Origin of the sequence: Posidoniimonas corsicana (assembly GCF_007859765.1) — a bacterium.
Taxonomy (GTDB): Bacteria; Planctomycetota; Planctomycetia; order Pirellulales; family Lacipirellulaceae; genus Posidoniimonas; species Posidoniimonas corsicana.
This window is the reverse complement of record NZ_SIHJ01000004.1, coordinates 220,490-331,722: the sequence shown is the minus strand read 5'-3', so window position 1 is coordinate 331,722 and position 111,233 is coordinate 220,490. Positions and strand designations below refer to the sequence as shown.

Sequence of the window (111,233 nt, the reverse complement as noted above, 5' to 3'; positions counted from 1 at the left end):
GACTCGTTTTTCTTATCCCGGTCGATAGCCGCGATGCGTTCCCGCGCTTTGGCGAGCACCACCCGGAGGTCGCCGACGTGATGACTGAGCTCGTTGGCGAGCGGCAGCTCGGTAGACCGGGCGCTGAGCGTCTTGACCAGGCCGCGGTACGCGTACAGGCCGTAGATCGCGGCGATAAACAGCGTGAGCGTGCTGACCGCCAACAGGCCGAGGCCGACGCGGAGCTTATCCCGGATAGGCAGGTGTGTGAGCACGCTGGCGACCTCCTTGTCGCGGCTTCGTCGCTTGGTAGAGAAGCGTTGCGGCGGGCTTCTTCCATGAAGCCTCCCCGCGCTGGCGGGCAGTGTAGCAAGTGCCCTGAAAAAGTTACAAGCACAGAATCGCCGAAGATCTCGCCTTGCGCTCAGATTGCGTCGAATCGCTGCGCTGGGGTGCTAGCTCGCGGGCCGGCACACAGCCCACGCTAGTTCTTGGCCAACCTGGGGACCCAGCTGATCAGCGCCGACCCCATTGCCGAGATCATCCGGTCGCGGTCGTAGATGACCGACCGCATCAGCAACGCGCCGCACGCCAGCAGCACCAGGTTGCCGGCCCACACGGCCTGTGGCGGGAACTTGCCCCCCTTGGCCTGGTCGACGCTGACCATCAGCAGCGGGTAGTAGACAATCAGGATCGGGGCGAAGCAGACGAAGAAGCTCGCCAAGAAGTCGCTTTTCCGCATGATCATCGCGACCGGCACGCCCACCATCGCGAACGCCAGGCACGAGAACCCGCCCGCCCAACGCCGGTAAGGTTCGACATGCAGGCGGTTGAGGTCAAACCTCGCGGCTGCCAGGTCCTGGTTCCGCGCGTCCCACGACGCCTTAGAGACCTGCTCGAACTCGCCGGTCAGCATCGCGTAGGCCGCCCGGGCGGACATGTCGTTGTTGATTTGCTCGATATCGGCCTCGGTCTTGTAGATGGCCGGACCGATCTCCGCCAGCGCGTAAGTCGAGATGCGGCGATTCGACTTGTCCGCCCCGAACAACGCGCCCAGGTCTACCGCCAGCTCGAAGGTCTCGGGGTACGCCACACGGGTCGGGCCGTCCACCATCGCGTTGAAGAACCGGATCACCATCTGCCGGCTGCCGGGCTGCGAGCCGATCTCGGCCCAGTCGGCGGTGACGTTCCAAGCCTGGCCATCGCCCGAGTCCTGCAGCGAGACGTCCGGCCGGATCAGCTTCTTCCCCTCCACCCGCTGCACGGTGATGCTGAGTTTGCGGTCGGTATACGCGCGGTCGACGCGGAGCTTGCCGTAGATGACTTCCTCCAGCGAGTCGAGGAACACCCGCTCCACACCCAGCCGGCCCCAGGAAACGGCGATGTCGTTCAGCGCGACGGCCGCCAGGCTCACCGCGCCGGCGAACACGATGGTCGGCCATGCTATCGCCCACGGCGAGATGCCCATCGACTTGACCGCCACCAGCTCGTTGAATGCGGAAAGGCGGCCGAACACGTTGGTGGTGGCCAGCAGCAGGGCGCCGGGGACCGCAAACTGCATCGCCTGCGGCAGGATGTACGGGGCGAGCCTGACGATCGGGCCCAGGCCCATGCCCCGGTCGATCGCCTCCTTGCCGACGAGCGCCACGAACACCAGCGTGGTCATCCCGATCAGCGTGACCAGGAAGACCTGCACCAGATCGAGCAGCACGTAGCGAGTGAGGATACGCACGGGGCGGGCGGTGGGGCAATTAGGTGTCGAGGGCGTGGCCGGAGAGTCTAGCAGCCGCGCCGCGCCGCGTGAACGACAATCGAGCGCCGCTAGCACTGCGGCCAGGCCGCGGCGGCCGGCGGGCAACGCGCATTGACAGCCCAACGATGGGTCTTGTACAAGCCGCGCGGATCTTTCTCCAAGAAATGCTCAAGTCATCACCGCCCGTGGCCGACACCGCCCCCAACCAATCCGACGCCGACGCGCCGCCCGCAGCCGGGCGGATGCAGCGGCTGCGCGACTGGGCCAAGGAGCACCCCAAGCGGACGCTCATCGTGGGCGGGCTGCTGGGCGTCACCGCGGCCGCGACGATGGCCGGCTGGCTGGTGCTGGCCGATATGGCCGCGCCTTACCAGGCCGCCACGGTCGAGCGGGCCCTGAAGGCTCTGGACGACGGAGAGTTGGAGTACGCCGAGGACCTGGTGCTGCAGATCCAGGCCAACGGCAACCTCGACCCCAACGAGGTCGGCGGGCCGTTGTTCGTGCTGGGCGCCGTCAAGGCGGCCCGCTCGGCGACCGAGTTCTCGCCCGAGCACCGCCGCCGCGGCTACCTGCTGGCTGCCGGCTACCTGACCAAGGCCCGCGAAGCAGGCTTCCCGCCCGGCCGCGAGCACGAGGGCCAGTACCTGCTGGGCAAATCGCTGATCCGCAGCAACCAGCTGAAGAAGGGCGTGGCCGTGCTCGAGGAGGCGTTGGCCGCCAATCCTGAACGCGTGGAGGACATGCACCGCCTGGTCGCCGAGGCGCACTTCTACTCGGAGCAGCCGATCTACGACCTGGTGCTGCGGCACCTGGACCGGGCGCTGGCCACCACCGAACTGAAAGAGCCGGAGCGGTCGCAGGCGATCGTCCTCAAGGCGCTCTCCCTATCGGCGGCCGGCCGGTTTGAAGAAGCCGTCCAAGCCCTCGAACAGTCCGACCCCGCCGAAGGCCCGGCCCGCAGGCTGCTGGTCGAGGCGCAGATCGTGGTGAAGCAACTCGAGCAAGCGGCCGGAACCGGTCAACAGCCGCAGGGGGTCGATGAACTGGTAGACAACGCCGAGCGGCTCCTGGACCAGGCCTGGCAGGCGGACAAGCTCGCCACCCGCCGCGGCGCCAACCAGCTGCTCCGCGCCCAGCTACGCAGGCTGCAGGGCAAGACGAACGAGGCGCTGGCGCTGCTCGACGAGGTCCAGCAGACCCACGGCCAGGAGCCGGAGGGCGTCGCCGCCGCGGTCGCCGAGGGCGAGATGTACCAGGCCCTCAACGAAGACGAGCTGGCCGTGCAGAAGTACCGAGTGGCCATGGACTCCATCAACGACCCCATCAGCTACCGCAGCGAGCTGCTCCCGCTGTCCCAGCTGCGCGCACTGCTGCTCGCTGCGCATTCGGGCTTCGTTGCGCAGGACAAGCACCACGCGGCGGCCGAGATCGTCGAGCGGATGTACCCTGTCTTCAGCCGCAACCAGCAGCTTGAACTCAAGGCCCACACATACGCCGCATGGGGCGAGCGGCTGCTGGCCAGGGCCGACCAGGAGCCCTGGGCCGCCGAAGAGCTCCGCGACGAGGGACGCGCCAAGTTCCGCGAAGCGGGCGTGAACTACGAGCTGCTGGCCGACAGCCGCTTCGCCGACAAGCGGTACACCCAGCACATGTGGGAGGCCAGCGAGGCGTACTTCAACGGGCAGAGCTACACCAGCGCCCTCCGCGTGATCCGGCACTACCTCAAGAACGAACCCCAGCAGCGGAACGCGCTCGCGCTGCTGCGGCTTGGGCAGACGCTGCTCGCGTTGGACAAACCGGCCGGCGCGATCGACGCCTTCAACGAGTGCATCGAGTTCCACTCCCAGGACGCGGCCGTGTACGCCGCCCGGCTCGAGTGCGCCCGCGCCTACCGGGACGTGAACGAAGCCGACCGCGCCCGCGTGCTGCTCAATCAGAACCTGATCGGCAGCACGCTCGCGCCGCAGAGCCCCGAGTGGCGTGACTCCAAGTTCGAGCTAGGCCGGCTGCTCCACTCGCAGCAGCAGTACGCCGAGGCGATCGAGCACCTAGAAGAAGCAATCCTTCGGTACCCCGACAACCCGCAGACGCGGCTCGCCCAGTACCTCGTGGCCGAGGCCTACCGCTACGCGGCCGACGCCCCACTCAAGCGCTACGCCGAGGCCAAGACCGTCAACGAACGCGAACGCAACTACAACGACATCAACGACGACCTGGGCGCCGCGTTGGAGTACTACGAGCGGGTGCGACGCGAGATCGCCCTGCAGTCCAACTGGAGCACCGTCGAACGGGCGATGATCCGCAACTGCTACATGTTTAAGGGCACAGTGCTGTTCCAGCTCGGTGTTCTGGAGCAGGACGAGGCCGCCCGCACCGCCAACGACGGCAAGGCCGAGATCACCGCCGCACACCAGGCCAAGGCCAAGGAACACCTGACCGCCGCCGTGCAGGCGTACTCGGACCTGTCCGCACAGTTCCAGGACGAGCCAATCATCCTCGAGGTGCTGGTTCAGATCTCCCAGTGCTGGCGCCGACTGGACGACCCGATCAAGGCCCGTGGCCAGATCGTGCGGGCGATCGGCCTGCTTGACCAGATGCCCCGCGACACCGACTTCGCCACCACGACCAACCTGTCCCGCAACGAGTGGGACGCAATGCTCAACGAGATGCAGACCTGGTGACACCCGCCAGGCCCCGTTCATGACAACCGCCGCCACCACCGAACAACTCGCCGAGCTCCTCCGCCAGAAGCGGCAGGTGCTGACGCAGCTGCACCAGATCGGCGTCCGCCAGGGCGAACTGGTGGGTGGGGGCGACGCCACGCTGCTGCTCAAGCTGCTGGGCGCCAAGCAGACCCTGCTGACCGCCCTGCAGCAGACCGAGCGTGCGCTGGCGCCCTTCCGCGAGCAGGACCCGGACGCCCGGCCGTGGCCGACCGCCGAGCACCGCGCGGCGGCGGCGGCGGACGCCGCCGAGTGCGCCCGGCTCCTCGACGCGGTGGTGCAGATGGAGCGGACCCACGAACAAGCGATCGCCGCCCAGCGAGACCAGGTCGCGCGGCAGCTGAGAACCGCGCACTCGGCGCACCAGGCGGCCGGCGCGTACGGACGGCAGGCACGCCGCGGCGCGGCGCCGGTCCCGCTCGACCAGGGCCCGCCCGCCGAGAGCATCGACCTATCAACAGGAAGCTAGCCCCATGCAGCCGGCCCAGCAAAACCAGACCTACGAACCGCCGCGGCCCCGGCTGCGTGTGGTGGGCGCCGAGCCCCCCGAGGAAGCCCCCGGCGCCGATGACATCGCCGGCCTGCTGGCCGCCTGGAACGACGCCACCCTGCGTCTGGAGCAGACGCACGCGGTGCTGCAGACCGAGGTGGCACGGCTCAGCAACGAGCTGGAGATCAAGAACCAAGAACTCGCGAGGAAAAACCGCCTGGCCGACCTCGGTCAGATGGCGTCGCACGTCGCGCACGAGGTCCGCAACAACCTGGTGCCGGTCAATCTCTACCTGAGTTTGTTGCGGAGGCGGCTCTCGGATCAGCCGGAGAGCCTGGACATCCTTTCTCACGTTGAGGCAGGGTTCACCGCCCTGGATGCTACCGTGAACGATTTACTCAGCTTCACCGCCCACCGTCAGCCGCAATGGCACAGCTTCCTGGTCTGCTCGCTCGTCGAAGAGGTCTGCGAATCGATGGCGCCGCAGCTCGAGGCGCAGGGCATCGACGTCGACATCGACGTGCCGCCCAACACGGTGCTGACGGCCGACCGCGAGATGATCCGCCGCGCTGTGCTCAACCTGGTGCTCAACGCGATGGACGTCATGCCCGACGGCGGCGAGCTGGTCGTCACCGGCTACGACGGCGTCGCCCAGTTCGAGCTGGAAGTCGCCGACAGCGGACCGGGCCTGACCGCCGAGCAGAAACGCCGACTTTTCGAGCCGTTCTACACCACCAAGGACAAGGGCACCGGCCTGGGCCTGTCCGTGGTGTTCCACGTGGCGGAGTCGCACGGCGGCAAGGTCACCGCGATCAACTGCCCAGAAGGCGGCGCCGCCTTCACGCTGAAGATCCCCCGCCGCGCCATGGAGGCCGCCGCGTGAGCGACCCGACGCCAACTACCCCAACCGCGAAGGTCCTGGTCGTGGACGACCACGCCGCGGCCCGACGCTCGGTGGCGGACGTGCTGTCCTGCGCCGGCTACGCGGTCGAGCAGTGCGCCAGCGCCGTCGAGGCGCTCGCCCACATGCGTGACCGCGAGCCGGACGTTGTGGTGACCGACCTGCAGATGCCCGGCATGAACGGCCTGGAGTTCATCGAGGAGATCGGCCGCCGCGGGCACGCGTGCCAGGTGCTGATGATCACCGCCCACGCCAGCGTGCAGACGGCGGTCGACGCGATGCGGGTTGGGGCGTTCGACTACCTGGAGAAGCCGTTCGACGTGGACCGGCTGGAGGCCAGCGTCGCACGGGCCGCCAAGCGGCGCGCCATCGCCGACGTGGGCGACGCTGCTCCGCGGATCCTGGGCGAGAGCCCCGCCATGCGCCGGCTGCTCGACCAGATCGCGCTGATCGCCCCCACCGACGAGACCGTCTTAGTCTGTGGAGAGAGCGGCGTCGGCAAGGAACTGATCGCCCAGACCATGCACTCGCTCAGCCGGCGGGCGGACGGGCCGATGGTGGGCGTCAATTGCCCGGTGCTGTCGGAACAGCTCGCGGAGAGCGAGCTGTTTGGGCACCGCAAGGGCGCGTTCACCGGTGCGGACGCAGACCGGGTGGGCCGCTTCGAGGCGGCCCGCGGAGGCACCATCCTGCTGGACGAGGTCACCGAGATCCGCCCCCACCTGCAGGCCAAGCTGCTGCGGGTGCTGCAGGAACGGATGTTCGAGAAGGTCGGCTCCAGCGAGGCCACGCCGCTCGACGCTCGGGTGATCGCCGCCACCAACAGGCGACTAGAGGAAGAGGTCCGGGCGCGCCGCTTCCGTGAGGACCTGTACTACCGACTGGCGGTGGTTCCAATCACCGCGCCCCCGCTCCGCGACCGCGGCGAGGACGTGCTGCTGCTCGCCGAGCACTTCGCCGCACAGGCGGCGGCCCGGCTCGGACGCGACCGGCGACTCTCCGACCCCACGCGTGACCTGCTGATGACGTACCACTGGCCAGGCAACGTGCGTGAGCTGCAGAACATCATCACCCGAGCGTGCGTGCTCTCCGAGTCGGACGACATCTGCGCGGACCTTATCCGCCCGTGGCTGGGTCCGGTGGCCGAGCAGGCCCCATCGCCCCCATCGCCCACAACGCCCACCGCAGACAAAACGCTTGCCTCAGATAGAACGCTCGCCGAGGTCGAACGCGAGGTGATCCTGGCGACACTGGGACGCAACGACGGGCACCGCGCGCGGACAGCGGCGGCCCTCGGCATCGGTGTGCGCACGCTCAGCGGGAAGCTGCGTGACTACGGCGTTCCGCCCGGTGAGAAACAACTCGCCCGGTCGGCGTAGCGCGACCAGCGGCAGATCCTGCCGGCACCGTCGGCAGGTTCTGCCGACAGCACCCGGCCCGGGAAGAGACGGACAATACGCGCGGCGTGGCGATCTGGTGAAACCGCCACGACTTGCGAAACGAAAGGCGGCCCGCGCCCGTGCGATGGCGCGCCGCTTGCTTTGATCGCCGGGGGGCGAGGTCGCTGCCCGAACCACGTCCCCACCCCCTACCCGAAGCGTCACACCGCTATGGCCGCCAACATCTTCAACTCGTCCACGCTGCCGGTGCTCGAGCAGGTGGTGAACTTCGCGCAAGCACGCCACGGCGTGTTGGCGGGCAATATTGCGAACCTTGACACGCCCGGCTATAAGACCCGCGACTTGTCTCCGGAGTTGTTCCAAGAAAACCTCAAGCAGGCGATCGAGGAGAGCCGACGGCCGGCCAGCCCCGGGCAGTCCGCGGCGTCCGGCGCGACCGGGGCCGCGTCTACCACCAACTACGACGCCTTCGCCAAGGTGGAGGACTCGCTCAAAGGCATCCTCCGTCACGACGGCGTCGACGTCAGCCTCGAACACCAGATCGCCGAGATCAGCAAGAACCACGCGCAGCACAACCTAGCGGTCAACCTGATGAACAGCCAGTTCCGGCAGCTCCGGGCGGCCATCAGCGAGCGGCAGGTGTAGCGTAGCCCGGCCGCCGAGTCACCACCCCCAACCCCAACGCACGTCCCATGTTCAACGCCTTCGACGTCAGCACGAGCGGCCTGGTCGCCCAGCGGACGCGGCTCAACGCCATCTCGTCGAACCTGGCCAACATGTCGACCACGCGGAACGAGTTCGGCGAGGCCGAGGCCTACCGCCCGCGGTACGTGACATTCCAGACCGACACGTCGCTCACCACGTCGGGCGGCGGCGCCGGCGTGCGGGTGGCGAGCGTCGACCTGTCGGACGAGCCGCCCAACATGAAGTACCAGCCCGGCCACCCCGACGCGGGCCCCAACGGCTACGTCGCGTACCCCAACGTGGACATGACCACCGAGTTCGTCGACGCCCTCGAGGCCACCCGTGCATACGAGGCCAACATCGGCGTGATCGAAATCACCAAGGACCTGGGCGCCCAGACGCTCCGGATCATCGCCTAGGTTCCCCAGGCTCCCCCCAGGGCTAGCAAGCCATGAACGCCATCACCGCCGGCGGATTCCAGCCGACCAACCTCACGCACCCCGCGTTGCAGTCGCCCAAGGGGGCCGACGGCGGCGCGTTCAAGGGGATGCTGGTCGACTCGATCCAGCAGGTCAACTCGATGCAGACGCAGGCCGACCAGGCGGTCGAGACCCTGTTCACCGGCGGGGACATCAACCCGGCCGAGGTGCTGACGGCCGTCCAGAAGGCCGACCTGGCGTTCCGCCTCACGATGCAGATGCGGAACAAGGCGATGGAGGTCTACCAAGAGATCAAAGACATCCGGATCTAGCCGACCACGCCGCCCCCCTCGCTGTCGACCGAACCTACCCTAGCAGCCGCCCATGGACTTCCTGAACAAGTACATCGACCAGCTCCGCGACCTGTTCGCGAGCATGACCCCCGGCGCCCGGCTCACCACCGGCGCGCTGCTGGCGGTAGTGGTGGTCAGCATCGGGTTCTTGTTCAAGCAGTCGACCTCAGGCCCGGACGAGTACCTGTACGGCGGCGAGCCGCTCACCCGGCAGGAACTGATCGACATCGCCACCGCGTTGTCCGACGCGGGCCTCTCCGACTACGACATCGTCGGGAACATGGTCAAGGTGCCGAGGTCGAAGAAGCACGAGTATCTGGCCGCGATCGGCGCCGCGGACGCCCAGCCGAAGGACGTCAGCAGCGTGCTCGAGAAGGCGGTGGAGAACCTCAGCCCCTTCAGCTCCAGCGTTCAACAGCAGCACCAGGTCAAGGCGGCCCACGCCCGCACCCTCTCCATGACGATCAGCAAGATTGCATGGATCGAAGACGCCACCGTGATGTACGACGAGAAGGACATCCGCGGCCTGCGGCACAAGACAATCGCCACCGCCACGGTCAACGTGCAGCCGAAGGCCGGCGAGTACATCGACAGCCGCCGTGCGCGGAGCCTTCAAAACATGGTGGCCGGCGCGTTCGCCAGCATGAAGCCCGAGGACGTTGTGGTCAACAACCTCAATGGCGACGACGTCGCAAGCAACACCGATATCTCGCCCGACGACTTCAGCACCCCGTACCTCCGCGAGCAGGCGCGGCTGGAGCTGGCCAAGAAGCGTCAGGTCGAGCGGCTGCTGGGCTACATCCCCGGCGCCCGGGTGCAGATTAAGGTGGAACTGGACGAGAAGCTGTCCGAGGAGTCCCTCGCCACCAGCCCCGAAGGACCGCCCGCGACGATCCACGAGTCGGAGGTGTCCGAGACGAGCAAGCAGGCCAACACCGATGGCGGCGCCCCCCCGGGCGGGTTCGCTCAAGGCCCCAGCCGCGGCACCCGAGAGCAGGCGCCGGCTCGCAACAACTCCTCCGAGACAAGCGTCACCAAGACCGAGACTACCTCCCACACGTACGACCGCCGCGTCGCGACCGTCAGCGCCGGTCTGGTCCCCAAGTCGATGTGGGCGAGCATCGAGATCCCCCGCGAGTTCATCATCGGGATCTGGAAGAAGAACAAGCTGGCCGAGGAGGGCAAGGAGCCCGAGCTGGTCGACCGCGAGCAGGTGAACCTGCTCCAGAAACAGATTATCGACGATATCAAGACCTCGGTCGAGCCGCTCATGACCGAGCTGGCCGCCGGCAAGGACGAGTTCTCGCAGGTAAAGGTAGTGGTCTACGACACCCTGCCGCAGCGCGAGATCGAGAAGCCATCAATGGCCAGCCAGGGCCTGTTCTGGCTCGGCGAGTATGGCAACTCGCTCGCCATGCTGGGGCTGGCCGCGTTCAGTCTGGTGATGCTGCGGTCGATGGTCCGGGGCGGGTCGAAGGCCGGACCCGCCGGCGCCGCCGCTCTGCAGCTCAAGCCGGATTCGGAGAAAGCAGGCGGAGGAATGGAGCCAGCCGCGGACGACGACTCGCGTCCCAAGCTCCGCCTAAAGAAGCCGGACCCCGTCAAGGATGACCTGGCAGAAATGGTCCGCGAGGACCCAGACGCCGCAGCCGCCATCCTCAGCAACTGGATCAGCAACGCGAGCTAGCCCACGCCCGTGAGCCACCGCAGAGAACCGCACAAGCACGCGAACAACCATGGCGACCGCGACCCTTCAATCCGAATCCACGATCCGCAAAGCCGCGGTCCTGGTCCGCAGCCTCGACGCGGAATCTGTCGCGGCGTTGCTGGCAAGGCTCTCGCCCGCCGAGGCGAAGGCGGTCCGCCAGGCGGTGCGCGAGCTCGACGCCGTCAGCGATGAGGAGCGGCTGCAGATCGCGGCCGAGCTCCGCGGCCAGCGTTTCTCTGATGCACCCCCACAGACAGCGGAGCCGCCAGATTCCGAAGCCGGCGTCGATGTGCTGTTCAGCGGCGGCTACGAGCCGCCAGCGGCCGCGTCGGCTCCCACCGAAATCATGGCCAGCGTCACGGCGCCCGCGCCGCGACTGGGCGCACTGAGCCAGGCGGACCCTGAAGCGTTGCTCGCCTACCTGAAGCTCGAGCAGCCCTCCACCATCGCCGTGGTGCTCTCTTGCCTGCCGCCCGGCCGCGCGGCGGACGTGCTCAGCCGCCTGCCGGAGGATCTGCAGGACCGCGCGGTCAACCGGCTTTCGGAGATGGGCGACATCGACCCCGACAGCCTCGATGTGATCGCCGCCGAGCTGGAGTCCTGGATCGCGCAGCACACGCAGGACCGCCGACGGAGAGACGACCGCCGGGCCACGCTGCAGGCGATCCTCGATGCGTCGCCGGCGGCGGCACGCGGCCGGCTCGCCGATCAGCTCGCCGCCCGCTGGCCCGAACTAAAGCCCGCCGAGCCCCCGGCGCCAAAGCCCGCCGAGCGGCCAACGCCTGCAACCATCGAGCTGCCGCGACGGCCCACGCCGCCACCCAAGCCGGCGCCCCGCCCCGCCCTGCCCTTTACTGAGGTAGAGAAGCTCAGCGGCGCCGAGCTGGCGGCGGTGTTCGCCCGCGTCGACCGCGGCACGCTGCTGGTGGCGTTGTTCGGCGCCAGCGATCAGCTCTTGGCGCGGCTACGCGAGATCACGACGACGAAGCAGATGCGGGCGTTGGAGCAGAGCATCAATCGGCTTGGGCCGGTGCGGCTGAGCGATGTCGCCCACGCGCAGCGTGCGGTCGGCGAGGCCGCCGCGGAACGGGTCGCCCAGCCGAGGAGGGCCGCCTGATGGCAAGCATTATCCGCGGCGGCGTAGACGCACCGCCATCGAACGCGCCATCCGTCCGAGGCGTGGCGTTCGACTTCCAAGACATGTCGCACCGCGCGGACGAGTACGTCCAGCAGGTCCGCGACGAGGCCGCCAAGATTGTGCAGCAGGCGCACGCCGACGCTCAACAGGTGCGTCGGAACGCGGAGAAGGCCGGCCGCGAAGCCGCCGAGCAGGCTATCGAACAGGTGCTGGCGGAGATGGTCGGCAAGCAGATCGACACCCTCCGCCCCGCGCTGGCCGGGATCGTCGAGCAGCTCGACGCTTCGCGGAGCCAGTGGCTGGACCACTGGCAGCAGGCGTCGTTGGCGCTAGCGGTGAAGATCGCCGAGCGGCTCATCCGCCGCGAGCTTACGGAGCGGCCTGAGATCTCGGCCGAGTGGGTCCGCGAGGCGTTGACAATGGCCGCGTCGGGCGGCGAGATCACGGTGCGGCTGAACCCCGCCGACCACGCCCACCTGGCCCCCAAGGCGGAAGACGTCGCCCGCGACCTGGGCCGTCTGGCACAGACCCGGATCCTCGGCGACGACGCGGTGCGGCCCGGTGGGTGCCTGGTCGAGACCCGCTACGGGTCGATCGATATGCAGCTCGAATCCCAGCTCGAACGCATCGCAGAAGAACTCAGCTAAACACAGGCGAACAACCGGCAGGACGATGGACCGTCCCCATGGACTTTGACTACCTACTACAGAACGCCACCCCCGCTGCGCTGAACGGCAGCGTCGTGGAGGTGGTGGGCCTCACCGCGACGGCGGCCGACTTCCCCGCGCCCATCGGAGCGCTGGCGGAGATCTACGCGCCGTCGGGCGAAGCGATCGAGGCCGAGGTCGTCGGGTTCTCCGACGCGGGCGCCGTGCTGTACCCGCTGCGCAGCATCGCCGGCGTGCGCCGCGGATGCCGCGTCAGGCTCAAGCAGGCCGCCCGCCGCATCCGCGTTGGCACCGGTCTCCTCGGCCGCGTTGTGAACGCCCACGCGCGGTGCATCGACGGCAAGCCTCACCCGTACCTCACCGACCGGGCCCCGCTGGAGCGCGACGCGCCGGGACCAGTCGACCGGCCCCGGATCCAGCAGCCGCTTTCCACGGGCGTCCGTTCGATCGACGGTATGCTGACCTGCGGCCGCGGCCAGCGGCTGGGCATCTTCGCCGGGTCCGGCGTTGGCAAGAGCGTGCTCCTGGGCATGATGGCGCGCAACACGTCGGCCGACGTCAACGTGATCTGCCTGGTCGGCGAGCGTGGCCGCGAGGTCAACGACTTCATTGAACGGGACCTCGGGCCCGAGGGGCTCAAGCGGAGCGTGGTGGTGGTCGCCACCAGCAACGAGCCGGCGCTGATGCGGCTGCAGGCCGCGTCGGCGGCGACCTCGATCGCCGAGTGGTTCCGCGACCGCGGCCAGGACGTGCTGCTGCTGGTCGACTCGGTCACGCGCACCGCGATGGCCAACCGCGAGATCGGCCTTGCGGCCGGCGAGCCACCCACCAGCCGCGGCTACCCCCCCTCCACCTTCAGCCTGCTGCCGCGGCTGGTCGAGCGTGCCGGCCGATCCAGCGCGGGCAGCATCACCGCGTTCTACTCGGTGCTGGTCGAGGGCGATGACGAGAACGAGCCGATCGCCGACACCATGCGGGGACTGCTGGACGGCCACGTCTGGCTGTCGCGCAAACTGGCCGGCGAGGGACACTACCCGGCCATCGACCTGCTGCAGAGCATCAGCCGGTTGATGAGCGAGGTCGCCGGCGCCCGCGAACAGGAGTCCGCCCTGCTGGTCCGACGCCTGCTTGCCGCCTACCGCGAGAACGAGGACCTGATCACCATCGGCGCCTACCGCAAGGGGAGCAACCGGACCGTCGACGCCGCGCTCGCGCTCCGCGAGGAGATCAACGGCTTCCTGCGACAGACCCGCAGCGAGGAGTGCACGCTCGAAACCACGATCCAGGCGCTCAACACTCTGGGCGCCAAGGCGGCCAACGCGCTCGGACCGCCCGCGGCGCCGATCGCGCCCATCGTGTCGCCCGCTGCCAGCGCAATGACGCCTCCCCAACCCACCTGACCTAGCCGCCAACCATGGCCAATTATCGCTTCCGACTCGAACCGGTGCGGCGCCTCCGCGAGGCGCGGCGTGACGAGCTGCGCGGTCAGCTCGCCGACGCGTACCGCGCGGCGGAGGTCATCACCGAGCAGCGGCGAAAGGTGCTGGCCGAGCTCGCGGGGGTGCGGTCGCGGCAGCAGCAGCTGGCGCGGGAGCAGAATTTGAGCGTCAACCGCATCGTCGAGCACCAGCGGTACGAGCTGATCCTGGAGTCGCAGTCGAAGGACCTGGCCGAGAAGCTGAAGCTCGTCGAGAAGGAGGTCGACCGCCGCCGCAACCTGGTGGCCGACGCCGACCGCGAGGTGCGCACGCTCGACAAACTCGAGGAGCGGCAACGCACCGCCCACCGGCTCGGTGAGCAGCGTGCCGACGCGAAGCTGATGGACGAGGTCGCGCTGCAGACACTCGCCGGCCGCAGTGCGGGCGGCGCGGGAGGTGATGCAAGATGAGAATGTTGATGACGCTAGTCGGCTACGTCTGCACCGCCACGGTGGTCTCGGCCACGCTGGGGCTGGCGTACCTCTACAGCTCGAACCGCGTAGACGACGAGAAGCTGTTCCGCGTGGTCGCCCTGCTGCACGACGTCGACATCGACCGGATCGCCGAGGAGACCGAGGTGGCCACCGAGGAGATCCCCTCGGAGGAGCCCTCTCCCGAAGAGGTCGAGTGGCGCCGTCAGATCCTAGCACGCAACCACGAGGTCAAGCTCGAGGCGCTCAAACGCAACAAGCTGAACTTCGACGCCTCGCTCAACGCGCTCATCACAGAGAAAGCCCGCTTCGACGAGATCGCCTCGAAACTCGAGCAGCAGCTGGAGGAAGAGGGCGAGCTGTCCAACAAGCAGAGTGTGCTGAAGGTGGTGCAGAACCTGGAGCTGATGAAGCCCGACCAGGCGAAGGAGGAGCTCAAACGCATCCTCGCCGAGGAGGACGGGGTCAACAACGTCATCAAGCTGACTGGATCGATGAACACCGGCAAGCTGAAGAAGATCCTGCAGCGGTTCACTGAAGAGGGTGAGCAGGAAGAGCTGCACGCCATCATCCAGTCGATGCTCAACGGCGGCCCCCAACAGGAGGTCTTCCAGGACGCGTTGGAAGAACTCAACAAGCTCAAGTCCAAGTAGCCCTCGGCGCCAAGCCATGACACAGATCTCGATCGATCCCGGTCAGCCTCTGATCCCCCCGCCCGCGCCGTCGGGCGCGCGGAAGGACCGCGACGCGTTTGCCGAGCGGCTGTCGGAGGCCGGCCAGCGCCGCCCGGACGCGGCGGCGCCCAAATCGGACGAACGGCCCGAGGCGGCCTCGGCCGAACCAGCCGGGCAGCCGGAAGCTGCCGCCGACGTCGAGGGCCGCGACGCCGACGCCAACCAGGACGACGCGTCTAGCGACGAGCCACAAACGGAGGCTAGCGCCGACGCCGCCCCTCAGCCGCCTGCAGTGTCGGACCAGGTAGTCGTGGAGATTCCAACCGAGACAGAAAGCGATACCGAGACGGCGGATGCTGGCGATTCCGACAGCCCGCCGCAGGGCGAGACCGACGAGCAACTGCCGACCGCCGAGCCGGAGGCGAATGCCGCCACGCAGCCAGTCGAGACCGACCCGCAAGCGCCAACTCCCAAGAACGAGGGCGTTGCTGCCGCCCAAGCCCAAACCGCTCAGCCATCAGCAGTAGGGTCTGAAGATCGGGAGACCGACGATGGCCAGGAAGCGGCCGAAGGTGAATCCTCGCCTGAGCCGGCGACTCAGATTGCAGACGAAGGCGGTGAGGACTCCCTGACCGACGACGACAGCGCCACGCAGCCGGCGCTGACCGCCACATCGAACCAACAGCAGACCAACGAACCGGTCGCCGAAAGCAATTCCAGCGAGACGACGACCGACCCGCCCGCTAGCGCGCCTCCCGAGGACGACAACTCGCCGCGCGACGGAGATCAGCGTCGAGGGCCCGCCGCGTCGAACGCCGACCGCGTGACCAACGCCGCCCAGGAGAACGCCGAGACGCCGGACGCCCCCACCGAGGCCGAGGCGCCAGAACCCGAGATCGCCCCCGACGCAGCTCCGACCGCCGAAGCGAAGCCCGAGAGCAGCAGCGCCACGTCGACGAGCCCCAGTTCACTGGAGCGGCTCTCATCGGCGCGGCTCGGGATCGCCAAGCCGAGCGAGCCCTCCCCCGGCGAGACGCAGCCCCAGGTCGACCCGGCCCGATTCGTCGGACGGGTTAGCCGGGCGTTCGAAGCGGCCAATCAACGCGGCGGCGAGGTCCGGGTGCGGCTCAGCCCGCCCGAGCTTGGCGCGGTGCAGATCAAGCTGTCGGTGAGCGCGGAGGGCGCGATGCACGCCTCGGTCGAGACCGAGACCGCGTCGGCCCGCAGCGTGCTGCTGGACAACCTGCCGGCGTTGCGGGAACGGCTGGCGGAGATGGACATCCGGATCGAGAAGTTCGACGTTGACGTCCAGCGGGACGGCGCCGGCCAGCAGGACTGGACCGAGAACGAGAAACGCCGCGACGAGCAGCGGGCGCAGCGCGCCAACGCGCTGCCCGGCGCCGAATCGGCGCCGGCGGCCGAAACCCCCGGCGACTCCGCGCCGTCCGGCGGCGCGCCAGCGGGCCCCGACCAGATCAACCTCGTTGCCTAAGGAGGCGACCCCATGTCACAAATCAGCAGCGCGCTCGGGGCGGGGTCGGCGACCTCGTCGACCGGCAAGGACGCGTTCAACGACATCGACCTGAACGTCTTCCTGCAGCTTATGATCACCGAGCTGCAGAACCAGGACCCGCTGAACCCGCTGGAGAACGACGAGCTGCTCGCCCAGATCAGCCAGATCCGCGAGGTGGGCGCCACCGACAAGCTCACCCAGACGCTCGACGCCGTGCTGCTGGGGCAGAACGTGTCGAGCGCTACGAACCTGATCGGGGCCGATGTCGTGGCCCTGACCGACGACGGGCAGCGGGTCACGGGCAACGTCCGTCGCGTGACCATCGCCGACGGGCAGCCGACGCTCGACCTGGCTGTCGACACCGAGACCAAGGCCTCCGCGACCGAGGGCGACATGGCCTCTGGCTCGTACGTCTACGACGTCGTGTGGGACGGCCCCAACGGCGCAACGTACGGCGTGCAGGTGACGGCCAACACTGCCAACTTCTCCGATTTCAAGGGGTCGATCCAGATCAACAACCTGCCGGAGACCACCGGCGACAAACGGATCTACCGGACCGACAAGTCCGGCTCGGGCGAGTCCCGGCTGATCGGCTCGCTGCGCGGCACGGCCGCCAACATGCTGGACACCGTCAGCGACGCCAACCGCAGCGGCTCTGCGCTGACCGAGTCGCCCATTCTCGTAAACTTCGCCCGCAAGGCGAGCGTCTCGCTCAAGAACATCTCGGAGATCAACCCGCCGGACTAGCGACCGGCCTACCTACCGCCGTGGGAGGGGACCCCGCGGCGCCGCCAAACAGTACCACCAAGCAAGGGAGTGAGTCATGGGTCTTCAATCCGCACTAACCACCGCTCTGACCGGCCTGCAGGCCGCCGAGACCACGATCGACGTCGTGGGCAACAACGTGGCGAACAGCAACACGGTTGGCTTCAAGGAGTCCAACGTCGTGTTCGCCACCCAGTTCCTGCAGACGCAGTCGATCGGCTCGGCGCCGACCGAGTCGCGCGGCGGCACCAACCCACGCCAGATCGGCCTGGGCGTGAAGGTCGCCGAGATCTCGCCGGACTTTACGCAGGGCACCATCGAGATCAGCTCCAACCCGCTCGACGTGGCGATCCAGGGCGACGGGTTCCTGATCGTGCAGGACGCCACCGGCCGGGAGCTCTACACCCGCAACGGCCAGCTCAAGCTGAACGCCAACAACGAGGTGGTCACCTCGACCGGCAACAAGGTGCTGGGCTACCTGGCGAACGACGAGTACGAGATCCAGTTCGACCGCCGCGTGCCGCTGACCATCCCGCTCGGCGCCCAGCGCGTTGCGCAGGAGACCAACAACGCCGTCTTCGCCGGCGTGCTCAACCCGGCCTCTGAAGTCGGCTCGGTGCCGGCGATCGTCGAGTCCGAGGTGATCGGACGCGCGGACGTGGACTACCCGCAGGAGGCGGTCGCCACGGTCTCCGAGGACGCGCCCGAGATCTCCGGCGTGACGACCGGGTTCACCGGCGTGGCGGCCTCCGCCGGCCTGCCCGACGGGACTTACAACTACCGGGCGGTGTACGTCGACGCGGACGGCAACCGCAGCGCCCCGTCGAACACGTTCACCCTTACCGCGACAAACGTAGCGGACACCGGCGACGCTGACAGCAACCAGCTGGACCTGTCCGACGCCCCCACTCCCGCCAGCGGGGTCTGGACGCAGGTCGAGTACTACCGTGAGGCAAGCGACGGCAACTACTACGCGATCGGCGCACCGGTCGCGGCCGGCGCCGCCTCGCCGGTGACCGACACGGTGGACGACGCCACCCTGCAGACCAACAGCGCGCTAGACAACGGCGCCATCGACGACGGCACGTACACGTACTACGTCACCTACTTCAACAGCGTGACCGGCGCCGAGAGCCGTCCGTCCACCAGCATCGGCCCGATCAACGTCACCGACGACGACAACACCATCCGGCTCGACCTGAGCGCCATCAGCGACCCCGACGCGACGTCCGACGGCGTCGACTTCGACCAGGTGCGGATCTACCGCAACCTGAGCGGGCAGTCGTCCAACTTCCGGTTGGTCGGGTCGCTCACCGAGCCCTGGAACTCCGGGCCCACGACCTTCGCCGACAACACGCCCAGCAGCACGCTCGCGGCGGCGGCGGCGCTCGACTTCAACGGCGCCGGCTCGGCGTTGGCCAACTCCGGCACGCTGCTCTCCAACCTGCAGATCCGCGAGGGCACGAACTATACGTCGAGCATCTTTGAACCGGGTACGCTGGAATTCACCGGCGAGATCGGCGGCGCGGACCTCGCCACCAAGAGCCTGCAGATCACGGCCGACACCACCGTGCAGGACTGGCTCGACTTTGTGTACGACTCGCTCGGCCTGCAGGCGGAGAGCGACATCCCCACCAACGACCTGCCCGACGGCGCCCCGTCCATCACGATCTCCAACGGGTCGATCCAGATCATCAGCAACATGGGCGAGGAGAACGCGGTGGAGATCCCGCTGACCGCCTTCCGCCTCACGCCCGATGGGAGCAACGAGACTCGAAACGTGGACGTGTCGTTCGCGCAGTCGCAGCAGGCCAACGGCCCCGGCACGACGACCGAGTTTATCGTCTACGACAGCCTCGGCGCCCCGCTGCCGGTCAAACTCACCACCGTGCTGGAGGAGACCACCGGCAACACCACCACGTACCGCTGGTTCGCCACCAGCGGCGCCGCCGAGGCCTCGTCCGACCCCAACGGGCGGCAGCCGATCGAGGTCGGCAACGGCATCCTGGTGTTCGACAGCAACGGCGAGCTGCTGCCCGGCAACACGCCGCGGATCAGCATCCCGCGTGAGATTACCGCCTCGCTTTCGCCGGTGGACATCGAACTGGACTTCAGCGGCGTGAACTCGCTGGTTGAGGTCAACGCCCAGAACGAGCTGGTCAGCTCGCTCAACATGACCAACCAGGACGGCTTCGCACCTGGCGTGCTCACCGACTTTATCGTGACCGAGAGCGGACGCATCCAGGGGCAGTTCTCCAACGGCGTGCAGCGCGACCTCGGCCAGATGGAGATGGCACGTTTCGTGAACCCCTCCGGCCTGCAGCAGGTGGGCGACAGCCTGTACAACGTCGGCGTCAACTCTGGTTCGCCCGAGTACGGCGGGCCGGGCGAAAACGGCATCGGGTACCTGACCTCCGGCGCCGTGGAGCTGTCCAACACCGACATCGGTCAGAACCTGATCGAGCTGATCCTGGCCTCCACGCAGTACCGCGGTGGGTCGCGGGTTATCTCGGCCGCCCAGGAGCTGCTGGACGAACTGATGGCCCTGCGGAGGTAGCGTTAGACGCGGCTTTGGGGCGGCTGGGCGGCGGCAAGAATCGCGGTAATTGGCCCAGGGCCCCGGCGCCGTGAGCTACGGTTGCCTGGACCCCGCCGGGCCCGGGCCGTGCGTTACGGCTGCGCCCGTCGCGCGGGGTCCGGATGAAAGGGATGTAACGATGATCAAGCTGACGCGGCTGAACGGCGAGCCGTTCATCCTGAACGCGGAGCTGATCAAGTACGTCGAGAAGTGCCCCGACACCATCCTGACCCTCACGACCGGCGACCACATTGTGGTTGGCGAGTCGCCCGACGAGGTGCTGCGGGCGGCCGTCGAGTACCAGCAGAGCAAACTACTGATCCCGCCCGGCCGCGCCGCCCAGCCGTGACCGCAAGAGCGAAACCGTTAACCGACTAGCCCTGTTTCCGCTTACATGGACATCGCAACAGCCGCCGGCGTCGTGATCGCGATCGCGCTGATCCTGGTCTCCATCGTGCTTGGTGGCGGCAGCTTCGGCGCGTTTATCGACCCCGCCTCGATCATGGTGGTGATCGGGGGTGCGATCGCTGCCACGCTGATCTCGTACCCGCTGAAGAACTTTCTGTCGGTCTTCGGCGTGACCTCCAAGGTGCTGCTGTACAAGCTGCACTCCACCCCGGAGGTGATCTCTCAGCTGGTCAGCCTGGCCGAGACCGCCCGCCGCGACGGGCTGCTCGCGCTGGAGGGCCGGGTGGAGGAGATCGACCACCCGTTCATCATCCTGGGCATCCAGATGGCCGTCGACGGCGCCCGCCCGGAGGTGATGGAGGACATCATGCGGACGGAGATCGACGCGGTGGCCACCCGCCACCGGGACGGCAAGGGCCTGCTGGACTGCATGGGCCGGTTCGCGCCGGCGTTCGGCATGATCGGCACGCTGATGGGCCTGATCATCATGCTGGGCGACATGAGCGACCCCTCGAAGATCGGCGCCGGCATGGCGGTCGCGCTGCTGACCACGCTGTACGGCGCCATCGCATCCAACGTGGTGTTCCTGCCGTTCGCGGAGAAACTCGGCTTCACCAACAAGCAGGAGCTCCTGACTATGGAAATCATCCTCCGGGGGATCATGGCGATCCAGTCCGGAGAGAACCCCCGCATCATCGAGCAGAAGCTCAACACGTTCGTCCCGCCCAAGTTGCGGGTCGCCGACGACGAAGCCGCCTAGCCCCACCCGCACCATGGCCATCGAAGAAGAACCAGCGCCCGGCATCCCCGAGTGGGTCGTCACGTTCGGCGACATGATGTCGCTGCTCCTGACGTTCTTCATCATGCTGGTGTCGATGAGCGAGATCAAAGAAGAGAAGAAGTTCCAGGCGATGCTGGAGTCGATGCGGCGCCAGTTCGGCCACGAGGCCACGGTGTCCAACGTGCTGCCGGGCGAGAACACGCCGCGCAACTCCACGATGTCGTCGCTGGCGTCGATGGGCCGGGCCAAGCGGCTGGACATCATGCGCGGCGGCAACCCGGTCAAGGCGGTCTCGGGCGAGAGCCCCCAGGTGCAGACCATCCGCCCCGGCCAGAGCGCCACATCCGGCGGCGTTATCTTCTTCGACGAGCTGTCCGACATGCTCTCCGAGGAGGCCAAGATGCAGCTCCGGCAGATCGCCGCCCAGGTGCGGGGCAAGCCGCAGCGGCTGGAGATCCGCGGCCACGCGTCGCGGAAGCCGCCCACCGAGGGCGACCACTGGGGCCTGGCCTACTCCCGCGCCCACCAGACCATGAACTACTTGCTGCAGCAGGGCATCGAGCCGCAGCGCATCCGCGTCAGCTCCGCCGCGGCCACCGAGCCGCTGGACAACGGGCTGGACGAAGAGAGCCGCAAACGCAACGCGAGGGTGGAGGTCCTGATGTGGGACGAGCCCATCGCGGTCAACCCGACGCTTTAGACCCCAACACGAGCGAGGCCCGCCATGGCCAATCCAACCGAAACCGACGCCCCGTCCCGCGGCGGCCTGATGGCCGTTGTCAAGGCGGTCGCCATCCTGTCCGTCCTGGTGATCGTGCAGGTCGTGGCCGCGTCGTTCATCATCCCCTCGCCCGAGGCGACCGAGAAGCTGGCCCACGACCTGGCCCTCGCCAAGACCGGTGAGGAGCTCGACGACCTGGACGAGGCCAGCTACTCCGAGGACAGCGGCGCGCCCGCCGAGCGTGACGTGGTGGAGGTGTCGATCGGCGGGTTCAGCATCACCCGCTACAATATGGAGGCGGACAAGACCGTCAACATCGACCTGGAGGTGGTCGCCACCGTGCTGACCAGCGAGCAGGACGAATTCAACGAGCTCTACCAGAGCAACAAGAACCGCGTGCGTGAGCAGATCAACCTGACCATCCAGGCGGCCGAGCCCTCGGAGCTGTCGGACCGCGGGCTGGGCTTGATCAAACGCCGCATTTTAGAGAGAACCAACCGCGCGCTGGGCAAGCCGATGGTCCGCGAGGTGTTCTTGACCCGGTTCAACTTCGTGCAGCGGTAGGCGGCGCCGAAACGCTAGCACGCCCCCAGGGAAAGGAATCCCGATGGCCGACGACCAGATCAATCAGGACGAGATCGAGGCCCTGCTAGCACAGGCCAAGGCCGGCGGCGCGCCCGCGCCCCCCCCCAAGGACGACAAGCCCAAGGAGGAGGAGGTCCCGCTCGACCAGAGCGAGATCGAGCGGCTGATCTCGCAGGCGCCCTCGTCGGAGCCCTCGCCGCCGCCGCCCTCGCCCGGCCAGCCCGCTGCGGCGTCGTCCGGCGCTTCGTCGATGGCGTCGGACGTGGAGCTGCTGCTCAACAAGGCGGAGGAGGCGATCGCGTCGATCGACAGCCCCTCTACCGAGCTGCCCGCCGGGATGCGCCCCTTCGCCCTCGACGACCTGGGCGGCTCGCACGCCTCGACCGAGGCGGCCACGCTCGAGCTGGTGCGCGACGTGCAGCTCGACCTGAAGATCGAGCTGGGCCGCACCCACATGCACCTGGAGGACGTGCTGCGGCTCAAGAGCGGCGCCGTGGTGCCGCTGGACAAGCTGGCCGGCGACCCCGTCGACGTGCTCGTGAACGGGCGCCTCATCGCCCGCGGCGAGGTGCTGGTGCTCAACGACAACTTCTGCGTGCGCGTCACCGAACTGGTGGTGGGCGACAGCGCCGTCGCCTAGGACCGGTGACGCTAGCGGCCGCCGAGTGCTATGGCGGCCCCCCCCGGCGTCTTCTATAAGCCTGCTCGACCGTCTTCCCGTCCGGAATCGACACCCCGAGCAGGTGCACGCATGGAATCCGCCCGCCCACTGCTGGCCGCCCCTCTGCTGGGCGCGTTGGCGCTGGCTTCCGCCGGCTGGGCGCAAGGACCGGACCTGTCGCCGCCCAGGGCCACGCCGCAGAAGGCCGCCGGCCCAGTAGGCCTGCCGCACCTCCTGGAGCCGACGCCACCGGTGGTCGGGGTGGAAGAGGAACTCCCCGCGGAAACCGCCCCAACGATCCAAGCGACCGAGCCAGCCGAGCCCCCGGCGCCAATGCCCGACTTACCAGCGCCACTCGTCGCGCAGGCGGCTGCACCGGCGTCCGCCATCGTCGATCCGCCCGCCGTCCAATCGCACACCACCAGCGTCCCTCAAGACCCCCGGCGTTTGGCGCCACGTTCACAATCCGCCACTCCGCGGGCACCGGGCGAGCGGCCGCAGCTGCTGAGCTTCAGCTGGGACAGCCTCCCGCTGGACCCGGTCACGTCGGCCGCCGCGTTGGGTCTGGTGGTCGGCCTGTTCCTGCTCACCGCGGCGCTGCTCAAGCGAGCCACGCCAAAGTCGCAGCGGCTGCTGCCGGGAGAGGTGGCGAGCGTCGTCGGCCGCATCGCGCTGGGCGGGAAACAGACCGCGCACCTGCTGAAGGTCGGATCGAAGCTGGTGCTGGTGCATATCACCCCGGACGGGGCCAAGCCGCTCACCGAGGTCACCGACCCGGCTGAGGTCAGCCGGCTGCTGGGCCTGTGCGAACAGGGCGGCGAGCACAGCGCCACCACCGCCTTCCAAGACGTGTTTGAGAAGCTGACCACCGAACCGGCCGAGCCGGGCTTCCTCGGCGGCGAGTCCCCGCTGATCGACCGCCAGCAGCTCGCCGCCGCCTACGCCAAAACGCCCGGAGGCCGCGGTGCAAGGTAACGAGCCATCCACGCCGCGGGCCCGCCGAAGCGGCGCCGCAGCGGCTCTCGCGCTGCTGTTGCTCGTCGGCTTCTCGGGGGCGCCCGCGTACGCGCAGGCCGAGGCCGCCGCGCAGACAACGACCAGCACCGACGCGACCGCCACCTCGATCTCACCGCTGGGGACCTTCGACGCGGCGGCGGAGTCGACGGTTCAAGGCATCGGCGGGCCGGCCGAGTGGACCAGCCGCGAACGGCTGAGCTCTTCGCTGCAGATCATGCTGATGCTCACCGTGGTGAGCCTCGCGCCCGCGGTGCTGCTGATGACCACCAGCTTCGTGCGGATCATCGTCGTGCTGGGGCTGCTGCGACAGGCGCTGGGGACACAGCAGCTCCCGCCCAGTCAGGTGCTGACCTCCATCGCGTTGTTCGTCACCCTCCTGATCATGACGCCGGTCTGGACCGAGAGCTACGAGCGGGGCATCAAGCCCTACAGCGAGGGCACGATCGACCTGCAGGAAGCGTTCACGCGTTCCACCGACCCGTTGCGGGTGTTCATGGCGGACCAGATCTCGCACACCGGCAACCACGACGACGTCTACCTGTTCCTCAGCCACCAGCCGGACGGCGGCATCGACCCGGACACCGGAGAGATGCGGGCCTACGCCTACTACGATGTGAAGGAGGGCGAGACGCTGGTGCCGATCACCGCGCTGCTCCCCGCTTTCATGCTGAGCGAACTCAAGACCGCCTTCCTGATCGGGTTCCAGATCTACCTGCCGTTCGTGATCCTCGACATCATCGTCGCCAGCGTCACGATCTCGATGGGCATGCTGATGCTGCCGCCAGTGCTGATCTCGCTGCCGTTCAAGCTGCTGCTGTTTGTGCTGCTGGACGGCTGGCGGCTGGTGATCGAGATGCTGCTGCAGAGCTTCACACTGTTCTCGATGGTCTGACCCCGTAGCCCGCCATGGACCCCCAACAAGCCATCGACCTTGGCCGCGAGGCGCTGCTGGTCACCACGATCGTCGCGGCGCCGGTGCTGCTGGCCGGCATGGTGGTCGGCCTGCTCATCGGGCTGCTGCAGGCGCTGACGCAGATCCAGGAGCAGACGGTCGCGTTCGTGCCGAAGCTGCTGGCGATGGCCGTGGCGCTGGCGATGACGCTGCCCTGGCTGCTGACCCGTCTGATGGAGTACTCCGGCGGGCTGATCTCCTCCATCCCCGAACGACTGTAACGCGGGCCGGCGCGCCGCCCACCGCCCATGCCCTGGCTCGAACCCTACCTACTGAACCAGACCGCGGCCTTCGCGCTGATCCTGGCCCGGGTGGGGGCGTTGTTGGGCACGGCGCCGCTGTTCGGCGCCCAGGCGGCCCCGATTCGTGTGCGGGCGTTGCTGGCGGTCGCGCTGTCGCTGCTCGTGCTGCCGTCGCACGGCGCGCCGCTGACCAGCAGCAACTCGATCCTGTCGGACGGCATGAACCTGCTGCTGTTCGGCAAAATGATCGCGCTAGAGGTGGTCGTGGGCGCGATGCTCGGGCTCGGCGTGATGGTGATCCTGTCGGGCGTGCAGATGGCCGGGCAGATCGTCGCGCAGATGTCCGGCATGGCGATCGGCGAGTTGTTCGACCCCGGCCTGGACACCAGCGTGTCGGTGTTCGGCCAACTCTTCTACTACGTGACGTTCGCCGTGTTCATCGCGATCGGCGGGCTGCGGATGGCGGTTCAGGCGCTGCTCGACACCTTCACCTGGGCGCCGCCCGGTCGGGCCTCGCTGGGCGAGGACTACGCCGACATGATGATCTCGCTGCTGAGCCAGAGCTTTGAGCTCGCGCTGCGGGCCGCGGCACCGCTGATGATCTCGCTCCTGTTGGCGACCATCGTGCTGGGTTTGATCAGCCGCACGCTGCCGCAGATCAACGTGATCGTGGTCGGCTTCAGCGTCAACTCGCTGCTGACCCTCGGGCTCTGCTTCGCCACCATCGGCGGCGTGGCGTGGACGTTCCAGCAGCCGCTCGAAGACGCCTTGGTGAACCTCAGCTACACCGTGCAACCTATCGATACAGACACAACCCAACCCCCGTCAGCCGCGGGGCGGTAGCCCCCGGTCACAGGCCCGGACGAATCGAGGGCGCACGCCCCGGCGACGATCGGGTCTCGCCCCCTAACCGCCGCCCCCAGGCATGGCCGAACAGTCCGGCGACAAAACGTACGACGCAACCCCGCACCGGCGCCAGCAGGCGCGGGAGAAGGGGCAGGTCGCGTACAGCCAGGACCTTGGCTCGGCGGCTTTGTTGGTCGCCGCCGCGCTGATCCTCACCGGCCTGGGCCCACGGGTGGCCGACACCGCCGCGCGGATGCTCCGCCGCCAGCTCGGGGACGTTGGGCACCTGCGGTCGACGCCCGAGGGCATGATGCACCAGCTTGTGGAGATCGGCGGGGCGGTCGGGTTGGCGCTGCTGCCCATCTTCGGCCTGCTGATGCTGTCGGCGGTGGCGGCCAGCGCATTCCAGACCGGGCTGCTGTTCGTGCCCAACCGGCTGGCGCCGGACCTGTCCCGGCTGAGCCTGCTGCAGGGGCTCAAGCGGATTGTTTCGCTACAGGGATTCATGCGGCTGGGCTTCGGGCTGTTCAAAGTGGCCGTGGTGTCGGCGGTGAGCGCCGTGGTGGTCGTGCTGCGATCGGAAGAGATCCTTAATGCGGGCGCGTTGTCGATCGGCGGTCTGGCGGTGCTGACCGGCGAGGTCGCCGTGCAGGCTCTGCTGTGGGTCGGCGTGGCGTTGCTGGTGCTCGCGCTGGCGGATTTCGCGTTCCAGAAGTGGAAGCACGAGCAGGACCTGAAGATGACCCACCAAGAGGTCAAAGAAGAGATGAAGAACCTGCAGGGCGACCCGCAGGTCATCGCCCGCCGGCGGCAGGTGCAGCGACAGCTGGCGCTCAACCGGATGGGGCAGGAGGTACCGAAGGCGGACGTCGTGGTGACCAACCCGACGGAGTTGGCGGTCGCCCTGCGGTACGACGCGGAGAAGATGGCCGCCCCGATCGTGGTGGCCAAGGGCGCCGGCGTAGTGGCCCAGCGGATCCGTCGGTTGGCGTTGGAGAGCAACGTGCCGATCGTCGAGCGGAAGCCGCTGGCGCAGCTGCTCTACAAGGAGGTCAGCATCAACCACCCCGTGCCCGACAAGAGCTACGCGGCGGTGGCCGAGGTGCTGGCCTACGTCTACCAGCTCAAGGGCAAGAAGCCGCCAAAGCCGCCGCGCGCGGCGTAGGGTCTCGGGCCGCCATGGGTCGGTGACTTGCCGGTCGATCGACTCGGCTTCTCCCCCAGTTTGTTGTCGAAACCGGCCACCCAGTGTGTTCCAATGAAGGGGTTGCTGCGTAAGCGGTGCGCGTTCATGCCGCGTCCGAAAAGCTGGGCGCAAGCGCGGGGGCAGCCGAGACTTTTGTCCCTATCCCGCCCTGCCGAGGGACAAAAGTCGGGCGAGCACGGAACCGACGAGAACTGAATACCCTGCTATACAAGCACGAAACGAATCGGAGCGGCGCCGCGTGGGCCGACTTTTGTCCCTAAGAATCGATGCGCCAGAACGGGACAAAACTCCGGACCGCGGTTACGCGGCCCGCTGCAGGTCGGTAAACAGCCGCTCGAGCCCGCGGCGGCTCTTGCCCCAGTCGAACGCCTGACCCTCGATCTTGGTGGCCGCCAGGACCTGGCTGCCCTCCGCCGCCCGTTCGACAGTCACCAGCAACCTGCCCTCCAGCGCAAGCAGGTCCGACGGGAACGTTGCGACCAGCGTGCAGGCGTCGTCGGCCTGCTGAACCTGCTGCAGCTCCTGCCCCCGTTCGGCCAGCGAGCAAAGTACTCTAACCAGTGTCTCGCCGGGCGGCGCGTGCACCCGCTGGCGCTGCTCCTTGCCGGTCTTGACGCCCCACGAGGCGTACAGCGGCTGAACCACGCCTGCGAGCTTGTCCAACGGCACTCCGATCGACATGACCGAGCCCGCCATCGCCAGGAACTCCTCGCCGCTGAGCCGCTTGCGGCTGCGGGCGGCGCCCGCCTGGATGCGGGCTCGGGCCTCGGGCGCGCGGACGACCTCCTCGAAGCAGATCAGCTGCCGCCAGTCACCGACCGGTGCCGCCGGACTGGCGGCCAGGGGCTGACCACAGCTCGAGCAGAACTTGTTCTCCGCCGACGCGCCGCAGTGCGAGCAGTACCGCGCCGCGGGGGGTTGGTTGGCCGAGTCGAGCGACGAAAGGAAATCGCGTTGCATGCTGACGCTCCTCTGCGGCGGTTCCGGCCGGCGCACACCGCCGTGTCCTCCTTGCATCGGCGTGCGGGGCTGGCCGACTGCAATCGAACGACGGCCACACGCCTGGTCGCGCGACGACCAGCGCCGGCACGCTAGCAACGGCGGCCCATTGATTGCTGGCGCCAGCCGCGTGTATCAATCAGGGGCGCACGCCCGTCTGCTGCCATCCCGAAAGGAGCCTGATGCCTATCGAAACCCCCACGTCGAAATCGCCCGTAGCAACTCAGATGCATGCTGGGCGGGCCATTGCCGCGCTGCTGACTTTGCTGGCCTCCACCTCAACGCCAGCCGTCGCACAGGATCAAACAGAAGCGGAGTCTAACGCGGAGGCTCGGACGGTGGCCGTGGCGGTGCGCGACGCCCCGCCCTTCTCGATGAAGAACGCTCAGGGGGAGTGGACCGGCATCTGCGTCGACCTGCTGCGCGAGGTGCAGGCCGAGATCCGCGCGGCGGGCAGGGAGGTCACGATCGACTACCGCGAGATGGGCCTGGACGAACTGCTCGACGCGGTCGAGCGGGGCAAAGTCGACATGGGGGCCGGCGCGATCACGCTGAACTACGAGCGAGAGCTGCGGATGGACTTCACCCACCCCTTCTACAGCTCGGGTTTGGGCATCGCCGTGGGCGCCAACCAGCGCGACCAGGGCTGGCTGGGCATCGCGTCGGCGGTGATCTCGCCGACGTTCATGAAGGTTGTCGCGGCGTTGCTCGCCGCGCTGCTGATCAGCGCTGTGGCGGTGTACTTCTTTGAACGCCGCGGCAACCCCGAACAGTTCGGCGGCGGCCCCGCACGGGGCATCGGGTCGGGTCTGTGGTGGGCGGCCGTCACGCTGACGACCGTCGGCTACGGCGACAAGGCGCCCAAGACGCTGCCGGGCCGGCTGATCGGGCTGGTGTGGATGTTCGCCGGTTTGTTCATCATCGCCAGCTTCACCGCCTCGGTGACGTCGGTGCTCACCGTGACCCAGCTCAAGACCGGGATCTCCGGACCCGGCGACTTGCCCAGCGTGCGGGTGGCGACCGTCGAGGGGTCGACCGCGGAATCCTACCTCCGCAACCGCGGCATCGTGCCCGAATTGTTTAGCGGCGCCGCCGACGCGCTGGGCGCGTTGCGGCAGGAGCGGGTTGCCGCGGTGGTGTATGATGAACCCATACTCCGCTACCAGATCAACCAGGCGGACGCCCCCGGCCTGCACGTGCTGCCGGTGACCTTCGAGCCCCAGGAGTACGCGTTCCCCATCCCGGACGGCAGCCCGCTGCGGGAACGCATCAACCAGTCGCTGCTCCGCACCACGAGCCAGCCGGGCTGGCGGGAGGTGCTGAACGGCTACCTCGGCGAGCCGCCAACGCCATGACCCGGCCGGACGCCCGCAAGCCACGACCCCTGACCGGCGGCAACGCTCGCCAAGGACCCCGCATGTTTCGTAAGCGTCGCCCCAGGATTGGCGCCCGGCCCGGCACCCTGTCGATCCCCAGGCAGGCGCCCGAGCCGAAGATCCACATGATCACGTACGATCACCAGCAGCTGCACGACACCCCCGTGGAGGACGTGGCCGAGCTGGAGCGGGCGTTCGACACGTCGACCGTCGCGTGGGTGGACGTGCAGGGCTTTGGCGACCGCTCGCTGATGCACCAGCTGGGCGACATGTTCCACCTGCACCCCCTGCTGCTTGAGGACCTGGTGAACGTGCCGCAGCGTCCCAAGGCCGAGGACTACGACGACCAGATGCTGCTGGTCGTGCGGATGGTGAGCCTGGACGACGACGGCGAACCCAACTCGGAGCAGGTGAGCATTGTGCTGACCGAGCACTACGTGCTCACGTTCCAAGAGAAGCACGGCGACATCCTCGACCCGGTCCGGAAGCGGCTGCGGGGCGGCAAAGGACTGATCCGCCACCAGCGCGCCCCGTACCTGGCGTACGCCATCGCCGACACCATCATCGACGGCTACTACCCGGTGCTCGAGGCGATCGGCGAGGAGATCGACGACCTCGACGAGGTCGTGATCACGCAGCCCACGCCGGACCTGCTGCGCCGCCTGAACGACATGAAGAACCGGCTGGTGATGCTCCGCCGCTGGCTGTGGGCCCAGCGCGAGGCGATCAACACGCTGATGCGGGACGACAGCGAGCTGATCACCGACGAGCTGCGGGTCTTCCTCCGCGACACGTACAGCCACTGCGTGCAGACCGCCGAGGTGGCCGAGATGTACCGCGAGATGACCACCGGCCTGATGAACACCTACATGTCGGCGGTCGCCAACCGCACGAACGAGGTGATGAAGGTGCTGACCATCATGGCCAGTATCTTCATACCGCTAACGTTCCTGGCCGGAATCTATGGGATGAACTTCGAGTACATGCCCGAGCTGCACGTCCGCTGGGCGTACCCCGCGGTGTGGTGCGCGATGTTCGCGACCGCGGGCGCCATGCTGGGCTATTTCTGGCGGAAGGGCTGGCTGGGGGGCGACGGCTAACCCGCGGGCTACGGCAGCTCGCCGCCGGCCCGGGTTGCAAGGGAACGCCACACCTCAGGTTCTACCGCGTCCGTGGTGAACCGTGCCGACCCGTCACACAGCAGCGTCATGACCCCGCCGGGGTGCTGGCTGCGGGCGGCCAGGCGGCCCTTCTGCTGGCGGGCGTTCATGCAGTCCCAGTCCGGCGAGTTGGGCGCCAGCGCGTGGTTGTAGAGCGTGTTGCCGTAGTTGCCCAAGACCCACTTGGCGCCGCGTTCGCCGTTCCACTCGCCCCCGCCCGCCGAGCAGGCGTCGGGGGTTGTGTCGGCGCCGCCGGGGAGCTCCAGCATGTACTCGCCGGTTTGAGGTCCCGCAGGCGTCGGCAGATCGGCCGGCGCGGCGCCGGGTCCGAGGGTGCGTTCGGCGAACGCGGCGGTGTGTGACGAGCCGTCGGTCAGGTCCCGCATGCGGGTCTGCGAGCCGAGGTAGAACACGCCGTCGGCGTCGGTGAGGCTGCCGTAGTCAACGCCGCCCGAGCCGGCGTTGCCCGCGTAGCTGGTCGCGGCGAACTCAGTCCCGGGAACGCGAGGCGCCGCGGGGTCGCTCGGGCAGACGTACGCCGCGACCGGCGTGGTCGCCGCCTGGTAGTTGGCGTCGCCGCTGAACACAACGCCGCCGCCGATGCCAAACGTGGTTGGCGCCTGGGTGAGGTCCATCGTGGCGAACAGGGCGCCGTCCTCGAGGTACTCGAGCAGGTGGGCGTGGGCCGAAAAGATCTCCGGCAGCGGCGCGCCCCGGCCGGCCGGGAAATGCCGCCGCGAACCGTGGAACGACTGCATCGCCAAACCGACCTGCTTCAGGTTGTTCGCGCACGACGCCCGCCGCGCAGCGCCGCGGGCCGCCTGCACCGCCGGCAATAGCAGAGCAACCAGCGCCCCAATCACGGCGATCACCACCAGGAGCTCTACCAGCGTGAACCCGCGGGGGACGGCCCCTCGTCTCACGGGCATGCCCTACTCCTCGTACGTGACGCGGTACACCCGGCCGTTAGCGTCGTCGGTGAAAAGTAGCCCGCCGTCGGCGGTCACGACGACGCCCACCGGGCGGGCCCACGCGACCGGCCCCTCGGGGTTGGTCAAGAACCCTCGGACAAAGTCCTCGTAGTAACCCTTGGGGGAGCCGTTCTGATCGAATGGGACAAACACGATCTTGTACCCAACCCCGGTGTCGCGGTTCCAGGAGCCGCGGTGCGCGACGAACGCACCGTTGCGGTACTTCTCGGGAAACTGCTGCTGGTCGTAGAACGCGAGGCCGAGGGCCGCGGAATGCGACTCGAAGAGCAGGTCCGGCGTGCGGGTCTTGGCGGCGAGCTCCGGCCGCTCGCTCTTGCCGTCCTGCACCCGACGCGGGTCCAGGTTCTCCGGCTTCAGGTACGCGTACGGCCAGCCATAGAACTCGCCCTCGACCACCTCGGTCAGGTAGTCCGGCACCAGGTTGTCGCCCAGCCCGTCGCGTTCGTTGATGGTCGAGAACAGCCGGCCGGTCTGCGGGTGGAAGTCGAGCCCCACCGGGTTCCGGAGTCCGGTGGCGTACTGGCTGCGGTCGGAGCCGTCGAGGTTCATGGTCAGCACACTGGCGCGGGGCGGCTCTTCGACGTCGGCGTTGGTGCGCGACCCGACCGAGACGAACAAGCGGTCGCCCTCCGGCGAGACCACCACGTTGCGGGTCCAGTGCTCGTTGTAGCCGCGTCCCGGCAGGTCGGTGATCTTCTGCGGGTCGCTCAGCGGAAGCGAGTCGGCGTTGAACTCGTACCGCAGGACCGCGTCGGTGTTGCCAACAAACAGCGCGCCGTCGGCGAACGCCATCCCGAATGGCATCCTGGCGCCGTGGTCCTTGTCGATCACAGTGATCTGCTCCTCGGCCACGCCATCCGAGTCGGCGTCGCGGAGCAGCACGATCTTGTCGCTCTTCGAGGCGGCGCAAAGCACTTCCCCATCGGGCGTGAGCGCCAGCCAGCGGGCGTCCTTCAGTTTGGCAAACTCGTTGACCTTGAAGCCAGCCGGCGCCTGCAGGCGTGGAGACTCGGGAACCGGTTTGACGTCGGGGCGTTTCTGGGCGCTCTCGGTGGCGAACGGCTTGGGCAACGTGTCCACGGAGACGTGGATCGGCTCGGGCACAAACGCGTCCACCTGGATTGCGTCCGAGGCTTGCGAAGCGGGGCACAACAGCAGGAACGCAACAGCAAGACCGGTCGCACGGAAACGTCGGGACATTTGTAGAGAGCTCCTAGGGGCGTCGTCTGGGCAGGCGCGCTGTATGCGGGGCGCCACCGCAACAACGCGCGGCATGCGGCCCCACTTGAGACACCACCCTACTCTAGTCGAGCGACGCTGCCGAAGACAGAACCCTCTCCCGCAACGGGAGCCAATTCGTCAGGTACTGACGCCGCTCCGCCCAACCCCGCCGCCACGCGGCCCCCGTCGACTAGCGGAACATGTCCACCGAGAAGGTTGCGTTGCTCGCCACGGGCAGCAGCGGTCGAGCGGCCCGACCTGCTGCCGAGCGTCCGCCCGGGAAGTATTCGAATCCAAGAAATGCGTCCACCGTGCCGGTGTCGGCAGGCGTGATAAAGTTGGCCTGCCCGGTCAGGCTGAGAAAGTCCGTCAGCGGAACCCGGAAGTCCGACCCGAACACCACCATCGTGTCACGACGTGGCCAATCGCCCAACGCGGCGTTGACCTCGGCGTGGCCGTCCGCCAACCCCAACCAGCCACGCACCGAACCCCCGGTGGGCCAGGTGTGCCGCCAGTAGAGGCTCGCCTGATTGATTGGCCTGAGGTAGACGCCCGCCGCTCCGAACGAACCGGCGTCGCCATGCCCGTGGAGCATCGCCATGACGCCAGCGCGGTCGCTGCACCCGAGGTCGTAGCCCAGGTCGCCACGCCACTGGCCAAGGAAGAAGTCGTCGTAGGAGTCCTGCCAGAGCAGGTCGTAGACAATGGTCCAGTGCACGCCAGAGTCGGTGTGCTGGAACAGGCCAAGCGTAGTGAACGACTGCAACCGACTGCTCGAGCCCTCGACGCGTTCCACAACCTGCACCGCGTTGTCCGTGGCCACCACCGCCGTGCCGACCTGCAGGCCGAGACCCGAGTTGCTCGAGATCAGCCGACCGTAGTTCACCGCCACGCGGGCGCCAAAATGGGCGTTCACGCCGAAGTCTTGCGGCTGCTTCGAACCTTCCAGCCCGGCGAACAGCGACCAGTCGTCTCGGCAGGAAGGTTCACAGCACTGTTCCGAGAGGAACGCGACCGGAGCAACCAACGGGTCGACTGCTACCTGCGTGTCAGGCAGACGCTGAATGCGGCTCGACAGGTCGTCCGCCGGCACCGCTCTGGCGCCCAGCAGGCTGGCGGCGGCAATAATAGCAATCCACAGGTTCCGCATCCTTGCGACTCCGGGGGCTCTCGAACCACATCGACTTCCGGCCAGTCCTTCGGCCGCCACGCCCAATACATGACAACGTGGTCCGATTATCTCATCGAGAATCGTTCCCGTCAGCGATGACGGGAAACCACCAATTGCCGACGGGGCGCCTCTGGCAAGTTTTGCGGGCGGGCGCCTAAGCCAGCTCGACCATCAACTGCTCGATCGCCTGCATCTGATCTTCAACCCGGCTCTCCAACTGGTTGCTTTCGAGCCAGCTCTTGAGTGAGGCGACCGAGTCGGCGCAGACCTGCGTACCCGCCTCCGCATCGAGGATGCCGAGCACTTTCTCCTGCGGCATGCCGTCGCGGTAGGGCCGTGACGCGGTCATCGCCTCGTACATGTCTGCCACGCACAGCATGCGGGCGCCAATCGGCAGCTCACCGGCGGGGATGCCGCGGTGGTACCCACGGCCGTCCAGCTTCTCGTGGTGGGCGGCGGCAACGTGGGCCAGGTCCTGGAAGCACCCCGCGCGGGCTAGTATGTCGTGCGTGAATCGTGGGTGCTGCTGCAGCTGCCTGAACTCGTCGTCGGTGGGCTTGCCCGGCTTGTCCAGCACAGCGTTCGACACGCCCAGCTTGCCGAGGTCGTGCAGCAGCGCCATTCGACGGAGCGCGCGCAGCTCGACAGCAGTGAAACCTAACTGCTCGCCCATGCCAACAGCGATCTTCGCGACCTCGTCCGAGTGCCGAAACGTCCACGGGCTCTTGGCGTCGACCACCCGTGCAAACCCCTCGGCCACGCGGTCGATGCCCGCCTCGTCGATCATCATCACCCGGTCGGCGGGCTCGTAGACAGCCACGGCCTCGTCCGGAGTGGCTGAGGCGAGTTCGATCCACAGACGGTCGTCCGCGGCAAGCCCGGTGAGCGCGTCGACCAGCGCCGGCTCAAACCAGCCGCCGCGCCGTGCGACCGCCATCGAGTCGGCCGCGTCACGCCCCAGCTGCGACAAGAACACCTCGTAAGTTTGCGCAAGCCCGGCGATCCGCGCCAGCGGCGAGATCTCGAGCCCCTGCCGCCCCTGCGGGTGGCCCTGCCCGTCCCAGTGTTCGTCGAGGTGCAGGATCGCCAGCGCGACCCCCTCGCTGAACCCCATGCTTCGCGCGATGTCGGCGCCGCGTTCGCAACGGGTCTCAACAAGCTGCTGCGCGCCCTTGGGACCCTGCAGCATCACCGCGGCGATCTTCAGCGCCCGCTGCACCGGCGATCCGCCGGGCGCGACCTGCTTGGTCAGGAACTTGAAGCTCTCGGACATCTTCGGCCAGTCGACCGACTTGAGGTCGCGTTTGACGGTCCGGTCGTCGGCGCCGAACAGGTAGCACATCTTCGACGCGTTGCTGCTGCACCCCAGGTCCTTCAGGAGCAGCGCATAGAACAGGTCGGAGCGGTCCGCTTCGGGGAGGCCGATCAGCTCGGCCAGACGCATCCCGATCAGGCAGGTCCGGGCCGCGTGGCCAGGGGGCTGGCCCTCGGTGATGTCGAGCGAGTACGACAGCGCCGCCACGAGTCCAGACATCTTCACCGTGCGTTTCGCGGTCGGCGAGAACCCGACGGCGATCGGCGACACGAAGTCGGTGTTGAGGTCGGTGGTCTGCTGAGACATGGCCCAATGCTGCTGCGTGGCGGAAAACCGCGACATTCGAAATCGAGCGACGCGCGGTATTGAAAAGTAGCTCACCGCACCCTGCCAGCCTGTTACTGGCAATTCAATCGACCCAATTGCTCCTTGCGATTCCGTACCTAGCCCGCAGGTTTCGCAACACCCCTCTCAACCGCTCCCCCACCTCTGGGGGTCCTGCCCGTAGTATGCCCGCATCGACTCATACAGCTCTGGTTCACGCTCGACCAGCCGCTGCGGCATCTGGAAGAACACCTCGCTGGCCACGGCGAAGAACTCGCTGCGGTCGGTGGCGCCGTAGCAGTCCATCACCGGGTGGCTGCGACGCCGGCAGTCGTGCCGGAGCCGGGCCAGGGCCGACTCGAGGTTCGCTACCCACCGCTCCGCTTCCGACGAGTCGTTGAGCGGGGGGACGCCATCGGTGCTGCGGCCGTTGAGCATATCAAGCTGGTGCGCGAACTCGTGGGCCACCAGGCTGCGGCCCATGTTCCGGCCCTCGCCGGCGCGCTGCACGTCACTCCAAGAGAGGACCACCGGGCCGCGGTACCAGGCCTCGCCGAGACGCGCCGACTCGTGCTCCACCACCACCCCGCCCCCCGGTGAGTGGGCCTCCGGCGCGCGGTAGGCGTCCGGGTAGACCAACACCGACAGAACGCGGTCGAAGTACTCCTCCTTGAACCCAAGCGTCACCAGGGCGATCTGAGCGGCGATGGTGAGCCGGATCTCGTCGGTCATCGCCAGGCCGCCGCACCCCTCCCAGTTCTTTTCTCGGAACACCACGGCGGCGGTCTGGCGGAGCCGCTGCTGCTCCTCGTCCTCCAGCGAGTCGTACTGCCACAGCGCCGCCGGCAAGAGCTCCAGCAGCTCGTCGGAGAGCCCCTCTTGGGCGATGCGGCGACGCGAGCGTTTCTTCAGCCAAGAAAAGATCATAGGGCGGGCGGTCCGCAGGTCGAGGCGGGGTAGTGTGCGGTGGCTTACTCGTTGCGGAGGTCGACGAACCGCTTGGCCTTGCCGTCGCTCCGCGGCAGCGACGCCGGCGGCGCTAGACGGACCTCGATCGTAAGGCCCAGCCGCAGGCTGAGCTCGCGGGCGATGCGGCGTGGGTCCTGCAGCCGGTCCTCCACCTCCACGACCAGCTCGTCCATCTCGCCGGCGCGGCGGGCGGTCATGCGGTACTCCACGACCTCCGGGAAGCCGCGCACGATCTGATCGATCGCCGTGGGGAACACGTTGACGCCGCGGATAACCATCATGTCGTCGGCCCGCGACACGACGCCGCCGTCGAGGAACACGAACCGGTTCTCGCCGTCGCCGCTCCAGACCGGCCGCACCAAGTCGCCCGTGCGGTAGCGGATAACCGGCGCGCCGGCGCGCCCCAGCGTGGTCAGGACAAGGTGCGACAGCTCGCCCTCGGCGGCGGGTTCCCCCGTTTCGACAGAAACGAACTCCGCCAGGAACTGGCTCTCGTTGACGTACACGCCCCTGCCCTCCCGCTCGCGGCCGGCCTGCTCGCCGTAGCCCCACGGGCCGACCTCGGTGGCGCCGGTGTGGTCCAGCACCCGCGCGCCCCACGCCTGCTCCATCCGATCGCGGACCGCGGGGAGGCTGCCGCCGGGTTCCCCGGCGACGATGATCGTCTCCACGCCCAGACTGGCAAGCCGCGTCTGCTGCTCGGCCGCAACCTCCGCCAATCGCATCGCGTAGTTTGGCGTGCAGAGCAGCACGTTGGCGCCCGTCCGCTGGATCAGGTCCAGCCGCGCGGGGCTCCCCATGCCGCCCCCGGGGATCGTGAGCACGCCGCGGGCGGCCAGCGCGTCGAACGCGCTCCAGAACCCGACGAACGGCCCGAACGAGAACGCCAAGAGCGCGCGGTCGGCGGCCGTCACGCCGGCCGCGTCCAGCACGTACTGCCAGCCCTCGATCCACCACTGCCAGTCTTCGGCCGTGTCGCGCACGGCCAGCGGACGGCCGCGCGAACCAGACGTCTGGTGGAACCGCACGTAGCGGTCGAGCGGGTACGTGCGGTTGGCGGCCTCGTCGCCGCGAGGGCCGGCCAGCAGCTCGTCTTTGTGCGTATAAGGCAGCCGGCGGAGGTCGTCGAGCGTGGCCACCTCGCCCGGCGCCTCTGCCAGCTTGTCCGCGTAGAACCCGCCGGCGGCGCGGAGCTCGGCCAGCAGCGGGTTGAGTTTCTCAAGCTGCCGCGCCGTCAGCGCGGCGCGGTCCAGGCGTTCCCACCGGCGGCGGTCGTCGTAGCTAGAAAGCGGCATCCGCTTAGCATACCCCGGAACGCTACCGTGACGGTAGGACGGCCGCCGCGGGAGCGCCGATGCACATCAGCGACTTCTGTGTGCGAACATACATCCGGTTGCCGACAACCGCGGGCGTCGCCTCGGTTCCTTCTCCGATGGCGTTCTTGGCCAGCACGCGGCAGCCGCTGCGATCGACCGCCAACGCCACCGCCTCGCCGTCCATCGAAACGTTCCAAACCACTCCGCCAGCGTCCACCGGCGAGCTGAAGAAGTTGCCGCCGATCCGCTCAAGCCAGAGCTGCTCGCCGCTTGCCAGGTCGACCGCGCCTACCGTGCCGCGGTCGTGCCACATGATCAGCATGCCGTCCACCGCCAGCGGCGTGGGCACATACGGCGCCGCCTTGGTGATTTGCAGCGCCACCTCGGGATCGCCGCCGGGCTGCCCGGGCGGGCGGACGCCCACCATCAGCTTGCCGCCGCCACCGCTGCCGCTCGCCTCCAGCACCATCCCGCCGGCGTAGATCGGCGAGCCGACGCACCGCTGCGGGAAGACCCCCGCGGCCGTCCAGACCACCTCGCCCGACTTGAGGTCTAGGGCGTCCATGCTGATCTCGCTGCTCCCCACCACCAACGCTTGGCCGCCCGCGGCGGTTGGGATCACCACCGGCGTGTCGTAAGAGGCCGTTCCGGGTGTGAGCTCGCGGCGCCAGCGTTGCTCGCCGGTGCGGGCGTCGACGGCCAGGACAAACGCGGCGGACTTCTGGTTGCTCGCCAGGTAGACTGTGCCATCCTCAATGATCGGCGATCGGCAGTAGCCGTGCCGGCTGTCGTACGCGCCCAACTCCTTCCGCCACAGCTCCTCGCCATCGACGGTGAACGCGGCCAGGTAGAACGACTTCGCGTCGGCCCAGCTCATGGCCACCACGCCGCCGCCAACCGCAGGCGTGCCGGACGCGTAGCTGTTCATCGCGTGGAGGTGAGTCGGCGCGCCGGGCTGCGCCGACTGCCACAGCCGCCGGCCGGTGAACGCGTCGCGGCACTCCAGGCGGATGCCGGCCGACTCGGGCTCGCCCGCCACCACGTACAGCCGATCGTCCTGCACCACCGGCGACCCGTGGCCCACCCCTCCCAGGTCGACCCGCCAGAGGGTGTTCTCTGGCGCCCAGTTCAGCGGGATGCTGGCGTTGGGCGCCGCGCCCGCGCCGTTGGGCCCCCGGAACCGCGGCCAATCTTCGCCAAATGTGTCCCCAACGCCCCACAGCGTCGAGAACGCCAGCACCATCACCCAGCTAACCTTGCTTGCCACGACGTTCCTCCTTTAATTCTTGTCCCCAGCACCGCCCAACCGTTTTCGACCGGCCCGATCGCCCCGTCAAGCTTTGTGGCGGCGACTTCGGACCGATCCGCAGACACGATCAGCGCCTCTGGCATCCTAATTGGACCGAAATGGGGGCCCGGTTTCTATGGAAATCTGTCCGGTTAGCCCTCCGAACCGGTCTGCACGACGGCCACCGAGTTGCCGTTTTGCTGAGGATTTGCACCGAATGCGCGTCAGATTCTGACCCGATCGGCTCATTACAAGAAGCAGGTGTGACCAACAGGGCTACCCCGAACCGCACAGGGCGTCACGAAGTTGGCGCATACCTGCTTGTTCTACTTCCTTGTGCTCGACTCCGCGATTCCGCGGATTTGGCGACTCCGTACTGCGTGCTACCTCTCTGCGCGCCCGGTCGGGTCGCCATAGCCGTGCAAGCCTTCTTAGTCGCCCCTCGGATCTACATCACCAGAATCCAATCTTTATGGCCCCGCTTGAAAGGTAACTCCCACCGCGACGCAGGCCGCCACGCGGGGCAGCGTGGCGACTTGCGGCCGCGGAACTCAGCAAACCCATCACCCACAAGCCACACACACTCAACTCAACCCCTCACGTCGGACAGCAGCGCCCCGCCGCGTTCTCTGACGACCGCCTCCTCGGAGCACCAACGATGAATCACGCGACCGCTCGTCGGGAACTTACGTTCCTCAGTGTTTGGGTCACCTGCCTCGGCCTCGTGGCCACTGCCCCGGCCGGCGAGACCATCCTGGCCGACTGGAACACCACCACCACCTCTAATCTCGGCATCGACTGGACCACCGACGCGGGAACCACGCTGTCGATTGTCGGCGCCGAAGAGTTTACCCAGCCGGTGCCGTTTGAGGGCGAGGGCCTGCTGAAGGTGGTCAACCCGTCGGGCTGGCAGGCGGAACCCAACTCGCCCTGGATCTTCCTCTCCGGTGGCGGCGGGGCCGGCCTCGCCTCGGCCGTCGGCGCCGGCACGGAGCTGCGCTTCGAGGCCTTCACGCCGCAGGACTTCGCGTGGCGCGAGATCGCCGTTGTGTTCCTCGGCGGCGTCGGCGACGGGCCGCAGATCCTCCCCTGGACCCAGTACCAATACTCGTTCACCGCCGAAGCGGAAGGGCTGAATGAGTTCTCGGTCAACCTGACGCAAGAGATCGAGTCCGAAGGCGAGATGCGGGCCATCAACGACATCGTCACCCAGCTTTCGGAGCCCGGCAACTGGTTCAACCTGTACCTCATCCCGTTCGGCCAAGAGAACCTCGACCTGGGTGACACCACCACCTACCTCGACAACCTGCGGGTGATCACGCCGGATGGCGTAGCTGGCGACTACAACGGCGATGGCGCCATCGACGCCGCCGACTATACCGTGTGGCGTGATACGCTGGACTCCACGTCCGACCTCCGTGCCGACGGCAACGGCAATAGCGTCATCGACGCCGGCGACTACGACGTCTGGCGCACCAACTACGGCGCTGGCGGCGGGCTGTCGGCCGCCGCCGCGGCCCCGGAACCGGCCGGCCTCGCGCTGGCGGCCGGCCTGTTATCCACAGGCCTGGTCGGGCGTCGACTCCGGAAGTAACCCCCGCATGCTCTGCTCCCGCTAGAAGCCCCGAGGGATCGCGAGTGCTGACTCGGACAGCCTTGATAAATCGATCGCAGGCGGCGGCCCTGCTGGCGTTGGGCTGCGTGCTCGGCCCCATGCTGGGCTGCGGCGACGGCCACCCCTACCGGGTGACGCCCGTGCGGGGCAGCATCGCTTACGAGGACGGCTCGCTGATCCCGGCCGAAGGCATCACGCTGCGGTTCGAGTCGCAGGAGCCGCCGGTGAACCCCAAGGAGCACCCGCGGCCCGGGCTGGTGGAGGTGGACGTCAGCAGCGGCGAGTTCGGCGCCCCCACCACCTACGACTACCAGGACGGCGTTGTGCGCGGCCGACATAAGGTGCTGGTCCAGGTCACCGGCGCCCAGCCCGGCGCGCCGGCGTCGGGTCAGGCGCTGATCCCCAAGGGGTACGGCTCGGCCGCGTCGACGCCGCTCGAGGTTTCATCGGGCGACAGCCCGTTCGAGTTCCGCATCCCCAAACCATAACCCCGTCAAGACAGGGCGCACGCACGCGTCGCCCAACCGAGAGAAGGCAGCCCCATCATGCCCGCACAATTGCCCGCCGGACGCCCGCGTTGGCCCTCGGCCTTCACACTAGTTGAACTGCTGGTGGTGATCGCGATCATCGGCGTGCTGGTGGCTTTGCTGCTGCCGGCGGTGCAGTCGGCCCGCGAGGCGGCCCGCCGCGCGGCCTGCGTGACCAACGCCAAGAACATCTCGCTGGCCACGCTCAACTACCACGACACCTACAAGCGGTTCCCGGCCGCGATGGAGCTCAACTTCTTACTGCCCGACGGCAGCAAGAACCAGGCCGTGGTCGGCGGCGGCGCGCCGGGCAAGAACCCCAACCAGACCACCACCGCGCTGGTCGACATCCTCCCGTTCATGGAGGAGCAGCCGCTGCACGACCGCTTCGACTTCACGCAGCCGCTGTCGGCCGACATCAACCGCGATCCCCGCGGCACGCTCATCGAGTCGTACCTCTGCCCGTCCGACAGCGGCTCCGAAACGCCGTTTCGGCTGGAGGGCGGACCGGACAACTGGGCCCGCAGCAACTACGCGGTCAACTCGTCTATCGACCATCTGTTCCCCGGCAACTACATCACCCGCCCATTCAAGAAACAGCCGTTCGAGAACCTCTACCGCTGGGACGACCGGCAGTGGACCCGCGGCGTGATGGGCTGCAACCTGGCGTTGAGCCTCAAGAAGATTACCGACGGCACGTCCAAGACCGTGCTGCTGGGCGAGGTCCGCATCGGCCTGGTCGACCTCGACCCACGGGGCGTGTGGGCGCTCGGCTGGGCCGGTTCCAGCAGCCTGTGGGGCCACTCCACCGACGACGCCGCCGGCGGCCCCAACACCTGCCAGGTGGGCGCCGACAACCTGGTGCAGGGCCAGCAGATGGTCGACGCCTACGGGTCGGAGGGCTACCGCCAGGAGTGCATGCACCCGGGCGCGCTCGGCTCGAGCCTCAGCAGCCAGGCCACGCTCCGCAGCCGCCACCCCGGCGGCGTGCACGTCGCGATGTGCGACGGCAGCGCACGGTTCATGGTCGACAGCATCGAGGCGAAAGTGGTCGACTTCGACGAGGGCCAGATCCAGGAGGACGGCCTCCGCACGTTCGAGCGCCTGATGGCGTCGCAAGACGGGCAGCTCATTCAGGACGACTCGTTCTGAGATCGCGCGGCTTCACTCGGCGAGCCGCGAGCCGCGACGGCGCCAGCGTTCTGCCGGCTCACTCCCCACCGGCCAGCGTCGATAGCGCTCGGTAGGCGGTCGGTTCCATCGCCTCGCTGAGCAGCCGCACGGATCCGTCGAGGAACAAGAAGCAGGCGCCCCCCGGGTGGCTGCTGCGGAAGTTGCTCGTCGCGTGAGGGCCGCCGTTAAGGCTGCTCTGGCAGTTGGTGATCCCCGCGGTGACCAGCAGCGTGTTGGTGACCGGCCGCTTGTTGATCGGCTCCAGCGTGCAGCCGTAGTTCGATGTGCTCAGGAACCCGGGCAGCATGAAGTCCGCCGACAGGTTGCCGATGATCCACGGGTAGGCCGCCGACACGGCCGCGGGGTCGGGCGTTGTGCAGCCGCGTCCGTTGCAGACGCCCCACTGCTCGCCGCCGGCCGCCTCGCCCATGGCGAAGGTCTTGCTCAGCCCGTCGGTCACCTGCCCCAGCCGGTACTGCCGGCCGATGGTGAACGGGCCGACCTCGTCCTCGGGGTACGTGAACGTCACGCACCACGCGTCGGTGGCGCCGTGGTTGTACGCGTAGTCGCAGGTGGCGAAGGTGTCGCCGATCGGCAGGCCCAGCTCGGCGAAGATGCCGCTGACAAACGGCTGGTGCCCGTCCGAGGGGCACGAGAAGATCTCCACCGGCGAGCGGATCAGCTCGTCGGGCTGCTCCCAGTACGGCTTGCTCGGGTCGAACATGCCGGCCAGCGCCAGCTCCTCGAAGTACGGCAGCATCACCGACGTGGCGTTGGCGGTGATATCGGACGGGCCGTACGGCGACTGCGCGACCGTGCCCGCCGGCAGGATCTGGTGGGCAGAATCATAGTTAGCCATCGCTAGGCCAAACTGCCGCAGATGGTTCAGGCAGCTGGAACGGCGGGCGGCCTCGCGGGCGGCCTGCACGGCGGGCAGCAGCAGCGCCACCAGCACCGCGATGACCGCAATCACCACGAGCAGCTCGACCAGCGTGAAGCCAGCGGTCTGGCGTCTAGTCGACCGACCCATTGATGCTCCCGATCCGGGCCGTGCGTTCGGCGTTCGACTCGCAGAACAGGCGGTACGCCCTGAGGGTGTCAAAGGTCTCGACGATGCGGACCACGCGGCCGTGGCGGAACTCGTAGACGTGCTGCCAAGAAAGCCGGTCTTCCCGCCGGTTCGCGCGGCAGCGGAGGTGGTCGAAGCCGCGGAGGATGACAAAATCGCCCCCGGCGCGGACGTCGCTAAACTCGGTCGGCGCCATGAAGTCGAGGGTGGTCATGGCCGTGTCCCGCAGCCGCTCCACGCCCCCGATGCCGCGGTACGCTCCAGTGAACGGGATCATGCCGTCGCCGACAATCTCGATCTGGGCGTCACGGGCGAGCGTCTCGGCGAAACCGCCGAGGTCCATCTCGTAGGCGTACCTCTTGAGCGCCGAAAGGATCCGGTCGATCTGTTGGTTGCCGATGCGGGCGGTGATCAGCTGGTTCCCGTCGGCGACCACATCGCTAAGCACGGCGCCGAGCGCCTCGGCGATCTGCTCCAGCGAGTCGATCCGCACCTGGGCGCCGGTTTCCGCGGAGCGGACGGTCCGCTCGCTGACGCCGGCCGCCACGGCGAGTTCCAGCTGGGTCATCCGCCGGGCGCGCCGCAGGTCGCGGAGGATCTTAGGCGAGGCGGACAGCGAGGGGTGACGGTTCGGGCCGGTAGCGGCCGCCGTGCCATTGGCCATCGTCCCGTTGGTCGTCGCGAGTGTCTCTGCCAAGACGATTCCTCGGTGTCGATTGGAACGACAGTCTAGCCGCGGCTTGCCCACCCGCGCGGCGCGGCAAACCGCTGTCAAACTTGCCGGGTACTTGCCGGTCTCGCGGATCGGGACGCAGGTAGAATACGTCCCAAGGACGAGGCCGGTTCATTGTATTGCCGGCCATGTTCGCCCGCAACAAATTGCGGACGCATTAGGATTGCTGGAACTCTGCTCGCGGGTACCACGTCTCAAAACAACTCGCGTCCGACCGCATACACACGCTCGCTTACGGGACCCTCCGAACGCAACCGCGTACGGCGACACCGAAGCGAGCGTGTTTTTTTGTCTGGTTCTGCCCGCCTGGTCGTGAAGTCGCGGGATGTCGCAGGCGACTCGTCACTGGTTCCCACATCGTGGGCTGACCGTGCCGCCGGCGCACCATCGCTAAGAACGTTGCGTTTGTGAGCACGTTTTCACTCCGGAAGCGAAACCCGGCCCTTCTTATTGCGTCTTCTGGCGCCAACTTTTCCAGGCCAGCGCCGCCGCCCTGGTGAGGGCTTCTAGGAGTGCGGCATCCTCTCTGCGACTACTCTGCAGGAAGTTCTATCTCACGTCCCAACGCGACCACGTCCGGAAAGATCTCTGCTAGCGTATTACGCATGCCGCGATCCGCTCGCCGATAGGTAGCATCAACCTGTCGAGTAAGAACCTCCATCTCGTAGCCCTCTTCCTCCCAGTTCTTGTGCAGCGACTCCAGGTAGTAGCGTCTCGCATACGAGAACGCCCAGATGTCGTCTGTCGCAAGCCACTTGGGGATGAGGAGCTTGCGGACGGCTGAGTACCTCCAAGCTGCCCTTCGCGACGAATCCATCAGCCTGCGGTCGCAGTCGACTTGAACGAACAAGGACTGCCCGGGGTGCTGAAACGCGTCGATCACGTCGCCCGCGGCGCGGTCCCCGTCCAGCCGCCAGAGATGCGAGATTGCCCAGGTGGTGGTCAGCTCGTTGTCATCCTGTAGGGCGGTCCGGCAGATCGGCCGCGGGTCTTGATTGGCGTGATGCCGTCGGTCCACGGTCTGGAGCAGGCGGCCTAGTCCAACTGCATCTTCAAAATCCGCTCGATCGGCCAACGGGATCGGATCGCGAACCGCGTCCTCAAAGATCGGGAGGTACGCGCCCGCGAAGAAGCAAGGCACACAGCGCACCTGGCCAGAACTCTCGGCGACCAAAGCCACTCCCCTCGCGTCTGCGCCCGGCAGACCGGCAACGCGATTGGTGAAGCGTGGATAGTGCTCCGACGCCCGCACCCGCAACTGTCGTCCCAGGAAAGAGGCGTCTCCGCAGTACACCTCGTCTATCGCATAGACTAGTTCGACGGCGTCAGCTGGGCGGCCCGTTGACCGTGACCGCACCGTCGTCCTGTCGTTTTCCGACAGTAGGACTAGACTTGGCCGATTCTTCTCCTGCAGGTAGACCGCGTTGTCTGCCCAGAGGCAAATGCCGGTGGTGAGCTTGAGCTCTTCCCCCCGCGCAGATTCCATAGCCATGCTGGCAAGAAAGAAGGCGACCACCGCAACGCGATTTGTGTTCTGAGTCGGAATAACAATGCCCTCGAGGATTCGACGTTGGGACTATTAGCTTCCGACGGTTACCTGCCAGTCAGGAACCTGGTTGCAACAGGTCTCCGAGGAGGCGGCTACGTTTGCGGGGGCGACGTTTGCTACGGAGTCGCCACCACCAAGGTTCGGCGAAGAGGTTCTCAGGCGTGGTCATCTCTAACGCTCTTTTCGCCCAATAGAATCTCGCCATTTCTCGGTAGAAACCGGCCACCCCGCGCGGTCCAATGGGGGTGTTAGCGGTTTCTGTGCGGACCGTCTGATCGGGGCGCCGGCAACGAATTGATGAAGGAGGTGTCGACGGGTTAGGCGGCCGACTTTTGTCCCTATCGCGCGCAGTGAGGGACAAAAGTCGATCGACAGGCGGAGCCGCGAATAGTGTTCACACTGCTATACAAGCGCAGAACCGACGTTTGGGCTTGAGGTGGGCGCCGACTTTTGTCCCTAAGGATCGATAGCGCCAGAAGGGACAAAAGTACCCCGCTGCGAGTCGGCTGCACCGAGTGACCACATGAACTCCGCAATTAAGGTCCACACGGCCGCGAGGGGGTCCAAGCATACCGACGTTCTGCCGTTCATGCCCCCAGCAGCACAAACGGTCCGCCGAGTAGAAACTTCCAAGCGAGCACGGTCACCCAGTGGATGAAGACCGGCGGCCAGATTGACTTGGACCAGACGTACGACACCCCCGTGGTCAGCCCCAGGAGGAACACGATCGCCAGAAACGCCGGGCGCAGAAAGACCTCCCTGGCGTGCGGCACGAAGAGCCACGCCGCGAAGGGATGGGCGGCCGTGAAGACCACACTCGACGCCAACACACTGGCCGCCGACCTCCGGTTGATGCGTCCCAGCCGGTCAGGCGCGATCAGGGTCCAACGCCACAGCAGTTCTTCTAGCAGCGACGGCAGCACGAAGAACCCGGCGGCGAGTACGATAAAGCCAGCCACCGAATCGATCCGCGGGGCCACCCGCCCGAGGCCCGAAGATAGGTAAATAGTGGTCGCGGCGGCGGCGTAGCAGCCAAACAGCACGAGAAGCCATCCCAGGCAGCGGGGCGCGTCCCCGACGCCGAGCATCGGCAGCCGCCGTTCAAGACTCTGCTTTAGCCGTTGCATGGGCGGCCGCGGAGCGACGCTCACCGCTCGATGTGGTACTGCTCGATCTTGCGGTACAGCGTTGCGCGGCCGATGCCGAGCAGCTTGGCGGCGTCGGGCACGTTGCCGCCGGAGCGTTTGAGGGCCTCGACGATGAGCTTCTTCTCCCACTGGTCGATCTGCAGCGTGTCAAGCTCCTCGCGGCCGGAGTCGCGGAGCGCCAGGTCGTCGGGGAGGATCTCGTCGCCCTCGGCCATGACCACGGCGCTGTCGATCACGTTGCGGAGCTGGCGGACGTTGCCGGGCCAGCGGTAGTCCAGCAGCCGGTGGACCGCCTTGCCGCTGAGCTTGAGGCCGGGGCGGCCGTGCTGCTTGCGGAAGTGGTCCAGGAAGAACTCGACTAGGCGGCCGATGTCGTCGCCGCGGTCGCGGAGCGGCGGCAGGTACAGCTCGAACACGCTCAGCCGGTAATACAGGTCCTCGCGGAACTTCCCCTTGCGGACGTACTCCTGCAGGTCTTGGTTGGTGGCGGCCACCACCCGCACGTCGACCGAGACCGGCTCGGTGGCGCCGACCGGCAGGAACGGGTGGCCCTCCATCACGCGGAGCAGCTTGGCCTGGCCCTCGAGGGTCATCTCGCCGACCTCGTCGAGGAACAGCGTGCCGAGGTCGGCCTGCTGAAAGTAGCCGGTGTGGTCGCGGTCGGCGCCGGTGAACGAGCCGGCCTTGTGGCCGAAGAGCTGGCTCTCCATCAGGTCGGCGGGGATCGCGGCGCAGTTGACCGAAACCATCGGCCGCTCGGCGCGGGGGCTGGCGCGGTGGATCGCGCGGGCGACCAGCTCCTTGCCGGCGCCGCTCTCGCCGCGGACCAGCACGCAGCCGGCCGCGCGGGCCACGCGGCTGATCTTGGACTTGAGGGCGAGCATCGGCTCGCTCTCGCCGATCAGCTCGTCGTAGCCGGGGGAGGTGCTGACCAGCCGCTCGTAGTCGACCCGCATCGAGTTGTACTGCATCGCGCGGGCGAGCGCGGTGACCACGATGTTGGCGACCGAGATGATGAAATCGAAGTCGGACTGGCGGAATCGTCCCGCCTCGAGGTAGACGTGGATTGCGCCAAGCGTGCTGCGTTGGCCCTCGTCGCCGCGTTTGACGAGCGGCGCGCAAATGGCGTCGGCAAAGTGCTCAAGCTGCTCGCGCTCGTCGGGCCCGCCCTGGTTGGCGACCCACACCGCGTGCCCCTGCTTGGAAACCAGCTCCGTGAGTGACGGGCTGAGCGAAACTCGGTTGGCGGCGTCGGTTGGCAGCACGATCTTGGGACGCAGCTCGCCCTGTTCGTTGAGCCACAGGAAGCCGACCACCGACGCGCTGGTGCGGGTCTGCAGCAGGTCGAGCGCGGTGTGCACCACCTGGTCGGTGTCGCCGCTGCCGAGCAGCCGGATGCACAGCTGGTACAGCAGCATCAGCTCCTTAACCTGCTCAGCGTTGGGCAGCCCGGTGAGCGACGCCTCGTTGATGGCGCCCTCGGTGACCTCCATGTCCTGCACGATGGTCTGTGTGAGCAGCGCGGCGTCGTCCTCGGCGGTAAGCGGCTCTTCGCTCTGGTGGAACTCGAGCTCGGTGGCGCCGATCTTGACGGTGTGGCCCTCGTCGAGCGTGGCCTCGGTGACCTTCTGCCCGTTGACGAAGGTGCCGTTGCGGCTCTCGGCGTCGGCGATGGTCCAGGCCTCGTGGTCGAAGCGGACCCGTGCGTGGATGCGCGAGCAGATGCGGTCCTGCAGCGTGATCTGGCAGTCGCCGCCACGGCCGACCAGGTTTTCGACGCCCGCGTCCAGCGGCAGGTTGTCTCCCGCCTGCTCGCCGTTGAGGACCGTAAAGTACGCGTACAACGCTGTTCCCGACCGAAAAGAGGAATCTGGGGCCCGTCTCAATATGATACACGGACCCGCGAGAATCGGGAATTGTTGTTAGGCATTGCGCGACCGCCAGAGGGCCCGGCGTCCGCGCAACCGGCGCGACCGCGCCAGCCGGGTCCCGGGGCTAGATCTGGTAGCCCACCTCCGGCTTAAGGGCGTCGGCGTCCTCGTTGCGGATGCGGAGGCTAGGGGCCTCCATCGTGACGGTGGTGTTGGGGGCGACGCTCTTGGTCAGCCACACGCTGGAGCCGATCACCGAGCCCTCGCCGATCACCGTCCGCCCGCCCAGGATCGTGGCGTTGGCGTACACCACCACGTGGTCCTCGATCGTGGGGTGTCGTTTCTGGTCGCGGACCAGCTGGCCGTTCTCGTCGGTCGGGAAGCTGACCGCGCCGAGTGTGACGCCCTGGTAGATTTTCACGTGGTCGCCGATCCGGCAGGTCTCACCGATCACGACCCCCGTGCCGTGGTCGATGAAGAAGTACTCGCCTATTGTGGCGCCCGGGTGGATGTCGATGCCGGTCCGCGCGTGGGACCACTCAGCCATCATGCGGGGGATGAACGGGATCTCGAGCTTGTAGAGCTCGTGCGCCAGCCGGTGCACGGTGACCGCCTCGAGGCCCGGGTAGCAGAAGATCACCTCCGCCGGGCACTTGCACGCGGGGTCCCCGTCGTAGGCGGCCTGCACGTCGGTGGCCAGTTGGGCGCGGACCTGGGGCAGGCGGTCGAGGAACTCCAGCACCTTGGCCTGGCCGAGGGCCTCAAAGTCGGTGCCGTCTTCGCAGTGCCCGCCCGCCTCGTGCAGGAGCGCGCGGCCCACCTGCTTGGTGAGCGCGTCGTGCAGCCGGTCGACCAGGTCGCCCACGTAGTACTCGATGTTGCCGTGGTGCAGCCCCTCGCGGCGGCGGTAGCCCGGGAACAGGATCTCCTTGAGGTCCTGGATCGAATCGATCACGGCCTCGTACTTGGGCAGCGGGCAGTGGTCCAGGTGGTTGATGATCGCGTGCTGGCTGTAGGTCTCGACCAGCCGGTCGGTCAGCCGCGGGAGACGCTCTTTGAGTCGGAAGTCGGTCGCCATAGATCGAACACTCTGCTGTGGGCCGCCGCTAGCGCACGGCGGGCGGGGATCGGACGGAGCGAGATGCCGCGCCGGAAACGACGCGGCGGACGCAGAAGGCCCAGCTCAAGCCACAGGGCTCAAGCCGGGATCGTACACAGACAGCTGTGGGGCGGGACGACGTTCATCGGGCCAATTCTAGGCGTTAAGATCGGTAGAATCCAACCTCTAGGTAGCCTTTCGGCTGTTGGGACCTATCGAGTTGAGCCAAACCAGGCCCCGCGGGTTCGCTCGCTAGCTGGCGCCGCGTCACTCGCCGGCAGCGGTGGTGCGTTGCATTACACTCAGGTCCTGCCGCGGAGCGAACCCCATCCGCCGCCAAAAGCCCGCCGCGGCGTGGTTGTCCGCGAAGATCCGCACGTTGCACTTCAGCACGCCCTGCCCCGCCAACGCCGCCAGGCACTGCTCGGTCAACTGACGTCCGAGCCCGGCGCCGCGGGCGGCCGGCGCAACGGCCATGTGCGACAGATAACCACGGCGGCCGTCGTGCCCGCAGAGCACCGCGGCGATTATCTTCCCTTCGCTGTCGACTCCGACCAGGCTGAGGCCCGGGTTCCGCTGGAGGTACCGCTCGGTCGGCGCCCGCTCGTCCGAAGGGTCGAGCCCCACGCCGGGCGTCGCCTGCCAGAGCGCGTGCACGGCGTCGTAGTCGGCGGCGGTCATCGGCCGGACGGCGAAGTCGGGAGACGCGTCCGCCATGCGGGCCTAGTTCAAGTTGGGGTCGGCCGGCAGGTGGGCCCGCTGCTTGCCGGGCAGCATGATCTCCAGACCGATCCGGTTCGTGACGCTCCGCCACAGCTCGTCGGAGTCGGCAAAGACGTCTTCCTTGCGGGCGGGCGTGGTGAGCCAGCCGCCCATCTGCAGCTCCCCCTCAAGCTGTCCGCCGCCCCAGCCGGAGTTGCCGCTGTAGAGCCGGAACTCGTGTTCGTCCTGCCGCACCAGTTGGTCGATCGACTCCCGCTGCAGGGACATAAACAGCCCCGGCAGCACCCGCTTCTCGCCCAGGTCGGGCGAGGTGTGCAGCGCGATCAGCGGCCCCTGAACCGGGCCACCGACATTCATCAGCTGGTCGCAATCGCAGGGCTCGGCGTCGATGTGGTCCCACACCTCGGACACCGAACTGTCGCCGGGGCGGTTGAGCACCACGCCCAGGGCGCCCTGCTCGCCGTGCTCGAGCAGCAGCACCACCGTCCGCAGGAAGTTCGGGTCCTGCAGGTCTCGGGCGGCGGTCAGCAGGTGTCCGGAGAGCGACATAAAACGCGGGACAACAGGGAGGGCTCGGTGGCGGGCTGATCCCATTGTCGCGATCGACCGGCCGGCAGGCAAGTAAGGCGCCGTGCCGGACTGGCTCAGTCAACTCGGCTCACACGGGCCGTTGATTCGTCGGACCGGTCGGCGAGGTCAATGCAGACCAGCTCGTTGGGACCACGGAGGTACAACCGCCCGCCGACCAGGGCCGGGCAGCCGTACAGGGTAGTGTTGGCGGCGGCTTCAAAGGGCCGGCTGCGGCCTAAGATGGTGAAGTCATCTGCCTGGGCGTCGACCAGCAGCAGTTCCCCGCCCTTGGCGAAGGTCAGCGCGCGGCGGTCGGTGGCCAGCACCGGCGCGTAGCCGGGAAACTGCCGGCGGCCCCCCTGCCAGATGGGCTCCAGCGTGCGGGCGTCGAGGCAGTAGAGCTGGTCCTTCACGCACAGCACGCGGCCTTCCGCGACGGTCGGCGTGCTCATGTCGGGCTTCAGCTTGCGGTAGATGGCAACCGGCTGCTCGACAATGCGGCCCTGGTCATCGAACCCGTGCAGCCGGGCGCCGTTGTTCTCGCTCACCAGCAACAGCCTGCCGCCCACCACCACCGGCGTAGGGACGTTGAAGTCGCCCGGGGTGGGCGGCGTCAGCGTCCACAGCCGCTGGCCGGTGGCCGGGTCGAAACCGCCGACCGACGTCTTGTCGAACGCCACAACCTGCCGCACGCCGCCTAGCGTGGCCAGCACGGGCGAGGCGTATGCGTGCGGCCCGCCCGGCGCCTGCCAGACCGGCGTTCCCGACTCGGCGTCCAGCGCGACGAGCGACGCGTCCGCCGCACCCGGACTCACAATCAGCAGCCCGTCAACCAGCAGCGGCGTGGAGCACGTCCCCCACACCTGCTCGTCGATGACGCCAAAGTCGAAGCGGATGTTGGTCTCCCACAGCTGCTCGCCGGTGTCGAGGTCGGCGCAGACCAGGTCACCGAAGGCCCCAAACAAAAAAACGCGACGCTCGTGGATGACCGGCGTCGCGCGGGGGAGGTTGTCGTAGTCCAGCGCGCCCAGCGCCGGGTACTCGATGGTCCACAGCGGGGTGCCGTCGCGGGCGGAGTAGCATCGCCAAACGTCCAGGTTGTTCGACGCGTCGCGGTCGCCGATCACGACGTGCTCATCAGTCGCGGCCACGCCCCCCATGCCGGGCCGCAGCAGCGGCTGCCGCCAGAGCACCGTGGGCTGCTCGGCGAGCGACTCCGGCAACCAGGCGACGCGCCCGTCGCGGGTGGGGCCGAGGAAGTCGTTCCACGCCTGCTTGTTCGGCTTGGGTTCGGCCTGCTTCTTAGGTTGCGGCGCGTTGCGGCTGTGCTGCTTCAGGTAGTCTTCGTCGGGTTCGATGAAGCCGAGCATCGACTCCAGCGCGATCAGCAGCTGCGGGTCCTCGGCGACCGTCAGCAGCGCGTGCTGCACCGCCGCGGCCTGTGGCTCGTCGACGCGGTCGGTGACGAACGCGGTGATGAACGGAACCGCTTCGGTCTTGCCGACCACTCGCAGGTCGCCCTTCTTGATGGTGCCGCAACCCTCTAGCAGCGGCGCGGCGTAGCTGGAGATCACCGCGGCCGCCTGCTCGGCGTCGCCCCACTCGATGATCTTGCACGCGCCGTCGCTGCACGCGCTGGTGATCTCGGCCTGCTTGGCGTCGGCGATCTTCACGCCTGCCTTAGTGAGCAGCTCGCGCGGCGCGGCGAACTTCTCGTCGCACTCGGGCGGGCCGAACAGCACGCGGTAACCCTTAAGGTCGCCCACGGTTTGGGCCTGGTCCTGGCTGCGCACCACCACCAGCCCGGTCTGCTCGGAGTCGCCCTGCTTGTCGGTCAGTCGCCCCAGCACGGTCAGCCCGTAGCCCGCCTTGGCCGCGTCCGACCGGACCACCGAATCCTTGCCGATGATCAGGTCCGCGTGGTCGCAGCCCTCCTTCTTCAGGGCGCCGGCCAGCGACTCGGCGAAGGTGACCGTCACCGGCCGGCCGAGCGTCTTCTCCAGGTGCTCGCCCAGCACCTCGTACTTCCGCTGCGCGTAGCCCTCGACGCACGGGCAGGAGAGCGGCGCGGCGAGCGGGTCCATCACCACCAGCGAGAACGGCTGGGCCGCGGACGACGCCGACGCGTCGGCGCCAACGGCGGGCTGCGCCGCCGCGGCGATCAACGCCAAGCAGCCCCAAGCAATCCGGTGCATCGACTACCCCCTTATTGAATGAACACGGGTCGGCGCCCACCCGCGGGAGGGCGCCGACCCGTTGGCTAGTACGTCAGCACGGCGTCGACGCCGACAGCGGCCGCCGCTTCGTCCGCATCCGCCTTCACGGTGCGGTACTCGGTGTACTCCGCTTCGTCGCCCTCGGGCACGCGTTCCATCATCACGATGTGGTGCCGCGTGATGTCCAGCATGTAGACACGGTCGCCCGACTTGTCGACCGCGATCGAGACCTTCTTGCACCCGGGCACGATGTCCACCTTGCCGACCAGCTCCAGCAGCTCGCCCTCGGGCGAGTACCGCTTGATGCGGCCGGTGCCGGACTCGGCCGTGTACACCGTGCGGTCCGGCCCAAACGCGACGTTCATCGGGTTGCAGCAGCTGCCGAAGCCCTCCAGGCCGTCACGGGCGCCGTGGCCCCACTGGCCCAGCTCCTCGCCGGCCGCGTCGAGGTGGTACACGCGGTGCCGCGAGTTCTCCGCCACGTAGATGCCGTTCTCACAGCACTGCACGTCCATCTGGCCGCAGCAGCCGCTCAGGCCTTTGACAATGACCTCGCCGCTGGTGAACTCGTGATCAAGCTTCCACACGCAGAAGCCGTAGCCGGCCGCCTCGCGGGTCGCGATAAAGACATCGCCGCCCGATTCGCTGATCGAGGCCACCGCGGACGCGCTCCGCAGCGAGTCGTTCACCTTCTGCTCGAGCTGCTCCTCCGTCAGGTTACCGCCGCCGAGCTGGTCGACTATGCTCTTCCACTGCTCAACCATCCGCTCCGCGTTGTTGATCTGCAGGTCGAGCGACGCGGGCACTTCTTCGCCGTCGTCCTTAAGCTTGGTCCGCTTGTCCTGCAGCTTGGCGAGGCGATCGTCGTAACGCTCGCTCATCTTGGCGTACGCCTCCACCGACTGCTTCTGCCGCGCGATCAGCTGCTCGCGGATCTCGGCGCGCTTGGCGGCGGTGTCCTCCAGGTGCGGCGACGCGGCCTCGTGCGTCACCAGCCCCTGCGAGTCGAGCCGCAGCAGCTTGCCGCCGCCCGCGACATAAACCTGTCCGTCCGAGCCGACGTTGATCGCGTCGGGCTTGACCGACAGCTTCCAGGTGTCCTCGTAGTCGCCCGCCGGCGAGAACACCCGCACCTCACCGCTGTCGCCGTCGCAGGCGGCCAGGATCTTGCCATCCGGCGCCAGGCAGAAGCTCTTCAGGTCGGCCTTCGCGAGGCCCTCTCCGTTGACGCTGATGATCTTGGTTTGGTGGTGGGTTGGGTGCACGGCTACTTTTCCATCCCCGCCCACGACTCCCGCGGCCGCGTCGGCCAGGGCGGCGTCGGTCTCGCAAGCGCCGTCTTCGCAGGCCTCGCCCTCGCAGGCCTCACCTTCACTGGCCTCGGCGGCCGCCTTCACCACCGGCGCGGCGGTCTGCACCCGCAGCATCGGCATCGATTTGGGCGCGTCGGCCTTCTTGTCGGCAGCCGCTTCGCCGTCGGCGGCCAGGAGGTGCTCCGCGGACAGTATCCCGCAGGCTGCCAGCAACGCCGCGACAAACCGGGTCGAAGGTGGGGCGAGTGATCGCATAGGGGACGCTCCATCAAGGGAAGGGGAAGAAGGGCGAGCCATTCGGTCCGCGGCCCCGTTCGGCTGGGCCACGGCTAGTCGTCCGAGCGGCAGGAATCTTGCTCGGAAACCATGCGCATAGACGCACGTTTTACTCGGTTTGTTTCCTCGAATCCTTCCCAATCTGGGTAGGAAACTTAAAAAGTCGTCCAATCAGCACACGAACGGGTGGTGAATCCGCCGGCAAGTCGACTGCGGTCCGCTAGCCCCGCTCGACTACCAGGAACACGCAGCCCCCGCACTCTGTGGCAACCGCCCCTGGACCGTCGGCTCGAAACCTCGCCGTGGGTCAGCCCGGACGCCAGCTCGGCCGGCAGGGTTTTGTCCGATTCGTTTTGTCCAAAAACACGAGCGAAGGGGACAAAACTCGGGGCACAGCTCCGCCCGGTTCGTTCGTAAGTGCATTGAAATCCAACGGTTGCGTGTACATACCCCCGGAACGGGGACGGGGGTTTTGTCCGATTCCGACCACGCAGATCGGACAACACGACAGCGGCCACTCGAGGGAACCAGAACACCGCCGGGCGCCGGGGGCGCTCCCGCAGGGTAGCCCCCGAGAAAAGCTGGGCGGCCGTTGCCAATGAGGGCGGCAGACATCGGGGCAGACCTGCATTAGACCGCGCAGGGTGGCCGGTTTCAGCAACGAACCTGGGACGAAGACCGATCTCGTGCCCCGCCCCGCTGCGGCGATGTAGAGCGCCGGACGGTCCGCAGCCGCCGGGCTAGCGCGTCGACACCCGTTCGGTGCGGAGCGTCGAACGGCTCTGCAGCGTGCGGCCCCGAGTGAACCGGGGCGTCACCAGGCCGTTGGTGTTTAGCGGCACGGCGACCTCGACGGTCACCTCGGTGGTGCTCCGGTCGATCACCGCCGGCGTGACCGTGACCACCGCGTCACGGGCGCCGACGATCCGCAGGATCCGGTTGGCCTCGTTCTCGGCGTCCGCGGCGGTCGCGCCCGGCACGATCGCCAGCCGCGCCGCCTCGTACGCGGCGTTGTCGGCCGTGTGCCGCAGCACGTTCAGGCGGCTGAACTCGAACATCGCAAAGATCACCATGAAGAACACCGGCGCGATGATCGCGAACTCGACGACCACGGCGCCGCGGCGATTAGCGGCTGGTTGCTTCTTGATCATGGTGTGTGTTCTCGCTGGTTTCGATCACGCCGCGATCCGCGGCTTCGTTGCTCTCCCTCCCCCTTGGGGTGAGAACAAGACTACTCTGTCAGCAGGACCGGCAGCGTGCGGGCGATCTCCCGGAACACGGCGCTCAGGTCGGCGGTGGTGTCGGCGTGGAAGTGCCGCCCGCCAGTGGCGGCGGCCACGGCCCGCATCCGCGCCTGGTCGGCGCCCGGGCTGAACGTGACGGTGTGGACGGTGATGTCGTTGCTGGCCGCGGTGCGGGCGGGGATGATCGGCTCGAAGCCCGAGTTGTGCAGGCCGTCGGTCATCAGCACGATGGTTTTCAACGCGAACGGGCGGGCGTTGGGGCCGTTCATGGCGCGGAGGCCTTCGGCCAGCCCCTCGCCGATGGCGGTGCTGCCGCCGATGCCGTTCTGCATGAACGCGTCCATCTCGCCGGTGACGGCCGCGTAGTTGTCGGTCAGCGCGACCCGCGTGTCCGCGACGTCAAAGTTCAGGTTGCCACCGCGGCAGCTCACGCGGTTGCGGCTGCTGTAGCTGACTAGCGCCACCTGCTCGTTGGGGAACGTGAGGTCGAGCTCGGCCATGAACGCGGCCACCGCCAGGTTGAGCGCCGCGAAGCGGGTGTTCAGCCGCAGCGGGCCGCAGTTCTGCCCGTTGCCGGTGCCGCGGTCGGTCTCGCGGAGGCCCATCGACCCGGAACGGTCGATCACCAGCACGATGTCGCGGTCCAGCATGGTGGAGGTCGCGGTCGAGACGGGCTGGAACGTGTTCACGCCCAGCAGCCCGCCGAAGAACAGGTTCACCGGCCCGGCCGCCGACCCCGCGGTGCGGAGGCCGTCGACGTGCACGGCGTTGATCGGGTCGCCGCCGTTGGCGAACACGAACCGTCCGGCGGCGTTCTCGGTCGACAGGCCGAACTGCACGTCGGCGTCGTTGATCTGCAGCGGCTGCCCCGCCACCGGGTTGCGGAGCGCGGCGTCGCGGGCGGCGGCCCGGGCGACCGCCACGTTCTGGCGCATCGACAGCGTCTTGGCGCCGGCGCGGGCGGCGGCGTCGGTGGCGGTCCGCAGCTCGGTGCGGACCAGCTGCATCCACGCGACGTCGATCGCGAAGGCGGCCATCAGCGCGAAGACCGGCAGCAGCACGGCCACCAGCACCATCACGGCGCCGCGGCGGCTTGGCTTGGGTTGGCTTGGGAGCATCGCTCTCACAGCTCCTTCATCATGGTGGCGGTCGACTGCAGCACGCGGCCGCGGAAGAACCGCGCCGGCAGGATGGCGTTGGCGTCCGTGGGCGCGGTGACCTGGACCTGCACGTAGTCGCCCTCGCTTAGCGACGAGAGCGGGCCGGGCAGGATCTGGGCCGCGCCGCCAACAACGCGGCGGTCGTTCAGGATGCCGGTGCAGGCGGCCTGGACGTCGGCGTCGGTGGCGCCCGGCGCCAGCGCGGTGTGCGCGCCCTCGTAGGCGGCCACCGCCAGCGACTGCTTCAGGAAGATCATGGTGCAGCACTCCAGCATCCCCAGGAGCAGCAGCATGAGCATCGGCAGGCAGACGGCGAACTCGGTCGCCGCGACGCCGCGTCGGCGGCGGGTCGGTGTGGGGGTCGGTTGGGGGGGCATGGGTCGGTCCCGGGTGCGGCGGGGGTCGGGGTGGGGCTCGGTCGGATCAGGCGCCGCCGGCGGGCTGCGCCTCGGAGTCGGCCTGGCGGGCGTCCTCGACTTCGGCCACCCGCTTGATCACCTGGTTCATGTCGTCGGCCAGGCCGCGCCAGAAGTCGCCGCCGCGGAACTCGACCTTCTCCGGCCGCTCGCCGGCGGCCAGCTTGCGGGCGACCTGCCGCAGGCGGTAGACCGGCCCGGTGAACCGGTTGGAGAGCTTGATCGTGTCCATCACGAAGATGGGCAGCATGCAGACCAGCACCAAGAGCAGCGGCGCGTACCGCCACCAGGTCTCGACCAGCACGTCCTGCACCGGGACGAACGGGTCGCCCATCCAGGTCAGGGCGAAGGCCATCAGCGCCGAGACCGCGGTGAACAACACCCACTGCAGGACAATCCGCCGGCTCAGGGCGCCCTGCACCTCGGGGTCGATAAAGTGGGTTTGGCGCTTGTTGAGTTTCTTCGTGCTCATCGGTTCGCTCGGGGCTGATTGGGGGCGCGGGAGGGCCGTTCCAACAAGTGAAAACTAGGTCCGGGGACGGCGCAGCAGCGCAAGAGGCCGCTAGCAGACGCGAATAGCTTGTGGCGCAGGCGGAAACGTCGTTGCAGGCGGTGCAGGCCGTTCACCTTGACCCCCTCCCCCAATCGCAATAAACTTCTGCGCTGCTAGGAGTTGCGCGAATCTGCGCCCCCCGGACGCCCCGGGGCCCGGCAGAGCTGCGCCGACGCCCCCCTTCGGCGTCCCAGCCCAGCTGAACCAACCTACCGCCCAAGGCGCCCCGTCGACCCGCCTGGCCGTGGCGGCAACTGCTTACCCGTAGAGAACATGGACATTCTGGAACGCGTTTGGGAGATCCTCTCGGGGATCGTCAACGCCATCTTGGGTCGCTTCGAGCGGCTGATCACCAGCATCTTCGGCTCCGCCAACGCCCGCTACCTGAAGCGGCTGCAGCCGCGGGTCGACGCCATCAACGCCCTGGAGCCCAAGTACCAGGCGATGACCGACGAGGAGCTGCGCGAGCAGACCACGCTGTTCCGCCAGCGGCTCGACAAGGGCGAGACCCTCAACGACATCCTGGTCGAGGCCTTCGCCGTCTGCCGCGAGGCGGGCAAGCGGTTCCGCGGCATGCGGCACTACGACGTGCAGCTGCTCGGCGGCATGATCCTGCACGACGGGTCGATCGCCGAGATGGTCACCGGCGAGGGCAAGACGCTGGTCGCCACGCTGCCGGCGTACCTCAACGCGCTGGGCGGCAGCGTGCACGTGATCACCGTCAACGACTACCTCGCCCGCCGCGACATGGAGTGGATGGGCCCGCTGTTCACCAACCTGGGGCTGAAGGTCGGCGCGATCTACTCCGGCATGGACGCGGCCGAACGCCAGCAGGCCTACGACTGCGACATCACCTACGGCACGAACAACGAGTTCGGCTTCGACTACCTGCGCGACAACATGCGCATGGCGGCCAAGGGGGACGACCGATTCCCCAAGCACATGCAGCAGAGCCAGGGCCCGCTGACCTACGCCATCATCGACGAGGTCGACAACATCCTCATCGACGAGGCCCGCACGCCGCTGATCATCTCCGGCCCGGCCGAGGACGACATCAGCAAGTACCAGCGCGCCGACAAGGTGGCCCGCGCGCTGAGGAAGGACGTGCACTTCGAGGTCAAGGAGAAGGAGCACACCGTCAGCCTGACCGACGAGGGCGTGCGCGAGGCGGAGAAGCTGGCCGGCGTGGAGAGCTTCTACACGGCGGGCAACATGCAGTGGCCGCACCTGATCGACAACTCGCTCAAGGCGCACTACCTGTACAAGCGCGACGTGAACTACGTCATCAACGACGGCGCCATCGTCATCGTCGACGAGTTCACCGGCCGCCTGATGGAGGGGCGCCAGTGGTCCGACGGGCTGCACCAGGCGGTCGAGGCCAAGGAGGGCGTGCAGATCAAGCAGGAGAACCAGACCCTCGCCACGGTCACGCTGCAGAACTTCTTCAAGCTGTACGACAAGCTCAGCGGCATGACCGGCACCGCGCTCACCGAGGCGGGCGAGTTCTGGAAGATCTACAAGCTGGACGTGATCGGCGTGCCGACCAACCGCCCGATGCAGCGGATCGAGCACCCCGACGTGATCTACCGCAGCGAGCGCGAGAAGTTCGTCGCCATCGCGGACGAGATCGAGCGGCTCAACAAGCACACCACGGTCGAGACCTCCAGCGGCGACTGGGTGACGGGCAAGCTGGTCCGCGAAACCGAGTCAGAGGTCGAGATCGAGGTGGCGGACGCCACCAAGCGCCGCGAGGTGATCCCTGTCAACAAAGTGAAGAGCATCCAGAAGCCGGGCCGACCGATCCTGGTCGGCACGGTGTCCATCGAGAAGAGCGAGGCGCTCGGCGCCCTGCTCAACGGACGCGGCGTCAAGCACGAGGTGCTCAACGCCAAGCAGCACAAGCGCGAAGCGGAGATCGTCGCGCAGGCGGGCCGCCTGGGCGCGGTCACGATCGCCACCAACATGGCCGGCCGCGGCACCGACATCATCATGGGCGGCAACCCCGAGACCATGGCCTGGGCCGAGCTGCAGAACACCTACGCGTCGCGGCTGGACGTGCCCAACGAGGTCTGGGACGAACGCGTCGGGCACTACGAGCAGCAGTACGACATGAAGCCGCAGGGCGAAGAGGTCAAGCAGCTCGGCGGCCTGTGCGTGATCGGCACCGAGCGGCACGAGGCCCGCCGCATCGACCTGCAGCTCCGCGGACGCTGCGGCCGCCAGGGCGACCCCGGCTCCAGCCGCTTCTACCTGTCGCTCGAAGACGACCTGATGCGGATCTTCGCCGGCGAGTGGGTCCGCTCGATCCTCACACGCCTGGGCATGCAGGAGGGCGAGGCCATCGAGAGCAAGATGGTCAGCCGCCGCATCGAGGGCGCCCAGAAGAAGGTGGAGGAGCGGAACTTCGAGATCCGCAAGAACCTGCTCGAGTACGACGAGGTGATGGACGAGCAGCGGAAGCGGGTCTACAGCTACCGCCAGGCGATCCTGGACGGCGTGAACTGCCGCGACCTCATGCTCGAGACCATCCGCGAGCAGATCGACGAGCGGCTCGGCACGATCCTCGCGCCCAACTACGGCGTCGAGACCTTCGCCGCCGCGGCCGGCTCGCTGCTGGGCGCCGAGCTCGACCCCCGCGACTACCGCAACACGCCGTACGACGAGGCCGAGAAGATCGCCCACGACGAGGCCGAGCGGATGGCCGAGTCGAACGTGCAGGACGCGATCGACGAGAACCTGCCCCCCGACGCCGAGGAGGAGTGGAACTGGTCCGCGCTGGCCAAGTGGGCCAACACGCGGTACGCCACCAATTACCGCGACCGCGACCTCAAGAAGATCGGCCGCGACATGCTCGACGAGCGGCTCGTCGACGACGCCCGCAAGTGGGTCGCCGGCGTCGACCTCAGCGAGACCGCCCGCTTCCTCGACCGCGAGTTCGGCGTCAACACGGCCCGCGGCTGGCTGTGGGACAAGTTCGCCATCCAGCTCACCGAGGAAGAGGTCGCCGACAAGGAGCCGCACCAGATCATCGAGCTGGCCCACGCCAAGGCCGCCGAAGCCTACGACGCCCGCGAAGCGGAGTACGCCATCATGGTGGCGTTCAACCGCTTCCGCACCGGCCCGGGCGGCCAGAAGGGCGCCCTCGACCGCGAGGGACTGGTGGAGTGGGCCAACCGCCGCTTCCACGCCGACCTGACCGTCGACGACATCAAGAACAAGCAGGGCGAGGAGATCGCCAAGCTGCTGATCGCCCACAGCGCCAAGTCGAGCGAGAAGGCCAACGAAGTCTTCGAGCAGGCGATGGCCAAGCTCGACAAGCTGTTCGCCGGTTCGCCCAACGCCCACTCGGAAACGCTCCGCAGCGTCAGCGGCATGAACGGCAAGCTGGACGACCTGTCCGGCTGGCTCAAGGAGAACACCGGCGCGGAGGTTTCGACCGAGGAGCTCGGCAAGCTCGACCAAGAGACCGCCCGCCGCCGCGTTTCGCAGGCGGTGGAGGACCGCTTCCGCCCCGAGATGCGCCGCATGGAGCGGGGCCTCTTGCTGCAGCTGCTCGACAGCGCGTGGAAAGAGCACCTGCTGGCCATGGACCACCTGCGGAGCAGCGTCGGCCTCCGCGGCTACGCCCAGGTCGACCCGAAGGTGGAGTACAAGCGCGAGGGCATGCGGATGTTCGAGCAGATGTGGGATTCGCTCGGCGCCTACGCGACGGACCTGGTGTTCAAGATGGAGACCCTCGACGAGGGGTTCATCCAGAGCACCTGGGTCGACAATACCCAGGAACGGCACGACGCCGGCCCCAGCGCTACCGACATCGCCCGCCAGCAGCAGGAGGGCATCGACGCCAGCAACCAGGGCGAGCGCAAGCCGGAGCCAATCCGTAACACGCAGGAAAAGGTCGGCCGCAACGAGCCCTGCCCCTGCGGCAGCGGCAAGAAGTACAAGCAGTGCTGCGGCAAGGCCGGCGGGGCCGCCTAGCCCTCCGAGAGAGTCCACTGCTGCGACGCCACCAACCTAAGTTCACCACGAAACAGGGAAGCGCGTATGAAGACCCTCAACCGCCAGTCACTCTTCGGCGCGGTGCTCGCCTCGGCAGGGCTCCTGATGAGCGGCGCCGCCCAGGCTCAGGCGCCGCGGGCGTTCGACCCCGCCTCGCTCACGGTCCCCACGATCGAGTCCGGCCTGCTGGGGTCGGGGTCCGGCCTCCGGATCGCGCGACCGACGCTCGGCCTGCAGGGCGTCGGGTTCCAGACGCCGTCGCACGAGCTGCGGCTGAGCGACCCAACAACCCGCCTCGGCCTCGGCCAGCCGACGCAGCCAATCCTGCTGCGGGACGAACCCCTGCTCCGCGTTGCTCCCGAGACCGACCCGTTCAAGCTCTTCGACGCCCCGGAGCGGCTACGGATCGAGGGGTCGCGTCTGAACCTCTTTGACGGGAACTAGCGGCCTAGCCCTGCCTCGCCACGGTTTGGACAGTGGTCCCACGCTGCCTGCGTCCCGCCAGCAGAGTCGCTGGTCCAGAGTTGGCGTTGCCGCGGACAATTCGCAAGACTCCGTAGGCCGAAGCGGGGTTTGCCACCGCCGCATGCTCCCGTGGTAGAATGGAGCTAGATGGACTCCTGAGGCACACTAGGAGCTGACTATGTCGACCGTTGAGCATCAGACCGCCAAGGATCAGATGATCGCGATCCTGCAGAACCAGCCGGACGACAGCTCATACGACGAGCTGCTGCGTGAGCTCGCCGCTGCCCGTTCGATCGAACGCGGCCTACAAGACGCCGAGGCGGGCCGCGTGGTCTCAAATGACGATGCCCTGCTCCTGAGTAGATCAGGGCGGAACAGAGACGCCGCAGTAGGGCTTGCGCAGCGGTCCCGAGCCGATCCTGGACGTAGGCATGATAGCGCTTAATCGATGCCTCGCCGCGTGTTCAGTTCTTGTCGTGCTGGTTGTTTGTTCCGTTGGATTGCTGCACAGCACCTCGCTGCAGATCGCATGGAACCACAGGGCGATGGAGCAGGCAAGTGTCGAGATCCTGTGCGGGCGTCGGCCGCTTTCCGGAGACGAGCCGGCGTGGCGAGAGTTCCGCTACCGTCGCGACAAGCTGGTCGAACTCGGGTACTTGTTCCGCGAAGAGTGGGATTTCGGCCCAAGCCACTTTAATGACCTCCGCTGGCAGGGAGACACCGGCGGCGGAAAGTGGCTTCTTCCCGGCCATGGGGGCGCACCCTATCTTGAGAGGATCCCCGGCAAGCCAGGACACTGGGTCGTTTGGGACCTAGTGGGGCAGCGTTCCGAGTGGGAAGAAGTTCTCGCGCGGATACGCGAGTCCGAAGAGAAGACGCGTCTCGAAAACCTCCGAATCCAAGAGGCTTACGCGAAGGCCTTTCGAGAACGTGGGGAGCCTCCCGACGCCGCTGACGTAAGGCGTCACTTAGAATCGGCTGATAACAGCCATTGAGTTGCCCCTAGAAATCTCGCTCTGACGAATCCTCGATTCGTGCTACTCTGAGTGGGAAAGGACTCCCCGATGCTAGCGTGGCTGCTGAACTTTGCGTACCTGACGGTGCTCACGGCGCTCTCGCCCGTGATTGCGTGGACGGCGTGGCGGACCGGCAAGTACCGCGAGGGCTACGCCGAGAAGCTGCTGGGCCGGGTCCCCCACCGCGAGGGCGACCGCCCCTGCATCTGGCTGCACGCGGTGAGCGTGGGCGAGGTGAACCTGCTGGCGATCACGCTGCGCGAGCTGGCCGCCGCGCGGCCCGACTGCGAGCTGGTGATATCCACCACCACCAAGACCGGCTTCGAACTGGCCCGCAAGAAGTACGGCGCCGGCCACACGGTGTTCTACTGCCCGCTCGACTTCGGCTGGGCCGTTGGCGAGGCGGTGCGCCGCGTGCGGCCCAGCCTGCTGGTGCTGGCGGAGCTCGAGCTGTGGCCCAACCTGATCGCTTCGGCCAGGGCGCAGGGCGCGCGGGTGGCGATCATCAACGGCCGGCTGAGCGAGAACAGCTACCGGGGCTACCGCCGGGTGCGGCCGCTGGCGGCCGGCGTGCTGCGGCAGGTCGACGTGATCGCGGCGCAGGATCGCGCGACGGCCCAGCGGTTTGCCGACCTGCTTGGCGTTGCTGCTCCGGGAGCCGCCGGCGTCAGCCGGCGGAGCGGCATCCCCAAGCCCAGCAGCATCCAGATCACCGGCTCGCTCAAGTACGACGGCGCCGAGACCGACCGCCGAAACCCACGCACCACCGAGCTCTGCAAGCTGGCCGGCCTGGCCGAACACGACGCGATCCTCCTAGCCGGCAGCACGCAGGCGCCGGAGGAGCGGATCGTGCTGGAAGTCTACCAGCGGCTCGCAGAGCAGTTCCCTGCCCTGCGGCTGGTGCTCGTCCCCCGCCACCCCGAGCGTTTTGACGAGGTCGCTACGCTCCTCAACGAGAGCGGTCGCGCGTGGATCCGCCGCAGCGAACTCACCGGGACCCAAGAACCCGACCCCGACTCGCGCATCCTGCTCGTCGACGCGGTGGGCGAGCTCGGCGCCTGGTGGGGCGCGGCCGATATCGGGTTCGTTGGCGGCAGCCTCGGCGACCGCGGCGGGCAGAACATGATCGAGCCGGCCGCCTACGGCGTGGCTACCTGCTTCGGCCCCAACACCCGCAACTTCCGCGACATCGTCGCGTCGCTGCTGGCGGCCGGCGGCGCGGTCGTGGTGAACGACGCCGACCAGCTCGAGGCCTTCGCCTGGCACTGCCTGAGCGACCGCGCGTACGCGGCCGGCGTGGGCGAGCGCGCGCGGCGGCTCGTGGCCAGCCAGCTCGGGGCCACCCGACGGACGGTCGCGCTGCTGCAGACGCTGCTGCCCGCCCCGGCGGCCGCGGCCAGCGAGGCCGCCTAGGCGATCTCCGGTATCTCGAACTCCGGGCGGCACTCGCGGCGCAGGTACTGGTTGGCCTGCTCGCTGCCGGCGCCGGTGAACTGCTCGCTGCCCGGGTCGATCGAAAGCAGCTGGCTCATCTGCGACGCGCTGTCCTTGGGGTCGAGGCCGTACGAGTGGACGTGCTCCTGCATCAGCTCGAGCATCGCGTTCCAGCCCGGGTGACCGTCCGCGACGCCGACCACCTGGTCGCCGTCAACCGGCCCGCCGCTGCGGAAGGCGACGTTGGCCAGGTGGCACCAGTTGGTGGAGTAGTGCCCCTGCACGACCGGCGCGTTGAGCAGCGACGCGTCGCCGGCGCGGACCGCCTTGAGGAAGTTGTCCGTGTGGCCGCCGCCGCCGTTGCCGCGGAACTCGCGGAGCAGCTTGCCGTCGGCGTCGTAGGCGCGTCCGCCGCCACGCCAGCCGGTGTAGTAGCCGTCCTCGCACTGCACCACGTACCCCGACTCGACGCCACGGAATCGCAGCGGGCCCTTGGCGCCGGGGCGCTTCGGCAGGTTGCTCAGGCCGAGGAACACCGGCATCTCCGGCGTGTCCAGGTAGGCCATGTGCAGGTTGGGGGTGTTGCCCGCGTCGTCCCAGACCACACGCCCGCCGCACGCGAACACGCGGCTGGGGATCGCCACGGAGTCCTGGAACGCGACGTTCCGCACGTCGTCAAGGATGTGCGGGCCCCAGTTGCCCATCTCGCCGGCGCCGGTGTTGAAGTCCCAGTGCCAGTCGTAGTGGAGCTTGTCGCGGTAGAGGGGCTCCTCGGCCGCCGGGCCGAGCCACAGGTTGTAGTCGACGGTCTTCGGCGGGACGAGCGCCTCTTGGCGTTTGCCGATCGGCTCCCGCACGCCGAACCGGCAGGCCTGCACGTAGAGCGGCTTGCCCAGCTTCTGCTCCCCGTGCAGGTAGTGCTTGGCCTCGGCCTGCAGCGGGTCGGACCGCTGCTGCGTGCCGATCTGGGCGATCACCTGCGGGTTCTGATCGATCGCGTTGACCAGCTGCCGCCCCTCCCACACGGTGTTGCCCAGCGGCTTCTCGACGTACACGTGCTTGCCCGCCTGCACGGCCCAGATGGCGGCCAGGCAGTGCCAGTGGTTGGGCGTGGTGACCACCACCGCGTCGATGTCGGGGTTCTCGATCACGCGCCGCAGGTCCTGCGTCACCACCGCGTCGGGGTGGTCCTTGGCGAACTTCGCCGTGTGGTCGGTGTCCGGGTCGCAGAACGCCGCCGCGCGGACGTTCTTGTCGCCCATGAACTGCTCGTACACCTGACCGCCACGCCAGCCCATGCCGATGAAGCCGACCGAGACCTCGTTCGCGGCGCTGGCGGCGAAGGTCCGCCCCGGGCGGAGCGCCAGGCCGGCGGCGGTGGAGGCGGCGGCGCCAAGAAAGAAACGACGAGTCGGACGAGCCATATCACAACGCCTTGGGTGCGGGGTATCGCGGCCCTGCGGCAGGGACGCGGCCAGGATCTGCAAAGGGTCCCCGCATTGTACGCCGGGCCGCCCGCCGCGTGCAAATCTGCCGCGGCCCGGGCGCCGGTCACCCCCGCTAAGCCACCCCCGCTAAGCCACCCCCGCTAAGCCACCCCCGCCGAGCCTCCCTCACTCAGCCGCGACGTGCTCGTGGTCGTGCAGATGGTCGGGGCAGTAGCAGACGCCGCCCGCGCACTTCGAGCAGTACCGGAACGCCACGCCGGGCTCCTCCTCCGAGTTCCGCCCGCACACCGCGCAGGCGTGCCGCAGCCGGCCCGCGGGTTTGGCCTTGGCCTGGTACGACTTGCGCCTCGCATCCGCCCGCAGGTCGGCGATATGCCCGGCGCCGAAGAACAGCAGGTAGTTCATCAGCGAGGACAGCACCAGCACCCGGGTCGGCCAATCGCCGGTGATGACCAGCACCGCGTACATGACCGCCTGGAACAGCGCCAGCCACTTCACCTTGATCGGGATGATGAAGAACAGCAGGAACTGGTAGTCCGGGTAGAGCCGCGCGAACGCGAAGAACACCGAGAGCTGCAGGAACAGGTTCTCCGGCATCGTCTGCGGGATGGCCACCCCGGCGATGGTCGACCCGAGCCAGCCGACCAGCAGGTACAGGTTGTAGCGGAAAGTGCCCCAGGTGTTCTCCAGCGCGGTGCCCATCATGTAGAACACCCACCAGAAGATGGCCGCCCACAGCAGCGACATCCCCGGCGGGGTGAACACGTAGGTGATCACCCGCCACCACTCGCCCTGCAGCACCAGGTCGCGGTTGAGGTCGACCCGCAGCAGCACGTCCGACTGCTGGGTGTTGGCGGCGAGGAACACCAGCACCTGGCCCAGGATCAGCGCCAGCGTGACGTGCGGCACGGCGAACCATCCGCAGCGTCGTTCCAGTCGGTCGAGTAGTCGTTGCATCCGCTGCGTGGGCGCGATCGGGGGGCGGGAGTGTATCCCGCCTAACCTAACCCAACGCCGCGTGCGGCGGGAGCCCGGGGCGCCGCACCGCTGGCGTCACGGCTGCCTCCCCACGGGGACCAACCGCCCGTATAATGCGGCGGCAATGAGCGTCATCGAAATCCGCGGACTCAAGAAGTCGTACCGTGTCTACCAGAAGCAGGAGGGCCTGCTGGCCTCGGTGCGGGGGCTGATGCGCCGAGAGTACCGCGACGTGCACGCCGTGCGCGGGATCGACCTGGACGTGCAGGCGGGCGAGTTCATTGCGTTCCTGGGGCCCAACGGCGCCGGCAAGACCACGACCCTCAAGCTGCTCTCCGGCGTGATCAACCCCAGCGAGGGCGAGGCCACCGTGATGGGCTTCGTGCCGTGGCAGCGGGCGAACGAGTACCGCCGCCGGTTCGCGCTAGTGATGGGCCAGAAGAACCAGCTGTGGTGGGACCTGCCGGCCGCCGAGTCGTTCCGGCTGCACCAGCAGATCTACCGCATCGCGCCGGCGGACTTTGACAGCACGCTCGACGAGCTGAGCGACCTGCTGGACGTGCGGCGGCTGCTGAACCAGCCCGTGCGCGAGCTGTCGCTGGGCGAGCGGATGAAGATGGAGCTCACCGCCGCCCTGCTCCACCGCCCCGAGGTGCTGTTCCTCGACGAGCCGACCATCGGGCTGGATGTGGTCGCGCAGCACAAGATCCAGGAGTTCCTGAAGCACTACCAACAGACGCGCAACGTCACGATCCTGCTGACCAGCCATTACATGAAGGACGTGGCGGCGTTGTGCCGGCGGGTGGTGATCATCGCGCAGGGCAGGATCATGTACGACGGCTCGCTGAGCGGAATCGTCGACCGGTTCAGCAGCCACAAGGTGCTGTCGCTCCAGTTCGGCGACGACCCCATGCCCAGCGACCTGGCCCGCTTCGGCGAGGTGCTGGAGGTCGCCCCGCCCAAGGCCCGCCTGAGGGTCGAGCGGGAGGTGATCGCCGACGTGCTGTCGCGCGTGCTCGCCCAGTACGCGATCGTCGACGTGAGCGTCGAGGACCCGCCGCTGGAGGAGATCATCTCGCAGATGTTCACCGAGTCCAGCGAGGACGCGGCCGAAGCGATGGCCGGCTAGCGCCTGCCGGCGCGCATCCCGAGCGTGACGCTCCTGTCAGGGGCGGCCCGGGCCTACGCCGACTCGCCGTACTCGCGCTCGTACTTGGCGAATAGGTAGCCCAGCTGTGCGGCGGACTTGGCGCCCAGCTTCCGCATCAGCTTCTGGCGGTGCAGCTCCATGGTGCGGAGCGCGATGCCCTGCTTCTTGGCGGCAGTCCGATTGGACGCCCCCTCAGCCAAGAGCCGCAAGAGCCGCATCTCATCTCTGGTGAGAGTTAGCATGTGTGCCTCCACCCAAAGTATAGAACACTTTCTGCCTGAACCCAGAAACCTGTTCCAACCGGCGCGATCGGACTCCCGTAGAGCGGGGCCCGGGAGGGTCAAAGAGGTGGCCGCGGGGGGACTCGAACCCCCACGGGGGTTACCCCCCGGCAGATTTTAAGTGCGAATTCGTTTTTCCGTTAGCTTTTTGGTAGCTTATTTCCCGAGGTTTTTTGACTTCGTTCAACCTTGCCGATTAGGCATAAACGGAATCTAGGTGACACCTCAGGTGACACCTACCACCTAGCCAGCTAGCGGGCTTGATCACCCGCGTCGGCTGCCCGGCCTGCTCCTCATCCGGCAGGTCGGGCGGCCGGGTTGGCGCTCAATGGATGAGAACATGAGCGTGCGGTACGACACCGATAGCTGTCTGGTGAATCGCCACCTTGCGTCCTGGTGGGAGTCTCACCACGACCAATTCTTTAAGCTCCTGCATGGCGTATCGTCAGCCCTGGACGCAGTTCGGTTCTTCGACGGCGAACCGCCGTACGGCGATTTCGAGCGTCTGGCGATTGCCGTTGACCTATGGCTCGATGAGGCGGAGGAACGGATCAGCGGGACCGCCCGCGTGCTCTATCAGCACGAGTTTGAGAAGCTTGGACTGGGCTTCATGGCGTATGCGGATTCGCTAGGCATCTCCACCACCGCCATCTGGGAGCTGTATGCACTGCTTACGGCCGAGGGTGCCGGCGAAGATGAAGATGGCGACCCAATCGACCTGCCGAACCTATCCCCACCGCGCAGAAAGGCCGACCGGCTTTTCGTGACGGCCCGGGGGGAGCTTACCCGCATCGAGCTTGCCCACGGAATGGAGTGGGAGCTAGAGCATCCCGAGCTAGACCCTCTCTACACGCCGCCTGATCCCATCTCCGATTCAGAAGCGACGACGACGGAGCCAGCTGGGGCGGGCGAGCAAAAACCGTCGCCGAAGTCCCCGCCCGCAAAGCGCCCCATGCAGGCTGCCGGAAAGTCGCGGGGGCGCCCCAAGTCCAAGGCCGTCGCCGCGCGACGGGACGACGTGAAGTATCAGTGGGAGAACGTAACGAAGACGCCCCGAGTAATCGCGGACAAGCTCCGATCCAAGTACCCCACCATCCAGACATATACTGTGCACGGCGACCTTAAGGCGCTGGGGCTGAAAGGCACGACCACTCGCCGCAAGAATAAATCAGCGCAAGAATAATTCGCTCTCGGATTTATTCTTGAGAAACGCCGTTTCGAGCCGCACGTCTAGGACGTAGCGGCTCTTTCTATGCGCCGTGTTTGACGGGCGATTTTTTCTCACGGAGATTTCGGGCATCGGTTAATCGTTCATTCGATTCACGTTTCGGAGTTCATCTTCATGGCTACCCAGACCGCCGAGCGCTCGTTCATCGACCCGGCCCGCCTCTACACGATCAAGGGCTTCGAAGTCGCGTCCGGCGTCAACGCCACTCGCCGCTGGCACGCCAAGCAGCAGGGCATTGAGTTGAAGACCCTGCGTGTCGGCAAGAGGGCGTTTGTCCGCGGGGCCGACGGCATCGAGTACATCGAGCGGCTGGCTGCTGCGACCGACTAGCCCCCCTACCCCGTCCGGCGCCGGCGCACAAAAAAGCCGGCCCCCCACGAAGTTTTGGCGACGGAGTGGGGAACCGGCATGACTCAAGGACGTTAACCATGATTCTACAGGATGTTGATCGGGTCGACCAACCGACCGCCCTCCACACCCCGGGCATCACGCCCCACCTGACCGGCGACAAGCTGGTCGACGCCACGGCCCTGCGGCTCTACCAGGGCACGCCGATTGGCGTCCGCTCGGCGGATCGGCAGGGCGTCTGGCGCCAGTGTGTTGATATTGCCCGCACCCTTTCACGGAAGGGGGCGAAGCAATGAATAACAGCACCGAGGACTACACAGACCCCAAGGTCCTAGACGCAGCGGTCGAAGAGCTGTCGCAGCTTGTCCGTACAGAGCATTGGTTCTGCTCGCTCCCCGAGTACTTCCGGCGGGATGACCCCCGCGGGGCTGGCTCAATTGCATGGGAGCACGCCCACGACAATCGGCCCGCTCCGCCTCTCACCGGCGATGCTCGTTATGAGTACCTTGACGCCGTTTGCCGGCTGCTGGCGACGTTCGATCCGGTAGTGGTGGAAACCTACTACGAACGGAGGGCCGCCGGATGAGCACCATCAAGACGCAGCCCGTCAAGTGGCACGGCGGCAAGAGCTACCTTGCCTCATTCCTTCACAGCCTAGCCCCGCCATCGCACCTCGAATCACCCGAGGGCTACACCCATCGGCACATCGCCTTTGCCGGTGGCTTAGGCGAGTTCTGGAACTGGGCGCCCACCGAGGGCATCGCCGAGAGCGTCAACGATCGCAACGGCGAGCTAATCAACTTCTATCGCGTCCTGCGGGACCCGTTGATGTTCGGTCGGTTCCGCCTGCTGGTCGACCTGACGCCCCTGGCTGAGGATGAGTTCCGGGCGGCCGAGAATGTCAACCATGGTTTACAAAAACCAAATGCCCGGCAGCTGGACGCAGACGACCCGGTCGAGCGTGCGGCCGCATTCTTCGTCCGTTACCGCCAGTCACGCCAGGGGCTCGGCCGGGACTACACAACGCCAACCAAGCGGCTGCGTCGCGGCATGAACGAGCAGGTATCGGCCTGGCTCTCAGCGGTCGATGGTCTCGCCGAATGCCACGAGCGGCTGCGCCCGGTCGAGGTCCGCAGCTGTGACTTCCGGCGGTACCTGACGCAGCTAGACCAACCGCGGGCGCTGTTCTACCTCGACCCGCCCTACCTGGCGTCGACACGGTCTAGCGTCGGCGAGTACGGCGCTAACGAGATGACCGACGACGACCATCGTGAGCTGTTGCAATTGCTCGCCGGGCTGTCCGGCCGGTTCATGCTGAGCGGCTATCACAGCACGCTGTACGACGACTGGGCGGCCGCTCACGGGTTCGCCTGTCACGAGCGGCAAATCGACAACAAGGCGTCTAGCGCCAAGGTGAAGGCCCAGCGGGTCGAGTGCGTGTGGACGAACTACCCGGCCACGGAGGGCAAGCATTGAGCACGCTAGCAGAACTCAACGGCCACGCTCGACCCAGTGACTACGCCTTCGCGTACCTGGCCGCCGGCCTGTCGCCGGTACCGGTCAACGTCGACGGCAGTAAGACACCCCGCGGGACCTGGAAGCGTTTCCAGACCCAGGCGGCAACGGAGGCAGAGCTGGCCACCCAATTCCTGGCGGACAATGTAGGCGTCGGCATCTGCTACGGCGCCGGTAGCGGCAACGCAGAACTAATCGACGTCGACGAGGAGGCGAGCTATCAGCCGTGGGCCGATGAGGTCGAGCGGTCCGCCCCCGGCCTGCTGGCCAAGCTGTGCATCATCAAGACGCCTCGGCCGGGCCGACACGTTGTCTACCGCTGCGAGCACGTCGAGCACAACCAAAAACTAGCAATGCGGCTCGCAACTCCCGAGGAACTGCAGGATAAGCCCGGGGAGCCGACTAAGACCAAGATAGAAACCCGCGGCCAAGGTGGCTTCGCCATCGCCCCCGGCGGTGACCCCGCGGCGCACCCGTCGGGCCGCCCCTACGTGCACGTAGCCGGCCCGCCGCTGACGGAGCTGTCGACGATCACGGTCGAGGAGAGGGGCGTCTTGTTCCGCGCGGCGCGGTTGCTCAATGAGGTTGTTGAGGTCGAGCCGGACGAGATGAAAGTGCCGGATGCGGCATACTACGGCAAGAATGCTGCACAACCCCAAGCGGCAACAACAACTTACGCCGATCCGTCCGCCCGTACCCCCGGTGACGACTTCAACGCCCGCGCCTCGTGGGAGGAGATCCTAGTACCGCACGGCTGGACGAAGTCCCACGCGATGGGCGACGTCCAGCACTGGACCCGCCCCGGCAAGGATCAGGGTACCAGTGCGACCACCGGGCTAAAGAGCAAACACGGTAACGACCTGTTGTGCGTGTTCTCGACGTCGGCCCACCCATTCCCCGGCGCCAACGGCTCGCCCTGCAGCACGCACACCAAGTTCGGCGCGTACTGCCTGCTGAATCATAACGGCGACTTCGCTGCAGCCGCACGCCAGCTGGCCAGCGAGGGCTACGGCGACGCCCCCCAGCGTCCGGGGATGCCCAACTGGATGCCAGATGATGAGCGCGACTTTGGTGACGTCCCCGGGCCGACGCCCAAGACACCCAAGCGATCCGAGCCCATACCGCCGCCCCAGCCCTATCCGGTGGGCTCCCTGCCGGCCGAGCTGTCGGAGTTCGTGGAGAGCGCCGCCAGCGCCCTCGACGTCTGCCCCTCAACGATTGCCCTGCCGGCCCTTGCGACCTGTGCTGCGGCAATCGGGAACGCCCGTCAGGTCAGGGTGACCCCGTCGTGGTCGGAGGTTTGCGCCATCTTCACGGCCAACATCGGGCGGAGCGGCTCGCGTAAGTCACCGGCCCTATCAGCGGCAGCAGGCCCGCTGAACAACCTCGACTTTGATTGCACGGACGCACACCAGGAATCGCTGGAGCAGTATGAGGAAGACAACGCCCGTTTTCAGATTCGGTTGAAAGAATGGCGGAAGAGCCCCGACGAGCCGAAGCCCGAGCCGCCAGCGGTCCCAATTGAGCACCGCCATGTAGCCAGCAACTGCACGACGGAGAAGCTGGCCGTCCTGCTGAAGGACAATCCGCGGGGGCTGCTCTGCCTCCACGATGAGCTAGCGTCGCTGCTCGGGAACATGGACCGCTATGCGGGCGGCGGCGGGAAGGTCTCCGGAGACGTGCCGTTCTACCTTTCGGCCTACAATGCTCAGCCCTACCGACACGACCGCAAGACGTCCGCCTCCGTCTTCCTGCGCCGCCCCCTGCTGTCGATCGCCGGCGGCTGCCAGCCATCCATCTTCAATCAGGCGATGAGCGAGGAGAACCGCGAGAACGGCCTGCTGGCCCGGTTCCTGCTCACCTTCCCCGACGACCGAACGCACAAGTGGGTCGACGGCGACCGAGTCAACAGCTTCACCTACTCGCAACTGGTCACCGACCTGGCCGAACTGCAGCCCGCCGGGTTCGACGGCAAGAAGATTGTGCCCGAGTCGATCGGCCTCGATGACGGCGCCCGGGGCCAGTTCAAAGAGTGGTTCGAGGAGATCCAGGAAGAGCGGCAACTCGCCCAGGACCTGGAGGCGGCCGCCCTGGCCAAGCTAGAGGGCGCTGCGGCCCGGGTGGCCATGGTCTTCCATTGCGTCCGTGCGGCCTCTGAGGAGCCAGTGGACCCGTTCACGATCGACGGCGACACGATGAGGTCGGCGCTAACGGTCATGCGGTGGCAGCGAGGCGAGACCCTGAGGGCCTACAGGGCTCTTGAGGCCAACAGCGAGGTACGCAATCGGCAGCGGCTGGCCCATTGGTTGACCGATCGGTTCGGCGGTGTTGTCACGCCACGCGACCTGCAGCGGAACAAGCCGGCTAAGTACGCGACCGCCGACGACGCGGAGCAAGCCCTCAACGAGTTGCACGCGTCCGGCTTGGGCGAGTGGAAGGCGCCTGCGAACGATGGGAAGCGAGGCCGGCCCAAGCGTGAGTTCGTGGTTAGTTGCCCAGGTTCCCCAGGACATTAATCAGCGAATCCCGAGCGACAGCGATTTTTGTCAATGTGTCTATAGGGTCATTTGTTTACTTACTTACTTGTGAAATCGACTCCTAAGGGAGTCACCCGAAAATGAACCCCTCTACCCTTCGACATTCGACACAAATAGCCGATTCCCGGCATTCAGCGAATTGTGTCAGCCAGAGCCCCCGATTCTCGCCCGCCAACCCGTTTGCGGCGCGTGTCAGAGCCCGGCTCCGCGCCCGCGGCGGCCTGCACACCCCCAGCACAACCGCCAACGACCCCGCTGTCCTGCGGTCCGAGCCTGGCGTCGCACTCGCCCGCGAGGCCCACACCCTGGACCCGAACGCCGAGCCGGCGCCGTTTTGACCAACACCACGCCCAGCGGCACGTTGCCACGGGCAACATCGGAACCCGAAAGGATTCACCAATGCCGACGATGACAACCACCCCAACCACCTTCGAAGAGTGGCGAGCCCGCTTCTCTGAAATCGAGGCCGAGCTGCGGGCAGCAGAGCAGGAAGTCCAGGCCGCCAAGTTCAAGGCCGGACGCATCAAAGACCAGCTTAGCGACTGCCAGCGGGACATGGACGCGTTCCTGACGGACCGCCGCCAAGTCAATTACCTCTAAACCCCCAACCTAAACGGAGACCAAGACCATGACCCAGATGCTTCAAACCCAGAACGTCGGACTGAAAGCCAAAGCCACCCAGAGCAGCGCCGCAGCGGACAAACTCCGGCAGGACTCGCAAGCCGCACGCCGCACCCTCATCGGGCTGTGCGTGAGGCTGGTCGAGGGCGGCCAGGTCACTGACGACGAACTCACCAAGGCCCGCGTTGCTGCGGACGCCACGGCTGCGGACGTCGCCCAAATGATCGACACGCTAGAGCAGCGCAAGGCCGCCTATGACGCCCACCACAACAACGACTTCGCCGCCAAGGAAGAGGAGCAACGCGGCAAGACGAAACCCGCCCACGAGCTGGTGCAAGCCTGCGAGAAAGCTGCCGCTGCGGCGCGTGAGAAACTGCGGGAGGCGACAGAAGCCTACCAGCGGTGTTTGTCGCTGGCCAGCAGCTACAGCCGCCAGCAGGATGTCTCCCGCCGCGAGATGGCCGCGACGCTCGGTAAGACCGGCGACGCCAGCGACTGGAGGGGGATTTACCAATGCCTTCGCCCAACCAATTCGCATCCAAGGTCGACCGCACCATCTATGGCGCCGTGGTTCTGACGATGGGGGCCAAGGCGAGCGACGGCAGGTCGACCGTCGACGCCGAGGCCCTGCAGCAACTGGTCAGGCTCGGCAATGCCGGAGGGGTCAAAGCCTTGTTTGGCCGTCCCCTGCCGTTTGTCGACAAGCTCGGGAGCTACTTAGGCCGGTGGCGAAACTTCCGCCTGGCGCCGGATTACCAGGCCGTGTGGGCTGACCTCAAGCTGTCCGACATCGCATTCGGCGGCAAGAAGGATCTCGGCGGCTACGTCCTGGCGATTGCCCAGGAAGACGCCGACGCCCTCGGGGCAGACCACGACGCTAACCAGGACGGGAGCGAAACGCTTGGCCGCATGCGATACCGCATTAAGAGCCTGCGGTCGATCTTCCTGTGCGATGACCCATTTCTGACCGTCGGCGGCCTGTTCGGCGACGTCTACCAGCCCACTACCAGGCCGATGCTGGCGGCTAACTCTACCCACGCGAAAGGAAACGCAATGTCCCCCCGAAACCTAACTAGCACCCGGCAGCCGGGCAGCGGATTGGCCCTAATGCTCAACCACTACTCCGACTCTCCGGCGGTCCGCATTCCGCTGGACGGGTTGGGCTTGAGCATCGATGAGTTCGGCGCCGTGAACAGCCCGCTGTTCAAGAGGCTAGCGCACGAGTACGCGTCCTCCGCGGAGAAGCTGCGTCAGCCCGGCACGAGCCTGTCGCAGTACATCAAGGGCGGCTGGGCGGATGAGTGCAACGAGCCCTTGCCGCCGGCCGCCAAGTTCGCGGCCGACAAGCTGCAGGGCTTCTTCGGAAGCGTGTCCGACGGCCGCACTGTGCTGGGCTGGCCCGCCTAAAGCCCTCGGGTTGGGCTGCTGCAATGCGTTGTCAGGAGCAACGCGGCCGAGTCGATCGCGATCGCGAATTAAGGAAAGGCAGCGATCGCGTGTGCAACAAAGCCAAAGCAGACGCTCGCCCAACGTTCCCCGTCGTCGTGCTTGAGTTCACGGCGGCGGGGCCTTACCTGCCCTGGGGGTGGGTAGGGTATCGGTCGGGTCCTCGCTAGCCCTGCTGAAAACGTGAGGGTGCCCACCTTCGAATGAAGAACTCATACCAAAATCTGAAAAGTTAGCCTCGGTTAAACTCTCTCTCCCCGCACGGGGCCGGGAGCGCGCCTAGGAAGCCACAGGAGGGCCGCAAATTGGCCACGACGACCAAAGACACCAAACCGAACTCGACGCAGCAGAAGGCCGCTCTGGCGTCCCTGACGCAACAGGCCGCTGCGGCGTTGATTGGCAAGCCGACCATCTACTTCCGCGACCACGCCCACGAGATCCCACGGAACCCGGACGACAGCTACAACGCCGCCGAGGTTGTGCGGTGGGCGTTGGGCCAGGCGGAGCCAGCGGAGCTGCCGGACGAGCAGCTTGAGGCATTGCTGCAGTCGCTCGATATCGTGTCGTGCAGCCAGGACGACGACGCGTTCACGTTTGCGACTCTCGACGCGATTGTCCGCCAGCACGGCGGGGCCGGCTTGGCGGCTATCGGCCAAGTGGTCTTCGACACGGTGAAGCGATGGCACCACAAGTTCCCGTGCGGCGCCCCCGATTCGTACCAGCCCGAAACCAGGGCGGAGGCTGAGGCGCGGCTGCAACCGCGCTATGACCGTCAGCTGGCCAAGGAAGTCCAGACCGAACTCGCCTACCAGGAGCGGTACTACGCCCGACGGACCGGCAAGCTAGTCGCCAAGTGCGAATGCGGCGCCTGGCGCCACGGCCGGAAGTGGCGGAGGTCGGAGATCCCGCCGGGGCACTACGTCGGCGAAGGTGTTTGCCCCGACTGCACCGCAAAAATGGCGGCGTCTTACCATGCACGCTGAACCCACCAACAACCGCCCTAGCTTCGCTTCTGTGCTGCACCGGCTCGCCCACGGCGAACGCATCGGCGGCGCTGAGCTGAGCCAGCTACACGGCTTTGTGGAAGCCAGCGAGATGCCGTTGGCTAGCTGCCTCGACTGGCCGCTGGAACTCATAGGCGACGACCTGTTGCGGCACGCGGGGCGTCTGGCCGGCGGGAACACGGCGGTCATCGCGGAGGTGCTGGCGGCTGACCTGGAGTCGTCGCCTGTTGTGTATCCGATTGACGAACGAATCAGAGCCCTTTGCTGGGAAGTCGGCGCGGACGCTGACTTGGCAGTGGGACTCCAACGACAGGGAGGTTAAGAGTGGCCAGAGTAATGTTGAAAACGGACAGCGACGTCCGGGGGATCAAGCGGTTCAATACTGAACTGGGCAAGACCGACAAGGAACTGGACGAGATCACCAAGGGCTTCAAGGGCGCCGCTGGTCAGGCGCGGAAGCTGGCCGAGCAGGCCGAGCCGATGAAGCGTGTCACCAGGCAGATGGCGACACTGGCCAAGCACGTGAAGGCCGGGCGGCTGTCGATGGAGGACGCCGAAAAGCTCGCCGGGAAGTACCAGCGCCAACTCGACCGCGTGAGCACGTCGGGCCAGAAGGCGGTCGGCCCCGGTATGGCGGGCAACATCACCTCGCTAGTCGGCGGGTACGTAAGCCTTGCCGGCGCGGTGGGCACGGTGACTAAGGCGCTCACCGAGATGGAGCAGCAGGCCCAGGAGGCGGCCGACGCCACCTTCGCTGGTCTTGGTTCGATTGGCGAATTGCAGCAGATCAGCAACGGCGACCCTAAGCAGTTCCAGAAGAACCTGGGGTTCGCCAGGTCGCTCGTTGCGCGTGGCGTGTTTAGCGAGATCGGGGCGGCCTCCGACGCGACGTTCTCGTTGGGGTCGGCGGGATTCAGCGACGCTGAAAAGGAGTTCCTGGCCAGTCTCGCGGAGAAGAAGATCGTTAAGAGCGAGGGGCTGGTCGGGTTCGGCGGCGCGCTGCGGAAGGCACAGGGCCTCTACGGCGGCAAGGTGGGCGTTGAGGGCACCACCGACCGCATCCTCGCAACGTCAGCAGCGACGCAAGCCAACGCCACACAGACGGCCCTGGCGACGTCTCAGTTCGCCGCGGCGTCCCAAGAGTTGGGATTCAGCGGCGACGCAGCGCTGGCGGGCCTGGTCTTGGTCGAGGAAAAGGCCAAGAACATCGACGAAGCCGCAACGCAGATGGCCAACTTGCTGGACGCCATCGACCAGCGGAAGCTCGGCAAAGGGACGTTCAAGGAAACGATTGCCGGCATCCAGGCGCAGGTCGACGCCGGCGCCGGCGCGTTCGACGTGCTGGGTAACAAGCGGGCGGTGAAGGGCTTCCGGGCGATCTCATCTCAGATAGGCGAGTTCGACGCCCAGGTCTCCGCGATATCGGGATCGGGCGGCGCCTCGCTGCGGGCTGACGTACTGGGCTCCGACCCCATCGCACGGGCCGCGGCGCTGCGTGAGTCTGCGACCGGCCGGGCCACCGCGGCGCGGGACTCGCTCACCTCCGAGCCTGAGTTGCTCATGGACGCCGTCATTGCTGAGAAGCGGGCTTACCGGCTCAGCCAGGGGCGTGAGGCTGCGGCAACGTTTCTCGGGTGGGGCGACCGCTGGAGCGACTGGACCGGCTCCGAGAGCATCGCCATGGCCCGCGCTATCGGGGCCGGGATGCTTACGCCAGCGACGGAGCAGGCGGCGGCGGCCTACCTACTGAACAGCGTCGAGCAAGTGCCAAATGGAACGAGCCTTGAGTATCTGCGACGAATCGCCGAGGGCGTCGAGAAGGGTGGCGGGGCGGGCCGCCAAGAGTAACCAACCACCTTCACAACGGAGTGTAAAGCAATGGCAGGATTCCTGTACTTCCTACCGGACGAACCCACAAAGCCCACGGGCGACCGACTGCGGGAGCTGGAGCTAGGCCACCTGGACGGCGCCCAGCTTGGCGTAGTCGAGTCGAAGAGCCCGGACGGCGCCACAACCGGCCTGCTCGTGGCGGACCGATCGGCGCTCGGTGAGCACACGCTACAAGTCGACGACGACGCCCAGGAGTGGGCCGAGACCCCCGCCGGCTGGTGGCTCGGATTCATCAAGGCAGAGAAGCCCACGCCCGAGCAGCTGCGCGGCGGCGATCTGCTGCCCGGCTACTGGGTGTCGCTCGCGGACGGCAACAAGTGGGCGCTGCCGATCGTCCGCGAGGTCAACGACCAGGGCGATCCGAAGTGCGGCGTGCCCGCCCGCCTGGTGCGAGATCGGGTAACGCGGGACCTAGTCCCCGGGCCGCCCGCGAAGCCCTACCAGTACCTATGGGACGCGACCGAGTGGGCCTGGCAGGCCATGGTGGCCGAGCAAGAGGTCGACGAGATCGAGGCCGAGCAGACAACCGCGATGCTGCTGGGCGCTAACTACCGGGTTGGTCCGGAAGAGCTGTTGGCGCTCGGCGCTTGGTCAACCAACGTCCGCCCCGAGGGGCTGCTGGCGCTGTCGATCGGGTACCCCGCGTGGGCCGACTGGAAGTCGCAGCAGGCCGAGGCGGTGGTTGCGGGGCCGGGTGAATGATCCGCCGCGCCGTGGCAACACTGGGCCAGCGGCGGGACCCCACACCCGAGGAGATCCGGCAGCGATGCGCCGAGATCAGGGAGGGCTGGGACGAGCGAGAGGAAGCCCGGCGGCGGGGTGTCGACTGGCGGGCGCCGGGGTGGCTGCCGGACGTGTTTCCGGGTGGCGAGATTGAGGTCGACGGCGCTAGCTCGGACTAGCGGCTCTCTTTGGCAATCTGGACTGTGCCCCGCGTGTCAGCGCGTTAACGGCCGGCGCGGGGTTGCGATAGCACTGACAGGGAATGCAGCTTGCCGCAACCTGGGGGGGCCTCCGCCTCGAAAATGTAATAATCCAGTGGCCGCCGTCTTGGTTTTGTTATACTATTCCATCCGGAGGCCCGATTTATGTAATGCTGAGGACCATTTCAGTGGGCGAATCGCTTTTTGGCTCCTATTACGTCAAGCCTTGGCCGTCAGCGATTCGCGATGCTGCTGCGTTGTTCCCACGGTACGGCGATTACCAAGAGGCTAGGCGGCACGCTCTAAAGCTCGCCTACTGGCCGGGGGAGCAGGTCGGCAGTACGAATCAAGCAATGGACCTGGACTGGGAATGGATTCAGGCGCTCCGCGGGGAAGGGATTGCAGAGCTGCGAATATCTGGCCCCATCGGTGGGCATCGCAATTTGAGAATCATCTTTTGGGTAGCTGATAAATCACTATCTGGCGATCCAATGACGCGCATATGGACGTTGGCAGTAGTAGCCAAGAAGGCACAAAACTGGACTTCGCCTGAACTGTCAGCATTCCGGGGGCGATTAACGATCCTTAAGAAACGTCACGGCTACTGAGTACGGATGGTTCCGTTATTGAGCTGCATGGATGCAGGAAAGGGGAAGGGAACTATGTCGACTACAGCTTCAAAGCTACTGGAATCCAATATTCAGGTTTTCCTCGAAGTGCAAAATGCCTTCGATGAGTGTGACCCTGAAATTCAATCAGTCATACGAGAGATGATGGAGATCCATCGCTCGCCGGATGCTTCGGAGCAAGAACGGCGCCTAGCGATGCATACGATAGTAGATGCGCTGTTCCCAAGCTCTGGCGTAGATGTCGCCGACCGCGAGCGAGTCGCGGCATCAAGCGCCAACGCGATGGCTCGTGAAGCCGAGATGGACGAACAAGAAGCGGCCTTTGCTGATAAAGTGCGTCAACTCATGCAAGAGCAGGGGAAGTCGCAAATAGAGCTGGGCGAGCAAATGGGGGTCAGTCAATCTGCGATTAGCAACATGCTGTCTCGCAAGTGCCGCCCGCAGCGGAGAACGATTGACCGGGCGGCAGAGGCGTTGGGCGTACCGCCAACGGACCTTTGGCCAAGTTACTGCAGCGACGACGACAGCGAGTAAAGCGAAGCAACCGCTCCGCCTGGCCGTTTTGTCCCGGCAATGTTGCCGGGACAGAATCCGCCGGCTTGCGCTTCTGACGCTCTTTGGCCGCCTTAGCGCAGCGCGGCTTGAACTCAGCGTGAGATACAGCCGCCCTCTACAAACTCAGGGATCGGCGTAGCACTGACGGCGGGGCCGCCCTCGGCCTCCGCCCAAGCTTTCGCCGCAAGCGCAGCCGCTGCCCGCCGCATCGCCTCGCGTTCCGAGAATCCGGCGCGTTCTAACTGGCGCACCCGTGGCCCGTCCGCCTCTAGATGGGCGTGGCGGCGAAGCCAGGCGTCGCAGAAGTCTTCCGCCCGCTTGAGGTTGTCCAACACGCTCCACTCAAGCGGCTCGCAGGCTACACCGTCAATGCTTCGGAGCACGCCGTGGGGGATGCGCACAGTATCCATGGGAGGCCCTCCGGGTTCACGTCCTACGGTCGCAGCTCGTCTGCGTAGCGTGGCACCGGATGCACCACGACCCTTGGAGAGTCAGTGAGCTGCTCCCATGCGTTTGCGGACAACGCCGCCGCAGCCCTGCGCTGCGCTTCGAACTCAGAAATCCCCTGCTGCTCGAATTGCTCGACAAGGGTCTCGTCCACCGATAGTTCGTTGTGGACGTGAATCCACTTGTCGCAGAACTGCTCTGAGCGATCCAGAGTTCTCAGATCGGCGGCGCCGGCGGACTCACAATGGACGCTGTCGATGCTATCGAGAACGCGGCGCGGTATGAGGACGCTAGCCATTTTGGGGCCTCCTTTCGAGAGAAAGTAGTTCCGATGCCCAAGCCGGTTCGCTTCCCATCCTAGGGGCGGCCGCCTGCGAATCCATCCCCCAGGTATGGGGGCGCCCCTATCTACTCATGCTTGCCAAACAGAAACCCAAGCTGAAACGCGGACTTGGCGTGAAGCTTGAGCATGACCTTCTGCCGCCGCAGCTCCAGCGTCCGCAAGGATACCCCGAGTTCTTTGGCGGCCTTCTTGTTGGACGCGCCGTCCGCCAACAGTTGCAGTAGACGGCGGAGGTGAGATTCACCGTTGCACCTGTGAATTGGGTCGAGCGCCAATCCGCCCTTACCAGAGGCCCCTTGCCACAATGGGCCAGCCACCATTCGCCGCCGACCACTCCGCCCCCAGGGATTCAACTACTGCCTGACGCCTCGCGTCATCATCGCTGAGGCCCAGCTGCTGCAGGCGATCGATATCGGCCTGTTCCACCCCGAACCCCCTGCGGCGCCTGAGTTGGTCGCAGATGAATTGCTCAGCCGCCTGCTGGTAGTCGGGGGGCAGGCGGGTCTCCCCGCAGTCGACAGCGACGATCGATCGGACCAAGGCCGTATCGATGGCAATTTTTGACATCGCTTCCAGGGGCTTGGGTGGCGGAACTCCCCGGTCGGCCCTGCCGACATAGACTGCATAGGCGGGGCGACCCGAGACGGGTATACCAACTCTTGCCCCCCATTTCGCTGTACTAAGAGTCCAACCATCGCGAGCTGCGGGTGTGAGCAAGCGGTTGCGCAGATCGCGCAGAGTACTCGCGGGCGCGGCCCGGCACCCGCCGCCATGGAGGGCGGGGCGCAGTTTGTGGTCCGGGCGCTGGAGGTTTGGCGCTAGGTGAGATGCGCAAGCGTATCACGCCGGTGCGAGCCGTCCGCGTCGTGCGTGCACTAAGCACGAGCGGCACTACTCAACTGTACGTGAGTTGTAGTGCGTATCGGACTCCAGCCACAACACGATTCCCCGGTCGGTGTGCTCCGACTTGGCTCGCAGCAGGTAGATGGGCTCGTCGGGCGGCAATTCGAGCTTCGCATCAGCATTAAACTCGTACGAAGGTGCTAGCGCAATCCCGCTCGGCCAGTCGTCCGGCCGGTAGGTGAAATACCCTTGATTCTGAGACGCAGCTCTCAAATAGGGTGTCTGGGTATCGGGATCAACGTACAGGCCGAATCGGATAATTGTGTCTTCGCCGTCAACCCAGGAATTCAGTGCGATCGTCGTCTTGGGCCTGCCGGATGGAGCTTCAGCGTTCTCCTCAGCGGTCGTTTCCGATAAGTGAAGATAGTACCGTTGGCCGGACGGGATGATGAAGCGAAACGCGCCGCGTTCTTGCGCCAGTGACACCACGTTGATCTTCGACGGGTCTTCAACAACCATGTGCCCGTAGTTTCGGCGAACAACGTCCAGTTCTCGATTCGCTTCTCGCAATCTTAGGCTTGTCGACACGTGCGACAGCAGCAATGCGATAAACGCGAATAAGACCAACACACTACGGAGGCCAAATGACTTCATTGCTCTGCCTCAGAGGGAAGACCTGAACACCCTGGAAACTACCGAGTCGCCGGCCAAAGCCAGCTCCGCCGCCGGCTCAACGCCCCAACGCACGCGAGGGCGGCTAGGGATGCGGCGGTGGGGGTGGGGGTGGGGATCGCTGTCACTCTCCAGCCGCTACCCCACGTTGAGTAATGCCATGCCCCGGAGGAGGTCCCACTCTTTATGGCAGTTCTTGTCGGGTGCGGCGCGTGACCGAGCATTGAAGCGTGTTGGAAGCGAATGTCAGGCAAGAGCGCGAGCCAGTAGTCGCCAGCTGGCAAATGCCAACGGAGGTTAGTTGGTCCCTGCCAGCTGTGGCTGCTTCCACCCTTTCGAGCAATCACGATTGTTGCGGAGTGGATCACGTTACTGTCATCGGGTAAGCCATCATCATCAACGCCGGTGATGGCGAATGTAAGCAGGCCCCTGCCCGAGTATAGGAAGGCTTCAACAGCATCGACTACGTGGGCGCGATCAGTTGAAATCGCACCGGCGAGGTGCTGGTAGTGGCTTGTTCCTCCAATTAGCGAGTTGCCGGACCAAGAGCTAGGGATGGGGGGCGTCCCAGTGTCAAGAACAGCAATATGTCCCGCGTAGCCTGTTGAGCAGAACAACAAGGCAGTGGCAACCGGACACTTCAACAAGAAAGCAACTGTCTCCCCCATCCAAATCATTACCTATCGCCCTCTCGCATTGGAAATCTGTCCGGCAGTCAGCGCCGCTGGACCTTACTAACAATCGCTCCTTGCGGCAAGGAATCGGATTGACACCCGCCCCCCAGATCGGGCAAAATCCGGGCTCTAAGAAGCGTTCCTGGTGGCGCCGCTACGTCTGCAAAGCACCAGCCAAGAGTTCTAAGAACTAAACACTATTCAGGAGCCCCAGCCCTTGCGAGTGTGGTCGTGCGCGTGGGGCAACCCATGCGCGGACGGGTGACCGTGGCCGGGCGGGTAGTGCCGCCTTTAGAGCGCTCGTGAGGGTCGGGGCTTCTTTATTTGCACCGGCGTTCTGCTGGTGTGGAAAGGCCAACCCATGGTCGCTTTCAGGAACGCGCGGATACGGTTCCGCCTCTTCACAGTCTGGATGCTCACCAGGCATCCGAAGTTCAAGCCGCTGTACGCCGCTGACGTTGTGTCCCACGACTTGATCCAGCAGGCGCACCACCTCGCTGACGCCGGCTACTACGTCCCCGCTGCGATGCTCGCTAGGGCGGCGGTAGAGTCCCGGGTAACGAAGCTGGCCCGCCTGTCGCCCGGTTGGAGCGGCAAGGCGTCACGCAACACGACCAACACTGTCGTGTACCTGACGCACCAGGGCTTTCTGACGATCGCGCAGAAGAACACGTTCAGCAAGCGGTGGGAGCGGGTGTGCAGCATCTGCCACGGCGCCACGGGCAACCGGGCGTTCTGCTTGAAGACGATGCGTCAGATTGAGCAAATCTGCAGCCACTTCGACGAGCTGGCCGCCAACGCCATGAGATCCGGCGAAGCCCGCGGTGATGACCTGCCGACCTACCCCGAACTAGCGATGGAGGCTTAAGCCATGTCCGTAGAAGACCCTGGATGCGTTCTCACCTATGACCCTAGATCGGGGGCTTTCTCCATCAACACCGATGCTCTGCGGGCGATGGAGTCCCTGGAGTCACTGCCGGCGACGCCAACGCCGGCAGGGCGATTAACCGTCGAGCAACGCCACGGCCTGGCCGCCAAGCTCACGTTGGCCGCGTGCTGTGACGTGCTAATCACCTACGACCACGAGCGATCCGAGCGCGGCTCGGCACGGTCAGCAATCTATGACCTCCGACTGCCATCGATGCGATGCGATTCGGATATTCAGCTGCCGCTCGACTGCTGCGTCGATGCGGATGAGTTCGACGGAGACTTGGTTGCAGCAATCTTGTACGAGCTGCAGCGGGTCGCCAACCAGTACCAAGAGCTTGTCTGGAGAGTCGAGGACATGCTCGGGTTTCAGCGATTCAGCTTCCAGCGTCTTAAGGGGCTTGAAGACGAAGAGCAGGACGATTGCGAGCCCGCGCCGACGCGAGACCTCAGGCACCTGGCCTAGGCTGTAGCCACCCGAGGCCCGCGCCGCCGACTGAAGGACCGATGCCGGCGGCGCGGGTGAATCGGTGGCGGAATGGACGCCGTCCTGCCCAGGCGGCATTGCTGCCTTACGGCGTCGTCTCCGCACGAAACAAACTGCACGTCGTTCGTGCGCTAATGATTATCGTTCCGCGCAATGTCGAGCCTTAGTGGTAAACGCCACTGTGCGGATGTACGAACGGTCAAAGCGCGGGAGTGCTTGCATGGCGTTACCTCGAACAAGACGCGGGGCGCAGAGGGCGCCGGAGAAACGATCGAGGGGGCCGGTCTCGCTGGGCAGGTTGAGACCGGTAGCCCCCCTCGTCGTGAGTATTTGTTGGTATCGGCGGTTCGCGGCTGTGGGTTTATTCCGCTATGCGAATCGATCGCAATTTTCCCGGACCGCACTACGCGGCCAGGCGCTTTAGTCGTGAAAGGATGAGCTATGGAGGTGATCAAGGTTCACGTTGTCGACAAAGGCCGGCGGTACTTCTACATGAGGTACCGCTGCCCGCTGACCGGCAAGGAAGAGACCCGGAGCACCGGGGAGAAGTCCAAGAAAGAGGCGATCAAGGTCGCCGCGAAGTGGGAGGCCGAACTGCAGGAGGGCCGTTACCAGCGTTCCGCTCGGATGCCGTGGCCCGAGTTCCGGAAGTTCTGGGAGGACCACAACCTGCAGGACCTGACGCTGCGGTCCGGGGTGCAATACGCCTCGACGTTCAACGCGTTCGAGACGCTGTGCCGTCCGCAGCAGGTGGGCGACCTCACCACCGCCCGCGTCACCGCGTTCGTGAGCGAACTGCGGAAGCCACGCAAACGGAAGAGCGGCGAGACCTACCACTTGTCCCCCGCCAGCGTCGGCCGACACCTGCGCCACCTCAAGGCGGTTGCCCGGTGGGCGCACCGCAAAGACCTGCTGGCCAAGGTCCCGCTGTTCGAGATGCCCAAGTCGAGCCGCGGCGCCAAGATGAAGGGCCGGCCGATCACGGGCGAAGAGTTTGACCGGATGCTGGTCGCCGTCACCAAGGTCGTCGGCAAGGATGCGGCCGATTCGTGGAAGCTCCTGCTACGCGGCCTGTGGACGTCCGGGTTGCGTCTCGGCGAGGCGCTGGCCCTGAGATGGGATCACGTGCCCGGCCGCGTCTCGGTCGCTCTGAATGGCCAGCAGAGCGTTCTGCGATTCGAGGCGTCCGCCCAGAAGTCGGGGAAGGCCCAGGTGGTCGCCCTCGCCCCCGAGGCGGTGAACCTGCTGCTGCCGCTCCCGTCGGACACCGGGTTCGTCTTCACGCCCGAACGCAAGGACGGCTCGGCGATGGTTCGTAGCGTGTCGGAGATCGGCAAGACGATCACCAAGTTCGGCGAGAAGGCCGGCATCGTCACGAACGCCGAGACGGGCAAGACTGCCAGTGCTCACGACCTGCGCCGCGCGTTCGGGCGCCGGTGGTCCCGGCGGGTGCAGCCGGCGACGCTGCGGGAGTTGATGCGGCACGCGTCGATCGAGACGACGATGGGTTACTACGTCGGCGAGGACGCGCTATCGACCGCCGGCGAGCTGTGGCGGGCGTCGGGCGACACTTTGGGTGACACCCCGAAGAGCTCCGACACGAGCGAAGAGCGTCAGGAAGCGAAAAATGCTTGAAATGCAGTGGCCGCGGGGGGACTCGAACCCCCACGGGGGTTACCCCCCGGCAGATTTTAAGTCTGCTGCGTCTGCCAATTCCGCCACGCGGCCGCGGGGCAAGCGGCCATCATAGTCCAAACCGGTCGCCGACGCAGGCGCTAAAACCCGTCTACCGCCGGACCGGCGGGTGGGGCTAGAATCCGCCCAGCCCCCCTCGTTGACCACGCCGCAGGCTAACCTAACCATGCTCGCCCAGATCGATTTCCCTGGCCCCGAGGGCTTCCTCGGCGCCCGCGCGTCGCTGATGCTGGACGTGGTGGTGCTGGCCATGGCCGTCGTGCTGGTGGTCATGGCGTGGAGCATCGTGCAGGCGCGGCGGGGGCGCTTCACCGTGCACAAGTGGACGCAGACGGCGCTGACTGCCGCGCTGCTGGTCACGGTGCTGGCCTTCGAGATCGAGATGCGGCTGTTCGGCTGGGAGGACCGCGCGGCCGGCGAACTCGGCGGCTCGGCTTCGCCGCTGGTCTGGCGGGTGCTGTACCTGCACCTGGTGTTCGCGGTCAGCTCGTTCGTGCTGTGGCCGGCGGTGGCGTTCCTAGCGCTGCGGCGGTTCCCCAACCCGCCGGCGCCCGGCGAGCACAGCCGCAGCCACCGGTTCTGGGCCCGCCTGGCCGCGATCGACATGACGCTCACCGCGCTGACCGGCTGGGCGTTCTACTACGTCGCATTTGTGCGGCCGGTTTAGTTGGACCGCACGCCGTCGTCGGCCGACGCGTTCCACATCGAGGCGAGCAGCGCCAGCCGGCCCGTGGGCGGGACCGCGTCGGCGGTGCGGATCTCCTTCAGGTGGTGCGCGCACTTGCCGCAGCGGGACAGGTGAAGCTCGATCCGCGCCCGCAGTTCCGCCTCGCAGGCGCCGCAGGCATAGTCGTCGAGATGGGCGGCCACGTCGTGGCAGGCGATCGGCGCGGGCTCGGGCTCCGAGCCGCCTACCGAGTTGACCGCGAGACCGACCGCCAGCACCGCGGCCGCGCAGACCGCCATCGCCACGCCCGCGGTCTTCGCGGTGCTCACAGAGGGGCGCCGCCGCAGACGCTCGCCGAGCGACTGCAGGCAGCCGGGCTCACAGGGGGCCCAGGCGTCGGTGTTTTCGGGATGGCTGATCATGCCGTTGCGGTGCGGTTGAAGTCGACGGGGAAGACTGGTTCGCCGCGTGCGCCCCCTGCACGCTTACTTGATTATTGGTTCGCGCAACCAACCGGTCTGTGCGACGCATTACGATTGGCGCCGCTAGCGCGGCTCAACTCGACGCCCGCTCCAGGCACGGGACCAGCTTCGGCTTGCCGGTGAGCGTCTTCTCGGGCAGGCGGACCTTTTCTCTACCCACCGCCCGCGCGATGCGGCAGGGGTTGAGCAGCACCACCCGCCGCCGACCGCCGCCGACGTCGCCGGCGGACTTGAGCTCGCCCATCAGCACGGTCACGGACTCGCGTGTGCTGCCGATCAGGCCGGCCAGGTCCTGGTGCGATAGCCGCACTCGCAGCTCGACGCCGTCCTCGGTCGGCGCGCCAAACTGCTCGGCCAGGTCCAACAACAGGTGGAGCAGACGCTCGCGGTTCGAGCGGAACAGCAGGTTCCGCAGCCGCCGTTCGATCCGCTGCCGACGCAGACCGACCAGCCTGGTGACAGCTACCGCCAGGTCCGCGTGCTCGGACATCAACGCCCGGACCTCGGCGGCGGGCATGGCCACCACCGAAGACCGCTCGACCGCCTCGACGTGGTCGTCGCGGTCGGCGTCGTTGAGGATCGCCAGCTCGCCGAACAGCTCGCCCGGCTCGATGTACCCGAGGATCGACTCCCGGCCATCGCCGCTGACGTGCGACACCTTCAGCAGCCCCTCGGTCAGCAGGAACACGCTGTCGGTCGCCTCGGCCGGCAGCATGAGCGGGCTGCGGGGGGCGAAGGTGCGTCGGGTGCTCTGCGCCTCGAGCCGCGCCAACTGCTCCGAGGAGAGCCGCCGGAAGAGGTCGCTCTGCTTCAGCCACCAGAGGGATTCGGTCATCTCGCGTTCCTGATCCTGGTAGGAGATCGTCCCCGGTATTGTAAATCCCGCAAGACCGACAAGCGAGCGCCGACGCCGGCGGCCGCGGGAAAGTGAAGCCGAGGGGCCAAACCAGGGGTACGCCAACCCCGCCCAAACGGTTCGCCGGGCGGCGGCGCAGACTACGCCGTTTGGTGTGCGGCCTTACATTACAGCCCAGATGTGCCCCGCGACGGGCGCCCCTCTGCCGGCGGGAATCACCTGCGCCCGGCCGTGTGCGGCTCAGCCCAAGAGATCATCGTCGTCGTCGATCTCTTCGTCGTCGACGCCGTCGATGGCGAGCGGGTGCTCGCTCTTGGGATTCTTGATGCGGATGCTCTTCTTGCCATCCAGCAGGTCATTGATGAGGTTGCCGATCAGCTCGGCCCGCCACCCCTGCGCCAGCGCCGGCGGTTCGCCGTCCTCGGTGCCGTAGCCCAGGTGGTCGGCGATCATGTCGCGGAAGTCGCTGGCGGTGCCGGTCAGGCTGGCCGCCACGTTCTTGCCGCGGCACACGCTGGCGATGGCCGGCGAGAGGAACTGCCCCAGCAGGTTGAGCTGCGGCGGCGGCGCCGGGCCACGCTTGCGTTTGAACTCGTCGAGCGACGCGTCGAGCCCGCGCTGCACGCAGGCGGCGATCTCGGGGGTCACCTTCTTGAGCTGGCCGTACTGCATGCCGCGGATCGAGCGGATGCGTTCCGGCTTGGCGTTCTTCTGCTTGGCGAGTTCGACGATCAGGTCGTCCCGCAGCACGCGCCGCGGCGGGATGTCGCGGCGCTCGGCCTCGCTCTGACGCCACTCCCACAGCTCGCGGACGATCGCCAGGTTGCGGGGGCCGAGGTTGCCGATCCCCGACACCTTACGCCACCGCTTGCGGCTGCGGGCGGCGGTGACCTCGGCGACAAACGACTCCATCTCCTCCTCGAGCCACGACTCGCGGTGGTACTTGGCGATCTTGGCGGAGATCTTGTCGTGCAGCTCGAACAGGTACCGCACGTCCTCCAGCGCGTAGTTCAGCTGGTCTTCGGTCAGCGGGCGGCGGCGCCAGTCGGTCCGCTGCTCGCCCTTGGCCACCTTGCGGCCGACAAACCGGCTCACCACCGAGCTGTACGCGGCCGGGTACTCGTTGCTGCAGAACGCCGCGGCGATCTGCGTGTCGAACAGGTTGGCGGGCGGCGCGCCGACCGCGGTCAGCGAGAAGTTGAGCTCCTCACGCGCCGCGTGGGCGATGGTGATGTGGTCGCCCTCGGCCAGCAGCCGCCAGAACGGCCGCATGTCCGCGATGGGCTGCGGGTCGATCACCGCCATCAGGTCTTCCGAGGCGACCTGCACCAGGCACAGCTCTGGGCGGAACGTGTCCTCGGAGACGAATTCCGTGTCGAACCCAATCTGCTTGGCGCCGCGGAGCTTCTCCAGCACCTCGGCCAGATGGGCGTCGCTCTTTACGTGTTCGTAAGACAAGGGTTCTCTGTCGAGTTGTGCGGACGCCTACGGCCTGGGGAAACCCGAATTATGCCGGACGGCGCGGCCGTTAGGAAGAGCCGACCGGCGTCGCTGAGTTGATTGCGTGGGGATCCTTAGAACGTCCGCCAGCCGACCACCGCCAGCACCGGCAGCAGGATCAGGCAGCTGTAGGCCATGTAGCCGAAGAAGCTCGGCATCTTGACGCCCGACTTCTCGGCGATCGCCTTGACCATGAAGTTCGGCCCGTTGCCGATGTAGGTCATGGCGCCCATGAATACCGCGCCCAGGCTGATGGCCGTGAGGGTGTTCACGTCAACGCCGGCGGTTGCCCCTCCCACCCCGGGAACCTGAGCCGTCTTGAAGAACACCAGGTACGTGGGCGCGTTGTCCAACACGCTGGAGAGCCCGCCGGTCACCCAGTAGAACCGCGACGGCGAGTTCAGGAAGTTGGCTTCCAGGTACTCGCCGTTGAGGCCCAGGATCTGCAGCGCCGGTTGCATGCAGATAAAAATGCCGATGAACAGCGCCGCCACCTCTTGGATCGCGTGGTAGTTGAAGGTGTTCGCCTTGCGGACCGCGTTGGACCCCAACGCCAGCGAGAGCGCCACCAGGCCTAGCTGCACCAGCTCCCGCAGGTACAGCCACGGGTGCCAGTCGGTGCCAGGCACGGTCTTCGACGGGTCGAGGAACGCCACCGCCGCCACCACGCCCAGCAGCAGCGGGCCGTTGAGCCCCAGCCCCATATACTTCATGTGGCGGATCTTGCGGATGTCGCGGGTGATGTCGGCCTCGGTCTCGCGGCGATAGTACACCAGCTCGTCCAGCAGCAGGTAGACTACCAGCAGCAGGCCATTGCACAGCAGCCAGGCCGGCCACAGGCTCATCGTCCAGAAAAAGTCCACGCCCGCCAGGTAGCCCAAGAACAACGGCGGGTCGCCGATCGGCAGCAGGCAGCCGCCGCAGTTGCAGACAATAAAGATGAAGAACACCACCGTGTGCACCACGTGCTTTCGTTCGCTGTTGGTCTCCAGCAGCGGGCGGATAAACAGCATCGCCGCGCCGGTGGTGCCGATAAAGCTGGCCAGTAGCCCGCCCGCGCCCATAAAGATGGCGTTGGTCATCGGGTTGGCCTGCAGGTCGCCCTCGATGCGGATGCCGCCGCAGATGGTGTACAGGCTGAACAGCAGCACGATGAACGGCACGTACTCCTGAGCGACCGCGTTGCCCAGGATGGCGGTGATCTCTTCCCAGTTGAAACCGGTGGCGTCGTAGTCGGCCACGTAGTGGGCGGGGAAGTGGCCTTCGATCGGCTTCTCGTGCAGGAATCCATAGTAGGCCAGTGTCAGCAGACCGAGCACCGTCGCGAGCTGGAACCGGTGCAGGTTCGACTCCCACCAGTGCTCCGTGAACGGGATCAGCGGCAGCACCGCGATAGCGCCCAGCAGCAGCACAAACGGGATGACGGTCCAGACCGGCGGGGCGACAATGTCCGCCTCGGCGCCGTGGGAGTCGGCGGCCCCGTGAGCGTCGCCCTCAACCGCGTGCGAGTCGGCAGCGTGAGGGTCGGCCGCGTGGGCGTCGGTGGCGTGCGCGTCCGTCGCGTGGGCGGCGCTGCTCGCGACGATGAGCTCGGTGGCCTTCTGCGGCAATCCCGCAATCAGCGTGCCGACATAGACGACCGCCAACAACACAATCGCGCCGACAACTTTGCCACCGCCGCTGGCGGCGTGGTGGGACTCGTGAGACATTTCCGACTTCGATCCATTGGTAGGACTCCCCCAGATTCTCCAGGCGGGAGTGTCGGTTAAAGGTAACGGCCGGTCTGACATTCGTCTATCGGAGTTGCCCTGACGCTCAGGTGGAGGTCAGGTAGGGAACGCGACGTCATGACGCACATCAGGCAAGCGTAGGACCCAACTGGCCGGCAGCGCTCAAGCGCAGGGTGCGGTCTGGCGAATGCGTCTCGCGGCCCAACCGCTCCCATCGGTACAATCGCGCCGACCGCATCCCTCGACACCAAGAGCCCGCCCCGTGCCGCTAAGCAACTGGCGCCGTCCGCCGCTGAGCCTGCTGGTCAGCGTCCGCTCCACCAGTGAGGCCGCCGCCGCCCTCGCCGGCGGCGCGGAGGTAATCGACGTCAAGGAGCCGGCGCGCGGAGCGCTAGGCCGAGCCGACGCTGAGGTGGTGCGTTCCATCGCGCGGCTCGTAGGCAGCCGGCGTCCCGTGACCGCCGCGGCGGGGGACCTCGGCGAGCTCGCCCCAGCGGAGCTCGCCGCCTGGGCGGACGAGTCGACCGCCTGCCTGGTGAAGGTGGGCGTCAACCTGCCGGTGACGCAGTCGGCGGTCGAGATGCTGACAGCGCTCCGCGGTGCCCTGCCGCCCGGCATCGGGCTCGCGCCCGCCTTGTACGCCGACGCCGACCACGCGCCACCCAACGCCCAACTGCTCGCTCGGCTGCAAGCCGCCGCCTCCGCTCGCTGGCTGGTGGTGGACACCGCTGACAAGTCGGGGCCAGCCCTAACCGGGCTGTGGAGGTGCGACCAATTGTCGCAGCTCATCGGCGACGCCGGCCGCGCGGGCCTGCGGCTGGTGCTGGCGGGCGGCGTCACGGCGCAGCATGTCGCCACGCTCGGGGCCTCGCTCCCCGACCTGCTAGGCGTGCGCGGCGCGGTGTGCGAGGGGGGACGCGGCGGCTTGGTGAGGGAAGAACTGGTCGCCGAGTTCGCCGCCGCGGCCGCAACGGCGCGGCGTTCGCATGCGTTAATCGGCCCTTAGGCGCAGCGGAAAAAACTTGACATCCGCATCGCAATCCCGATACTCGGCGATAGTGGTGTGACCAACAGGGCCTCCCCGAACCGCGCAGGGCGTCGTTGATCGCTCGGTGCGGGTCGTTTACTTTTCAGCCAGGCGGCCGGCCTTGTTGCAGCGGTTTCTAGACCGCGAAGCCATCGCGTATGCGGACCGGTATCGCGCCGGGGCCGCGGCAGCTCCCGGGCATCGGACGCCGGGGGCTTCACGAGAGGGATCCTCAGGATGGCGCACAGCGGCCGTGCGCTTCGGGACCGAACGTCCCGGGCGGCGCCGCTAAAACTGTGAGGACAACGACTGTGCAACGTTCTGTGCTAGACGCGATTCGCGATGGTGACTGGGACTACGAACCCGATGAGGTAAGCGACGCGGTGCACTCCGCGACGGTCGCCCTGCCGGGCAGCCGGGAGAAGATTGGCGTTCTCGCCGAACGGGCGGAGCGCGGCCTGCCGCTGTGGCACGGCGCCGACCGGCTGACCTACGAGGAAGTGAAGGACCCCTCCCAGTTCGAGGGGGGCTGATTGCTCTCTGCGGCAGAACTCTAACGCTCCGGTGTGACGCGCCGTGGAAGCGTCCCGGAGAACAGGCGGCGGCCCATGCAAGGGCTGCTGGCGCGCGGGGCGGCCTACCGGCTCGTCACGGGCCGGGTTACACTGGCGTCTCAATCGTCACTACCGGCGCCTTCAAGACGGATCGCCCCGATGCCCCAATTCGACGTCACGGTTCCCCACGGCCAGTCCAAGGACGACGCGCACGAGCGTCTGAAGAGCTTCTCCGAGAAGGTCAAGGAACACTACGCCGACATGGTGAAGGATGTCGAGCAGCAGTGGGAGGGCGACACCCTGCACTTCGGCTTCAAGACGATGGGCGTCGGCATCAAGGGCGACCTGGTGGTCAACGAGAACGACGTCCGCGTCCGCGGCGACCTGCCGTTCACCGCCATGATGTTCAAGGGCAAGATCGAGTCCGCCTTGCGGGACGAGATCACCCGCCTGCTGGGTTAACTCCCCGGCGTTCCGCCCCCTTTTCTCTCTTTGCGTCCAGCGCTCCGGCCGCCGCGCCGCCCGTGGTCCGGTCGTGACGGCTGTGGCGGATCTGCCCGGCCGCGGTTCCGATTGGGAGCGTCCGACCGCCGTTGGGCCCATGTTGCCGCAACTTTGGTTGACTGCCCCCGGAAGCGACCTACGGTTCGTTGAGACAAATCTCGGCGCAGGCGTGTGCCCCCCGGCGCAACGCCCCGCAGCACCTGCCCTTGAATCGCGAACTACTGCGAGGAGCTTCCGAAGATGAGTACACGAGTTCTAGTGGCCGACGATTCGAGCACGATGCGGAAGATCATCCTCCGCTCGCTCAACGCGGTAGGGGTGCCCAGCGCGATCGAGGCCGCCGACGGCGAAGAAGCCATCAACGCCTTCAAGCCGGGCGAGTTTGACCTGGTCCTGACCGACTGGAACATGCCGCGGAAGAACGGCCTGGAGGTGATCCAGGAGATCCGCAAGCAGGACACCAACGTCACGATCATCATGGTCACGACCGAGGCCGAGAAGTCGCGCGTGCTGGAGGCCATCCAGGCCGGCGTCTCGGACTACCTGGTCAAGCCGTTCACGGCCGACACGCTCCGCGAGAAGCTCGAGAAGCACGGCTGCTAGTTCGGAGCATTGGTTGGAGGGCGCTGGTTCAGTGGCGCCGACCGGACAACTGAGTTGAAACGCAAAAAGGCGGCTGCCCCGCGGGGCAGCCGCCTTTAGTTTTTTGCCGATCTGAGGGAGGGCTCGGCCCCGGACAAACTAGCGCCCAGCGCCCTCCAGCCAGCGCCTACTTGGCGTACTCGGCGTTGAAGAACTCTTTGCTCTCGTCGATCGAGGGCTTGATGGTCCGGGCGCCTTCCTTCCAGTTGGCGGGGCAGACCTCGCCGTTCTTCTCGAAGTACTGCAGCGCCTCGACCATGCGGAGCGCCTCGTCGATGCTGCGGCCCAGCGGCAGGTCGTTCACCACCTGGTGACGCACGACGCCGTCCTTGTCGATCAGGAACAGGCCCCGCAGCGCCACGCCGCCGTCCAGCAGCACGTCGTAGTCGCGGGCGATCTGCTTGCTGAGGTCGGCCACCAGCGGGTAGCCGGTCTTGCCGATGCCGCCCGCGTCACGCGTGGTCTGCGTCCACGCGAAGTGCGAGAAGTGGCTGTCGACCGAGCAGCCGAGGATCTGCACGCCCTTCTCCTCGAACTTGGCGGCCGCGTCGGAGAACGCGATGATCTCGGTCGGGCAGACGAAGGTGAAGTCCAGCGGGTAGAAGAACAGCAGCACGTACTTGCCGCGGTAGTCCGACAGCTTCAGTTCCTTGAACGTCCCGTCCGGCATGACCGCCTGGGCGGTGAAATCGGGGGCTTCTTTCTGGACGAGAACGCTCATCGGGGGGACCTCACGTAGGGGGGTGCAGGGAGGGGATTCGTATTGTCCGGGCCCGGCGCCGCCGGCCCGTCTCGCCAGTTTACGGGGCTCTGCCGCGCCAGCAAGGGGCCCGCGTCCGCATAGCTGCCATGCGTCCGCCGCATCGACCGGCGCCGAGCGCGGAGGCCTTACCAAGCGACGCCGCGGCGTTGCAGCTCGCCCGCCAGCTGCTCGGTCGACTCGAAGCGGACCGCGTCGATCCCGCACGCCGCCGCCCCCGCGACGTTCTCCGCCCGGTCGTCGGTGAAGAACAGCTCGCCCAGTTCGCAGCCCGCCTGTTCGGCGGCCAGGCGGTAGATGCTGGGGTCCGGCTTCATCGCGCGGGCGTCGAAGCTCGTGACGTGCAGCTCGAACGCGTCGTTGAGCTGCGGGTAGCGCCCGTCGGTCAGGAACGGCCAGTGCACCGCGTTGGTGTTCGACAGGATGCCCAGCCGGTGGCCCGCCGCCGCCAACGCTGCGACCAGCTCCATCGACTCCGGGATCGGCTCGAAGATGTCGCTGCAGGCCAGCTCGAGCTCGGCGCGGTCGGGCGCCGACCTGGTGGCGTCGCAGAACCAGGCGAAGTACTCGTCCGGGGTCAGCTGCCCGCACTCGAACCGCCACTGCACGTCGGCGGGGGTGCCGGTGGCCATGGCCGCCTCGCGGACCACGCCCTCTTCAACACCGGCGGCGGCCGCCATCTGGCGGACCATGCGGTCGTTGCAGAACCGGATCAGGACGTTGCCGAGATCAAAATAGAGGAACTTAGGCGTCATGCGGGGCATCCTACCGCCGCGCCGCCGATCCGTCACCGGCCCGGTCACGCGGCGCGACGGCTCTCACGCTCGTGGCGCCAGTCGATCGCGCGGTCGCTGGCGTCCTCCAGCCGGCGGTGCGACGCCCAGCCGAGGTAGCCCCCCGCGATCAACGCGGCCAGGAACATCCGCGGGCGGTAGAACACCAGGTACCCCAGCAGCTGGTTGACGCCACGGCCAACGATGCCCAACGCGTTGGTCCCTTCGGGCAGCAACGCGACCCGCGGGATGGGGTTGGGCAGCACGCCGGCGGCGCCCAGTTCGCTCACGTAGCGGTGGTCGGTCAGCACCCGCACCGCCTCGGACGCCGGCAGCCGGCCCCCGTGCAGGCGGGTCCGTAGGATGAGGCTCTGCACCGCGAAGTCGCCCTTGGCGGCGTTTGCGTCGGCATGCTCAACCGCTCCGGGCGGGGCCACCCTCTGCAGGAGCGCCCGCAGGTGCACGCCCGCCGACGCGCCGCCGATCAGGATGCCGGCGGTCGCCATGAGCGACCACATGCTCTCGAACGTGATCCACTCGCGGCAGTACAGGAACGTGACCACCGCGGTGGCCAGCGCCAGCGGCGCCGTCTGCCCGAGTACGCCGATCACCACCTCGTCGCCGCCCAGCAGCGTGGCGACCATGCCCCAGGCCTGGTGCAGCACGGCCCAGAACGCGCCCCGCGGCCCGTGCAGCAGCAGGAGCAGGGCGAGCACCACCCACACCACTGGCGGCAGCCGCCGCCAGAGGGGAACCTTCCGGTCCGGTTCGGTGTCGAGGACTCGCATAGGGCGGACTTTAGCGGCCCGCCGCCGCCGGGTTAAGGCCAGTGGGCACGTCGCCCCCAGCGGCCTTTCAGGCTAAAATCGCCGGATTGCCGGCCTCCCGGCGCCCTGACCGAACAGCCCATCCCCAGCTACCAGTCCCCAGTCACCCGCTACCAACCACCGGCCATACTCCTCCCATGCTCAACAAGTACTCCAGCCAGATCACCCAACCCAAGTCTCAGGGCGCCAGCCAGGCCATGCTGTACGGAACCGGCATGAGCGAGGAGGACATGAACCTGCCACAGGTCGGCATCGCCAGCATGTGGTACGAGGGGAACACCTGCAACATGCACCTCTTGGACTTAGCGGGCCAGGTGAAGCAGGGCATGGCGCCCGCCGGGCTGGTCGGCATGCGGTTCAACACCATCGGCGTGTCGGACGGCATCTCGATGGGCACCAGCGGCATGAGCTACAGCCTGCAGTCGCGCGACCTGATCGCCGACAGCATCGAGACCGTGATGCAGGCCCAGTGGTACGACGCGCTGGTCGCCCTGCCCGGCTGCGACAAGAATATGCCCGGCTGCCTGATCGCGATGGGCCGGCTGAACCGCCCGGCGATCATGATCTACGGCGGCACCATCAAGCCCGGGTTCACCAAGAGCGGCGACGGCCAGGAGAAGCGCGACATCGTCTCCGCGTTCCAGTGCTACGGCGAGTGGCTGGCCGGACGCATCACCGAGGAGGAGCGGAAGGACATCGTGCAGCACAGCTGCCCCGGCGCCGGCGCGTGCGGCGGCATGTACACCGCCAACACCATGGCCAGCGCCATCGAGGCGATGGGGATGAGCCTGCCGTACAGCTCCTCGATCCCCGCCGAGCACCCAGACAAGCAGAAGGAGTGCCACGAGGCGGCCCGGGCGATCCGCAAGCTGCTGGAGCTCGACCTCAAGCCGCGCGACATCATGACCCGCGCTGCGTTTGAGAACGCGATGGTGCTGATCATGGCGGTCGGCGGGTCGACCAACGCGGTGCTCCACCTGCTGGCCATGGCCCGCAGCGTCGGCGTCGACCTGTCGATCGACGACTTCCAGAAGGTCAGCGACAAGACGCCCTACCTGGCCGACCTGAAGCCGTCGGGCAGCTTCGTGCAGGAGGACCTGCACTCGGTGGGCGGCACGCCGGCGGTGATGAAGATGCTGCTCGAGGCCGACCTGATCGACGGCTCCTGCATGACGGTCACCGGCAAGACCATCGCCGAGAACCTCGAGAGCCTGACCGGCCTGAAGGAAGGCCAGTCGATCGTCCGCCCGCTCGACAAGCCGCTCAAGGCGACCGGCCACCTCCGCATCATGCGCGGCAACTTCTGCCCCGACGGCGCCGTGGCCAAGATCACCGGCAAGGAGGGCCTGACCTTCACCGGCACGGCCAACTGCTTCGACAGCGAAGAGGACATGCTGCACGCCCTGGAGGACAAGAAGATCAACAGGGGCGATGTCGTGATCATCCGCTACGAGGGCCCCCAGGGCGGCCCCGGCATGCCGGAGATGCTCACCCCCACCAGCGCCATCATGGGTGCGGGCCTGGGCCAGGACGTGGCGATGATCACCGACGGCCGCTTCAGCGGCGGCAGCCACGGCTTCATCGTGGGCCACGTCACGCCCGAGGCCCAGGTCGGCGGCCCGATCGCCCTGGTCCAGAACGGCGACAAGATCACCGTCGACGCCGAGGCCAACCTGATCACGCTCGACGTGAGCGATGACGAGCTCGCCAAACGCAAAGCCGCCTGGCAGGCGCCCGAGTACAAAGCCACCCGCGGCACGCTCTACAAGTACATCAAGAACGTGAAGAGCGCTAGTGAGGGGTGCGTGACGGATGAGTGAGCGACATCACTAAGGACCATTGCCACGCATGAACGATCCCACTCCCCCTGCCGGGAAGGGGAACTCAGGTGCGCATCGCGAAGCGTATTGGAAGTCAACAGTTCAGCGACCAGGAAAGCTCACCGCATGCCGAGCAACAAGACCGCCATCGTCACCGGAGCCTCGCGCGGCATCGGCGCCGCCATCGCCAAGAAGCTAGCCGCCCAGGGCGCCCGCGTTGCGGTGAACTACGCCTCCAGCGAAGGTGATGCCGCCGCAGTGGTCGGCGAGATCACCGACGCAGGTGGCCAAGCGATGGCGGTGCAGGCCGACGTGAGCCAGCCAGACCAAGCCGCCCAGCTATTCGACGCGGCCGAGTCCAAGTTCGGCCAGGTCGACATCCTGGTGAACAACGCGGGCGTGGCAATCTACCAGCGGGTGGAAGAAACCACCGACGAGCAGTTTGACCGTGTGTTCGCCATTAACGTGAAGGGCGTGTTCAACATGTGTCGGCTGGCGAGCACTCGGCTGGCCGATGGCGGGCGGGTCATCAACCTCTCGTCGAGCACCACGCGGATGATGCTGCCCGCGTACGGGCCCTACTCGGCCACCAAGGCGGCTGTCGAGCAGTTGACCCGCGTGCTCGCCAAGGAGCTCGGCGGACGCGGGATCACGGTCAACGCGGTCGCGCCCGGCCCAACCGATACCGAGCTGTTTTCCGAGGGCAAGTCGGACGATCAGATCGCGATGCTTGGCAAGATGGCCGCGTTGGGGCGCATCGGCACGCCGCCGGAGATCGCCGAGATCGTCGCGCATCTCGCGAGCGACTCCGCGGGCTGGGTCACGGCCCAGGTCGTTCCGGTGAATGGCGGCATCGCCTAAATTCCCTGGCAACTCAGCGCTGAGAGTGCCTACTCCTCCTCGACGTTCACCTCCACCTCGCCGGTGTCGACGTTGCGTTCGACGTCGACCTCCAGGCCGGGCGCGTCGACTTAGAGCACCTTCTCCTTGTTCTCGCAGCCAATTGGGGCGCCGAGCAGCAACGCCGAAAACAGGGCAAGCAGCAGGCGGTGTTTCATCGCAGCGTCTCCGGGGGGGGTGAGGCGGCCGGCGCGTCGCGGGCCAGCCTCCACGATAGCCTGGGCGGCGGCCATCCGGCCCTCGCCGCAGTGGGCGTGCCAGCAAAACGAACGTGCCGAAGCCGGCTGGGGTGGTTCTGCCGGTTCTTGGCCCGACGCGAGCTGTGCCTACAATTCCCCAATGCACCTCCACTCCTGCGGGCCGGTCCATGCTCAGCAACCCGTTTGACGTTTACCTGAACGACCACCACGCCATGCTGGTGGCCGAACGGGAGCTCTGCCAACGCGTGCAGCGATCGAACGAGGGATCGGCGCTGGCCGACGCGGCGGGGCGGCAGCTCGGACTAGCTCGGGCGGGCGAGGCGGCTGTCAAACAGTTGCTGGCCGACCGGGGCGCCGCCGCCAGCGGCACGAAAGCCACGATGGCCTGGCTGGCGGAGAAGGCGGGCCGCCTGAAGCTGAACGGGCAGCTCACCGGCTACTCGCCCGCGTCGCGGGTGCTGGAGGTCGAGGGGCTGATCCTGGCGGCTCAGGCCCGGGCGGCGATGTGGCGGTGCCTGGCCGCCAGCCAAACGCCACCGCCCGAAGCGGTCGATTGGGGTCAACTGCAGCAGCACGCCGAGGCCCAGCTAGCAGACCTCCGAGCAGTCCATAGCGCGGTCGCGGGCGAGTCGTTCGGCGTCGGCGGCGACCGCCCAGCCGGCATACATCGCTAGCCGAGCCGGCGGTACAATCGGGGCATGCTCAGCGACTCGCTCCGCCAACGCCTGGAGGCCCTCAACCGGCAGCAGCTGCCCGCTGCGCCGGCGCCGATCGCCAAGCGGGCGGCGGCCGCCACGCCGCCCGCGGCCAACCAGGCGGCGCCGGTCGGGTTCGCTGCCGAGGCGGCCATCGAAGAAAACGAGCTCGGCGCGCACGCGTTGCACACGATCCCGCTCGGAGAGCTATGGCCCAAGGGCCCCGGCCTGGTGGCGGGGCGGCTCGAGCACCTGGCGACGACCGACACCGACGGCGAGCTGGGCGACCTGGTCAGCGCGCTGCCCGACCGCGCGGCGTTGCTCGACCTGGAGACCTGCGGCCTGTCGGGCGCGGCGTTGTTCCTGGTCGGCCTGCTGCGGTGGATCGACGGCCAGCCGACGGTCGAGCTGCTGTTCGCCCGCAGCTACGCCGAGGAGGCCGCCGTGCTGGAGAGCCTGTGGCGGCGGCTCGACGGGGTTGATGTGCTAGTCACCTACAACGGCAAGAGCTTCGACTGGCCGATGGTGCTGGACCGGTCGCGGCGGCACCTGCTCCACAAGCGCCGCGAGCTGCGGCAGCCGCGGCACGTCGACCTGCTGCACCACGCCCGGCGGAAGTGGAAAGGGGTGCTGCCGGACTGCAAGCTGCAGACCATCGAGAGCCAGGTGTGCCGCCGCCCGCGGGGCGACGACATCCCCGGCGGCCAGATCCCGGCGGCCTACGACGCGTACGTCCGCACCGGCCGCGACGACGAGATGCAGCAGGTCCGGCGGCACAACGCGCTGGACCTGGCGACCCTGCTGGATATCGCGATGCGCGTGGCCGGGTAACGCCGCGGGTCCCCCCACCGAACCCGCACCCCCGGCCGGTTGTCCCGACAGCGAGGTTTCGCCCTGGTTTTCGAGGAAAACCCGGCGGTTGCGGGGCAATGGGCCCCCAACTAAGATCATGGGTTCGCCGCTGCTGGCGAGCCCCGCCCCCTAACCTGCTGGTTCTGCAATGCGTCACGTCCTTTCCGCCCTGGTGCAAAACGTCCCCGGCGTGCTGGCCCACGTGGCCGGGATGCTCGCGTCCCGCGGCTACAACATCGACAGCCTGGCGGTCGGCGAGACCGAAGACCCGCACCTGTCGCGGATGACCTTCGTGGTGGTCGGCGACGACAGCGTGCTCGACCAGGTCCGCAAGCAGCTGGAGAAGATCGTCACCGTCGTGACGGTGACCGACATCAGCGCCCAGGACCACGTCGAGCGGGACCTGATGCTCATCAAGGTCAGCAGCGAGGGCGGCAAGCGGGCCGAGATCCGCGAGCTGACCGACATCTTCCGCGGACGCGTGGTGGACGTCGCGCCCGACGAAATAATGATCGAGCTGGCCGGCCAGGAGAAGAAGATCCAGGCCTTCATCGACATGATGCGGCCGTTCGGCATCCTCGAGGTCGCCCGCACCGGGCGGATCGCGATGGTGCGGTCGGTCAACCGCCCGCTCGGCTCGACCGGCCTGAAGGCGGCGGTGGGCGTTTCTAGCTGAACCAACCCCAGTAACCACAAAGACACCAGGGACACAGCGAGCCGCACCCGACCCGCCGCCGGCGTCGAGTTCCCCCTGTGTCGTTCGTGCCTTTGTGGTTTCCCCACAATTACTCAGACAAGACAGACGAGGACTCGACCAAATGGGCGCCAAGATCTACTACGACGCGGACGCGGACATGAAGGCCCTTGAGGGCAAGACCGTGGCCATCATCGGCTACGGCTCGCAGGGCCACGCCCACGCCCAGAACCTGCGTGACAGCGGCGTCAAGGTGGTCGTGGGTCAGCGTCCGGGCGGCGAGAACTACGACCTCGCCAAGAGCCACGGCTTCGAGCCGATGAGCGCCGCCGACGCCGCCAAGGCCGCCGACGTCATCAACATCCTGCTGCCGGACGAGGTGCAGGCCGAGGTCTACAAGAACGACATCGCGCCCAACATCGAGAAGGGCAACGTGCTGATGTGTTCGCACGGCTTCAACATCCACTTCGGCCTGATCGAGCCGCCCAAGGGCGTTGAGACCCTGCTGGTCGCCCCCAAGGGCCCCGGCCACCTGGTCCGCAGCGAGTTCACTGCCGGCGGCGGCGTCCCCTGCCTGATCGCCCTGCCCGAGGACGCCAGCGACGACACCTTCCAGATCGGCCTGGCCTACGCCAAGGGCCTCGGCGGCGCCCGCGCCGGCGTGATCCGCACCACCTTCGCCGAAGAGACCGAGACCGACCTGTTCGGCGAGCAGGCCGTGCTGTGCGGCGGCCTCAGCGAGCTGATCAAGGCGGGCTTCGACACCCTGGTCGAGGCCGGCTACCAGCCCGAGATGGCCTACTTCGAGTGCATGCACGAGGTGAAGCTGATCGTCGACCTGTTCTACCAGGGCGGCCTCAACTACATGCGGTACAGCGTGAGCAACACCGCCGAGTACGGCGACTACTCCACCGGCCCGCGGATCATCACCGACGAGACCAAGGCCGAGATGAAGAAGGTGCTCGAGGAGATCCAGAACGGCACCTTCGCCCGCAACTGGATGCTCGAGAACAAGGCCGGCGCCCCCGGCTTCAAGGCGACCCGCCGCCGCGAGCGGAACCTGCCGATCGAGAAGACCGGCCAGCAGCTCCGCCGCCTGATGAGCTGGATCGACGAGAAGGAAGTCTAGTCAGCGACCCTCCCTCCCCCCTTGGGGGAGGGCTAACCCGTATGCCCAGGCGCCCTCCCCTCCCGCCGAGCGACCTGCCCGACTGGCCGATCGGCGACCCGGCGGCGCCGCTCGCTAGCGGCACCGTGAGGGTTTGGCTCTGGTCGCTTGCGGCGTCCGACTCCGCCGACGAGCGGCTGCTCTCGGCGGACGAGATCGACCGCGCCAACCGCTTCCACTTCGGCGAGGACCGCACGCACTTCGTCGCGGCGCGGTGCGGGCTGCGGCGGCTGCTCGCAGGCGCCACGGGGCGGGCGGCCGACCAGGTGGCGTTCCGCTACCACGGGCTCGGCAAGCCGTCGGTCGCCGACGGCGGCGTGTGGTTCAACCTGTCGCACTCCGCGGGCGTGGCGTTGGCGGCGTTGTCGGTCGATGGCGAGCTAGGCGCCGACGTCGAGGCGGTCCGCCCCACCAACTGGGCGGGCGGAATCGCCGAGCGGTACTTCTCGCCCGCGGAGGTCGACGAGCTCAAGGCCGAGCCGGCCGAGCTGCAGGACCGGGCGTTCTTCCGCTTCTGGACCAACAAGGAGGCCGTGGTCAAGCTGCTCGGCTCCGGCCTCGGCTTCCCGCTGCCGACCTTCACCACGCCGCTCAACGCCGAGGCGGGCGCGGCGGTCGCGCTGCCAGAAAACCCGCTGGAGCTGCCGGAGTGCTGGGTCCGATCGCTGCCATCGGGGCCCGTGCTGCAAAGCGCCATCGCCACGCCCGCGGCGGCCGACCGGGTAGAGCTGTACCGTCTGCCCGCCGGCGGGTAGCACACGGCTATAATGCCCGTATGGCCGATTCATCCTCACGCCGCGACTTTCTAAAGGGCAAGGCGGCCGCCGACGCGCTGGCGGACATCGGCGCCGGCGCCGCGGGAGGCGAAGCCGGCACGGCGGACCCCGGCATGCCGGACTGCGTGCTTTCGCTTACCCGGCGTGCGATGGCATGCGACTTCCAGGTGCAGCTGGTCGCCAGCCCCCACCGCAACGAGACCGGCCCCGGAATGGCGGCGCTCGACCTGATCGACCGCCAGGAGGACCGGCTGAGCGTCTACCGCGATTCGAGCGACATCAGCCTGCTAAACAACGCGGCGCAGTACGGCCCGGCCGAGACCGATCACGAGATGTTCGCACTGCTCCAGACCTGCGACCGGCTGCACCGCGACACCGACGGCGCGTTCGACGCCACCACCGGGCCGCTCTCCAAAGCGTGGGGCTTCTACAGCCGCGAGCCGCGCGTGCCGACCGAAGAAGAACTGTCCGCCGCGATGCAGCTGGTCGGCTGGCGGCACGTCCGCTTGGATGAGGGAGCGCAGACCGTCGCGTTCGACAGGCAGGGCGTGGAGATTAACTTCAACGGCATCGGCAAGGGCCACGCGCTGGACCTGGCCGCCGACCAGATGCAGCTGGAGCTAGCAGACGACTTCCTGCTGCACGGCGGCCGCAGCACGCTGGTCGCCCGCGGCGACCGGCCGGGCGGTCAGCCGGGATGGGGCGTGGCGCTGCGGCACCCGCTGCGGCCCCAGTTGCGGATAGCTGAGTTCACGCTGATGGACCAGGCGTTCTCCACCTCCGGCGCCGCGACCCAGGGGTTTGTCTCCGGCGGGAAGCGGTACGGGCACATCCTGGACGCACGCACCGGCAGACCGGCCAGCGGGCCACACAGCGTCAGCGTGATCGCCCCGACCGGCGCCGAGGCGGACGCGCTCTCCACCGCGTTCTACGTGATGGGCCCCGAAGCGACCCGGGCTTACTGCGAAGCGCATCCCGGCGTGGGGGCGGCGTTTGTGCTGCCGGGCAAGCACGCCAGCAGCGTCCGCCTCGAGGCGATCAACCTCCCCGACGACCGCTGGCGGCCGCTGAGCGATCTGTAGCCACACGCCGGCGGGACCCGCGGGGGCCGAAGTTTCCGCGTGGTAAGGCGGTAACAGATCGCCCTGCGAATGGCTACAATGCCGGATTGCCCACAGCGGCGTAACGCTCGGTTCCCCCCTCCGGCCATCGGCCCCACCCAGGCGCCCACCAGCCCGCGACCCCACAGACGGATGCTGCTTGATTTCCTAGTCGATAGCGTGGGCCTGTGGGGGATCGTCGCATTCCTGGTGCTGACTGGCGTGGGCGTGCCCATCCCCGAAGAAGCGCCCCTGGTGCTGGCGGGCGTGCTGAGCAGCAAGGGACACTTCGACCCGGCAGTCGCCTTCGGGGCGTGCCTGATGGGCGCGCTGCTAGGCGACTCGCTCATGTACGCGATCGGCCGGCACCTGGGGCACGGCTTCCTGATGCGGCACCCGCTGATCTCTCGCTTCATCAACGCCGAAGAGGAGGAGAAGATCGAGCACGTGGTGCAGAACCACGGGTTCAAGATCCTGCTGGGCACGCGGTTCCTGATCGGCGTGCGGGGGGCGGTCTACTTCGCCGCCGGCGCGGCCCGCGTGCCGTACCTGCGGTTCCTGCTGTGGGACCTGGTCGCGGCGTCTCTCGTGGTGGGCATCGTGTTCGGCTTGGGGTATCTGTTCGGCCCCTGGATTGAACCGGTTATTCAGGACGCGGAAAAACTAGTCACCGTTATCGTGGTCGCGGTGCTGATCGTGGTCGGCATCATGGTGTACCGCAAGCGGGTCGAGCGCATCGACCGCGAGATCGACCGACTGGAACGCGAGTCGCAAGGCGAGGCGCCCGCGTCCACCGCCGAAGAGGACGCGCCGCCGGCCGAACCGCCCGCACCGGCCCCCGCGGGCGATAACGAGCCCGCCGAGCACTCGCACGAACGCCCCGCCTAGCACCACAGGCACGCCGCGCTATGCCCTCGCCGCCGCTCGTAATCGGAACCCACAACGCCAAGAAGGGCGCCGAGCTGGCCGACGCACTGGCGCCGCACGGTGTGCGGGTGCAGACGCTCGCCGACCTGCCGGATGCGATCGAGGTCGTCGAAGACGGCCAGACCTTTGCCGACAACGCGCGGCTCAAGGCGGTCCAGCAGGCGCGGCGCCTGGGCCAGTGGGTGCTGGCCGACGACAGCGGCATCCAGGTCGACGCGTTGAAGGGAGAGCCGGGCGTCTACTCCGCGCGGTTCGCCGGCCCCGACTGTGACGACGAGGCCAACAACCGCCTGTTGCTGGAGAAGCTGTCCGGCTTGCCGCCGCAGAAGCGCGGCGCGCAGTACTACTGCCACGTGACGCTGGCGGACCCCGCCGGCGAGATCCGCGGCGAGGCGACCGGAGTCTGCCGCGGGGTGATCGTGGACCCGCCGCGCGGCGCCAACGGGTTCGGTTACGACCCGCTCTTCGAGATCCGGGAGCTGCACCGCACCTTCGGCGAGCTCGGCCCCGCCGTAAAGAAGGCGATCAGCCACCGGTCGCGCGCCATGCGGGCCATCCTGCCGGTAGTCGTCCGCGAGCTGCGAGGCTAACGGCAAAGCGTTTCGGGCTGCGGGCCGTCGCTGCGAAAAGCGACCGCAAGCCGAGGCGTACACACGGGTTCCGCTTGGCGCCGGCCCCCATCAGCGGGTCATTCCTGCCCCGCGGCGCCGCCGCGACAGGGCCCCACGGTCTGCTAGCCTGGTGGCCGCCCCTGGGTGATTCTTCTATGTTAAGGGGACCGAAGGCGTCCCTCCCACCACTAGGATCCCATGTCGCACCGTTACCGCATCCAATTCCCCCCTCATGACGCGCACCACCTCGAACAAGACGAGGTCAGCTTCTTCGTCATCGAAGGCGACAAGAAAACCCGGCTTCGATTCCACGACTACGACAAGATTTACCCCAAGCCCGGGCTCTACGAGCAGGTCTTCTACGACCGCCTCAAGTGCAACTCGCCTAAGAAGGTGGGTCAACAGCTCAAGCAGGCGCTGGACGCGGTTGGGCAGAGCATCAGCGAGTTGCGGGTGCTCGACCTCGGCGCCGGCAACGGCATGATGGGCGAGGTGCTCAAGCAGCACGGCGTGGCGCGGCTGATCGGCGCCGACATCATCCCCCAGGCCCGTGATGCGTGCCTCCGCGACCGGCCCAGCGTGTACGACGAGTTCTACGTGTCGGACTTCACCAACCTCTCGGCCGACGAGATCGACGAACTGTCCGGCTGGTCGGTCGACTGCCTGACGAGCGTGGCGGCGCTCGGGTTCGGCGACATCCCAGCGGCGGCGTTCTTCCAGGCGATGCGGTTCGTTGAGGTGGGCGGGTGGGTCGCCTTCAACATCAAGGAGACCTTCCTCGATCGCTCGGACCAGTCGGGGTTCTCGCGGTTTATCCGCGAGCTGATCTTCTCCGAGTACCTCGACCTGCACCACCTGGAGCGGTACCGCCACCGGCTGTCGATGGAGGGCACGCCGCTGTATTATTTTGCGCTGGTCGCTCAGAAGACCGCCGAGATCCCGGCCGACTTTCTGGAGCGTCACGAGATCACCACGTAGCGCCCCGCCGCAGCGACCGCCGGCGGGCGAGCCCCCAGGGATTTTCACCATGATCCAACGCCCCGCCGCCCGCCTGCTGGCGATCGCCCTGATCGCGGCCCCCGCGTCCGCCAACGCCGCCGAAGCCGTCGCCGATGCGCCCGCGGCGGCGGAGTCGTCGTCCGCCGCCCAGATCGACGGCTGGCTCGACGCGAACCTGCCGGGCGTGGTCCGGCTGTACAAAGAGCTGCACCAATCGCCCGAGCTCTCGTACGAGGAGGAGCAGACCGCCGCGCGGCTCGCCAAGGAGTGGCGCGCCGCCGGGCTGGAGGTCGCTGCCGGCGTCGGCGGCCACGGCGTGGTTGGCCTGCTAGAGAACGGCGACGGCCCCACGCTCATGCTCCGCTGCGACATGGACGCGCTGCCCGTCATCGAAGAGACCGGCGTCCCCTACGCGAGCCAGGTCCGCACCACCGACAAGCGCGGCGCGGTGGTCGGCGTGATGCACGCCTGCGGGCACGACATCCACATGGCCAACATGACCGGCGTGGTCCGGTGGGCCGCCGCCAACCGCGACGCCTGGTCCGGCACGCTGATGGTCATCGCCCAGCCGGCCGAGGAGCGGGGGGCCGGCGCCAAGGCCATGCTGGCCGACGGCCTGTTCGCCCGCTTCCCGCGGCCCAACTACGCAGTGGCGCTGCACGTGGCGGCCGACTACCCGGCCGGCAAGGCGGGCTACCTGAGCGGCTACTCCCAGGCCAACGTCGACAGCGTCGACATCACGATCAAAGGTCGCGGCGGCCACGGGGCCTACCCGCACACCACGGCGGACCCGATCGTCATCGCGGCCAAGCTGGTGCTCGACCTGCAGACCATCGTCAGCCGGGAGCTCGACCCGATCGAGCCCGCCGTGGTCACCGTCGGCTCGATCCACGGCGGCACGAAGCACAATATCATCGGCGACGAGTGCAAGCTGCAGCTCACGGTGCGGAGCTACTCACCCGCGGTCCGCAAGCAGATCGGCGAGGCGATCCGCCGCAAGGCGCTCGCCGCCGCCCAGAGCGCGGGCGCGCCGGAGCCGGAGGTCGACATCTCCGAGGGGACGCCGTCGCTCTACAACGACCCGAACCTCACCGCGCGGGTCGCTAGCGCGGTCGGCGCAGCGATCGGCAAGGAGAACATGGAGCCGTCCAAGCCGACGATGGGAGGCGAGGACTTCAGCCGCTACGGAATCGCCGGAGTGCCGATCTGCATGTTCAAGCTCGGCACGATCCCGCAAGACAGGCTGGACGCGTACGCCGAGGCGGGCGGCCCGCCGCCTTCGCTCCACTCGGCCAAGTTCTACCCCGACCCGGAGGGCTCGCTCTCGACCGGCATCCGGTCGATGACGGCCATCGTCCAAGAACTGCTGCCCGCCCAGTGATGGCCACGCCCGCCACGGATCCCCGCCCGACGCCGCCGGCCGGCCCCGACGGCGCAGTCGGCGAGTTCTCCTGGTCCCGCTGGGAGGCCGGCGAGCGGCCGGTCCGGACCGCCGCGCTGCTGGCCGTGGTGGCCGCCGCCGCGTTCACCGCCGGCGTCACGCTGCAGAGCGTCGCTTCGGGCCTGCTGGCGCTCGCGCTGCTGCTGGCCACCCTGGCCAATTGCCTGCTGCCGATCCGCTACGCCATGACCGCCGACGGCGTCGGCGTTCACGGCCTGCTCCGCTCGCGACTGCTCAAGTGGTCCCGCGTCGACGCCGCCCGCGTCGGCGAGCAGGACGCCGTGCTGCTGTACACCACCGAGCACACGGTCGCCCAGCGGCAGTTCCGCATCGACCTGGGCCCCGAGCCGCAGATGGTCGCCGCGGTGCTCAAGCAGCGGCTGCTGGACGCGGGCGTGCCGCTGGTGTGAGACTTCGCCACGCCTGCCAGTTTGTTATCGAAACCGGCCACCTGCTGTGGTCCAATAGCGTTGCTGGCGGTGGTCTGCCGGCACGCGTGCTACTTATCCAAGGCGTCGGCATCGCGGATGAGTTTTGTAGCTCTGTAGAAAGCTTCTAGATGTTTAGAGGATCATGAGGTTGAGAGTGAGGGTCTTGAGGGCGGCTTCGCGTCGCTGCATGGGCTTTTTTCGTGCTCGCAGCTGGGGCCCGAGGAGGCGTTTGAGCATGCTGATGGTGGTCTCGGCCTGGGCGCGTTGCCCGTAGCGGGTGG

114 protein-coding genes and 1 tRNA gene (1 of these 115 cut by a window edge) are annotated in these 111,233 nt (G+C 67.3%); 73 read left to right on the top strand and 42 right to left on the bottom strand.

Annotated features, from left to right (window positions below; genetic code table 11):
- Positions 1–254, bottom strand: the start of a protein-coding gene (locus tag KOR34_RS22715; RefSeq protein ID WP_146568416.1) for a sensor histidine kinase. Its footprint begins 1,432 nt before the window's first position; the window shows 254 of its 1,686 coding nt (coding positions 1–254); its start codon is at positions 252–254; its stop codon lies off the left edge, out of view.
- Positions 255–463: 209 nt separating this feature from the next.
- On the bottom strand, positions 464–1,711 hold the full coding sequence (locus KOR34_RS22710) for an LptF/LptG family permease (RefSeq protein WP_197531676.1): 1,248 nt from the start codon (positions 1,709–1,711) through the stop codon (positions 464–466).
- 146 nt (positions 1,712–1,857) lie between these two features.
- On the opposite strand from KOR34_RS22710, the gene KOR34_RS22705 reads away from it, so the two are divergent.
- The 26 genes from KOR34_RS22705 (at position 1,858) to flhB (ending at position 27,033) form a co-directional block, all read left to right on the top strand.
- The gene (locus KOR34_RS22705) at positions 1,858–4,413 is read left to right on the top strand and encodes a tetratricopeptide repeat protein (protein WP_146568414.1); all 2,556 of its coding nucleotides are present in this window, start codon (positions 1,858–1,860) and stop codon (positions 4,411–4,413) included.
- Between the two features lie 19 nt (positions 4,414–4,432).
- Positions 4,433–4,924 (top strand): flagellar export chaperone FlgN, encoded by a 492-nt coding sequence (locus KOR34_RS22700; protein WP_146568413.1) that lies wholly within the window; start codon positions 4,433–4,435, stop codon positions 4,922–4,924.
- A gap of 4 nt (positions 4,925–4,928) precedes the next feature.
- On the top strand, positions 4,929–5,828 hold the full coding sequence (locus tag KOR34_RS22695) for a sensor histidine kinase (protein WP_146568412.1): 900 nt from the start codon (positions 4,929–4,931) through the stop codon (positions 5,826–5,828).
- The gene (locus tag KOR34_RS22690; protein WP_146568411.1) at positions 5,825–7,225 is read left to right on the top strand and encodes a sigma-54-dependent transcriptional regulator; all 1,401 of its coding nucleotides are present in this window, start codon (positions 5,825–5,827) and stop codon (positions 7,223–7,225) included. Before KOR34_RS22695 ends, KOR34_RS22690 begins: the two co-directional genes overlap by 4 nt.
- A 231-nt stretch (positions 7,226–7,456) precedes the next feature.
- Complete coding sequence (gene flgB / locus KOR34_RS22685) at positions 7,457–7,891, top strand: flagellar basal body rod protein FlgB (RefSeq protein WP_146568410.1); 435 nt, start codon at positions 7,457–7,459, stop codon at positions 7,889–7,891.
- A 47-nt stretch (positions 7,892–7,938) separates the two neighbouring features.
- The gene (gene flgC, locus KOR34_RS22680) at positions 7,939–8,349 is read left to right on the top strand and encodes a flagellar basal body rod protein FlgC (RefSeq protein WP_146568409.1); all 411 of its coding nucleotides are present in this window, start codon (positions 7,939–7,941) and stop codon (positions 8,347–8,349) included.
- A gap of 32 nt (positions 8,350–8,381) precedes the next feature.
- Entirely contained in the window at positions 8,382–8,681 is a 300-nt protein-coding gene (gene fliE, locus KOR34_RS22675; protein ID WP_146568408.1) for a flagellar hook-basal body complex protein FliE, read from the top strand.
- Positions 8,682–8,733: 52 nt separating this feature from the next.
- Positions 8,734–10,389, top strand: coding sequence for a hypothetical protein (locus KOR34_RS22670; RefSeq protein ID WP_146568407.1), 1,656 nt, complete (start codon positions 8,734–8,736; stop codon positions 10,387–10,389).
- A 49-nt stretch (positions 10,390–10,438) separates the two neighbouring features.
- Positions 10,439–11,527, top strand: coding sequence for a FliG C-terminal domain-containing protein (locus KOR34_RS27350; RefSeq protein ID WP_146568406.1), 1,089 nt, complete (start codon positions 10,439–10,441; stop codon positions 11,525–11,527).
- Positions 11,527–12,195, top strand: a complete 669-nt coding sequence (locus KOR34_RS22660; RefSeq protein WP_146568405.1) for a FliH/SctL family protein — start codon at positions 11,527–11,529, stop codon at positions 12,193–12,195. Before KOR34_RS27350 ends, KOR34_RS22660 begins: the two co-directional genes overlap by 1 nt.
- A gap of 38 nt (positions 12,196–12,233) precedes the next feature.
- Positions 12,234–13,616, top strand: coding sequence for a FliI/YscN family ATPase (locus KOR34_RS22655; RefSeq protein ID WP_146568404.1), 1,383 nt, complete (start codon positions 12,234–12,236; stop codon positions 13,614–13,616).
- 14 nt (positions 13,617–13,630) lie between these two features.
- Positions 13,631–14,104, top strand: coding sequence for a flagellar export protein FliJ (fliJ, locus tag KOR34_RS22650; protein ID WP_146568403.1), 474 nt, complete (start codon positions 13,631–13,633; stop codon positions 14,102–14,104).
- A complete protein-coding gene (locus KOR34_RS22645) occupies positions 14,101–14,778 on the top strand; it encodes a hypothetical protein (protein WP_146568402.1) in 678 nt (225 codons plus the stop codon). The genes fliJ and KOR34_RS22645 overlap by 4 nt, the downstream gene beginning before the upstream one ends.
- Positions 14,779–14,794: 16 nt before the next feature.
- The gene (locus KOR34_RS22640; RefSeq protein WP_146568401.1) at positions 14,795–16,291 is read left to right on the top strand and encodes a flagellar hook-length control protein FliK; all 1,497 of its coding nucleotides are present in this window, start codon (positions 14,795–14,797) and stop codon (positions 16,289–16,291) included.
- A gap of 12 nt (positions 16,292–16,303) precedes the next feature.
- Positions 16,304–17,059, top strand: a complete 756-nt coding sequence (locus tag KOR34_RS22635; protein WP_146568400.1) for a flagellar hook assembly protein FlgD — start codon at positions 16,304–16,306, stop codon at positions 17,057–17,059.
- 76 nt (positions 17,060–17,135) lie between these two features.
- Positions 17,136–19,634, top strand: coding sequence for a flagellar hook-basal body complex protein (locus KOR34_RS22630; RefSeq protein WP_146568399.1), 2,499 nt, complete (start codon positions 17,136–17,138; stop codon positions 19,632–19,634).
- 160 nt (positions 19,635–19,794) lie between these two features.
- Positions 19,795–20,004, top strand: a complete 210-nt coding sequence (locus KOR34_RS22625) for a flagellar FlbD family protein (protein ID WP_146568398.1) — start codon at positions 19,795–19,797, stop codon at positions 20,002–20,004.
- Between the two features lie 45 nt (positions 20,005–20,049).
- Positions 20,050–20,823, top strand: a complete 774-nt coding sequence (locus KOR34_RS22620) for a motility protein A (RefSeq protein WP_146568397.1) — start codon at positions 20,050–20,052, stop codon at positions 20,821–20,823.
- Positions 20,824–20,836: 13 nt separating this feature from the next.
- A complete protein-coding gene (locus KOR34_RS22615) occupies positions 20,837–21,544 on the top strand; it encodes an OmpA/MotB family protein (protein WP_146568396.1) in 708 nt (235 codons plus the stop codon).
- A 24-nt stretch (positions 21,545–21,568) separates the two neighbouring features.
- Positions 21,569–22,129, top strand: a complete 561-nt coding sequence (locus KOR34_RS22610) for a flagellar basal body-associated FliL family protein (protein WP_146568395.1) — start codon at positions 21,569–21,571, stop codon at positions 22,127–22,129.
- 43 nt (positions 22,130–22,172) lie between these two features.
- A complete protein-coding gene (gene fliN / locus KOR34_RS22605) occupies positions 22,173–22,790 on the top strand; it encodes a flagellar motor switch protein FliN (RefSeq protein ID WP_146568394.1) in 618 nt (205 codons plus the stop codon).
- A gap of 111 nt (positions 22,791–22,901) precedes the next feature.
- The gene (locus KOR34_RS22600) at positions 22,902–23,786 is read left to right on the top strand and encodes a flagellar biosynthetic protein FliO (protein WP_197531675.1); all 885 of its coding nucleotides are present in this window, start codon (positions 22,902–22,904) and stop codon (positions 23,784–23,786) included.
- A 148-nt stretch (positions 23,787–23,934) separates the two neighbouring features.
- Positions 23,935–24,720: a flagellar type III secretion system pore protein FliP gene (gene fliP, locus KOR34_RS22595; RefSeq protein WP_228714750.1), complete on the top strand. Its 786-nt coding sequence runs from the start codon at positions 23,935–23,937 to the stop codon at positions 24,718–24,720.
- 14 nt (positions 24,721–24,734) lie between these two features.
- Positions 24,735–25,001 (top strand): flagellar biosynthesis protein FliQ, encoded by a 267-nt coding sequence (fliQ, locus tag KOR34_RS22590; RefSeq protein WP_146568392.1) that lies wholly within the window; start codon positions 24,735–24,737, stop codon positions 24,999–25,001.
- A 27-nt stretch (positions 25,002–25,028) separates the two neighbouring features.
- Entirely contained in the window at positions 25,029–25,865 is an 837-nt protein-coding gene (locus KOR34_RS22585) for a flagellar biosynthetic protein FliR (protein WP_146568391.1), read from the top strand.
- Between the two features lie 82 nt (positions 25,866–25,947).
- Positions 25,948–27,033 (top strand): flagellar biosynthesis protein FlhB, encoded by a 1,086-nt coding sequence (gene flhB, locus KOR34_RS22580; RefSeq protein ID WP_146568390.1) that lies wholly within the window; start codon positions 25,948–25,950, stop codon positions 27,031–27,033.
- A gap of 342 nt (positions 27,034–27,375) precedes the next feature.
- Here the strand turns inward: flhB and KOR34_RS22575 are convergent, their stop codons facing one another.
- Positions 27,376–28,035: a zinc ribbon domain-containing protein gene (locus tag KOR34_RS22575; RefSeq protein ID WP_146568389.1), complete on the bottom strand. Its 660-nt coding sequence runs from the start codon at positions 28,033–28,035 to the stop codon at positions 27,376–27,378.
- A 221-nt stretch (positions 28,036–28,256) separates the two neighbouring features.
- Here KOR34_RS22575 and KOR34_RS22570 point away from each other — a divergent pair, with 221 nt between their 5' ends.
- Together KOR34_RS22570 and corA are read left to right on the top strand one after the other, a co-directional pair.
- Complete coding sequence (locus tag KOR34_RS22570) at positions 28,257–29,429, top strand: transporter substrate-binding domain-containing protein (protein ID WP_146568388.1); 1,173 nt, start codon at positions 28,257–28,259, stop codon at positions 29,427–29,429.
- A gap of 62 nt (positions 29,430–29,491) precedes the next feature.
- Positions 29,492–30,550 (top strand): magnesium/cobalt transporter CorA, encoded by a 1,059-nt coding sequence (gene corA, locus KOR34_RS22565; RefSeq protein WP_146568387.1) that lies wholly within the window; start codon positions 29,492–29,494, stop codon positions 30,548–30,550.
- Between the two features lie 8 nt (positions 30,551–30,558).
- On the opposite strand, the gene KOR34_RS22560 is transcribed toward corA, so the two are convergent.
- The 7 genes from KOR34_RS22560 to KOR34_RS22530 form a co-directional block, all read right to left on the bottom strand.
- The gene (locus tag KOR34_RS22560) at positions 30,559–31,539 is read right to left on the bottom strand and encodes a DUF1559 domain-containing protein (protein ID WP_146568386.1); all 981 of its coding nucleotides are present in this window, start codon (positions 31,537–31,539) and stop codon (positions 30,559–30,561) included.
- 3 nt (positions 31,540–31,542) lie between these two features.
- Complete coding sequence (locus tag KOR34_RS22555; protein WP_146568385.1) at positions 31,543–32,802, bottom strand: PQQ-dependent sugar dehydrogenase; 1,260 nt, start codon at positions 32,800–32,802, stop codon at positions 31,543–31,545.
- A gap of 211 nt (positions 32,803–33,013) precedes the next feature.
- Entirely contained in the window at positions 33,014–33,973 is a 960-nt protein-coding gene (locus tag KOR34_RS22550; protein ID WP_146568384.1) for a DUF6666 family protein, read from the bottom strand.
- Between the two features lie 175 nt (positions 33,974–34,148).
- Positions 34,149–35,615 carry an HD-GYP domain-containing protein gene (locus KOR34_RS22545; RefSeq protein ID WP_197531673.1) on the bottom strand — a complete coding sequence of 489 codons (1,467 nt, stop codon included), beginning with the start codon at positions 35,613–35,615 and terminating at the stop codon, positions 34,149–34,151.
- 165 nt (positions 35,616–35,780) lie between these two features.
- Complete coding sequence (locus tag KOR34_RS22540; protein WP_146568382.1) at positions 35,781–36,560, bottom strand: M90 family metallopeptidase; 780 nt, start codon at positions 36,558–36,560, stop codon at positions 35,781–35,783.
- 44 nt (positions 36,561–36,604) lie between these two features.
- Entirely contained in the window at positions 36,605–37,897 is a 1,293-nt protein-coding gene (locus KOR34_RS22535; RefSeq protein WP_146568381.1) for a phenylacetate--CoA ligase family protein, read from the bottom strand.
- 22 nt (positions 37,898–37,919) lie between these two features.
- Entirely contained in the window at positions 37,920–39,185 is a 1,266-nt protein-coding gene (locus tag KOR34_RS22530; RefSeq protein WP_146568380.1) for an outer membrane protein assembly factor BamB family protein, read from the bottom strand.
- Between the two features lie 679 nt (positions 39,186–39,864).
- Between KOR34_RS22530 and KOR34_RS22525 the strand changes: the two genes are divergently transcribed.
- The 3 genes from KOR34_RS22525 (at position 39,865) to KOR34_RS22515 (ending at position 42,500) form a co-directional block, all read left to right on the top strand.
- The gene (locus KOR34_RS22525) at positions 39,865–40,800 is read left to right on the top strand and encodes a hypothetical protein (RefSeq protein ID WP_146568379.1); all 936 of its coding nucleotides are present in this window, start codon (positions 39,865–39,867) and stop codon (positions 40,798–40,800) included.
- Between the two features lie 62 nt (positions 40,801–40,862).
- Entirely contained in the window at positions 40,863–41,309 is a 447-nt protein-coding gene (locus KOR34_RS22520) for a hypothetical protein (protein ID WP_146568378.1), read from the top strand.
- A 57-nt stretch (positions 41,310–41,366) separates the two neighbouring features.
- Positions 41,367–42,500 (top strand): DUF1559 domain-containing protein, encoded by a 1,134-nt coding sequence (locus KOR34_RS22515; RefSeq protein WP_146568377.1) that lies wholly within the window; start codon positions 41,367–41,369, stop codon positions 42,498–42,500.
- Positions 42,501–42,558: 58 nt separating this feature from the next.
- Here KOR34_RS22515 and KOR34_RS22510 read toward each other — a convergent pair whose 3' ends face one another.
- The 14 genes from KOR34_RS22510 to KOR34_RS22445 all read right to left on the bottom strand — a co-directional run bounded on the left by KOR34_RS22510 (position 42,559) and on the right by KOR34_RS22445 (position 58,380).
- Entirely contained in the window at positions 42,559–43,551 is a 993-nt protein-coding gene (locus KOR34_RS22510; RefSeq protein ID WP_146568522.1) for a DUF1559 domain-containing protein, read from the bottom strand.
- Complete coding sequence (locus KOR34_RS22505) at positions 43,535–44,287, bottom strand: helix-turn-helix domain-containing protein (RefSeq protein WP_146568376.1); 753 nt, start codon at positions 44,285–44,287, stop codon at positions 43,535–43,537. Before KOR34_RS22505 ends, KOR34_RS22510 begins: the two co-directional genes overlap by 17 nt.
- A 568-nt stretch (positions 44,288–44,855) precedes the next feature.
- Entirely contained in the window at positions 44,856–45,839 is a 984-nt protein-coding gene (locus tag KOR34_RS22500; protein ID WP_146568375.1) for a hypothetical protein, read from the bottom strand.
- A 620-nt stretch (positions 45,840–46,459) separates the two neighbouring features.
- Positions 46,460–46,999 carry a CPBP family glutamic-type intramembrane protease gene (locus KOR34_RS22495; RefSeq protein WP_146568374.1) on the bottom strand — a complete coding sequence of 180 codons (540 nt, stop codon included), beginning with the start codon at positions 46,997–46,999 and terminating at the stop codon, positions 46,460–46,462.
- A 20-nt stretch (positions 47,000–47,019) separates the two neighbouring features.
- Complete coding sequence (locus KOR34_RS22490) at positions 47,020–48,864, bottom strand: sigma 54-interacting transcriptional regulator (protein ID WP_228714742.1); 1,845 nt, start codon at positions 48,862–48,864, stop codon at positions 47,020–47,022.
- Positions 48,865–49,015: 151 nt separating this feature from the next.
- Positions 49,016–49,969: a serine O-acetyltransferase EpsC gene (epsC, locus tag KOR34_RS22485; protein WP_146568372.1), complete on the bottom strand. Its 954-nt coding sequence runs from the start codon at positions 49,967–49,969 to the stop codon at positions 49,016–49,018.
- A gap of 288 nt (positions 49,970–50,257) precedes the next feature.
- Positions 50,258–50,707: a GNAT family N-acetyltransferase gene (locus KOR34_RS22480; RefSeq protein ID WP_146568371.1), complete on the bottom strand. Its 450-nt coding sequence runs from the start codon at positions 50,705–50,707 to the stop codon at positions 50,258–50,260.
- Between the two features lie 6 nt (positions 50,708–50,713).
- Positions 50,714–51,262 carry a YqgE/AlgH family protein gene (locus KOR34_RS22475; protein WP_197531672.1) on the bottom strand — a complete coding sequence of 183 codons (549 nt, stop codon included), beginning with the start codon at positions 51,260–51,262 and terminating at the stop codon, positions 50,714–50,716.
- A 95-nt stretch (positions 51,263–51,357) separates the two neighbouring features.
- Positions 51,358–53,478 (bottom strand): outer membrane protein assembly factor BamB family protein, encoded by a 2,121-nt coding sequence (locus KOR34_RS22470; protein ID WP_146568369.1) that lies wholly within the window; start codon positions 53,476–53,478, stop codon positions 51,358–51,360.
- A gap of 65 nt (positions 53,479–53,543) precedes the next feature.
- Entirely contained in the window at positions 53,544–55,067 is a 1,524-nt protein-coding gene (locus KOR34_RS22465; RefSeq protein WP_146568368.1) for a hypothetical protein, read from the bottom strand.
- Between the two features lie 761 nt (positions 55,068–55,828).
- Positions 55,829–56,239 (bottom strand): TadE/TadG family type IV pilus assembly protein, encoded by a 411-nt coding sequence (locus KOR34_RS22460; RefSeq protein WP_146568367.1) that lies wholly within the window; start codon positions 56,237–56,239, stop codon positions 55,829–55,831.
- A gap of 80 nt (positions 56,240–56,319) precedes the next feature.
- Positions 56,320–57,450 (bottom strand): vWA domain-containing protein, encoded by a 1,131-nt coding sequence (locus KOR34_RS22455; RefSeq protein WP_146568366.1) that lies wholly within the window; start codon positions 57,448–57,450, stop codon positions 56,320–56,322.
- Between the two features lie 5 nt (positions 57,451–57,455).
- Positions 57,456–57,869: a TadE/TadG family type IV pilus assembly protein gene (locus KOR34_RS22450; RefSeq protein WP_146568365.1), complete on the bottom strand. Its 414-nt coding sequence runs from the start codon at positions 57,867–57,869 to the stop codon at positions 57,456–57,458.
- Positions 57,870–57,915: 46 nt separating this feature from the next.
- Positions 57,916–58,380, bottom strand: coding sequence for a hypothetical protein (locus KOR34_RS22445; protein WP_146568364.1), 465 nt, complete (start codon positions 58,378–58,380; stop codon positions 57,916–57,918).
- A gap of 354 nt (positions 58,381–58,734) precedes the next feature.
- On the opposite strand from KOR34_RS22445, the gene secA reads away from it, so the two are divergent.
- The 3 genes from secA to KOR34_RS22430 all read left to right on the top strand — a co-directional run bounded on the left by secA (position 58,735) and on the right by KOR34_RS22430 (position 63,370).
- Complete coding sequence (gene secA, locus KOR34_RS22440; protein WP_146568363.1) at positions 58,735–62,439, top strand: preprotein translocase subunit SecA; 3,705 nt, start codon at positions 58,735–58,737, stop codon at positions 62,437–62,439.
- A gap of 66 nt (positions 62,440–62,505) precedes the next feature.
- A complete protein-coding gene (locus KOR34_RS22435; protein WP_146568362.1) occupies positions 62,506–62,904 on the top strand; it encodes a hypothetical protein in 399 nt (132 codons plus the stop codon).
- 199 nt (positions 62,905–63,103) lie between these two features.
- Positions 63,104–63,370: a hypothetical protein gene (locus tag KOR34_RS22430; protein ID WP_146568361.1), complete on the top strand. Its 267-nt coding sequence runs from the start codon at positions 63,104–63,106 to the stop codon at positions 63,368–63,370.
- Between the two features lie 19 nt (positions 63,371–63,389).
- On the opposite strand, the gene KOR34_RS22425 is transcribed toward KOR34_RS22430, so the two are convergent.
- Positions 63,390–63,677 carry a hypothetical protein gene (locus tag KOR34_RS22425; RefSeq protein ID WP_146568360.1) on the bottom strand — a complete coding sequence of 96 codons (288 nt, stop codon included), beginning with the start codon at positions 63,675–63,677 and terminating at the stop codon, positions 63,390–63,392.
- A gap of 312 nt (positions 63,678–63,989) precedes the next feature.
- Here KOR34_RS22425 and KOR34_RS22420 point away from each other — a divergent pair, with 312 nt between their 5' ends.
- Positions 63,990–65,354 (top strand): 3-deoxy-D-manno-octulosonic acid transferase, encoded by a 1,365-nt coding sequence (locus KOR34_RS22420; RefSeq protein WP_146568359.1) that lies wholly within the window; start codon positions 63,990–63,992, stop codon positions 65,352–65,354.
- On the opposite strand, the gene KOR34_RS22415 is transcribed toward KOR34_RS22420, so the two are convergent.
- On the bottom strand, positions 65,351–66,799 hold the full coding sequence (locus KOR34_RS22415; RefSeq protein ID WP_146568358.1) for a Gfo/Idh/MocA family protein: 1,449 nt from the start codon (positions 66,797–66,799) through the stop codon (positions 65,351–65,353). The two genes, KOR34_RS22420 and KOR34_RS22415, sit on opposite strands and share 4 nt — an antisense overlap.
- Before the next feature lie 189 nt (positions 66,800–66,988).
- On the bottom strand, positions 66,989–67,780 hold the full coding sequence (locus KOR34_RS22410) for a rhomboid family intramembrane serine protease (protein ID WP_146568357.1): 792 nt from the start codon (positions 67,778–67,780) through the stop codon (positions 66,989–66,991).
- 145 nt (positions 67,781–67,925) lie between these two features.
- Here KOR34_RS22410 and KOR34_RS22405 point away from each other — a divergent pair, with 145 nt between their 5' ends.
- Positions 67,926–68,930, top strand: coding sequence for an ABC transporter ATP-binding protein (locus KOR34_RS22405; RefSeq protein WP_146568356.1), 1,005 nt, complete (start codon positions 67,926–67,928; stop codon positions 68,928–68,930).
- A gap of 53 nt (positions 68,931–68,983) precedes the next feature.
- Here the strand turns inward: KOR34_RS22405 and KOR34_RS22400 are convergent, their stop codons facing one another.
- Positions 68,984–69,193 (bottom strand): LuxR C-terminal-related transcriptional regulator, encoded by a 210-nt coding sequence (locus tag KOR34_RS22400; RefSeq protein WP_146568355.1) that lies wholly within the window; start codon positions 69,191–69,193, stop codon positions 68,984–68,986.
- 367 nt (positions 69,194–69,560) lie between these two features.
- On the opposite strand from KOR34_RS22400, the gene KOR34_RS22395 reads away from it, so the two are divergent.
- The 16 genes from KOR34_RS22395 (at position 69,561) to KOR34_RS22320 (ending at position 81,907) form a co-directional block, all read left to right on the top strand.
- Entirely contained in the window at positions 69,561–70,415 is an 855-nt protein-coding gene (locus KOR34_RS22395) for a hypothetical protein (RefSeq protein WP_146568354.1), read from the top strand.
- Positions 70,416–70,574: 159 nt separating this feature from the next.
- Positions 70,575–70,790, top strand: coding sequence for a hypothetical protein (locus tag KOR34_RS22390; protein ID WP_146568353.1), 216 nt, complete (start codon positions 70,575–70,577; stop codon positions 70,788–70,790).
- A 98-nt stretch (positions 70,791–70,888) separates the two neighbouring features.
- A complete protein-coding gene (locus KOR34_RS22385) occupies positions 70,889–71,104 on the top strand; it encodes a hypothetical protein (protein ID WP_146568352.1) in 216 nt (71 codons plus the stop codon).
- Positions 71,101–71,394 (top strand): hypothetical protein, encoded by a 294-nt coding sequence (locus tag KOR34_RS22380; protein ID WP_146568351.1) that lies wholly within the window; start codon positions 71,101–71,103, stop codon positions 71,392–71,394. Before KOR34_RS22385 ends, KOR34_RS22380 begins: the two co-directional genes overlap by 4 nt.
- On the top strand, positions 71,391–72,284 hold the full coding sequence (locus KOR34_RS22375; RefSeq protein WP_146568350.1) for a DNA adenine methylase: 894 nt from the start codon (positions 71,391–71,393) through the stop codon (positions 72,282–72,284). Before KOR34_RS22380 ends, KOR34_RS22375 begins: the two co-directional genes overlap by 4 nt.
- The gene (locus KOR34_RS22370; RefSeq protein WP_197531671.1) at positions 72,281–74,839 is read left to right on the top strand and encodes a DUF3987 domain-containing protein; all 2,559 of its coding nucleotides are present in this window, start codon (positions 72,281–72,283) and stop codon (positions 74,837–74,839) included. Before KOR34_RS22375 ends, KOR34_RS22370 begins: the two co-directional genes overlap by 4 nt.
- A gap of 420 nt (positions 74,840–75,259) precedes the next feature.
- Positions 75,260–75,460, top strand: coding sequence for a hypothetical protein (locus tag KOR34_RS22365; RefSeq protein ID WP_146568348.1), 201 nt, complete (start codon positions 75,260–75,262; stop codon positions 75,458–75,460).
- 28 nt (positions 75,461–75,488) lie between these two features.
- Positions 75,489–76,058, top strand: coding sequence for a hypothetical protein (locus KOR34_RS22360; protein ID WP_146568347.1), 570 nt, complete (start codon positions 75,489–75,491; stop codon positions 76,056–76,058).
- A complete protein-coding gene (locus KOR34_RS22355) occupies positions 75,995–76,888 on the top strand; it encodes a hypothetical protein (RefSeq protein ID WP_146568346.1) in 894 nt (297 codons plus the stop codon). Before KOR34_RS22360 ends, KOR34_RS22355 begins: the two co-directional genes overlap by 64 nt.
- A gap of 344 nt (positions 76,889–77,232) precedes the next feature.
- Entirely contained in the window at positions 77,233–77,910 is a 678-nt protein-coding gene (locus KOR34_RS22350; protein WP_146568345.1) for a hypothetical protein, read from the top strand.
- A gap of 31 nt (positions 77,911–77,941) precedes the next feature.
- Positions 77,942–78,253 carry a hypothetical protein gene (locus tag KOR34_RS22345; protein ID WP_146568344.1) on the top strand — a complete coding sequence of 104 codons (312 nt, stop codon included), beginning with the start codon at positions 77,942–77,944 and terminating at the stop codon, positions 78,251–78,253.
- Positions 78,254–78,267: 14 nt separating this feature from the next.
- On the top strand, positions 78,268–79,779 hold the full coding sequence (locus tag KOR34_RS22340) for a hypothetical protein (protein ID WP_146568343.1): 1,512 nt from the start codon (positions 78,268–78,270) through the stop codon (positions 79,777–79,779).
- Positions 79,780–79,809: 30 nt separating this feature from the next.
- Positions 79,810–80,523, top strand: coding sequence for a hypothetical protein (locus tag KOR34_RS22335; RefSeq protein WP_146568342.1), 714 nt, complete (start codon positions 79,810–79,812; stop codon positions 80,521–80,523).
- Entirely contained in the window at positions 80,520–80,723 is a 204-nt protein-coding gene (locus tag KOR34_RS22330; protein WP_146568341.1) for a hypothetical protein, read from the top strand. The genes KOR34_RS22335 and KOR34_RS22330 overlap by 4 nt, the downstream gene beginning before the upstream one ends.
- A 191-nt stretch (positions 80,724–80,914) precedes the next feature.
- Positions 80,915–81,352 carry a hypothetical protein gene (locus KOR34_RS22325; RefSeq protein WP_146568340.1) on the top strand — a complete coding sequence of 146 codons (438 nt, stop codon included), beginning with the start codon at positions 80,915–80,917 and terminating at the stop codon, positions 81,350–81,352.
- Positions 81,353–81,406: 54 nt separating this feature from the next.
- Positions 81,407–81,907 carry a helix-turn-helix domain-containing protein gene (locus KOR34_RS22320; RefSeq protein WP_197531670.1) on the top strand — a complete coding sequence of 167 codons (501 nt, stop codon included), beginning with the start codon at positions 81,407–81,409 and terminating at the stop codon, positions 81,905–81,907.
- A gap of 113 nt (positions 81,908–82,020) precedes the next feature.
- Here KOR34_RS22320 and KOR34_RS22315 read toward each other — a convergent pair whose 3' ends face one another.
- The 5 genes from KOR34_RS22315 to KOR34_RS22300 all read right to left on the bottom strand — a co-directional run bounded on the left by KOR34_RS22315 (position 82,021) and on the right by KOR34_RS22300 (position 84,215).
- On the bottom strand, positions 82,021–82,338 hold the full coding sequence (locus tag KOR34_RS22315) for a hypothetical protein (RefSeq protein WP_146568338.1): 318 nt from the start codon (positions 82,336–82,338) through the stop codon (positions 82,021–82,023).
- A gap of 23 nt (positions 82,339–82,361) precedes the next feature.
- On the bottom strand, positions 82,362–82,673 hold the full coding sequence (locus KOR34_RS22310; RefSeq protein WP_146568337.1) for a hypothetical protein: 312 nt from the start codon (positions 82,671–82,673) through the stop codon (positions 82,362–82,364).
- A 110-nt stretch (positions 82,674–82,783) separates the two neighbouring features.
- The gene (locus tag KOR34_RS27600) at positions 82,784–83,038 is read right to left on the bottom strand and encodes a LuxR C-terminal-related transcriptional regulator (RefSeq protein ID WP_146568336.1); all 255 of its coding nucleotides are present in this window, start codon (positions 83,036–83,038) and stop codon (positions 82,784–82,786) included.
- On the bottom strand, positions 83,001–83,285 hold the full coding sequence (locus tag KOR34_RS26915) for a hypothetical protein (protein WP_197531668.1): 285 nt from the start codon (positions 83,283–83,285) through the stop codon (positions 83,001–83,003). The genes KOR34_RS27600 and KOR34_RS26915 overlap by 38 nt, the downstream gene beginning before the upstream one ends.
- Positions 83,286–83,609: 324 nt before the next feature.
- Positions 83,610–84,215 (bottom strand): hypothetical protein, encoded by a 606-nt coding sequence (locus tag KOR34_RS22300; RefSeq protein ID WP_146568335.1) that lies wholly within the window; start codon positions 84,213–84,215, stop codon positions 83,610–83,612.
- Positions 84,216–85,268: 1,053 nt separating this feature from the next.
- Between KOR34_RS22300 and KOR34_RS22295 the strand changes: the two genes are divergently transcribed.
- The 3 genes from KOR34_RS22295 (at position 85,269) to KOR34_RS22285 (ending at position 87,956) form a co-directional block, all read left to right on the top strand.
- The gene (locus KOR34_RS22295; protein ID WP_146568334.1) at positions 85,269–85,775 is read left to right on the top strand and encodes a hypothetical protein; all 507 of its coding nucleotides are present in this window, start codon (positions 85,269–85,271) and stop codon (positions 85,773–85,775) included.
- Positions 85,776–85,778: 3 nt separating this feature from the next.
- Positions 85,779–86,300: a hypothetical protein gene (locus KOR34_RS22290; RefSeq protein WP_146568333.1), complete on the top strand. Its 522-nt coding sequence runs from the start codon at positions 85,779–85,781 to the stop codon at positions 86,298–86,300.
- A 462-nt stretch (positions 86,301–86,762) separates the two neighbouring features.
- Positions 86,763–87,956 carry a tyrosine-type recombinase/integrase gene (locus tag KOR34_RS22285; RefSeq protein ID WP_146568332.1) on the top strand — a complete coding sequence of 398 codons (1,194 nt, stop codon included), beginning with the start codon at positions 86,763–86,765 and terminating at the stop codon, positions 87,954–87,956.
- A gap of 7 nt (positions 87,957–87,963) precedes the next feature.
- On the opposite strand, the gene KOR34_RS22280 is transcribed toward KOR34_RS22285, so the two are convergent.
- Positions 87,964–88,049, bottom strand: a tRNA-Leu gene (locus KOR34_RS22280).
- Between the two features lie 133 nt (positions 88,050–88,182).
- Here KOR34_RS22280 and KOR34_RS22275 point away from each other — a divergent pair.
- Entirely contained in the window at positions 88,183–88,683 is a 501-nt protein-coding gene (locus KOR34_RS22275; protein WP_146568331.1) for a DUF420 domain-containing protein, read from the top strand.
- On the opposite strand, the gene KOR34_RS22270 is transcribed toward KOR34_RS22275, so the two are convergent.
- The 4 genes from KOR34_RS22270 to KOR34_RS22255 all read right to left on the bottom strand — a co-directional run bounded on the left by KOR34_RS22270 (position 88,680) and on the right by KOR34_RS22255 (position 93,230).
- Positions 88,680–89,105 (bottom strand): zf-HC2 domain-containing protein, encoded by a 426-nt coding sequence (locus KOR34_RS22270; protein ID WP_146568330.1) that lies wholly within the window; start codon positions 89,103–89,105, stop codon positions 88,680–88,682. The genes KOR34_RS22275 and KOR34_RS22270 overlap by 4 nt on opposite strands.
- 133 nt (positions 89,106–89,238) lie before the next feature.
- Complete coding sequence (locus KOR34_RS22265) at positions 89,239–90,000, bottom strand: Crp/Fnr family transcriptional regulator (protein ID WP_146568329.1); 762 nt, start codon at positions 89,998–90,000, stop codon at positions 89,239–89,241.
- A gap of 261 nt (positions 90,001–90,261) precedes the next feature.
- Entirely contained in the window at positions 90,262–91,479 is a 1,218-nt protein-coding gene (locus KOR34_RS22260) for a ribonuclease D (protein WP_146568328.1), read from the bottom strand.
- 116 nt (positions 91,480–91,595) lie between these two features.
- Positions 91,596–93,230, bottom strand: coding sequence for a sodium:proton antiporter (locus tag KOR34_RS22255; protein WP_146568327.1), 1,635 nt, complete (start codon positions 93,228–93,230; stop codon positions 91,596–91,598).
- Positions 93,231–93,513: 283 nt separating this feature from the next.
- Here KOR34_RS22255 and KOR34_RS22250 point away from each other — a divergent pair, with 283 nt between their 5' ends.
- From KOR34_RS22250 to KOR34_RS22235, 4 genes are all read left to right on the top strand, one after another.
- Positions 93,514–94,257, top strand: coding sequence for a (5-formylfuran-3-yl)methyl phosphate synthase (locus KOR34_RS22250; protein ID WP_197531666.1), 744 nt, complete (start codon positions 93,514–93,516; stop codon positions 94,255–94,257).
- Positions 94,258–94,589: 332 nt separating this feature from the next.
- Positions 94,590–94,811: a hypothetical protein gene (locus KOR34_RS22245; RefSeq protein ID WP_146568325.1), complete on the top strand. Its 222-nt coding sequence runs from the start codon at positions 94,590–94,592 to the stop codon at positions 94,809–94,811.
- A gap of 180 nt (positions 94,812–94,991) precedes the next feature.
- Positions 94,992–95,294: a polyhydroxyalkanoic acid system family protein gene (locus KOR34_RS22240; RefSeq protein ID WP_197531665.1), complete on the top strand. Its 303-nt coding sequence runs from the start codon at positions 94,992–94,994 to the stop codon at positions 95,292–95,294.
- 282 nt (positions 95,295–95,576) lie between these two features.
- Positions 95,577–95,939, top strand: coding sequence for a response regulator (locus tag KOR34_RS22235; protein WP_146568323.1), 363 nt, complete (start codon positions 95,577–95,579; stop codon positions 95,937–95,939).
- 166 nt (positions 95,940–96,105) lie between these two features.
- On the opposite strand, the gene KOR34_RS22230 is transcribed toward KOR34_RS22235, so the two are convergent.
- The 3 genes from KOR34_RS22230 to KOR34_RS22220 all read right to left on the bottom strand — a co-directional run bounded on the left by KOR34_RS22230 (position 96,106) and on the right by KOR34_RS22220 (position 98,299).
- Positions 96,106–96,699, bottom strand: a complete 594-nt coding sequence (locus KOR34_RS22230) for a peroxiredoxin (protein WP_146568322.1) — start codon at positions 96,697–96,699, stop codon at positions 96,106–96,108.
- Positions 96,700–96,866: 167 nt separating this feature from the next.
- The gene (locus KOR34_RS22225; RefSeq protein ID WP_197531664.1) at positions 96,867–97,493 is read right to left on the bottom strand and encodes an HAD family hydrolase; all 627 of its coding nucleotides are present in this window, start codon (positions 97,491–97,493) and stop codon (positions 96,867–96,869) included.
- Between the two features lie 44 nt (positions 97,494–97,537).
- Positions 97,538–98,299, bottom strand: a complete 762-nt coding sequence (locus KOR34_RS22220; RefSeq protein WP_146568320.1) for a hypothetical protein — start codon at positions 98,297–98,299, stop codon at positions 97,538–97,540.
- Positions 98,300–98,475: 176 nt separating this feature from the next.
- Between KOR34_RS22220 and ilvD the strand changes: the two genes are divergently transcribed.
- Complete coding sequence (gene ilvD / locus KOR34_RS22215; protein ID WP_146568319.1) at positions 98,476–100,158, top strand: dihydroxy-acid dehydratase; 1,683 nt, start codon at positions 98,476–98,478, stop codon at positions 100,156–100,158.
- Positions 100,159–100,284: 126 nt separating this feature from the next.
- Positions 100,285–101,019 carry an SDR family oxidoreductase gene (locus KOR34_RS22210; RefSeq protein WP_146568318.1) on the top strand — a complete coding sequence of 245 codons (735 nt, stop codon included), beginning with the start codon at positions 100,285–100,287 and terminating at the stop codon, positions 101,017–101,019.
- 110 nt (positions 101,020–101,129) lie between these two features.
- Here KOR34_RS22210 and KOR34_RS26910 read toward each other — a convergent pair whose 3' ends face one another.
- Positions 101,130–101,291, bottom strand: coding sequence for a hypothetical protein (locus KOR34_RS26910; protein ID WP_197531663.1), 162 nt, complete (start codon positions 101,289–101,291; stop codon positions 101,130–101,132).
- 134 nt (positions 101,292–101,425) lie between these two features.
- Between KOR34_RS26910 and KOR34_RS22205 the strand changes: the two genes are divergently transcribed.
- The 11 genes from KOR34_RS22205 to KOR34_RS22155 all read left to right on the top strand — a co-directional run bounded on the left by KOR34_RS22205 (position 101,426) and on the right by KOR34_RS22155 (position 110,931).
- Positions 101,426–101,932, top strand: coding sequence for a hypothetical protein (locus tag KOR34_RS22205; RefSeq protein ID WP_146568317.1), 507 nt, complete (start codon positions 101,426–101,428; stop codon positions 101,930–101,932).
- 24 nt (positions 101,933–101,956) lie between these two features.
- Positions 101,957–102,784 carry a ribonuclease H-like domain-containing protein gene (locus tag KOR34_RS22200; RefSeq protein WP_146568316.1) on the top strand — a complete coding sequence of 276 codons (828 nt, stop codon included), beginning with the start codon at positions 101,957–101,959 and terminating at the stop codon, positions 102,782–102,784.
- Between the two features lie 169 nt (positions 102,785–102,953).
- A complete protein-coding gene (gene ilvN, locus KOR34_RS22195) occupies positions 102,954–103,481 on the top strand; it encodes an acetolactate synthase small subunit (RefSeq protein ID WP_146568315.1) in 528 nt (175 codons plus the stop codon).
- A 94-nt stretch (positions 103,482–103,575) separates the two neighbouring features.
- On the top strand, positions 103,576–104,628 hold the full coding sequence (gene ilvC, locus KOR34_RS22190; RefSeq protein ID WP_228714740.1) for a ketol-acid reductoisomerase: 1,053 nt from the start codon (positions 103,576–103,578) through the stop codon (positions 104,626–104,628).
- A gap of 41 nt (positions 104,629–104,669) precedes the next feature.
- A complete protein-coding gene (locus KOR34_RS22185) occupies positions 104,670–105,422 on the top strand; it encodes a 4'-phosphopantetheinyl transferase family protein (protein ID WP_146568313.1) in 753 nt (250 codons plus the stop codon).
- Positions 105,423–105,442: 20 nt separating this feature from the next.
- Positions 105,443–106,525: an FAD:protein FMN transferase gene (locus KOR34_RS22180; protein WP_146568312.1), complete on the top strand. Its 1,083-nt coding sequence runs from the start codon at positions 105,443–105,445 to the stop codon at positions 106,523–106,525.
- 171 nt (positions 106,526–106,696) lie between these two features.
- Positions 106,697–107,431, top strand: coding sequence for a DedA family protein (locus KOR34_RS22175; protein WP_197531662.1), 735 nt, complete (start codon positions 106,697–106,699; stop codon positions 107,429–107,431).
- A gap of 20 nt (positions 107,432–107,451) precedes the next feature.
- Positions 107,452–108,060: an RdgB/HAM1 family non-canonical purine NTP pyrophosphatase gene (gene rdgB, locus KOR34_RS22170; protein WP_146568310.1), complete on the top strand. Its 609-nt coding sequence runs from the start codon at positions 107,452–107,454 to the stop codon at positions 108,058–108,060.
- A 219-nt stretch (positions 108,061–108,279) separates the two neighbouring features.
- Entirely contained in the window at positions 108,280–109,059 is a 780-nt protein-coding gene (locus KOR34_RS22165; protein WP_146568309.1) for a class I SAM-dependent DNA methyltransferase, read from the top strand.
- Positions 109,060–109,108: 49 nt separating this feature from the next.
- Entirely contained in the window at positions 109,109–110,461 is a 1,353-nt protein-coding gene (locus tag KOR34_RS22160) for a M20 metallopeptidase family protein (protein ID WP_146568308.1), read from the top strand.
- A complete protein-coding gene (locus KOR34_RS22155) occupies positions 110,461–110,931 on the top strand; it encodes a hypothetical protein (RefSeq protein ID WP_146568307.1) in 471 nt (156 codons plus the stop codon). Before KOR34_RS22160 ends, KOR34_RS22155 begins: the two co-directional genes overlap by 1 nt.
- The last annotated feature ends 302 nt before the right edge of the window (positions 110,932–111,233 follow it).

What these genes read in the sequence shown, in the direction of transcription:
- KOR34_RS22705 (WP_146568414.1), top strand. Translation starts at nt 1,858, where the DNA reads ATGGGTCTTGTACAAGCCGCGCGGATCTTTCTCCAAGAAATGCTCAAG.
- KOR34_RS22700 (WP_146568413.1), top strand. Translation starts at nt 4,433, where the DNA reads ATGACAACCGCCGCCACCACCGAACAACTCGCCGAGCTCCTCCGCCAG.
- KOR34_RS22695 (WP_146568412.1), top strand. Translation starts at nt 4,929, where the DNA reads ATGCAGCCGGCCCAGCAAAACCAGACCTACGAACCGCCGCGGCCCCGG.
- flgB (WP_146568410.1), top strand. Translation starts at nt 7,457, where the DNA reads ATGGCCGCCAACATCTTCAACTCGTCCACGCTGCCGGTGCTCGAGCAG.
- flgC (WP_146568409.1), top strand. Translation starts at nt 7,939, where the DNA reads ATGTTCAACGCCTTCGACGTCAGCACGAGCGGCCTGGTCGCCCAGCGG.
- fliE (WP_146568408.1), top strand. Translation starts at nt 8,382, where the DNA reads ATGAACGCCATCACCGCCGGCGGATTCCAGCCGACCAACCTCACGCAC.
- KOR34_RS22670 (WP_146568407.1), top strand. Translation starts at nt 8,734, where the DNA reads ATGGACTTCCTGAACAAGTACATCGACCAGCTCCGCGACCTGTTCGCG.
- KOR34_RS27350 (WP_146568406.1), top strand. Translation starts at nt 10,439, where the DNA reads ATGGCGACCGCGACCCTTCAATCCGAATCCACGATCCGCAAAGCCGCG.
- KOR34_RS22660 (WP_146568405.1), top strand. Translation starts at nt 11,527, where the DNA reads ATGGCAAGCATTATCCGCGGCGGCGTAGACGCACCGCCATCGAACGCG.
- KOR34_RS22655 (WP_146568404.1), top strand. Translation starts at nt 12,234, where the DNA reads ATGGACTTTGACTACCTACTACAGAACGCCACCCCCGCTGCGCTGAAC.
- fliJ (WP_146568403.1), top strand. Translation starts at nt 13,631, where the DNA reads ATGGCCAATTATCGCTTCCGACTCGAACCGGTGCGGCGCCTCCGCGAG.
- KOR34_RS22645 (WP_146568402.1), top strand. Translation starts at nt 14,101, where the DNA reads ATGAGAATGTTGATGACGCTAGTCGGCTACGTCTGCACCGCCACGGTG.
- KOR34_RS22640 (WP_146568401.1), top strand. Translation starts at nt 14,795, where the DNA reads ATGACACAGATCTCGATCGATCCCGGTCAGCCTCTGATCCCCCCGCCC.
- KOR34_RS22635 (WP_146568400.1), top strand. Translation starts at nt 16,304, where the DNA reads ATGTCACAAATCAGCAGCGCGCTCGGGGCGGGGTCGGCGACCTCGTCG.
- KOR34_RS22630 (WP_146568399.1), top strand. Translation starts at nt 17,136, where the DNA reads ATGGGTCTTCAATCCGCACTAACCACCGCTCTGACCGGCCTGCAGGCC.
- KOR34_RS22625 (WP_146568398.1), top strand. Translation starts at nt 19,795, where the DNA reads ATGATCAAGCTGACGCGGCTGAACGGCGAGCCGTTCATCCTGAACGCG.
- KOR34_RS22620 (WP_146568397.1), top strand. Translation starts at nt 20,050, where the DNA reads ATGGACATCGCAACAGCCGCCGGCGTCGTGATCGCGATCGCGCTGATC.
- KOR34_RS22615 (WP_146568396.1), top strand. Translation starts at nt 20,837, where the DNA reads ATGGCCATCGAAGAAGAACCAGCGCCCGGCATCCCCGAGTGGGTCGTC.
- KOR34_RS22610 (WP_146568395.1), top strand. Translation starts at nt 21,569, where the DNA reads ATGGCCAATCCAACCGAAACCGACGCCCCGTCCCGCGGCGGCCTGATG.
- fliN (WP_146568394.1), top strand. Translation starts at nt 22,173, where the DNA reads ATGGCCGACGACCAGATCAATCAGGACGAGATCGAGGCCCTGCTAGCA.
- KOR34_RS22600 (WP_197531675.1), top strand. Translation starts at nt 22,902, where the DNA reads ATGGAATCCGCCCGCCCACTGCTGGCCGCCCCTCTGCTGGGCGCGTTG.
- fliQ (WP_146568392.1), top strand. Translation starts at nt 24,735, where the DNA reads ATGGACCCCCAACAAGCCATCGACCTTGGCCGCGAGGCGCTGCTGGTC.
- KOR34_RS22585 (WP_146568391.1), top strand. Translation starts at nt 25,029, where the DNA reads ATGCCCTGGCTCGAACCCTACCTACTGAACCAGACCGCGGCCTTCGCG.
- flhB (WP_146568390.1), top strand. Translation starts at nt 25,948, where the DNA reads ATGGCCGAACAGTCCGGCGACAAAACGTACGACGCAACCCCGCACCGG.
- KOR34_RS22575 (WP_146568389.1), bottom strand. Translation starts at nt 28,035, where the DNA reads ATGCAACGCGATTTCCTTTCGTCGCTCGACTCGGCCAACCAACCCCCC.
- KOR34_RS22570 (WP_146568388.1), top strand. Translation starts at nt 28,257, where the DNA reads ATGCCTATCGAAACCCCCACGTCGAAATCGCCCGTAGCAACTCAGATG.
- corA (WP_146568387.1), top strand. Translation starts at nt 29,492, where the DNA reads ATGTTTCGTAAGCGTCGCCCCAGGATTGGCGCCCGGCCCGGCACCCTG.
- KOR34_RS22560 (WP_146568386.1), bottom strand. Translation starts at nt 31,539, where the DNA reads ATGCCCGTGAGACGAGGGGCCGTCCCCCGCGGGTTCACGCTGGTAGAG.
- KOR34_RS22555 (WP_146568385.1), bottom strand. Translation starts at nt 32,802, where the DNA reads ATGTCCCGACGTTTCCGTGCGACCGGTCTTGCTGTTGCGTTCCTGCTG.
- KOR34_RS22550 (WP_146568384.1), bottom strand. Translation starts at nt 33,973, where the DNA reads ATGCGGAACCTGTGGATTGCTATTATTGCCGCCGCCAGCCTGCTGGGC.
- KOR34_RS22545 (WP_197531673.1), bottom strand. Translation starts at nt 35,615, where the DNA reads ATGTCTCAGCAGACCACCGACCTCAACACCGACTTCGTGTCGCCGATC.
- KOR34_RS22540 (WP_146568382.1), bottom strand. Translation starts at nt 36,560, where the DNA reads ATGATCTTTTCTTGGCTGAAGAAACGCTCGCGTCGCCGCATCGCCCAA.
- KOR34_RS22535 (WP_146568381.1), bottom strand. Translation starts at nt 37,897, where the DNA reads ATGCCGCTTTCTAGCTACGACGACCGCCGCCGGTGGGAACGCCTGGAC.
- KOR34_RS22525 (WP_146568379.1), top strand. Translation starts at nt 39,865, where the DNA reads ATGAATCACGCGACCGCTCGTCGGGAACTTACGTTCCTCAGTGTTTGG.
- KOR34_RS22515 (WP_146568377.1), top strand. Translation starts at nt 41,367, where the DNA reads ATGCCCGCACAATTGCCCGCCGGACGCCCGCGTTGGCCCTCGGCCTTC.
- KOR34_RS22510 (WP_146568522.1), bottom strand. Translation starts at nt 43,551, where the DNA reads ATGGGTCGGTCGACTAGACGCCAGACCGCTGGCTTCACGCTGGTCGAG.
- KOR34_RS22495 (WP_146568374.1), bottom strand. Translation starts at nt 46,999, where the DNA reads ATGCAACGGCTAAAGCAGAGTCTTGAACGGCGGCTGCCGATGCTCGGC.
- epsC (WP_146568372.1), bottom strand. Translation starts at nt 49,969, where the DNA reads ATGGCGACCGACTTCCGACTCAAAGAGCGTCTCCCGCGGCTGACCGAC.
- KOR34_RS22480 (WP_146568371.1), bottom strand. Translation starts at nt 50,707, where the DNA reads ATGGCGGACGCGTCTCCCGACTTCGCCGTCCGGCCGATGACCGCCGCC.
- KOR34_RS22475 (WP_197531672.1), bottom strand. Translation starts at nt 51,262, where the DNA reads ATGTCGCTCTCCGGACACCTGCTGACCGCCGCCCGAGACCTGCAGGAC.
- KOR34_RS22470 (WP_146568369.1), bottom strand. Translation starts at nt 53,478, where the DNA reads ATGCACCGGATTGCTTGGGGCTGCTTGGCGTTGATCGCCGCGGCGGCG.
- KOR34_RS22465 (WP_146568368.1), bottom strand. Translation starts at nt 55,067, where the DNA reads ATGCGATCACTCGCCCCACCTTCGACCCGGTTTGTCGCGGCGTTGCTG.
- KOR34_RS22460 (WP_146568367.1), bottom strand. Translation starts at nt 56,239, where the DNA reads ATGATCAAGAAGCAACCAGCCGCTAATCGCCGCGGCGCCGTGGTCGTC.
- KOR34_RS22455 (WP_146568366.1), bottom strand. Translation starts at nt 57,450, where the DNA reads ATGCTCCCAAGCCAACCCAAGCCAAGCCGCCGCGGCGCCGTGATGGTG.
- KOR34_RS22450 (WP_146568365.1), bottom strand. Translation starts at nt 57,869, where the DNA reads ATGCCCCCCCAACCGACCCCCACACCGACCCGCCGCCGACGCGGCGTC.
- KOR34_RS22445 (WP_146568364.1), bottom strand. Translation starts at nt 58,380, where the DNA reads ATGAGCACGAAGAAACTCAACAAGCGCCAAACCCACTTTATCGACCCC.
- secA (WP_146568363.1), top strand. Translation starts at nt 58,735, where the DNA reads ATGGACATTCTGGAACGCGTTTGGGAGATCCTCTCGGGGATCGTCAAC.
- KOR34_RS22435 (WP_146568362.1), top strand. Translation starts at nt 62,506, where the DNA reads ATGAAGACCCTCAACCGCCAGTCACTCTTCGGCGCGGTGCTCGCCTCG.
- KOR34_RS22430 (WP_146568361.1), top strand. Translation starts at nt 63,104, where the DNA reads ATGTCGACCGTTGAGCATCAGACCGCCAAGGATCAGATGATCGCGATC.
- KOR34_RS22425 (WP_146568360.1), bottom strand. Translation starts at nt 63,677, where the DNA reads ATGGCCGGGAAGAAGCCACTTTCCGCCGCCGGTGTCTCCCTGCCAGCG.
- KOR34_RS22420 (WP_146568359.1), top strand. Translation starts at nt 63,990, where the DNA reads ATGCTAGCGTGGCTGCTGAACTTTGCGTACCTGACGGTGCTCACGGCG.
- KOR34_RS22415 (WP_146568358.1), bottom strand. Translation starts at nt 66,799, where the DNA reads ATGGCTCGTCCGACTCGTCGTTTCTTTCTTGGCGCCGCCGCCTCCACC.
- KOR34_RS22410 (WP_146568357.1), bottom strand. Translation starts at nt 67,780, where the DNA reads ATGCAACGACTACTCGACCGACTGGAACGACGCTGCGGATGGTTCGCC.
- KOR34_RS22405 (WP_146568356.1), top strand. Translation starts at nt 67,926, where the DNA reads ATGAGCGTCATCGAAATCCGCGGACTCAAGAAGTCGTACCGTGTCTAC.
- KOR34_RS22400 (WP_146568355.1), bottom strand. Translation starts at nt 69,193, where the DNA reads ATGCTAACTCTCACCAGAGATGAGATGCGGCTCTTGCGGCTCTTGGCT.
- KOR34_RS22395 (WP_146568354.1), top strand. Translation starts at nt 69,561, where the DNA reads ATGGATGAGAACATGAGCGTGCGGTACGACACCGATAGCTGTCTGGTG.
- KOR34_RS22390 (WP_146568353.1), top strand. Translation starts at nt 70,575, where the DNA reads ATGGCTACCCAGACCGCCGAGCGCTCGTTCATCGACCCGGCCCGCCTC.
- KOR34_RS22385 (WP_146568352.1), top strand. Translation starts at nt 70,889, where the DNA reads ATGATTCTACAGGATGTTGATCGGGTCGACCAACCGACCGCCCTCCAC.
- KOR34_RS22380 (WP_146568351.1), top strand. Translation starts at nt 71,101, where the DNA reads ATGAATAACAGCACCGAGGACTACACAGACCCCAAGGTCCTAGACGCA.
- KOR34_RS22375 (WP_146568350.1), top strand. Translation starts at nt 71,391, where the DNA reads ATGAGCACCATCAAGACGCAGCCCGTCAAGTGGCACGGCGGCAAGAGC.
- KOR34_RS22365 (WP_146568348.1), top strand. Translation starts at nt 75,260, where the DNA reads ATGCCGACGATGACAACCACCCCAACCACCTTCGAAGAGTGGCGAGCC.
- KOR34_RS22360 (WP_146568347.1), top strand. Translation starts at nt 75,489, where the DNA reads ATGACCCAGATGCTTCAAACCCAGAACGTCGGACTGAAAGCCAAAGCC.
- KOR34_RS22355 (WP_146568346.1), top strand. Translation starts at nt 75,995, where the DNA reads ATGCCTTCGCCCAACCAATTCGCATCCAAGGTCGACCGCACCATCTAT.
- KOR34_RS22340 (WP_146568343.1), top strand. Translation starts at nt 78,268, where the DNA reads ATGTTGAAAACGGACAGCGACGTCCGGGGGATCAAGCGGTTCAATACT.
- KOR34_RS22335 (WP_146568342.1), top strand. Translation starts at nt 79,810, where the DNA reads ATGGCAGGATTCCTGTACTTCCTACCGGACGAACCCACAAAGCCCACG.
- KOR34_RS22330 (WP_146568341.1), top strand. Translation starts at nt 80,520, where the DNA reads ATGATCCGCCGCGCCGTGGCAACACTGGGCCAGCGGCGGGACCCCACA.
- KOR34_RS22325 (WP_146568340.1), top strand. Translation starts at nt 80,915, where the DNA reads ATGCTGAGGACCATTTCAGTGGGCGAATCGCTTTTTGGCTCCTATTAC.
- KOR34_RS22320 (WP_197531670.1), top strand. Translation starts at nt 81,407, where the DNA reads ATGTCGACTACAGCTTCAAAGCTACTGGAATCCAATATTCAGGTTTTC.
- KOR34_RS22315 (WP_146568338.1), bottom strand. Translation starts at nt 82,338, where the DNA reads ATGGATACTGTGCGCATCCCCCACGGCGTGCTCCGAAGCATTGACGGT.
- KOR34_RS22310 (WP_146568337.1), bottom strand. Translation starts at nt 82,673, where the DNA reads ATGGCTAGCGTCCTCATACCGCGCCGCGTTCTCGATAGCATCGACAGC.
- KOR34_RS27600 (WP_146568336.1), bottom strand. Translation starts at nt 83,038, where the DNA reads ATGGTGGCTGGCCCATTGTGGCAAGGGGCCTCTGGTAAGGGCGGATTG.
- KOR34_RS26915 (WP_197531668.1), bottom strand. Translation starts at nt 83,285, where the DNA reads ATGTCAAAAATTGCCATCGATACGGCCTTGGTCCGATCGATCGTCGCT.
- KOR34_RS22300 (WP_146568335.1), bottom strand. Translation starts at nt 84,215, where the DNA reads ATGAAGTCATTTGGCCTCCGTAGTGTGTTGGTCTTATTCGCGTTTATC.
- KOR34_RS22295 (WP_146568334.1), top strand. Translation starts at nt 85,269, where the DNA reads ATGGTCGCTTTCAGGAACGCGCGGATACGGTTCCGCCTCTTCACAGTC.
- KOR34_RS22290 (WP_146568333.1), top strand. Translation starts at nt 85,779, where the DNA reads ATGTCCGTAGAAGACCCTGGATGCGTTCTCACCTATGACCCTAGATCG.
- KOR34_RS22285 (WP_146568332.1), top strand. Translation starts at nt 86,763, where the DNA reads ATGGAGGTGATCAAGGTTCACGTTGTCGACAAAGGCCGGCGGTACTTC.
- KOR34_RS22275 (WP_146568331.1), top strand. Translation starts at nt 88,183, where the DNA reads ATGCTCGCCCAGATCGATTTCCCTGGCCCCGAGGGCTTCCTCGGCGCC.
- KOR34_RS22270 (WP_146568330.1), bottom strand. Translation starts at nt 89,105, where the DNA reads ATGATCAGCCATCCCGAAAACACCGACGCCTGGGCCCCCTGTGAGCCC.
- KOR34_RS22265 (WP_146568329.1), bottom strand. Translation starts at nt 90,000, where the DNA reads ATGACCGAATCCCTCTGGTGGCTGAAGCAGAGCGACCTCTTCCGGCGG.
- KOR34_RS22255 (WP_146568327.1), bottom strand. Translation starts at nt 93,230, where the DNA reads ATGTCTCACGAGTCCCACCACGCCGCCAGCGGCGGTGGCAAAGTTGTC.
- KOR34_RS22240 (WP_197531665.1), top strand. Translation starts at nt 94,992, where the DNA reads ATGCCCCAATTCGACGTCACGGTTCCCCACGGCCAGTCCAAGGACGAC.
- KOR34_RS22235 (WP_146568323.1), top strand. Translation starts at nt 95,577, where the DNA reads ATGAGTACACGAGTTCTAGTGGCCGACGATTCGAGCACGATGCGGAAG.
- KOR34_RS22230 (WP_146568322.1), bottom strand. Translation starts at nt 96,699, where the DNA reads ATGAGCGTTCTCGTCCAGAAAGAAGCCCCCGATTTCACCGCCCAGGCG.
- KOR34_RS22225 (WP_197531664.1), bottom strand. Translation starts at nt 97,493, where the DNA reads ATGACGCCTAAGTTCCTCTATTTTGATCTCGGCAACGTCCTGATCCGG.
- KOR34_RS22220 (WP_146568320.1), bottom strand. Translation starts at nt 98,299, where the DNA reads ATGCGAGTCCTCGACACCGAACCGGACCGGAAGGTTCCCCTCTGGCGG.
- ilvD (WP_146568319.1), top strand. Translation starts at nt 98,476, where the DNA reads ATGCTCAACAAGTACTCCAGCCAGATCACCCAACCCAAGTCTCAGGGC.
- KOR34_RS22210 (WP_146568318.1), top strand. Translation starts at nt 100,285, where the DNA reads ATGCCGAGCAACAAGACCGCCATCGTCACCGGAGCCTCGCGCGGCATC.
- KOR34_RS26910 (WP_197531663.1), bottom strand. Translation starts at nt 101,291, where the DNA reads ATGGCCGCCGCCCAGGCTATCGTGGAGGCTGGCCCGCGACGCGCCGGC.
- KOR34_RS22205 (WP_146568317.1), top strand. Translation starts at nt 101,426, where the DNA reads ATGCTCAGCAACCCGTTTGACGTTTACCTGAACGACCACCACGCCATG.
- KOR34_RS22200 (WP_146568316.1), top strand. Translation starts at nt 101,957, where the DNA reads ATGCTCAGCGACTCGCTCCGCCAACGCCTGGAGGCCCTCAACCGGCAG.
- ilvN (WP_146568315.1), top strand. Translation starts at nt 102,954, where the DNA reads ATGCGTCACGTCCTTTCCGCCCTGGTGCAAAACGTCCCCGGCGTGCTG.
- KOR34_RS22185 (WP_146568313.1), top strand. Translation starts at nt 104,670, where the DNA reads ATGCCCAGGCGCCCTCCCCTCCCGCCGAGCGACCTGCCCGACTGGCCG.
- KOR34_RS22180 (WP_146568312.1), top strand. Translation starts at nt 105,443, where the DNA reads ATGGCCGATTCATCCTCACGCCGCGACTTTCTAAAGGGCAAGGCGGCC.
- KOR34_RS22175 (WP_197531662.1), top strand. Translation starts at nt 106,697, where the DNA reads ATGCTGCTTGATTTCCTAGTCGATAGCGTGGGCCTGTGGGGGATCGTC.
- rdgB (WP_146568310.1), top strand. Translation starts at nt 107,452, where the DNA reads ATGCCCTCGCCGCCGCTCGTAATCGGAACCCACAACGCCAAGAAGGGC.
- KOR34_RS22165 (WP_146568309.1), top strand. Translation starts at nt 108,280, where the DNA reads ATGTCGCACCGTTACCGCATCCAATTCCCCCCTCATGACGCGCACCAC.
- KOR34_RS22160 (WP_146568308.1), top strand. Translation starts at nt 109,109, where the DNA reads ATGATCCAACGCCCCGCCGCCCGCCTGCTGGCGATCGCCCTGATCGCG.
- KOR34_RS22155 (WP_146568307.1), top strand. Translation starts at nt 110,461, where the DNA reads ATGGCCACGCCCGCCACGGATCCCCGCCCGACGCCGCCGGCCGGCCCC.